At 65.3% G+C, this 111,356-nt stretch carries 115 protein-coding genes and 3 tRNA genes (1 of these 118 only partly in view); 70 read left to right on the top strand and 48 right to left on the bottom strand.

All coding sequences use genetic code 11. The features are described from left to right. From BHK69_RS21085 to BHK69_RS21050, 8 genes are all read right to left on the bottom strand, one after another. On the bottom strand, positions 1–802 hold the 5' portion of the coding sequence (locus BHK69_RS21085; RefSeq protein WP_069691811.1) for a branched-chain amino acid ABC transporter permease. The gene continues 77 nt to the left of window position 1, outside the view; only the first 802 of its 879 coding nucleotides appear in the window; it begins with the start codon at positions 800–802; the stop codon falls past the left edge of the window. Further along, positions 795–1,577, bottom strand: a complete 783-nt coding sequence (locus BHK69_RS21080; protein WP_069691810.1) for an ABC transporter ATP-binding protein — start codon at positions 1,575–1,577, stop codon at positions 795–797. The genes BHK69_RS21085 and BHK69_RS21080 overlap by 8 nt, the downstream gene beginning before the upstream one ends. After that, positions 1,574–2,539, bottom strand: coding sequence for a branched-chain amino acid ABC transporter permease (locus tag BHK69_RS21075; protein ID WP_083269590.1), 966 nt, complete (start codon positions 2,537–2,539; stop codon positions 1,574–1,576). Before BHK69_RS21075 ends, BHK69_RS21080 begins: the two co-directional genes overlap by 4 nt. After that, positions 2,508–3,248 carry an ABC transporter ATP-binding protein gene (locus BHK69_RS21070; RefSeq protein WP_083269589.1) on the bottom strand — a complete coding sequence of 247 codons (741 nt, stop codon included), beginning with the start codon at positions 3,246–3,248 and terminating at the stop codon, positions 2,508–2,510. The genes BHK69_RS21075 and BHK69_RS21070 overlap by 32 nt, the downstream gene beginning before the upstream one ends. After that, on the bottom strand, positions 3,245–4,384 hold the full coding sequence (locus BHK69_RS21065; protein WP_069691808.1) for an ABC transporter substrate-binding protein: 1,140 nt from the start codon (positions 4,382–4,384) through the stop codon (positions 3,245–3,247). The genes BHK69_RS21070 and BHK69_RS21065 overlap by 4 nt, the downstream gene beginning before the upstream one ends. 90 nt (positions 4,385–4,474) lie before the next feature. Continuing rightward, complete coding sequence (locus BHK69_RS21060; RefSeq protein ID WP_069693846.1) at positions 4,475–6,025, bottom strand: hydantoinase B/oxoprolinase family protein; 1,551 nt, start codon at positions 6,023–6,025, stop codon at positions 4,475–4,477. A 41-nt stretch (positions 6,026–6,066) separates the two neighbouring features. Then, positions 6,067–8,130 (bottom strand): hydantoinase/oxoprolinase family protein, encoded by a 2,064-nt coding sequence (locus BHK69_RS21055; RefSeq protein WP_069691807.1) that lies wholly within the window; start codon positions 8,128–8,130, stop codon positions 6,067–6,069. A 4-nt stretch (positions 8,131–8,134) separates the two neighbouring features. Beyond that, positions 8,135–8,929, bottom strand: a complete 795-nt coding sequence (locus BHK69_RS21050) for an IclR family transcriptional regulator (protein ID WP_069691806.1) — start codon at positions 8,927–8,929, stop codon at positions 8,135–8,137. Positions 8,930–9,292: 363 nt separating this feature from the next. Between BHK69_RS21050 and BHK69_RS21045 the strand changes: the two genes are divergently transcribed. Then, positions 9,293–10,669 carry a M20/M25/M40 family metallo-hydrolase gene (locus BHK69_RS21045; RefSeq protein ID WP_069691805.1) on the top strand — a complete coding sequence of 459 codons (1,377 nt, stop codon included), beginning with the start codon at positions 9,293–9,295 and terminating at the stop codon, positions 10,667–10,669. A 26-nt stretch (positions 10,670–10,695) separates the two neighbouring features. Here the strand turns inward: BHK69_RS21045 and BHK69_RS21040 are convergent, their stop codons facing one another. From BHK69_RS21040 to BHK69_RS21025, 4 genes are all read right to left on the bottom strand, one after another. Next, the gene (locus BHK69_RS21040) at positions 10,696–12,240 is read right to left on the bottom strand and encodes a GMC family oxidoreductase (protein ID WP_069691804.1); all 1,545 of its coding nucleotides are present in this window, start codon (positions 12,238–12,240) and stop codon (positions 10,696–10,698) included. A gap of 120 nt (positions 12,241–12,360) precedes the next feature. Then, on the bottom strand, positions 12,361–13,068 hold the full coding sequence (locus BHK69_RS21035) for a DUF1345 domain-containing protein (RefSeq protein WP_069691803.1): 708 nt from the start codon (positions 13,066–13,068) through the stop codon (positions 12,361–12,363). A gap of 137 nt (positions 13,069–13,205) precedes the next feature. Further along, complete coding sequence (locus BHK69_RS21030; protein WP_069691802.1) at positions 13,206–13,418, bottom strand: hypothetical protein; 213 nt, start codon at positions 13,416–13,418, stop codon at positions 13,206–13,208. A 128-nt stretch (positions 13,419–13,546) separates the two neighbouring features. Beyond that, positions 13,547–13,831, bottom strand: a complete 285-nt coding sequence (locus BHK69_RS21025; protein WP_148663526.1) for a hypothetical protein — start codon at positions 13,829–13,831, stop codon at positions 13,547–13,549. 310 nt (positions 13,832–14,141) lie between these two features. Between BHK69_RS21025 and cobF the strand changes: the two genes are divergently transcribed. From cobF to BHK69_RS21005, 5 genes are all read left to right on the top strand, one after another. Then, positions 14,142–14,903, top strand: coding sequence for a precorrin-6A synthase (deacetylating) (cobF, locus tag BHK69_RS21020; RefSeq protein ID WP_069693845.1), 762 nt, complete (start codon positions 14,142–14,144; stop codon positions 14,901–14,903). A 173-nt stretch (positions 14,904–15,076) separates the two neighbouring features. Beyond that, the gene (pabB, locus tag BHK69_RS21015; RefSeq protein ID WP_069691800.1) at positions 15,077–16,885 is read left to right on the top strand and encodes an aminodeoxychorismate synthase component I; all 1,809 of its coding nucleotides are present in this window, start codon (positions 15,077–15,079) and stop codon (positions 16,883–16,885) included. A gap of 168 nt (positions 16,886–17,053) precedes the next feature. Next, positions 17,054–17,308: a DUF2171 domain-containing protein gene (locus BHK69_RS21010; protein WP_069691799.1), complete on the top strand. Its 255-nt coding sequence runs from the start codon at positions 17,054–17,056 to the stop codon at positions 17,306–17,308. A 42-nt stretch (positions 17,309–17,350) separates the two neighbouring features. After that, a complete protein-coding gene (locus BHK69_RS33635) occupies positions 17,351–17,476 on the top strand; it encodes a hypothetical protein (RefSeq protein ID WP_425285524.1) in 126 nt (41 codons plus the stop codon). A 36-nt stretch (positions 17,477–17,512) separates the two neighbouring features. Next, entirely contained in the window at positions 17,513–18,793 is a 1,281-nt protein-coding gene (locus BHK69_RS21005; RefSeq protein WP_069691798.1) for an NAD(P)/FAD-dependent oxidoreductase, read from the top strand. A gap of 124 nt (positions 18,794–18,917) precedes the next feature. On the opposite strand, the gene BHK69_RS21000 is transcribed toward BHK69_RS21005, so the two are convergent. The 6 genes from BHK69_RS21000 to BHK69_RS20975 are packed head-to-tail and all read right to left on the bottom strand — an operon-like array spanning position 18,918 to position 26,310. Continuing rightward, positions 18,918–20,012 carry a hypothetical protein gene (locus tag BHK69_RS21000; protein WP_069691797.1) on the bottom strand — a complete coding sequence of 365 codons (1,095 nt, stop codon included), beginning with the start codon at positions 20,010–20,012 and terminating at the stop codon, positions 18,918–18,920. A 1-nt stretch (position 20,013) separates the two neighbouring features. Then, a complete protein-coding gene (locus BHK69_RS20995) occupies positions 20,014–21,543 on the bottom strand; it encodes an AMP-binding protein (RefSeq protein ID WP_069691796.1) in 1,530 nt (509 codons plus the stop codon). Between the two features lie 29 nt (positions 21,544–21,572). Further along, positions 21,573–23,330: an ABC transporter permease subunit gene (locus tag BHK69_RS20990; protein ID WP_069691795.1), complete on the bottom strand. Its 1,758-nt coding sequence runs from the start codon at positions 23,328–23,330 to the stop codon at positions 21,573–21,575. Continuing rightward, positions 23,327–24,394: an ABC transporter ATP-binding protein gene (locus tag BHK69_RS20985; protein WP_244548267.1), complete on the bottom strand. Its 1,068-nt coding sequence runs from the start codon at positions 24,392–24,394 to the stop codon at positions 23,327–23,329. The genes BHK69_RS20990 and BHK69_RS20985 overlap by 4 nt, the downstream gene beginning before the upstream one ends. Before the next feature lie 14 nt (positions 24,395–24,408). Further along, on the bottom strand, positions 24,409–25,476 hold the full coding sequence (locus tag BHK69_RS20980) for an ABC transporter substrate-binding protein (RefSeq protein WP_069691793.1): 1,068 nt from the start codon (positions 25,474–25,476) through the stop codon (positions 24,409–24,411). 60 nt (positions 25,477–25,536) lie between these two features. After that, positions 25,537–26,310, bottom strand: coding sequence for an enoyl-CoA hydratase/isomerase family protein (locus tag BHK69_RS20975; protein ID WP_069691792.1), 774 nt, complete (start codon positions 26,308–26,310; stop codon positions 25,537–25,539). A gap of 125 nt (positions 26,311–26,435) precedes the next feature. On the opposite strand from BHK69_RS20975, the gene BHK69_RS20970 reads away from it, so the two are divergent. From BHK69_RS20970 to BHK69_RS20945, 6 genes are all read left to right on the top strand, one after another. Next, positions 26,436–27,260: an IclR family transcriptional regulator gene (locus BHK69_RS20970; RefSeq protein WP_069691791.1), complete on the top strand. Its 825-nt coding sequence runs from the start codon at positions 26,436–26,438 to the stop codon at positions 27,258–27,260. A 97-nt stretch (positions 27,261–27,357) separates the two neighbouring features. Next, positions 27,358–27,672: a (2Fe-2S)-binding protein gene (locus BHK69_RS20965; RefSeq protein ID WP_069691790.1), complete on the top strand. Its 315-nt coding sequence runs from the start codon at positions 27,358–27,360 to the stop codon at positions 27,670–27,672. Further along, positions 27,665–29,029, top strand: a complete 1,365-nt coding sequence (locus BHK69_RS20960; protein WP_244548266.1) for an FAD/NAD(P)-dependent oxidoreductase — start codon at positions 27,665–27,667, stop codon at positions 29,027–29,029. The genes BHK69_RS20965 and BHK69_RS20960 overlap by 8 nt, the downstream gene beginning before the upstream one ends. Then, complete coding sequence (locus BHK69_RS20955; RefSeq protein ID WP_069691788.1) at positions 29,026–30,186, top strand: NAD(P)/FAD-dependent oxidoreductase; 1,161 nt, start codon at positions 29,026–29,028, stop codon at positions 30,184–30,186. The genes BHK69_RS20960 and BHK69_RS20955 overlap by 4 nt, the downstream gene beginning before the upstream one ends. A 259-nt stretch (positions 30,187–30,445) precedes the next feature. Continuing rightward, positions 30,446–30,943: a peptide deformylase gene (locus tag BHK69_RS20950; RefSeq protein WP_069691787.1), complete on the top strand. Its 498-nt coding sequence runs from the start codon at positions 30,446–30,448 to the stop codon at positions 30,941–30,943. A gap of 17 nt (positions 30,944–30,960) precedes the next feature. Then, the gene (locus BHK69_RS20945; protein WP_069691786.1) at positions 30,961–31,317 is read left to right on the top strand and encodes an ArsC family reductase; all 357 of its coding nucleotides are present in this window, start codon (positions 30,961–30,963) and stop codon (positions 31,315–31,317) included. Here BHK69_RS20945 and pstS read toward each other — a convergent pair. Both pstS and BHK69_RS20935 read right to left on the bottom strand, forming a co-directional pair. Then, positions 31,301–32,344 carry a phosphate ABC transporter substrate-binding protein PstS gene (gene pstS, locus BHK69_RS20940; protein ID WP_069691785.1) on the bottom strand — a complete coding sequence of 348 codons (1,044 nt, stop codon included), beginning with the start codon at positions 32,342–32,344 and terminating at the stop codon, positions 31,301–31,303. The genes BHK69_RS20945 and pstS overlap by 17 nt on opposite strands. Before the next feature lie 144 nt (positions 32,345–32,488). Then, complete coding sequence (locus BHK69_RS20935) at positions 32,489–33,400, bottom strand: DMT family transporter (RefSeq protein WP_069691784.1); 912 nt, start codon at positions 33,398–33,400, stop codon at positions 32,489–32,491. Positions 33,401–33,492: 92 nt separating this feature from the next. Here BHK69_RS20935 and BHK69_RS20930 point away from each other — a divergent pair, with 92 nt between their 5' ends. From BHK69_RS20930 to BHK69_RS20920, 3 genes are read left to right on the top strand one after another with little or no spacing between them, the layout of a single operon-like run. After that, positions 33,493–34,350, top strand: a complete 858-nt coding sequence (locus BHK69_RS20930) for a LysR family transcriptional regulator (protein ID WP_069691783.1) — start codon at positions 33,493–33,495, stop codon at positions 34,348–34,350. 60 nt (positions 34,351–34,410) lie between these two features. Further along, positions 34,411–35,577: a tRNA guanosine(34) transglycosylase Tgt gene (gene tgt / locus BHK69_RS20925; RefSeq protein WP_069691782.1), complete on the top strand. Its 1,167-nt coding sequence runs from the start codon at positions 34,411–34,413 to the stop codon at positions 35,575–35,577. Further along, positions 35,574–36,359, top strand: coding sequence for a hypothetical protein (locus tag BHK69_RS20920; protein ID WP_244548265.1), 786 nt, complete (start codon positions 35,574–35,576; stop codon positions 36,357–36,359). The genes tgt and BHK69_RS20920 overlap by 4 nt, the downstream gene beginning before the upstream one ends. On the opposite strand, the gene BHK69_RS32720 is transcribed toward BHK69_RS20920, so the two are convergent. Continuing rightward, on the bottom strand, positions 36,282–37,271 hold the full coding sequence (locus BHK69_RS32720) for a DMT family transporter (protein WP_069691781.1): 990 nt from the start codon (positions 37,269–37,271) through the stop codon (positions 36,282–36,284). The two genes, BHK69_RS20920 and BHK69_RS32720, sit on opposite strands and share 78 nt — an antisense overlap. A 198-nt stretch (positions 37,272–37,469) precedes the next feature. On the opposite strand from BHK69_RS32720, the gene BHK69_RS32715 reads away from it, so the two are divergent. Beyond that, positions 37,470–38,168 carry a hypothetical protein gene (locus BHK69_RS32715; protein ID WP_069691780.1) on the top strand — a complete coding sequence of 233 codons (699 nt, stop codon included), beginning with the start codon at positions 37,470–37,472 and terminating at the stop codon, positions 38,166–38,168. A 120-nt stretch (positions 38,169–38,288) separates the two neighbouring features. Here BHK69_RS32715 and eno read toward each other — a convergent pair whose 3' ends face one another. After that, the gene (gene eno, locus BHK69_RS20905; protein ID WP_069691779.1) at positions 38,289–39,572 is read right to left on the bottom strand and encodes a phosphopyruvate hydratase; all 1,284 of its coding nucleotides are present in this window, start codon (positions 39,570–39,572) and stop codon (positions 38,289–38,291) included. A gap of 111 nt (positions 39,573–39,683) precedes the next feature. On the opposite strand from eno, the gene BHK69_RS31615 reads away from it, so the two are divergent. From BHK69_RS31615 to queF, 3 genes are read left to right on the top strand one after another with little or no spacing between them, the layout of a single operon-like run. Beyond that, on the top strand, positions 39,684–40,016 hold the full coding sequence (locus tag BHK69_RS31615) for a type II toxin-antitoxin system RelE/ParE family toxin (protein WP_083269881.1): 333 nt from the start codon (positions 39,684–39,686) through the stop codon (positions 40,014–40,016). Then, positions 40,009–40,329, top strand: coding sequence for an addiction module antidote protein (locus tag BHK69_RS20895; protein WP_069691777.1), 321 nt, complete (start codon positions 40,009–40,011; stop codon positions 40,327–40,329). Before BHK69_RS31615 ends, BHK69_RS20895 begins: the two co-directional genes overlap by 8 nt. Continuing rightward, on the top strand, positions 40,326–40,781 hold the full coding sequence (queF, locus tag BHK69_RS20890; RefSeq protein ID WP_148663523.1) for a preQ(1) synthase: 456 nt from the start codon (positions 40,326–40,328) through the stop codon (positions 40,779–40,781). Before BHK69_RS20895 ends, queF begins: the two co-directional genes overlap by 4 nt. 2 nt (positions 40,782–40,783) lie before the next feature. Here the strand turns inward: queF and BHK69_RS20885 are convergent, their stop codons facing one another. Next, complete coding sequence (locus BHK69_RS20885; protein WP_158516253.1) at positions 40,784–41,893, bottom strand: MFS transporter; 1,110 nt, start codon at positions 41,891–41,893, stop codon at positions 40,784–40,786. Positions 41,894–41,978: 85 nt separating this feature from the next. Beyond that, positions 41,979–42,848 carry a 3-deoxy-8-phosphooctulonate synthase gene (gene kdsA / locus BHK69_RS20880; RefSeq protein WP_069691774.1) on the bottom strand — a complete coding sequence of 290 codons (870 nt, stop codon included), beginning with the start codon at positions 42,846–42,848 and terminating at the stop codon, positions 41,979–41,981. A 298-nt stretch (positions 42,849–43,146) separates the two neighbouring features. Here kdsA and clpS point away from each other — a divergent pair, with 298 nt between their 5' ends. The 5 genes from clpS (at position 43,147) to BHK69_RS20855 (ending at position 47,600) form a co-directional block, all read left to right on the top strand. Then, the gene (clpS, locus tag BHK69_RS20875; RefSeq protein ID WP_069693843.1) at positions 43,147–43,488 is read left to right on the top strand and encodes an ATP-dependent Clp protease adapter ClpS; all 342 of its coding nucleotides are present in this window, start codon (positions 43,147–43,149) and stop codon (positions 43,486–43,488) included. A 61-nt stretch (positions 43,489–43,549) separates the two neighbouring features. After that, positions 43,550–46,078, top strand: coding sequence for an ATP-dependent Clp protease ATP-binding subunit ClpA (clpA, locus tag BHK69_RS20870; RefSeq protein ID WP_069691773.1), 2,529 nt, complete (start codon positions 43,550–43,552; stop codon positions 46,076–46,078). A gap of 4 nt (positions 46,079–46,082) precedes the next feature. Then, positions 46,083–46,355, top strand: coding sequence for a hypothetical protein (locus BHK69_RS20865; RefSeq protein ID WP_069691772.1), 273 nt, complete (start codon positions 46,083–46,085; stop codon positions 46,353–46,355). Positions 46,356–46,521: 166 nt separating this feature from the next. Beyond that, entirely contained in the window at positions 46,522–47,247 is a 726-nt protein-coding gene (locus BHK69_RS20860) for an AzlC family ABC transporter permease (protein ID WP_083269583.1), read from the top strand. Further along, entirely contained in the window at positions 47,244–47,600 is a 357-nt protein-coding gene (locus BHK69_RS20855; protein WP_069691771.1) for an AzlD domain-containing protein, read from the top strand. Before BHK69_RS20860 ends, BHK69_RS20855 begins: the two co-directional genes overlap by 4 nt. Here BHK69_RS20855 and BHK69_RS20850 read toward each other — a convergent pair. The 7 genes from BHK69_RS20850 to BHK69_RS20820 form a co-directional block, all read right to left on the bottom strand. Further along, positions 47,597–48,514: a sigma-70 family RNA polymerase sigma factor gene (locus BHK69_RS20850; RefSeq protein ID WP_069691770.1), complete on the bottom strand. Its 918-nt coding sequence runs from the start codon at positions 48,512–48,514 to the stop codon at positions 47,597–47,599. The two genes, BHK69_RS20855 and BHK69_RS20850, sit on opposite strands and share 4 nt — an antisense overlap. Then, positions 48,511–48,975 (bottom strand): carboxymuconolactone decarboxylase family protein, encoded by a 465-nt coding sequence (locus BHK69_RS20845; protein WP_069691769.1) that lies wholly within the window; start codon positions 48,973–48,975, stop codon positions 48,511–48,513. Before BHK69_RS20845 ends, BHK69_RS20850 begins: the two co-directional genes overlap by 4 nt. A gap of 62 nt (positions 48,976–49,037) precedes the next feature. Further along, positions 49,038–49,466 carry an HIT family protein gene (locus tag BHK69_RS20840; RefSeq protein WP_069691768.1) on the bottom strand — a complete coding sequence of 143 codons (429 nt, stop codon included), beginning with the start codon at positions 49,464–49,466 and terminating at the stop codon, positions 49,038–49,040. A gap of 58 nt (positions 49,467–49,524) precedes the next feature. After that, positions 49,525–50,067: a hypothetical protein gene (locus tag BHK69_RS20835; RefSeq protein WP_069691767.1), complete on the bottom strand. Its 543-nt coding sequence runs from the start codon at positions 50,065–50,067 to the stop codon at positions 49,525–49,527. Between the two features lie 96 nt (positions 50,068–50,163). After that, entirely contained in the window at positions 50,164–51,429 is a 1,266-nt protein-coding gene (locus BHK69_RS20830; protein WP_069691766.1) for a GNAT family N-acetyltransferase, read from the bottom strand. After that, entirely contained in the window at positions 51,426–52,190 is a 765-nt protein-coding gene (locus BHK69_RS20825; protein ID WP_069691765.1) for a glycerophosphodiester phosphodiesterase family protein, read from the bottom strand. The genes BHK69_RS20830 and BHK69_RS20825 overlap by 4 nt, the downstream gene beginning before the upstream one ends. Further along, positions 52,190–52,660, bottom strand: a complete 471-nt coding sequence (locus BHK69_RS20820; protein ID WP_069691764.1) for a RidA family protein — start codon at positions 52,658–52,660, stop codon at positions 52,190–52,192. The genes BHK69_RS20825 and BHK69_RS20820 overlap by 1 nt, the downstream gene beginning before the upstream one ends. Positions 52,661–52,844: 184 nt before the next feature. Between BHK69_RS20820 and BHK69_RS20815 the strand changes: the two genes are divergently transcribed. Next, the gene (locus BHK69_RS20815; protein WP_069691763.1) at positions 52,845–53,696 is read left to right on the top strand and encodes a cell envelope integrity EipB family protein; all 852 of its coding nucleotides are present in this window, start codon (positions 52,845–52,847) and stop codon (positions 53,694–53,696) included. Here BHK69_RS20815 and BHK69_RS20810 read toward each other — a convergent pair. Continuing rightward, positions 53,653–55,011, bottom strand: coding sequence for a DNA polymerase IV (locus tag BHK69_RS20810; RefSeq protein ID WP_069691762.1), 1,359 nt, complete (start codon positions 55,009–55,011; stop codon positions 53,653–53,655). The genes BHK69_RS20815 and BHK69_RS20810 overlap by 44 nt on opposite strands. Continuing rightward, the gene (locus BHK69_RS20805) at positions 55,008–55,298 is read right to left on the bottom strand and encodes a DUF3572 domain-containing protein (protein ID WP_069691761.1); all 291 of its coding nucleotides are present in this window, start codon (positions 55,296–55,298) and stop codon (positions 55,008–55,010) included. Before BHK69_RS20805 ends, BHK69_RS20810 begins: the two co-directional genes overlap by 4 nt. A 139-nt stretch (positions 55,299–55,437) precedes the next feature. Here BHK69_RS20805 and BHK69_RS20800 point away from each other — a divergent pair, with 139 nt between their 5' ends. Together BHK69_RS20800 and BHK69_RS20795 are read left to right on the top strand one after the other, a co-directional pair. Continuing rightward, entirely contained in the window at positions 55,438–55,809 is a 372-nt protein-coding gene (locus tag BHK69_RS20800) for a response regulator (protein WP_069693841.1), read from the top strand. A 17-nt stretch (positions 55,810–55,826) separates the two neighbouring features. Further along, complete coding sequence (locus BHK69_RS20795) at positions 55,827–57,203, top strand: PleD family two-component system response regulator (RefSeq protein WP_069691760.1); 1,377 nt, start codon at positions 55,827–55,829, stop codon at positions 57,201–57,203. Positions 57,204–57,527: 324 nt separating this feature from the next. Here BHK69_RS20795 and BHK69_RS20790 read toward each other — a convergent pair whose 3' ends face one another. After that, a complete protein-coding gene (locus BHK69_RS20790) occupies positions 57,528–57,728 on the bottom strand; it encodes a hypothetical protein (protein ID WP_069691759.1) in 201 nt (66 codons plus the stop codon). A 446-nt stretch (positions 57,729–58,174) separates the two neighbouring features. Between BHK69_RS20790 and BHK69_RS32950 the strand changes: the two genes are divergently transcribed. Beyond that, a complete protein-coding gene (locus BHK69_RS32950) occupies positions 58,175–58,387 on the top strand; it encodes a hypothetical protein (RefSeq protein ID WP_069691758.1) in 213 nt (70 codons plus the stop codon). An 89-nt stretch (positions 58,388–58,476) separates the two neighbouring features. Here BHK69_RS32950 and rpmG read toward each other — a convergent pair whose 3' ends face one another. From rpmG to rnr, 4 genes are all read right to left on the bottom strand, one after another. After that, positions 58,477–58,644: a 50S ribosomal protein L33 gene (gene rpmG / locus BHK69_RS20780; protein ID WP_038367996.1), complete on the bottom strand. Its 168-nt coding sequence runs from the start codon at positions 58,642–58,644 to the stop codon at positions 58,477–58,479. A 307-nt stretch (positions 58,645–58,951) separates the two neighbouring features. Beyond that, positions 58,952–59,686 carry an NUDIX hydrolase gene (locus BHK69_RS20775; protein WP_069691757.1) on the bottom strand — a complete coding sequence of 245 codons (735 nt, stop codon included), beginning with the start codon at positions 59,684–59,686 and terminating at the stop codon, positions 58,952–58,954. Further along, a complete protein-coding gene (locus tag BHK69_RS20770; protein ID WP_069691756.1) occupies positions 59,683–60,141 on the bottom strand; it encodes a DUF983 domain-containing protein in 459 nt (152 codons plus the stop codon). The genes BHK69_RS20775 and BHK69_RS20770 overlap by 4 nt, the downstream gene beginning before the upstream one ends. Beyond that, a complete protein-coding gene (gene rnr, locus BHK69_RS20765) occupies positions 60,141–62,459 on the bottom strand; it encodes a ribonuclease R (protein ID WP_244548264.1) in 2,319 nt (772 codons plus the stop codon). Before rnr ends, BHK69_RS20770 begins: the two co-directional genes overlap by 1 nt. Positions 62,460–63,114: 655 nt before the next feature. Here rnr and urtA point away from each other — a divergent pair. From urtA to urtE, 5 genes are all read left to right on the top strand, one after another. Next, complete coding sequence (gene urtA / locus BHK69_RS20760; protein ID WP_069691754.1) at positions 63,115–64,401, top strand: urea ABC transporter substrate-binding protein; 1,287 nt, start codon at positions 63,115–63,117, stop codon at positions 64,399–64,401. A 153-nt stretch (positions 64,402–64,554) separates the two neighbouring features. Then, entirely contained in the window at positions 64,555–66,168 is a 1,614-nt protein-coding gene (urtB, locus tag BHK69_RS20755) for an urea ABC transporter permease subunit UrtB (protein WP_244548263.1), read from the top strand. Beyond that, on the top strand, positions 66,165–67,307 hold the full coding sequence (urtC, locus tag BHK69_RS20750; RefSeq protein ID WP_069691752.1) for an urea ABC transporter permease subunit UrtC: 1,143 nt from the start codon (positions 66,165–66,167) through the stop codon (positions 67,305–67,307). Before urtB ends, urtC begins: the two co-directional genes overlap by 4 nt. A 5-nt stretch (positions 67,308–67,312) precedes the next feature. Continuing rightward, on the top strand, positions 67,313–68,077 hold the full coding sequence (gene urtD / locus BHK69_RS20745; RefSeq protein WP_069693840.1) for an urea ABC transporter ATP-binding protein UrtD: 765 nt from the start codon (positions 67,313–67,315) through the stop codon (positions 68,075–68,077). 126 nt (positions 68,078–68,203) lie between these two features. Further along, positions 68,204–68,899 carry an urea ABC transporter ATP-binding subunit UrtE gene (gene urtE / locus BHK69_RS20740; RefSeq protein ID WP_069691751.1) on the top strand — a complete coding sequence of 232 codons (696 nt, stop codon included), beginning with the start codon at positions 68,204–68,206 and terminating at the stop codon, positions 68,897–68,899. A gap of 174 nt (positions 68,900–69,073) precedes the next feature. Here the strand turns inward: urtE and BHK69_RS20735 are convergent, their stop codons facing one another. Further along, positions 69,074–69,538 (bottom strand): Lrp/AsnC family transcriptional regulator, encoded by a 465-nt coding sequence (locus BHK69_RS20735; protein ID WP_069691750.1) that lies wholly within the window; start codon positions 69,536–69,538, stop codon positions 69,074–69,076. Positions 69,539–69,696: 158 nt separating this feature from the next. Between BHK69_RS20735 and BHK69_RS20730 the strand changes: the two genes are divergently transcribed. Next, on the top strand, positions 69,697–70,707 hold the full coding sequence (locus BHK69_RS20730) for a 1-aminocyclopropane-1-carboxylate deaminase (protein WP_069691749.1): 1,011 nt from the start codon (positions 69,697–69,699) through the stop codon (positions 70,705–70,707). 6 nt (positions 70,708–70,713) lie between these two features. Continuing rightward, positions 70,714–71,019, top strand: a complete 306-nt coding sequence (locus BHK69_RS20725) for a hypothetical protein (protein ID WP_069691748.1) — start codon at positions 70,714–70,716, stop codon at positions 71,017–71,019. A 15-nt stretch (positions 71,020–71,034) separates the two neighbouring features. Here BHK69_RS20725 and BHK69_RS20720 read toward each other — a convergent pair whose 3' ends face one another. Beyond that, positions 71,035–71,445: a DUF2000 family protein gene (locus BHK69_RS20720; protein ID WP_069693839.1), complete on the bottom strand. Its 411-nt coding sequence runs from the start codon at positions 71,443–71,445 to the stop codon at positions 71,035–71,037. A gap of 16 nt (positions 71,446–71,461) precedes the next feature. Here BHK69_RS20720 and BHK69_RS20715 point away from each other — a divergent pair, with 16 nt between their 5' ends. Continuing rightward, positions 71,462–72,343 carry a helix-turn-helix domain-containing protein gene (locus tag BHK69_RS20715; RefSeq protein WP_069691747.1) on the top strand — a complete coding sequence of 294 codons (882 nt, stop codon included), beginning with the start codon at positions 71,462–71,464 and terminating at the stop codon, positions 72,341–72,343. A gap of 25 nt (positions 72,344–72,368) precedes the next feature. Here BHK69_RS20715 and BHK69_RS20710 read toward each other — a convergent pair whose 3' ends face one another. The 4 genes from BHK69_RS20710 to argH are packed head-to-tail and all read right to left on the bottom strand — an operon-like array spanning position 72,369 to position 76,328. Continuing rightward, entirely contained in the window at positions 72,369–73,205 is an 837-nt protein-coding gene (locus BHK69_RS20710) for an ABC transporter substrate-binding protein (protein WP_069691746.1), read from the bottom strand. A 57-nt stretch (positions 73,206–73,262) separates the two neighbouring features. Continuing rightward, positions 73,263–74,030, bottom strand: coding sequence for an amino acid ABC transporter ATP-binding protein (locus BHK69_RS20705; RefSeq protein WP_280142017.1), 768 nt, complete (start codon positions 74,028–74,030; stop codon positions 73,263–73,265). Positions 74,031–74,037: 7 nt separating this feature from the next. Then, positions 74,038–74,892 carry an amino acid ABC transporter permease gene (locus BHK69_RS20700; protein ID WP_069691744.1) on the bottom strand — a complete coding sequence of 285 codons (855 nt, stop codon included), beginning with the start codon at positions 74,890–74,892 and terminating at the stop codon, positions 74,038–74,040. Positions 74,893–74,903: 11 nt separating this feature from the next. Further along, positions 74,904–76,328, bottom strand: coding sequence for an argininosuccinate lyase (argH, locus tag BHK69_RS20695; RefSeq protein WP_244548262.1), 1,425 nt, complete (start codon positions 76,326–76,328; stop codon positions 74,904–74,906). A 136-nt stretch (positions 76,329–76,464) separates the two neighbouring features. Between argH and BHK69_RS20690 the strand changes: the two genes are divergently transcribed. The 3 genes from BHK69_RS20690 to BHK69_RS20680 all read left to right on the top strand — a co-directional run bounded on the left by BHK69_RS20690 (position 76,465) and on the right by BHK69_RS20680 (position 78,982). Then, the gene (locus BHK69_RS20690) at positions 76,465–77,400 is read left to right on the top strand and encodes a LysR substrate-binding domain-containing protein (protein WP_069691743.1); all 936 of its coding nucleotides are present in this window, start codon (positions 76,465–76,467) and stop codon (positions 77,398–77,400) included. A gap of 61 nt (positions 77,401–77,461) precedes the next feature. Further along, a complete protein-coding gene (gene gnd / locus BHK69_RS20685; RefSeq protein WP_069691742.1) occupies positions 77,462–78,448 on the top strand; it encodes a phosphogluconate dehydrogenase (NAD(+)-dependent, decarboxylating) in 987 nt (328 codons plus the stop codon). 6 nt (positions 78,449–78,454) lie between these two features. Beyond that, positions 78,455–78,982 carry a gluconokinase gene (locus BHK69_RS20680; RefSeq protein WP_244548261.1) on the top strand — a complete coding sequence of 176 codons (528 nt, stop codon included), beginning with the start codon at positions 78,455–78,457 and terminating at the stop codon, positions 78,980–78,982. A gap of 4 nt (positions 78,983–78,986) precedes the next feature. On the opposite strand, the gene BHK69_RS20675 is transcribed toward BHK69_RS20680, so the two are convergent. Then, the gene (locus tag BHK69_RS20675; protein WP_425285523.1) at positions 78,987–79,385 is read right to left on the bottom strand and encodes a DoxX family protein; all 399 of its coding nucleotides are present in this window, start codon (positions 79,383–79,385) and stop codon (positions 78,987–78,989) included. Continuing rightward, complete coding sequence (locus BHK69_RS20670; RefSeq protein ID WP_069691740.1) at positions 79,382–80,845, bottom strand: multicopper oxidase family protein; 1,464 nt, start codon at positions 80,843–80,845, stop codon at positions 79,382–79,384. Before BHK69_RS20670 ends, BHK69_RS20675 begins: the two co-directional genes overlap by 4 nt. A 201-nt stretch (positions 80,846–81,046) precedes the next feature. Here BHK69_RS20670 and BHK69_RS20665 point away from each other — a divergent pair. The 9 genes from BHK69_RS20665 (at position 81,047) to BHK69_RS20625 (ending at position 89,804) form a co-directional block, all read left to right on the top strand. Further along, positions 81,047–81,131 (top strand) — tRNA-Leu (locus tag BHK69_RS20665). 142 nt (positions 81,132–81,273) lie between these two features. Then, positions 81,274–82,713, top strand: coding sequence for a trigger factor (tig, locus tag BHK69_RS20660; RefSeq protein WP_069691739.1), 1,440 nt, complete (start codon positions 81,274–81,276; stop codon positions 82,711–82,713). A gap of 159 nt (positions 82,714–82,872) precedes the next feature. Next, positions 82,873–83,499 (top strand): ATP-dependent Clp protease proteolytic subunit, encoded by a 627-nt coding sequence (locus tag BHK69_RS20655; RefSeq protein ID WP_404978830.1) that lies wholly within the window; start codon positions 82,873–82,875, stop codon positions 83,497–83,499. A 285-nt stretch (positions 83,500–83,784) separates the two neighbouring features. Next, on the top strand, positions 83,785–85,053 hold the full coding sequence (clpX, locus tag BHK69_RS20650) for an ATP-dependent Clp protease ATP-binding subunit ClpX (RefSeq protein WP_069691738.1): 1,269 nt from the start codon (positions 83,785–83,787) through the stop codon (positions 85,051–85,053). 297 nt (positions 85,054–85,350) lie between these two features. Next, the gene (gene lon / locus BHK69_RS20645) at positions 85,351–87,780 is read left to right on the top strand and encodes an endopeptidase La (RefSeq protein ID WP_069691737.1); all 2,430 of its coding nucleotides are present in this window, start codon (positions 85,351–85,353) and stop codon (positions 87,778–87,780) included. A 167-nt stretch (positions 87,781–87,947) separates the two neighbouring features. After that, positions 87,948–88,023: transfer RNA gene (locus BHK69_RS20640), tRNA-Val, on the top strand. A gap of 137 nt (positions 88,024–88,160) precedes the next feature. After that, entirely contained in the window at positions 88,161–88,613 is a 453-nt protein-coding gene (locus BHK69_RS20635; protein WP_148663521.1) for a hypothetical protein, read from the top strand. 204 nt (positions 88,614–88,817) lie between these two features. Beyond that, positions 88,818–88,894: transfer RNA gene (locus BHK69_RS20630), tRNA-Asp, on the top strand. A gap of 145 nt (positions 88,895–89,039) precedes the next feature. Then, a complete protein-coding gene (locus BHK69_RS20625) occupies positions 89,040–89,804 on the top strand; it encodes a molybdate ABC transporter substrate-binding protein (RefSeq protein ID WP_199578962.1) in 765 nt (254 codons plus the stop codon). A 119-nt stretch (positions 89,805–89,923) separates the two neighbouring features. On the opposite strand, the gene BHK69_RS20620 is transcribed toward BHK69_RS20625, so the two are convergent. Both BHK69_RS20620 and BHK69_RS20615 read right to left on the bottom strand, forming a co-directional pair. After that, positions 89,924–90,547 (bottom strand): YcbK family protein, encoded by a 624-nt coding sequence (locus tag BHK69_RS20620; RefSeq protein WP_069691734.1) that lies wholly within the window; start codon positions 90,545–90,547, stop codon positions 89,924–89,926. Positions 90,548–90,549: 2 nt separating this feature from the next. Further along, positions 90,550–90,861 (bottom strand): HdeA/HdeB family chaperone, encoded by a 312-nt coding sequence (locus BHK69_RS20615; RefSeq protein ID WP_158516252.1) that lies wholly within the window; start codon positions 90,859–90,861, stop codon positions 90,550–90,552. 310 nt (positions 90,862–91,171) lie between these two features. Here BHK69_RS20615 and BHK69_RS20610 point away from each other — a divergent pair, with 310 nt between their 5' ends. From BHK69_RS20610 to BHK69_RS20505, 22 genes are all read left to right on the top strand, one after another. Then, positions 91,172–91,552 carry an NADH-quinone oxidoreductase subunit A gene (locus BHK69_RS20610; protein ID WP_069693835.1) on the top strand — a complete coding sequence of 127 codons (381 nt, stop codon included), beginning with the start codon at positions 91,172–91,174 and terminating at the stop codon, positions 91,550–91,552. A 64-nt stretch (positions 91,553–91,616) separates the two neighbouring features. Next, positions 91,617–92,201 (top strand): NuoB/complex I 20 kDa subunit family protein, encoded by a 585-nt coding sequence (locus tag BHK69_RS20605; RefSeq protein ID WP_069691732.1) that lies wholly within the window; start codon positions 91,617–91,619, stop codon positions 92,199–92,201. Positions 92,202–92,210: 9 nt separating this feature from the next. After that, positions 92,211–92,813, top strand: coding sequence for an NADH-quinone oxidoreductase subunit C (locus BHK69_RS20600; protein ID WP_069691731.1), 603 nt, complete (start codon positions 92,211–92,213; stop codon positions 92,811–92,813). Positions 92,814–92,825: 12 nt separating this feature from the next. Continuing rightward, entirely contained in the window at positions 92,826–94,016 is a 1,191-nt protein-coding gene (locus tag BHK69_RS20595) for an NADH-quinone oxidoreductase subunit D (protein WP_069691730.1), read from the top strand. 121 nt (positions 94,017–94,137) lie between these two features. Beyond that, entirely contained in the window at positions 94,138–94,524 is a 387-nt protein-coding gene (locus BHK69_RS20590) for a hypothetical protein (RefSeq protein ID WP_069691729.1), read from the top strand. Positions 94,525–94,532: 8 nt separating this feature from the next. Beyond that, positions 94,533–95,771 carry an NADH-quinone oxidoreductase subunit NuoE gene (gene nuoE, locus BHK69_RS20585; protein ID WP_069691728.1) on the top strand — a complete coding sequence of 413 codons (1,239 nt, stop codon included), beginning with the start codon at positions 94,533–94,535 and terminating at the stop codon, positions 95,769–95,771. Positions 95,772–95,781: 10 nt separating this feature from the next. Next, a complete protein-coding gene (gene nuoF, locus BHK69_RS20580) occupies positions 95,782–97,086 on the top strand; it encodes an NADH-quinone oxidoreductase subunit NuoF (RefSeq protein ID WP_069691727.1) in 1,305 nt (434 codons plus the stop codon). A 5-nt stretch (positions 97,087–97,091) separates the two neighbouring features. Next, on the top strand, positions 97,092–97,379 hold the full coding sequence (locus BHK69_RS20575) for a hypothetical protein (RefSeq protein WP_148663519.1): 288 nt from the start codon (positions 97,092–97,094) through the stop codon (positions 97,377–97,379). A 19-nt stretch (positions 97,380–97,398) separates the two neighbouring features. Beyond that, positions 97,399–99,462 (top strand): NADH-quinone oxidoreductase subunit NuoG, encoded by a 2,064-nt coding sequence (nuoG, locus tag BHK69_RS20570; protein ID WP_069691725.1) that lies wholly within the window; start codon positions 97,399–97,401, stop codon positions 99,460–99,462. 6 nt (positions 99,463–99,468) lie between these two features. Beyond that, positions 99,469–100,488: an NADH-quinone oxidoreductase subunit NuoH gene (gene nuoH / locus BHK69_RS32260; RefSeq protein ID WP_069691724.1), complete on the top strand. Its 1,020-nt coding sequence runs from the start codon at positions 99,469–99,471 to the stop codon at positions 100,486–100,488. Then, positions 100,488–100,727 (top strand): hypothetical protein, encoded by a 240-nt coding sequence (locus BHK69_RS20560; protein ID WP_069691723.1) that lies wholly within the window; start codon positions 100,488–100,490, stop codon positions 100,725–100,727. Before nuoH ends, BHK69_RS20560 begins: the two co-directional genes overlap by 1 nt. 19 nt (positions 100,728–100,746) lie before the next feature. Beyond that, complete coding sequence (nuoI, locus tag BHK69_RS20555; protein ID WP_069691722.1) at positions 100,747–101,235, top strand: NADH-quinone oxidoreductase subunit NuoI; 489 nt, start codon at positions 100,747–100,749, stop codon at positions 101,233–101,235. Between the two features lie 150 nt (positions 101,236–101,385). Next, a complete protein-coding gene (locus tag BHK69_RS20550; protein ID WP_069691721.1) occupies positions 101,386–102,006 on the top strand; it encodes an NADH-quinone oxidoreductase subunit J in 621 nt (206 codons plus the stop codon). Continuing rightward, positions 102,003–102,311, top strand: a complete 309-nt coding sequence (nuoK, locus tag BHK69_RS20545) for an NADH-quinone oxidoreductase subunit NuoK (protein ID WP_069691720.1) — start codon at positions 102,003–102,005, stop codon at positions 102,309–102,311. The genes BHK69_RS20550 and nuoK overlap by 4 nt, the downstream gene beginning before the upstream one ends. Positions 102,312–102,337: 26 nt before the next feature. Continuing rightward, a complete protein-coding gene (gene nuoL, locus BHK69_RS20540) occupies positions 102,338–104,332 on the top strand; it encodes an NADH-quinone oxidoreductase subunit L (protein ID WP_069691719.1) in 1,995 nt (664 codons plus the stop codon). A 4-nt stretch (positions 104,333–104,336) separates the two neighbouring features. Beyond that, positions 104,337–105,848 (top strand): NADH-quinone oxidoreductase subunit M, encoded by a 1,512-nt coding sequence (locus tag BHK69_RS20535; RefSeq protein WP_069693834.1) that lies wholly within the window; start codon positions 104,337–104,339, stop codon positions 105,846–105,848. A gap of 67 nt (positions 105,849–105,915) precedes the next feature. Continuing rightward, complete coding sequence (gene nuoN, locus BHK69_RS20530; protein WP_069691718.1) at positions 105,916–107,343, top strand: NADH-quinone oxidoreductase subunit NuoN; 1,428 nt, start codon at positions 105,916–105,918, stop codon at positions 107,341–107,343. Between the two features lie 133 nt (positions 107,344–107,476). Then, a complete protein-coding gene (locus tag BHK69_RS20525; RefSeq protein WP_069691717.1) occupies positions 107,477–108,253 on the top strand; it encodes a biotin--[acetyl-CoA-carboxylase] ligase in 777 nt (258 codons plus the stop codon). A gap of 226 nt (positions 108,254–108,479) precedes the next feature. Next, entirely contained in the window at positions 108,480–110,150 is a 1,671-nt protein-coding gene (locus BHK69_RS20520) for a ribonuclease J (RefSeq protein ID WP_069691716.1), read from the top strand. Positions 110,151–110,240: 90 nt separating this feature from the next. Then, positions 110,241–110,645, top strand: coding sequence for a methylmalonyl-CoA epimerase (gene mce, locus BHK69_RS20515; protein ID WP_069691715.1), 405 nt, complete (start codon positions 110,241–110,243; stop codon positions 110,643–110,645). Between the two features lie 5 nt (positions 110,646–110,650). After that, on the top strand, positions 110,651–111,058 hold the full coding sequence (locus BHK69_RS20510; protein ID WP_069691714.1) for a RidA family protein: 408 nt from the start codon (positions 110,651–110,653) through the stop codon (positions 111,056–111,058). Continuing rightward, positions 111,055–111,285, top strand: a complete 231-nt coding sequence (locus BHK69_RS20505) for a DUF1467 family protein (RefSeq protein WP_069691713.1) — start codon at positions 111,055–111,057, stop codon at positions 111,283–111,285. The genes BHK69_RS20510 and BHK69_RS20505 overlap by 4 nt, the downstream gene beginning before the upstream one ends. Positions 111,286–111,356: the final 71 nt, after the last annotated feature.

The raw sequence follows: 111,356 nt of genomic DNA, 5'->3' as shown, positions 1-111,356 counted from the left end.
TGAGGCCGGCGCCGAAGACGACGATGGCGAGCGCCTGCATCAGGCCGAGCAGCAGCCCGCCGAGAAAGGCCCCGAAGGGACGCCCGAAGCCGCCGACGATGGCGGCGATGAAGCCGCTGATGGCGAAGGGCACGCCGACATTGAAGGCGGTGTATTGCGTCGGCGTGATCAATATGCCGGCGATGGCGCCGAGCGCGGCGCTGAGCGCGAAGGCCAGCGCCAGCATGCGCGAGACCGGGATGCCTTGCAGCGCCGCCGCCTCGCGGTTGATCGAGCAGGCCCGCATCGCCTTGCCGGTCCGGGTCAGGGCGAAGAAGGCGGCAAGCAGCGCGACGATCGCGAGCGAACCGCCGACAATCCAGAGGAATTGCGTGCCGATCGCGACGCTGCCGATCATGAGGGGCGGCAGGTCGGTGAAGACCGGCAGCGTCTTGGGCTGGTCGCCGACCGCGATCAGCGTCAAGCGCTCGATCACGATCTGGGCTGCGAGCGTCGCCAGGATCATCACGAACATCGTCGCCTTGCGGTTCCAGAGCGGCCTGACGACGATCCGCTCGATCGCGACGCCGAGCGCTGCGACGGCCGCGACCGCGACCAGCGCTGCCACCGGCAAGGGCAGGCCGTGGCGGCTGAACAGCGTCTGGGTGATCATGCCGCCGAGCATCACGAAGGCGCCCTGCGCGAAGTTCACGATGCCGCTGGCGTTGTAGATCACGCAGAAGCCGATGCCGATCAGCCCATAGACGCAGCCGATGCCGAGCCCGCTGACGAGGACCTGGGGAATATAGGACCAGTCAGCCATGGGCCGCTTCCTTGCTGGCGGGGGCGCCGAGATAGGCCGCGATCACGGCCGGGTCGGAGCGGATCTCCGCCGGCGTGCCCTCGGCGATCTTGCGGCCGAAATCGACCGCGACGATCCGGTCGGCGGTGTTCATCACCAGGGTCATGTCGTGTTCGACCAGCAGCACTGTCGTGCCCGTCTCGGCGATGCGCCTGATGATCCGCGACAAGGCGGCCGATTCCTCGGCGTTCAGTCCCGCCGCCGGCTCGTCGAGCAGGATCAGGCGCGGCCCCGCTGCCATGGCGCGAGCCAGTTCGAGCAGGCGCTGCCGGCCATAGGGCAGGCTAGAGGCGGGCTCCTCGGCCAGTGCGGCAAGGCCGGTGAAAGCCAGGAGCTCGCGGGCGCGGCTTTCGACCTCGGCCTCCTCGCGCCGGGCCGAGGCCGGGCGCAGCAGGGCCGAAAACAGGCCGGCCTTGCCATGCAGATGGCAGCCGACCTTGACGTTGTCGAGCACGCTCAGATCCTCGAACAGCCTGACGAGCTGGAAGGTACGCACCAGCCCGCGCGCCGCGATCCTGACCGGCGGCAGGCCGGTGATGTCCTGCTCCTCGAAGATGATCTGTCCTGAACTCGGCGGCAGGAAGCCCGAGATCAGGTTGAACAATGTGGTCTTGCCGGCGCCATTGGGACCGATCACGGCGGTGACGCCCTGGGCCGGTACGGAAAAGCTGACATCGTCGACGGCAACGAGGCCGCCGAAGCGGCGCGTCACGCCTTCGAGCTTCAGGCGGGTCATGAGCGCCCCCGCGTCGAGAACAGGCTGGCGAGACCGCGCGGCGCATAGATCAAGAGCAGGATCAGCGCCGCGCCATAGGCGAGGTCCTGATAATCCTTGAAGGCGCGGAAGGTCTCGGGCAGCAGGCTGACGATCAGCGCGCCGATCAACGGCCCAGCGACGGTGCCGATGCCGCCGACATAGAGCATGGTGAAGGTGACGATGACCATGTGCAGCCCGAACACCTCCGGGCTGACGAAACCGACGACATGGACGAAGAGCGAGCCGGCCAGCGCGGCGAAACCGGCCGAGAGCAGGAAGGCCATCAGCTTATAGCGCGCGACATCGATGCCCAGCGCCTGGGCGGCTTCCTCGCTGCCCGCCACGGCTGACAAGGCGCGGCCGAAGCGCGAGCGGCGGATGCGCGCTGCGGCGAAAGCGCCGCCTGCGACGACGAGCGCCAGTATGACGAGCTGGCCGCGATCTGAGGAAACCTCGTAGCCGGCCAGGCTAAGCGGCGGGATGCCGGAAATGCCCATATAGCCTTGCGTCACCGACTGCCATTCGACCGTGATCTCATAGGCGATCAGGCCGATGGCGAGCGTGCCCATGGCGAGGTAGTGACCCTTCAGCCGCAAGGTCGGAAAGCCGATGATGGCGGCAGCCAGCACGGCTGCGGCCATGCCCAGCGCCATGGCGGGCAGGGGGCTCCAGCCATGGCTTGCGGTGAGCACGGCCGAGACATAGCCGCCGATCGCCGCGAAGGCGTTCTGGCCGAAGGAGACCTGGGCGGCGAAGCCCATGAACAGGTTCAGGCCGGTGACGAAGACGGCATAGATCAGCGCGAAGGAGACGACGGTGGCCGCATAGCCGCCGACAAGGATGGCATAGCCGACGACCGCGCCGGCGAAGAGCCAGGGCAGCAGGCCGAGAAGCCGCAAGCGGCGCCGGTCAGGAGAGGTAATGCTGGGCGAGATCGTCATGGGATGTGATGTCACGCGGATCGAGTTCGGCGACGATGCGCCCGAGGGAAAGCAGGTAGACTCGCGCTGCGAGCTTCAGCGCCAGCGGCGCCTTCTGCTCGACCAGCACGATCGCGAGGCCCTCGCGGTTGAGGAGGCCGAGCGTCTCCAGGATCTCGTCGGTGACGCGGGGAGCCAGGCCAAGCGAAGGCTCGTCCAGAAGCAGGATCTTGGGGCCGGCCATCAGCGCCCGGCCGATGGCGAGCATCTGCTGCTCGCCGCCCGACATCGAGCCCGCCATCTGCCCCAGCCGCTCCTTGAGACGCGGGAAGAGCGTCAGCACGCGCTCGCGCCGGCGAGCGAATTCGGGCTTGTCGCGCAGACGATAGGCGCCGAGCTCGAGATTATCGGCCACGCTCATCGGCCCGAAGATGCCGCGTCCTTCCGGCACCAGGACGATGCCGCGCGAGGCGACGGCGACGACATCCTGGCGCGGCAATGGCGCGTCCCGGAAGCGGACCTCGCCCGCATTCGAGACCAGCCCCATCAGCGCCCGCAGCAAGGTCGACTTGCCGGCGCCGTTGGGACCGAGCACGGCGACGAGCTCGCCTTCGCCGATCCGGATATCGAGCGGATGCAGCGCCTGGACATGGCCATAGCGGGCCGAGAGCCCTGTCGCCGCCAATATGGGCGCGGGAGCCGCGACGCCCGGCGCCGTGGCCAGGTTCATTGCACCACCTTGACCGCGCCGTTCTGGATCGTCGCCAGCACGAAGGGGTTTTCGGTGATGCCCTGATGCAGGTCGGGCCGGAAATTATAGACGCCGGTCGTGCCCTGGAAGCCCTTCAGCTCCTCATAGGCCGCGCGGAGCTTCTCGCCCTCGAAGGACTTGGCCTGCTCGATCGCGGCGACGGTGAGCATTACGCCATCCCAGCCGCGCGAGGCCCAGTTCGGGTCGCGATCCCGGTACTTCTCGCGCCAGGGATCGAGGAAGGCCTTGATGCTGGTCTTGAGCGGGCCGTCCGGCAGCGCCTCATAGACCTGCGAGGGCGAGGCGACGAAGAAGAACTTGTCGCCCAGCACCTCGGCGACGGGGCCGAACACGGCGAGGTCCTCGAGGCTCGTCAAGAGCAGCATGTCGGCGCCGAGCTGCTTGATATTCTTGGCGGCGGTCAGCGTGGTGCCGCCGAGCCCGATCTTCAGGATGGCGCCGGCCCCAGCCGAGCGCGCCTTGCTGATCTGGACGCTGAGATCGGCGTCGTCCTGCTTGTATTGCTCGATCGAGACGATTTCGAGCCCGTATTTCGCGGCGTTGCGCTCGGCCACGGTCTTCTGGAGATTGGCGTAGGGCGTGGGGTCATGCAGTACTGCGATCTTGCGGATTTGCGTCTTCTCCTTGAGGAATTCGAGGCGCTTGTCGACCTCGAAACCAGCCGGCGGCAGCGTGGTGAAAGCCCAGGGCAGATGCTCGGCCAGCTGCGGCAGGATCGAGCACAGCATCATCGGCACCTTGGCGCGCAGCAGCAGGCCGGCGGCGGCGAAATTGCCGGCGGAGACGCAGCCGCTGACGAAGACGTCGACCTTGTCGGAGCTGAGCATCTTTCGGTAGACCGTCACGGATTCCTGCGGTTCGGAGCGGTTGTCCTCGACGATCACCTGGATCTTGCGGCCCATCACGCCACCCTTGGCGTTGACGGCGGCTGCCGCGAGCTCGACGCCGTCGCGCCAGGCACGGTCGACGGTTGCGGCATAGCCGGTGAGCCCGGTTGAGACGCCGATCTTGTAGTCCTGCGCGCCCGCCATCTGCGGCAGAGCCGATGCGAGGCAGGCGGCGAGCGCGGCCGCCACGGCAGTGGATGTCTTCATGGGTTCCTCCCGTTTCCCTTGCTTTCGGGTCGTTCGCCGCAAGCTGCGGCGCGCCCTTTATGGTCTTGATGGCGAGGCTTCACGCCTCACTCAGGATGCCGGTTTTCCGTAGCCGCCGCCGCCGGGCGTTTCGAGGAGCACGACGTCGCCGGGCTGCATCGTCAGCTTCTTGGCTTCGCTGACCGGCTTGCCGTTGACGAGGAAATGGCCGGATGCGCCGGGCAAACCGCCATCGATGCCGTCGGGGCCGCGGTTCAACCGGCTCGGCACCGCGTTCAGCAGCCAGGGCGCCTCGGTGAGCATGCGGAACTGGATGCTCTGGCCGTCGCCGCCCTGCATCCGCCCCTTGCCGCCCGAGCCGCGCCGCAACTCCTTGCGGTCGAACACGATCGGCATCGTCGCCTCCAGGATCTCGATTGGCACCGCCGCGACGCCGGTTGGATAACAGGTCGCGCTGGGGCCGGGCTTGTTGGCGCGAGCGCCCATGCCGCCGGAATAGTTGAACATCGAGGAGGTGAAGGGCTGGCCATCCTGCCGCTTGCCCTGGATCTGCATGGTCCAGACTGCGCCCGAGCCTTCGGCCAGCACACGTTCGGGCATGACCTGATGCAGTGCCTTCAGGATCGGCATCGGCACATACATGCCCACCACATGGCGTGCGTTCACCGGCGCCGGATAGGCACAGTTGATGATCGAGCCCTCCGGCGCGCGCACTTCGATGGGCGCGAGCGAGCCGGTGTTGTTGGGCAGATCGGGGTTGAGGCAGGAGCGGATGGCGAAGGTCGAATAGGCGTGGGTGTAGTTCAGCACGACATTGATGCCGGTGGCGGTCTGGGGCGACGAACCGGCGAAGTCGACGATGATCGCGCCGGCCTCGACATCGACCGTCACCGCGGTCTTGAGCGTGATGATCTCGCCGCCGGGCACGTCGAAGCTGGTTTCTCCGTGATAGGTGCCGGGCTTCAGCTTGCGGATGGCGTTGCGCGTCGCCTCTTCCGAGCGATTGATGATCTCGTCCGACAGGGCCTCTATATCGGCGACGCCATAGCGCCGGCACAGCATGATCAGGTATTCGGCCGCCGCCTCGCCGCTGGAGACCTGGGCGGAGAGGTCGCCGAAGACCGCGTCCGGCGTGCGCACATTGCGCCGGATGATGTCGTGGAGAACCTCGTTGGGCTTGCCGCGCTCATAGAGCTTGAGCGGGGGAATCCACAGCCCCTCCTCATGCACGTCGCGCGCGCCGGCGCCGATGCCGTAGCCGCCGATATCGGTGTGGTGGATGGTCGAGCCGATATAGGCGATGAGGTTTGGCCCGTCGAAAATCGGCGTCAGCACCGTGATGTCGAAGAAATGCCCGGCCGAAAGCCAGGGATCATTGGTGATCAGCACGTCGCCGGGCTCGCAGCGCCCCTCGAAGATGCGCACGAGATGCGCGCCGGCGAAGGCGAGCGAGTTGATGTGGCCGGGCGTGCCGGTATTGGCCTGCGCCACCATGCGCCCGCGCTGGTCGAAGAGCGCGCAGGCGAGGTCGCCCGCCTCGCGCACGATCGGGCTGAAGGCGATGCGCTGCAGCGCCTTGGCCCGCTCGTTGACGATGCCGATCAGGTTCGACCAGAGGATTTCGAGTTCAACGCCGTCCATCGGATGCGACCTTGCCATTGGATGTGACCCTGCCATCGGATTCAGCCTTTCCTGGCGATGATGCAGCCGAGGCTGTCGATCGTGGCGTTCCAGCCGGGGGGAAGCGCGGTCGTGGTCTCGCGCTCCTCGATGATGGCGGGACCTGCGATGGTCTGGCCCACAGCGAGCGCGGCGCGTTCATAGACTGGGACCGGCTGGTCATCCTGCCAGGCATGGACCGGGCGATGCCGCTTGGCCTGCCCCTGCTCGATCTGCGGGCGGGTCTGGCCGTCGAAATGCGGCGAGGGGCCGCGCGCCACGACGCGCCAGGTGACGATCTCGATAGGGACATGCGAGGGGTTGACGCCGTAGAGCGTGCGATAGTTCGCCTCGAACTGCTGGGCGAGGGCGCCCGCATCGCGGCTTTGGCGCGGGTCGGTCTCGAAGATGACGGTGACCTCGTGCTGCTGGCCGACATAGCGCATATCGGCGCCGACCAGGATCGTGACATCCTTGGCCGCGCAGCCGGATTGGCCGAGCGCCGCCATGCCTTCGCTTTCGAGGTCGCCGAGCACGCGGTCGACGCGGCTCCAGTCGAGATGGGCGACCAAGGTCAGGTCGCTGCGCACCAGATCGAGCCGGACCGGCGTCACCAGCGTGCCGAAAGCCGACAGCACGCTCGATTGCGGCGGCACGATCACGCAGGTGCTCTGCAGCAGCTCGGCGACGCCGCAGGCATGCAAGGGACCCGCGCCGCCGAAGGCAAACAGCGGCAGCCCGCGATAGTCGACGCCGCGATCGGTGGCATGGGTGCGTGCGGCCGAGGCCATCGCCTCGGTCACGATCCGGTAGATGCCGCGCGCCGCCTGGACGGGGGAGACAGCGAGCGACTGGCCGAGCCGCGCCATCGCGGCCTCGCAGGCCGGCTTGTCGAGCGACATGTCGCCGCCGAGGAAGTTCTCCGCATCGATCAGGCCGAGCACGAGGTCGGCGTCGGTCACGGTCGCGCTCTGGCCGCCACGGCCATAGCAGGCGGGGCCAGGATTGGAGCCGGCGCTTTCCGGGCCGACCTTGAGCAGGCCGAGATCGTCGACATGGGCGATGCTGCCGCCGCCGGCGCCGATCTCGATCAGGTCGATCGAGGGCACGGTGACGGGCAGGCCGCTGCCCTCCTTGAAGCGATAGCGCCGGTCGACCTCGAACAGCCCGGTGACCAGCGGGGTGCGGTTCTCGATCAGGCAGGCCTTGGCGGTGGTGCCGCCCATGTCGAAGGACATCAAACGGTCGATGCCGAGCAGTTCGGCATAATGGCAGGCCGCGAGCGCGCCGGCGGCGGGGCCGCTCTCGATCATGCGCACCGGGTTCTTCCCGGCGGTTTCCGCACCGACGACGCCGCCCGAGGACAGCATGATCAAGGGCGTGTTGGCGAAGCCCTCGACGCGCAGCCTGTCGCTGAGGCGCTTGAGATAGGGCTGCGAGATCGGCATCGCATAGGCGTTCACCGTCGCGGTCGAGGCGCGCTGGTATTCGCGGATCTGCGGGGCGACCTCCGAGGAGGTGCAGATGAAGACGTCGTTGAGCTCGCGCGCCAGCGCTGCGGCGACCAGGGCCTCGTTGGCGGGGTTGGCGAAGCTGTTGAGAAAGCAGATCGCCAGCGCGCGCGCACCGCTGGCGCGGATATCGCGGGCCAATTGCGCGATATCCTGCGGATCGGGCGCGATCGCGATCGTGCCGTCGGCGAGCACGCGTTCCTTCAGGCCGAAGGTCAGCTCACGCGTCACCAGCGGCTCGGGGAATTCGATCTGGGGATCGTACATATCGTAGCGGTGCTCGTTGCGGATCGAGAGCACGTCGCGGAAGCCCTCGGTCACGACGAGCGCTGTCGGCAGGCCCTTTCGCTCGATCAGCGCATTGGTGACGACGGTGGTGGCGTGGACCACCAGGCCATCGACAGCGCCGGCTGCGACGCCGGCCTTGCCGAGTACGGAATCGACGCCGCGGAAAAAACCTTCGAGCAGGTCGTGATGCGTGGTCAGCGTCTTGTCGACGCTGAGGCCGCCCTTGGAGTCGCGCAGGACGATATCGGTGAAGGTGCCGCCGATATCGACGGCCAGCGAATAGCTCATGGCTTCAATCTTTCCAGGTCAATCCCCGCGAGATGCGCGCGGCGCTGCCGACGACTTCGCGGATTTGTTCGGGATCGGGTTCGGGAGGGATGAACTGCGTCGCGCCGACGATGGCGATCGAGCCGACGAGGATCTGGCGATGGTCGAAGACGGGGGCGGCGAGCGTGTTGACGCCGGTGATGACCTCGTCGGGTGCGGTGGCCCAGCCGCGCTCGCGCACGACGTCGAGATCGGCGAGCAGGGCATCCCGCGTGACGATCGTCGCCGGCGTCCAGGCCTTGAGCTCGCCATTGGCAATGGCGGCCGTGCGCTCCTGCGAACCGAAGGCGAGCCAGATCTTGCCATGCGCGCTGGCATGGAAGGCGAGCCGCGTGCCGGGGCGCGTGGCGAATTCGATGAGCGTGCGGCCCTGGATCAGTTCGAGGACGATCAGCTCGGCGTCGATCGCGGCGCAGACCGTGACGGCCTGGCCGGTGCGATCGCGCAGCGTCATCAGCTCCTCGCGGGCGGCGCTGACGATGTCGAAGCGCTGCCGCAGCGCCTCGCCCAGCACCATCAGCTTGATGCCGGCTTCGTAACGACCGGTCTCGGCATCCTGCCGGACGAAGCCGTGGCGCTGCAGCGTCACCAGATGCCGGTAGATCGTGGCTTTCGATGCTCCCAGCGCGCCGGCGATCTGCGCCAGCGCGGCCGGACGGCTCTGCTGCACCAGATACTCGACCGCCCGCAAGGCGAGATCGAGTGTGCTGGTGCCGGCCGGCGCGGCTTTGGCCGCATCTGGATCGGGTTTCGTCGGCAAGGGCGTTCCTCTGTGTTTCATTTCATATAATGAAACATCATTTTGTTATTTGATACGCTATGACGAAAGCTGCGGGGAGGTCAATGCCCCCTCTGGCTGTGTTGATCAGTTTCCTTCGGATGCCCGGATCAGGGCGCGCGCAGCCCCAAATCATCTGGCGCCGTCAGAAAGGGCCGGCGAATTGGTTGCGATTCAGGCCTCTCCGACGAGGCCCGGGAGGCTTTCGGAAAGCCGAAGGAAGCCGTGCGAAGATGCCGGCGTCGCGATAAACCGTTTCATCAAGCATTCGGCTCAACTATCTAGAAACAGGTCATGCGGCGTTCTACGCCCTCAACCTAGCCTTCCTCTGTCAGGGACAAAGTCATGCCTTCCTCCGATGCGCTGGCTGCGGTTTTCGAGCATATCGAGACGAACCGAGCGAGTTTCCTCGATCGTCTGATCGCCTATCTTCGCCATCCCAGCATCAGCGCCGAAAATATCGGCATTGCCGAAGTCGGAGCTCTGCTGGTGGATATGCTGAGCGATATCGGGCTCGAGACTAGCCTGATGCCGACCGCGGGGCATCCGATGGTCGTCGCGCGTTGGGAGAAGGCGCCGGGCAAGCCGACGGTGCTGCTCTACGGCCATTACGACGTACAGCCGCCGGACCCGCTCGAGAAATGGCTCTCGCCGCCCTTCGAGCCCACCATCCGTGACGGGCGTCTCTATGCGCGCGGTGTCGGCGACAATAAGGGCCAGCATTTCGCGCAGATCCTGGCGATCGAATCCCATCTGAAGGTGCATGGCGCTCTGCCCTGCAACGTCATCCTGATGCTGGAGGGTGAGGAGGAGATCGGCAGCCCGAACATCGCCGGCTTCGTGCGCGCCAATAAGGACGTGCTGAAAGCCGATCTCGCGGTGACCGCCGACGGCCCGCGCCATGCCAGCGGGGCGGCCGCGATCAAGTTCGGCTCGCGCGGCGTGGCGTCCTTCGAGCTGCGCTGCCGCCATGCCAGCCGCGACGTGCATTCCGGCAATTTCGGCGGCGTCGTGCCCAATCCGATCTGGACGCTGGTGCATCTGCTCGGCACCATGAAGAACCAAGCCGGCGAGATTACGATCGAAGGCTTCCATGACGGCGTCGAGCCCCCTTCACCGGAGGAGCTGGCCGCGATCGAGCGCCTGCCGCTCGATGTCGAGGCATTCAAGCACAGCCTCGGGCTCGCACGGCTCGACGCGCCGGCGGAGCGGCCCTTCTATGACCGTCTCTGCTTCCGCCCGACCTTGACCATCAACGGCTTCCACGGCGGCTATGGCGGGCCGGGCTCCAAGACGGTGCTGCCCAATGAGGCCTTCGTGAAATGCGATGTCAGGCTGGTGGGCGCGCAGGACCCGGAAGATGTCCTGCGTAAGATAGCGGCTCATGTCGCCAGGCATGCGCCGGAGGTCGAGTTCATCGCGGCCGAGAAGGGCATGCAGCCCTCCAAGACGTCGATCGCCTCGCCCTTCACCCCCGTGCTGCGCCGGGCCTTCGTTGCAGCCCAAGGCGTGGAGCCGCTGCTGATTCCGGCCGGCTTCGGCAGCCTGCCGGGCTATGTCTTCACCAAGATCCTCGGCATTCCCGCCTTCGTCACGCCCTATGCGAATCCCGATGAGGCGAACCATGCGCCCAACGAGAACCTGACACTTGATTGCTTCTATAGCGGGCTGCGTACCGGGGCCGCGCTACTGCACGAACTCGGCCAGCTACGGGCGCCTTGAGCGGGCGGGGCAGCGCGCGCCTTGGTCTAGGCGCGCATCCGCCGCGCCAGAGCTTCGCCGATCATCACGCAGGTGAAGTGCAGGTTCGCCCGGCAATCCGTCGGCATGATCGAGGCGTCGGCCACCCGTAATCCCTCGATGCCGCGCACCCGCAGATCCGGGTCCACTACGCCGCGCGGGTCGTGATAGGCGGTCATGTGGCAGGTGCCGGCGGCGTGCTGGATGTCGCTGGCCTCCTGCAGCATCAGCGCATCGAGCTCGGCCTCCGGCAAGGCAGCCGCCTCAGCCGGGCTGAGCGGGGTTTCGCAGAAGCGGATATCGTCGGAAACCGCGCGCAAGGCCGGCTGCTCGGCGAGCGCGGCCAGCCGCCGCACCGCGTCGCGCATGCGCAGCCGGTCGCGCGGGTCGGCCAGCATGTTCTCGTCCACGACGGGATTGGCGTCCGGGTCGGCCGAGCTCAGGCGCAATTCGCCGCGCGAGAACGCATCGTAGAGCGATACGCCCACCCCTCCGCCCGGCCCGGGCGTGGCGCCCACGAAGCCGCGATGGTTGTAGGAGACCATGATCATGTCGCGCCGGCCGCCGCCGCCGAGGCCGCTGCTATAGGTCAGGCAGCAATTGGTGTGGCGGGCATCGGGATCATGCGCGACGAAGCCGGGCTTGAGGGCCAGGCTGAGGCGCAGCACCGGATGGTCCATCAGGTTGCGTCCCACAAAAGGCTGGTCGCGCAGTACGGGAATTCCCAGCGCCGCCAGTTGCGCAGCAGGGCCGAGCCCCGAGCGCATCAGGATGGTGGGGCTGTGGATCGCGCCGGCGCACAGCACGATCTCGCGGCCCTCGATCTCCGTCCACTCCTCACCGGCAAAGCGGACCCGCACCGCACGGGCGCGGTGGCCGTCGAACAGGACCTTGTCGACCATGGCGCCACCACGGATCTCCAGATTCGCGCGTCCCCGCGCGGGTTCCAGATAGGCGTCGTTGGTGGAGATGCGCGCGCCGTCGCGGGAGTTGATCGGGTTGGTCGCAATCCCTTCGCCCTGCCGCGCGTTGAGGTTGCCGAGCCAGGGGTAGCCGGCAGCCAGAGCCGCATCGCGGAAGGCGAGGTCGACATGGCCCCAGCTGCTTTCCGGCGCGCGGTACACCGGCAAGGGTCCGGCGGTGCCGGCCTGCGGATCGCCCTCGATGGCGTCGAAGACCGGCAGAACATCCTCCGAGGACCAGCCTTCGCAGCCATATTCAGCCCAGGTGTCGAAGGCTTCCGCGACGCCGCGAATGGCGATCTGCGCGTTCACTGTGGAGGAGCCGCCGAGCGCCCGGCCGCGCCAGTAGAAGCGCGGCTCCTGCACCGCGGTCCGGCGGGTCATCAACTCCGGCCACTGCCACTGCGCCTGATGCGCCGGATCATGCATGAACGGAATGATGTTGGCGCTGCGCAGCGCGTGCGGCGCCTCGGCGGCGCGCCAGTCGCGCCCGGCTTCCAGCAGCAGCACGCGGCGGTTCGGATCCTCCGAAAGCCGGGCGGCCAGCGGCGCCCCGGCCGAGCCGGCGCCCACCACGATCACGTCGTACATGCGCTCAGATTCTCCCTGTCCACACCGCGTTCTGGCATGGCGGGAGACCACGCACCAGACGATCGGCGCAGAGCTGGGCTGCACGACCTCGGCGGGCTTCGGCAGCCTGCCGGGCTGATGTCAGATCAGGCCGGCGGCAATGTTGATGGTCAGGCCGAGGATGGCCAGATTGAAGAAGAAGGCCAGGACGCAGTGGACCAGCGCCACCCGGCGGATCGAACGGGAGGTGATGTTGATGTCGGCCGTTGCCGAGGCGACGCCGATCACGAAAGAAAAATAGAGAAAGTCCATATAGTCGGGGCAATCTTCATTTCCGGGAATGTCGAGGCCGCCACGCGATTGCGGCACCGCTTCGGGATGCGACCGCCATTCGTCGTAATATTCATGCGCGTAGTGCAGCGCAAACATCACATGGACAAAGCCCCAGGCCGAGACGATCGTCAGAAAGGCCAGGCCAAGGTGAAGCCCTTTCGCGATTCCCGTGACGTCCTTGACCGAGCCCAGTTCGGCCACGATGGCGCCAATGCTCGCAATGGCCGCCAGGATCACCAGCGACAGGATCAGGAATTGACCTTCGTCCTGAATGGCGGCCTTGCGGCGTATCGTGTGATGCGTCGCGCGCAGCATCATCACGACGATACTGACGAGGAACGCGATCGTCGCCGCATTCCAAGCCACCAGCGCACGCGTTGTCGGCCGCCAGATGTCGGGCAGGACCAGGCTGACCAGAACGCCCAGGGCCGTGCAGAGAAACAGGCGCGGTCTCGCCCGCAGATAGCGGATCGGCAACCAGCGCCGGCGATGTCGGTCAAGCGCTGAGCTGTCCATGGTCGATCCTTAGCGCGTTTTCCAATCACCTTGCCTCAGCATTGTGAGCGCGGCGAAGGAATTCAGGAGCCGGTGAGCAATGCTCTGAAGCTGGAGCGTTCGCACGCGAACCGGAGCCCAATTCGCTGGAAGCTGCTCTAACCTCCAGCCGCCTTCTCGGCCATCGCCTTGTCGAGAATCTTGACGGTGTCCTCCAGGCTTTCCTTCACGCCCAGCATGAAGTCCTTGCGAAACCCGATGATCGTGTCCGGCGGTTCGCCCTTGAAGGTGTAGACCACGCTGACCTGCGCGGGATTGACATAGACGGGCTTTCCGTCGGCGGGCGAGGTGAACTTGCAGAGTTTTGGCATGGACTTCTTCCCGGCGCGATTCGGCGGAGCGAGCTATATGACAGGCAGTCCTTCCAATGAAAATGTCCGGACCTTGCTGGCAGCAGCCTGCTAACCAGTCTGGAGCGGACCGACGGTCGCGTTGCCCGTCACGACAGCCGCCGATCGCGAATATCGAGAATGCGCTCGCAGATCAGCGCGTGATCGGCGAGCAACTGCTGGAGGGGGCCTATCGGCCGGAAGGCGCGCATGTCCTGGTCTTCCTCTCCCGCCTCGATCCAGTTCGCGATCGCCTCATCGGCAACCGCGATCTGATGCTCGGACGGAGCGCCGCCGGGCTGCTCGCCGGCTTCCTCAGCGATCCGCAGGGCGATCTTTCGCCGCAGCTCCCGCTCGAAGGCCAGGAGCGGCTCGAGTTCGTCTGTGTATGCCATCGCGCCATCACCCTCATTCATGCCCGCCAGCTGATATCTCATATAGCCGTCCGAAGGCATCGGCGGCTGTCTCGCGGGAGGTCAGGCAATTTCGGAAACCCTGACAAGCGGGGGCATTCCGCCGGGCCGCAGCAGACGCCGCCAGCCTCGCCGCCTTGCAGCGGCTCGGGCAGAACAGGGCTGTCAGGTCCGCCCCCTTCGAAATGACGTTCCCAACTGCGGCCGTATCGTGCAGACGCACAAGACAGGCTTGCCGCATGGTATGCCGGAGAGCTTGCTTTGCGAGGCGAGCTTGGATCATGAGGGCCGCATGCGCAAAATTCTGATCATCGGGATCGGGGCCGGCAATCCCGACCATGTCACGGTCCAGGCGATCAAGGCCCTCAACCAGGTCGATGTCTTCTTCATCCCCGACAAGGGTACGGACAAGGTGGCGCTGCAGCGATTGCGCAAGGACATCTGTGAGCGCTTCATCGAGGGCTCGGATTATCGCATGGTCCCGATGCCGATTCCAACGCGTGCCGCTGCAGGACAAGATTACCGCGGCAGCGTCGATCAGTGGCACGCGCAGCTGGCGGATGCCTATGAGAGCCTCATCATGGCGGAGCTCGGGGAGGGCGAATGCGGGGGCTTTCTCGTCTGGGGCGACCCGACGCTCTATGACAGCACATTGCGGATCATCGACCATATCCAGGCCAAAGGATGTGCGCTGGAATACGATATCATCCCCGGCATCAGCAGCGTGCAGGCACTGGCGGCCCGGCATCGCGTTGCACTCAATCGCATCGGCCAGCCCGTGCTGATCACGACCGGGCGCAAACTCACCGAGGGATTTCCCGACAATCTCGACAGCGTCGTCGTCATGCTCGATGGCGACCAGGCCTTCACGCGCATCGAGGCGGATGATCTCGATATCTACTGGGGCGCCTATCTTGGCACCGAGGACGAGATCTTGGTAGCTGGAAAGCTCTCGGAGGTGGCGGCCGATATCGAGCGGATTCGACGGCAGGCCCGCGAGGAGAAGGGCTGGATCATGGATACCTATCTGCTCCGCAAGGGCGGCAAGACCTGATCGGGGCAATCTCGTATGAAGCCGATATCGTGCCGCGACATCGGATCGCCGGACACGGGCGGAAGGCCCAGGCTCAGATGCCCCTCGGCATGTCGCCGCATTGCCTTCTATCTGGAACGCGCGCGGCTGATCCGGGCGTTGCGCCGCCTATCCCATCAGAAGCCACACCGCAGATGCCGCTTTCGTTCCAGACCATGCTGAGCTCACGGCAGCCATTCGTGCTGCTGGAGGATCGCCTCGCCAAATCGGCCCCGGCGCGGCTCTATCGTGATCCGGTCGAGATCGTCTCCTGTGTTCATGGCGACGAGGTTCCGGCCGCGTTGCGCAGGATCGAGGACGGCCTGGCGCGTGGGCTGCATGCCGCCGGCTTCCTGGGTTACGAACTGGGCTATGCCTTCGAGCCTCGGCTCGTGGCGTCGATGCCTTCGAAGCGCGCATTACCCCTGCTGTGGTTCGGGCTGTTCCGGGAGCCGTTGGAGGTCGCACCGGTTGAACTCGACCGGCACTTCGCGGGTCTGGCTCCGCCGCTGCCGCTTGGCCTGGTTCAGCCACGGCTCGAGGCTTCCGCGCATGCCGCCAAGGTCGCGCGCGTGCTCGAATATCTGCAAGCCGGCGACGCCTATCAGATCAACCTGACCTTCCCGGTCGACTTCCATTACGATGGCGACCCGCTCGCGCTTTATGCCGCACTACGGGCCAGCCAGCCGGTGTCGCATGGCGGGATTGTTGCCTTTGAAGACGCCACGATCCTGTCGGTCTCGCCGGAGCTCTTCCTCGAGGTCGAATCCGGCCGGGCGACGACGCGCCCGATGAAGGGAACCGCGTCGCGTCTCGACGATCCCGAGGCCGATCGGGCCGCCAAGGCGGCGCTGCAAGCCGACCCGAAACAGCGCGCCGAAAATCTCATGATCGTCGACCTGTTGCGCAACGATCTGGGGCGGATCAGCGTGCTGGGCTCGGTCGAGGTGCCGAGCCTTTTCAAGGTCGAGACCTACCCCACATTCCACACGCTGACATCGACCGTGACATCCAGTTTGCTGCCCGGCCTTTCGCTCGAAGAGCTCATGCGGGCGACCTTCCCGTGCGGCTCGATCACCGGTGCGCCCAAGCTGCGGGCGATGCAGATCATCCGTGAGATCGAGGACGGACCGCGGGATGTCTATACCGGAGCGATCGGCGCAATCGCTCCCAATGGCGACCTGCGTTTCAACGTTGCCATTCGCACCGCGGCGATCTTTCCCGATGGCGTGGGGCGCTATGGTATCGGCGGTGGAATCGTGGCGGATTCAGAGGCCGCGAGCGAATATGCCGAGGCCTTGCTCAAGGCCCGCGTCCTGACTGATCTCGCCGAGGATTACGGCCTGATCGAAACGTTGCGCTGGTCTGGGGAAACGGGCTTCGTGCGCCTGCAATTGCATCTCGACCGCCTTGAGCGTTCGGCAAGTGCGCTTGACTTCAGTTTCGACCGCCACGATGCGCAAGCCAGACTCGACAGCCTGGCGGCAAGTTTTGACAGGCGAGACGACCGGCGCATCCGCCTCGAACTGCGCCGCGACGGGGCTCTCGATTTCCACGCACCGGTGTTGGCGGAGGAGCCGGAGCGGCGGCTCGGCGTTATTGTCGCAGCGGACCGGATCGATGCCGCCGATCCGTTCCTGCGGCACAAGACGACGCGCCGCCGGCTCTTTGAGACCGCCTATGCGGCGGCAGTGATGCAGGGAGCCGATGAGGCAATCTTCCTGAACCGCGCCGGTTTCGTGACGGAATCGGCGCGCAGCACCATCTTCGTCGAGCGGGGCGGGGTCCTGCTGACGCCGCCGCTGAGCGATGGCGTCTTGCCGGGCGTGCTACGCCAAAGCCTGATCGGAAGCGGCGAAGCGATTGAGCGACAACTCGTGCTTGATGATCTCGCGCGCGCAGAGCGCTGGTTCCTGGGTAACAGCCTGCGCGGATTGAGACGTGCTCAACTCGGGAACCCATAGCGACGCTTTGGAAGAAGCCGGGGGATCGCAGACGACGATGAGTTGGAACCGGCCTGACCGGCTGGGGGTTACAGTCCTGCTCGCGCCGATCAACGCATGTCCTGCCGTGGCTACGCATGTCCGGCACGACTTCATGATCGCCCGAAACTCACCAGGGAGAAGATCGCGATGAAAGACAGCGTCAAGGAGAACATGGAGGTCATCGGGGCCGACGGTGTGCATGTCGGGACGGTCGATCGCGTCGAAGGTGGCCGTATCAAGCTCAAGATGAGCGACAGCCACGGGAAGCACGAGGGTCATCATCATTACATCGAGGCCGGCTTCGTGGCTGGCGTCGAGGAGAACAAGGTTCGCCTCTCCGCGAATGCGGATATCGCCGTGACCCTGGAGGAGGAAAAATCCGGGCTGCCGGTCGATCTCTGATGCCTCTCGAGGCGGTCGTCTCGATTGCCTCGATATGGCTTCGTGCAGACGACCCGCAGCGGCGATTTCGAACTCGATATCGGTCAGGACATCTCGATCGGCTATCTCAGCCGCTCCCACACGATGTTGAGCTCTATCTGCAGGAATCGTATACGTTCCCGACGCTGACGGCGAAGACCGCTGTCGCCACGGCGCCTGTGAGCCATGACCACTCCTTCCGCACATCATGTCGTCATCGTCGGGGCCGGTTTCGGAGGTCTTGAAGCGGCGCGCGATCTCGCGGGCGCGCCGGTGCGCATGACCGTCATCGATCGGCGCAACCATCACCTGTTCCAGCCTTTGCTCTACCAGGTCGCGGTTGCCTCGCTCGCGACATCGGAGATCGCCTGGCCGATCCGTTCTCTGCTGCACAGCCACAAGAATGTCACGACGCTGCTTGGGAGCGTCGTTGGCGTGAATGTCCGAGAGAAAGAGGTTTTGCTGGATGGTGAGCCGCCGATCGCTTTCGACACCTTGATTCTGGCGACCGGCGCGCGCCATGCCTATTTCGGCCATGATGAATGGGAACCCTATGCGCCCGGTCTGAAGACCCTCGAGGATGCAACCAAGATCAGGCGTCGCATCCTGTCGGCCTTCGAGCAGGCCGAGTGGGAAACGGATGAGGCCCGGCGTGCGCCCTTCCTCACCTTCGTGATCATCGGCGCCGGCCCGACCGGCGTGGAGCTCGCCGGCACGATCGCCGAGCTCGCCCGGGACACGTTGCACGGTGATTTCCGCAATTTCGATACGCATAGCGCGCGCGTCGTCCTCATCGAAGCCGGCCCGCGCATCCTCTCCGGCTTCAGCGAGGATTTGTCGGCCTACGCCCACCAGGCGCTGACGCGTCTCGGGGTCGAGATCAAGCTCGGGCACGCCGTCTCAAAATGCGGCGAGGACGGTGTCGAGCTCGGCGAGGAGTTTCTCCCGGCAAGGACGATTTTGTGGGCCGCAGGCGTCGCGGCTTCGCCGGCGGCCGATTGGCTGAATGCGCCCGCCGACCGGGCAGGGCGGGTGCTTGTGGAAGGGGATCTCACCGTCCCCGGACATCCGAACATCTTCGTGATCGGCGATACCGCCCATGTCACCGCGGCGGATGGAAAGCTTGTTCCCGGCGTGGCGCCGGCGGCCAAACAGGAGGGCGTCTATGTCGCCGCGGTGATCAAGGCCCGGTTAAGCGACGCAGCCGCGCCGCTGCCATTCCACTACAAGAACGCCGGCAATCTTGCGACGATTGGAAAGCGCGCGGCAATCGTCGATTTCGGTTGGATCAAGCTGAAAGGGCGCCTGGCTTGGTGGATGTGGGGCGTCGCTCACATCTTCTTCCTGATCGGGCTGCGCAACCGTCTCACTGTCGCTTTGAGCTGGCTGTGGATCTATATCAGCGGGCAGCGCAGCGCCCGCCTCATCACGCAAGGCGAAGTGAAGAAGAGCGGAGCGCCGAATTAGAGCGTTTTCGAGCGAAGTGGATACCGGTTCCCCCGCGACAAACGCGAAGTGTTTTGCGCGAAGAAAACGCGTTAAAACAAGGATCTAGAGCAATTGAACCGATTCAATCGGGTCGGACATCGCTCTAGCAATCACCCGCGGCCATGGTCATAAGCCGATCTCTGACGCCGAGCAGGGTTTGGCACACACTTTCCAGCTCGCGGACCGAGAAGCCGGCCGCGAGTTCGGGCAGCTGCGCCGTGAGTTGCTCGCGCAGCACGCCGTTGAAGCGGGCCTCGCCAGCCGGTGAAACCACCAGACCGTTCTCCTGCTCGAACGCCGCGTTCCAGGCCACCGCCTCCTCCTGGGTGAGCCCCGCCGGCAGATCGAGTTTCAGTGTTCCCTCGCTCAATCGCACGGGATAACCGCCCGGCAAGCCGTTCGGCCCGGGGACATGGCCGCGCCACTCTCGGCCTGCCGCCATGGCGAGCAGCATCGGCACGCCACTGGCGCCGGAAATCTCGATCACCGGCTCCGGCGTCAACTGGATGTCCGCGAAGCGCGCGAAGACATCATCGACCTCACGGCCGTCGATCCAGACGCGCGGAGGTGGGCCGCCCCGTTCTGTTGGAGGGCGTCGCCAGGCCGCGAGGTTTTGATAATGGGCAAGAACCTTGACCTCTGCGCCGGCGGGAACGGACGCCGAGCCGGCGAAGACATTGGACAGGATGGCGACATTGCCCATGCCGCAGGCGACATCGTGGCCGAGCGCCGTGATGATGCCGTTGACGACATCCGGGAAGCTGCAGTTCACGAGCGTGATCGCCTCGCCCGAACGCGTGATCGCTGCCGCGACGCGAGCACTGATGAGCGCCTGGAAGACGGCGGTTGCGCTCAGACCACCCTCAGCGACAAGGCGCGTCCAGGCATTGCCACGCTGGGCGATGACCTGCGAGGTCTGGATCGAGGCGGCCTGCACCAGGATGCGGGGGCCGGTCGCCGCAAGCAATGCATCGGCCGCGTCGGGCGCCAGCAGGTCGATCGCATGCGTGTCGAAGCGCGCCGGTTTGCCGAACAGGGCGGCGCGGGCGTTGGCGGCCGTGCGCAGCCAGCGCAACCGCTCCTGATTGCGGCCGGCGATGGTGACATGCACCGGCTGCTCCGTCGTCGCGGCGATGTCGAAGGCGATACGCGCGGCAAAGCCGCCTGTGCCCGAAATCAGGATGTCGCAGGCGGCCATCTCAGCGCTCCGCCAATGCTGCGCGGTCCCAGCAATCATCGAGCCGGGGCGACAGCTTGTGCTTCATGATGCGCTGGCTTGCCGTGCGCTCGAACTCGTCGACCAGCGCGATGTAGCGCGGGTTCTGATAGGGGGCGAGCCGACGGCCGAGCCAGTCCGACAGGGTCGCAGGATCGAGGATCGCGCCTTCGCTCGGCTTGACGAACAGTTTGATATCCTGCTCGCCGATATCGGCTGCGACGCCGATCATGGCGCAATCCTCCACCGCCTCGTGCTCGGCGGCGACATGTTCGACCTCCCAGGCCGAGACGTTCTCGCCGCGACAACGCACGCTGTCGGTCATGCGGCCGTGGAAATAGAGGTTCCCATCGGTGTCGAAGGAGCCGAGATCGCCGGTGTGCAGCCTGCCATTGCGCAGTGCCTTTGCGGTGGCCTCGGGATTGTCGAGATAGCCCGGGAAGATCGCGCCCGGCAGCGTGGTCTCGACAACGATCTCGCCGCGCTCGCCATTGGGTACGGGGTGGCCGTCAGGGCCAAGCAGCGCAACGCCGAACCACGGCATGCGGCGGCCGACAGAACCCACCACGCCGCTGTCGTTGCAGGTGGTGATGCTGGAGGCTTCCGTCATGCCGTAGCATTCGCGGATCTCGACGCCGAAGCGCTGCTGGAACTGCGGCCAGATATCGGGCGGGCAGCCACCGCCCCAGGCGATGCGGACGCCATGATCGCGATCGAGCGGGCCGGGCGGCTGCTTCAGCAGGATCTGCAGGATGCCGCCGAGATAATGGATATGGCTCGCGCCCTCGGCTTTGACCTGGCTCCAGAAGCGGCTGGCGCTGAAGCGCTCGACCATGGCGAGCGTGACGTCACGGATCATCGGCAGGGGCAGGAGCTGTGCCCCGCCGATATGATAGAGCGGCTCCCAGACGAACAGCACTTCTCCAGGCTGTGCGGCCGAGACGAGGCCGACGCCCTCGGCCGCCAGCCGCAGCATGCGATGCGAGACGATGACGCCCTTGGGGCGCCCCGTGGTGCCCGATGTGTACATGATCGCGAACACCGCATCGGGCGCCGGCGGCGGCTGGTTGAAAGCGCTGGTCTCGGCGAGGATGGCGTCGAGGCCGCCGTCTGGCCCGTGGACGAGGATCGTGGGCGCTCCTGTCGAGGGAAGAGCTTCGGAGACGAGCGCCGCGAGGTCCTCATCGACGATGACGAGCCGCGGGCCGGAATGGCTCAGCAGATAGCGCAGCCCGTCGCCGCGCTGCTGCGCGTTGACGGGAACCCAAGCCACTGCCGCCTTGGCCAGGCCGAAAACGCAGGCGATCGCAGCGATGCTGTTCTTCATCATCACCGCGACGCACTCGCCAGGCGCGATGCCGCTTGCATGCAGATGGGCGGCGAAGGCGCAGGCCTGCCGGTCGAGCGCGCCATAGCTCACGGGTTCGCCGTTGAAGCGGGCATAGATTCCGTCGGGATCACGCAGGGCACGCTCGCTCAGCAGACCGACAAAGCCGTCATCATCGAAAGGCATGGGACACTCTGGATCGTCGCAAATCGGGTTCAAGGCGCGCGGCGGAAGCGTTCCGCGGTCACGAGCATCACTGTGACCACCACGAAGACGACCACGGATACGGCCGCCAGGGTCGGGTTCAACTGCAGGATCATGTCGTCCCACATCTGCTTGGGCAGGGTCGTCTTGAGGCCGCCACTGACGAAGATCGCGATCGTCAGCTCGTCGAAGGAGGTGATGAAGGCGAAGAGGAAGGCGGCCACCAGGCCACCTTTCACCAAGGGAATCGTCACGCCGACCAGGGTGCGCAGGCGATTGGCGCCGAGCGTGGCGGCGGCCTGGTCGAGGCGCTGGTCGTAGCTTTTGAGCACGGCGGCGATGGTGACGAGCGTGAACGGGATCGCCAAAACGGTATGGCCGATGATGAGGCCCAGATCCGTTGCGATCAGGCCCATTCGCGCAAACAGATAGAACAGCCCAACCGCGATCACGATGCGCGGCACGATCATCGGCGCGAGAAAGAACGCGAAGATAAGTCCGCCCCAGCGCGTGCGGCTGTTGGCCAGCGCCAGTGCCGTGAAGCCGCCGACCGTCGTCGCGGCGACCGCTGTGGCGAAGGCGACGAGGAAGGAGCGGATCGTTGCCTGGATCCAGAGCGGCGAGGCGAAATAGGTCTTGAACCAGGTCAGGCTATAGCCCGGCGGCGGAAATTCAAGGAATTGCGAGGAGGTGAAGGCGAGCGGGATCACGAGCAGCGTCGGCACCACAAGGAAGGCGATCGTGACCCAGGCGAAGAGCGGCAGGATCAGACCGCTGCCGCGCTTGCCGAGAACCATGCGGGTCAACGCGGCGAGCTTGCCCGCCAGCGCCGCGATCCAGCCGAGGATGACGAGGCCGAGATCGCGGATGCGTCCCGTACTGACCTGTGCGGAGCCGCCCGCAATGGTCGAGAGGCCGAAGAGCCGGTCATAGAGCCAGCAGGAGATCAGCGCGGTCGCGAGCATCATGGCTGCGAGCGCTCCCGCGAAGGGCCAGTTCAGCAACTCCTGGATCTGGGTGATGATGAGCTGCGCCAGCATGGTCTCGCGGCGACCGCCGAGGAAGGCCGGCACGATGAAGAAGCCGAGCGAGGAGATGAAGACGAGCAGCCCTGCGGCGGCGACGCCGGGCAGCGAGAGCTTGAAATAGACCAGCCAGAAAGCGTGAGCCGGCGAGGCCCCGAGCGTCTGCGCTGCCTGGACGAGGCGCTGGTCGATGCCGGCCATGACCGGCAGAAGCGTCATCACCGCCAGCGGCACCATGGCGTGAACCATGCCGACCATGACGCCGAATTCATTGTGGAGCAGCGCCAGCGGCTGATCGACGATCCCTGAGCCCGTCGCCAGCGCGTTGATGATGCCGCTGCGGCCAAGCACGATCATCCAGGCGAAAGTCTTGACGAGATAGCTCGTCCAGAACGGCACCATGACGAAGAGCAGCATGCGGCCGCGGAACATGTCCGGCAGGCGTGCCAGCCAGTAGGCCAAGGGATAGCCGATCAGCAGCGAATACAGGGCCGTGTAGCCGGCGATGCGGAAGGTGATGCCGAGGACGCGCAGATAGACATCCGTACCGGCGATGCGCTGATAGGTGGCTGTCGAGAAGGCGCCGGTCGCGGGATCGACGAGGCTCAAGCCCAGGAGCTGCGCGACTGGATAGGCGAAGAAGACGCAGAGGAAGATGACGCCAGGCAGTGCGAGCCAGAGCGGGCCCAGCCGCGGCAGCCGCCAGCCCGTCCGATGCGGCCTCGCTGCGATCGCGCCGCTCATGGCACCAGTACCGCCTTGTCGCGTTGCCAGCCGGCGACGATGCGTTCGTCGAGGCCGGGAACCGTTTCGCCGGGGCCAAGGCGGAGCACGAGCGCGGCACCATCGCCGAGCTTGGCGATGATCCGTGTCTCCGAGCCTGCGTAGACGATCTCGCTGACCGTCCCGGCGACGCTGTTGCCGGCGCCTGCTCCAAGATGCAGATGCTCCGGCCGGATCACCAGGGCGCCCTTGCCATTGTCGCAGCGCGCGCCATCGGGCAAGGCGAACAGGCCATGCGCGGTCTCTAACGAGCCATTGGCGGTCGCCGTGCCCCGGAAGATGTTCGAAAGGCCGATGAAGTCGGCTGCGAATGCCGTGCGCGGCCGCTCATAAATCTCGCGCGGCGTACCAAGCTGCTCGATTTTGGCATGGTTCATCAGGCAGATCCGGTCGGAGAGCGCCAGCGCCTCCTCCTGATCATGCGTGACATAGACGATGGTCGCGCCGCTTTCGCGATGCAGCCGCTTGATCTCGATCTGCATGTGCTCACGCAGCTTCTTGTCGAGCGCGCCCAGTGGCTCATCCATCAGGATGATCGAGGGCTGGTAGACGAAGCAGCGGGCGAGCGCGACCCGCTGCTGCTGCCCGCCCGACAATTCGCGCGGAAAGCGCTGGGCGAGATGGCCGAGATGGACCATCTCGAGCGTGTCAGTGACGCGCCTGGTGATCTCGGCTGCCGCCCGGCCGCGCATCTTGAGCGGAAAGGCGATGTTCTCGGCAACCGTGAGATGGGGGAACAGCGCGTAGTGCTGGAACACCAGCCCGATGTCGCGCTGATGCACCGGCGTGCGCGACTGGTCGCGCCCGTCGATGATCACGCGGCCTTCGCTGGCCTCCACGAGGCCGCAGATCAACTGCAGCAACGTTGTCTTGCCGGAGCCCGAAGGGCCCAGCAGCGTGAGGAACTCGCCTTCACCGACGCTGAGCGAGCTCGCTTCGAGGGCCGTGGTCGCGCCATAGCGCTTGCACAGCTCCTCGACGACGAGCTTGGGCGGCCTCTCGCCGCCGTGAGGCTGGATCGCCACCACAGTCGCCGATCTCAGATCAGCAGCCAGGCGTTGAAGCGCTCGGTCACGGCGGCGCGATTGGCGCTCCACCAGCCCTCATTGGCGATCGCCATCAGCTTGAGGTTGTCCGGCGCGGTCGGGAGCGACTTGGCGCGCTCAGCGGGAATCGTCTTGTAGGCGTCGAGATTGGTCGGCCCATAGGCCAGGATCTCGGTGTAGACAGCCTGCGCCTGCGGCGAAGAGCAGAACTTGATGAACTGTCGCGCTGCCTCGGCGCGCGGACCGCCCTTCGGCATGGCCCAGCCCTCGATCGAGTAAAGGCCCTGGTTCCAGACGATCTTGGCTGGCGTGCCGCCATCGATCGCTGCCTGGAAACGCGCATTCCAGCCGGGGATCATGTCGACCTCGCCGCTCTGCAGCAATTGCGTCGACTGCGCGCCGCCGGTCCACCAGACCGCGATATGCGGCTTGATCTTGTCGAGCACCTTGAAGGCGCGCTCGATATCGAGCGGGTAGAGCTTGTCGAGCGGTACGCCGTCGGCGAGCAGCGCCTGCTCGATCGAGTCGATCGGGTTCTTGCGCAGGGCGCGGCGGCCCGGAAATTTCTCGATATTGAAGAAGTCGGCCCAGCTCGTCGGCGCGTTCTTCACCCGGTCGGTGCGATAGGCCAGAACGGTCGAATAGACGTCCGTGCCCATGAAGTTGTCCGAAATCGCCTCCGGCATCAATTGCGGCACGTCGGCATGGGAGAAGCCGATCGGATCGAGCAGATTCTGGGAGGCGAGGATGTCGCGCGCCGACAGCGTCAGCGTGCAGACGTCCCATGTGTAGGATTTGGTCTCGACCATCGCCTTGAACTGGGCGGTCGGCTCCGCTTCACGGGCGACGTTGACGACCTTGTTGCCGGTCGCCTTCTCGAAGGGATCGTAGAAGGCCTTGCGGAAGGCGGGGCCGAAAGGCCCGCCGGGATCGGCGACCGTGATCTGCGTTGCCGCATCGGCACGTCCGATCAAGGCGGGTGCGAGCATCGCACCGGCGGCCGCGCCACCTGCCAGTTGCAGCAGGTCGCGTCGGCTCGGAATCATCGTCTTGCTGGTCATAGACATCTCCCCTTCAAGCGGTTTTCCGCAATTTCCCCATGGGTGATCGTGACGTCAGGCTCAGGCTGTCTTCCGCGCGGCTCTTTTTGCGAGGAATTCTTCCATCATGCGGGCGGGTTCTCCGGTGGCGTAAGCCTCGCGCTGGTTGCGGATGCCGGCCTTGAGGCACTCGCGGAAGCTTTCCTCCGTAACCTCGCGGAAGCGGGCCTTGTTGAGACGCATCGCGACAGGTGGCTTTCCGGCGAGCTCGGTGGCGAGTGCGAGCGCCGCCTCCATCACGGTCTCCTTCGCCACGATCCGGTTGATCAGGCCGATCCGGAAGCATTCGTCGGCATCCATCATCCGCCCGGTCAGGGTCAGGTCGATGGTGCGGGCGATCCCGATCATCTCGCGCATGATCCAGGGGCCGGTCACCGAGGCAATGCCGGAATTGATCTCGGGCTGGCCCATGGTGACGCCGTCATGGCCGATGCGCAGGTCGCAGAGCAAAGCGACCTGGAAGGCCGAGCCGGCAGCGACGCCGTTGAGCGCGGCGATGAGCGGCTTGGAGAGCGAGCGCAGCCGATCATAGAGGCGCTCCCACTCGCCCATCCAGAGTTCGGCGCGGTCGGGATCGAAGGTCTTGGTCTCGTTCAGGTCCTGGCCGGCTCCGAAAGCCCGGTCGCCAGCGCCCGTCAGGACGATGGCGCGCACCGTCTCATTGGCTTCGAGCGCATCGAGCGCCTCGACCAGCCGCGCCCGCATCGGCGCGTTCCACGCATTCAGCACCTCAGGGCGGTTCAGCGTCAGAATCCCGACGGGACCGCGAACCTCGCTTAGAACGAACGCCTGCATGGATTCCGTCTCCCGATGAGTTTTTATTACGATGCAATAATTTCTATTATTTAATCAACGCCAATGAGGTTACCTTGTCAACCGGGGTGGTCGCGGCCATTGATCCGGGGAAGGAGAAGACCTGCATGTCCACGCTTGACGCGAGCCCGGCCGGCCGCAAACGCGCCGCCACCTCGGACGACAAGGCCGAGAGGAAAGACGACGCCTTGATGGTGATGTCGGTCGAGAAGGCCTTTCGGGTGCTCTCGGCTTTCGGCCGTCAGCATCCGACGCTGAACCTGTCGCAGGTCGCATCCGTGACCGGGATGGATCTGAGCGCGGCCCAGCGCTTCACGCATACGCTGGTCAAGCTCGGCTTCCTGAGCAAGGACAGCGAGACCAAGCGCTTCGAGCTCACCGCCAAGACGCTCGACCTCGGCTACCATTTCTTCCGCAGCAGCCGGCTGGTCGATCGGGCGATGCCTTATCTCATGCATCTCAGCAAGGAGACCGAGGAAACGGTCAACCTGACCATGCTCGAGGACACCGAGATCATCTTCGTCTCGCGCTTCCTCAGCCGGCATGTGCTGAACACGGACGTCATCATCGGCACGCGGATGCCGGCCTATTGCACGGCGCCCGGCATCGCGATGCTGTCCCGGCTGCCCGAGGCCGAGGCGCTGGCGATCATCGATCGCTCCGACCTGCAGCCCCATACGCCCTCCACGACATGGCAGCGCGAGAGACTGGTGAGCAAGATCCGGGAGGCGAGGGCGCAGGGTTATGCGACCGCCTTCGAGGAGTTCTATCTGGGCGACGCCTCGATCGCGGCGCCGATCCTCGATCATCGCGGCCGGCCCGAAGGGGCGGTGAATGTCGCGGTGTCGTGTTCGCGCTACAGCCGCGAAGAGGTCGTGACGCGCTACTCCTCCCTGATCATCGCCGCCGCCCACGCGATCTCGCGGGTCTGAGGGGGGCTGCGCGGCACGCGGCTTGACAGGCTGACGACGCGACTATCATCATCCGCATTATTTTATTGCATCGTAATAGAATGGCGCGGAGACGGGGATGGATGATCACGCCGGCCAGTTCGTGCGGGCCGTGTCTCGACAGGGGCCGCGCATCACGCTCCACTTCGACGGAGAGGCGGTGGAGGCGGCTGAAGGCGAGAGCGTGCTCGCCGCTTTGCTGACGCAGCGCCCGTTCTTGCGGCGCACCGAATTCGGCAGCGAGCCACGCGCCGGCTTCTGCCTGATGGGGGCCTGCCAGGACTGTTGGGTCTGGTCGGATACGGGTGGGCGATTGCGCGCCTGCACCACCAATGCGTCGGCAGGCATGGTCTTGCGCAGCCAGCCGCCAGAAGCGGATGTCTTGCGTGGCTGAGATCGTCGTCGTCGGCGCCGGACCGGCCGGCATCAATGCCACTGAGCGGCTTTGCGCGCATGGTCATCGCGTGGTGCTGGTCGATGAGGGCCGGCAGGCCGGCGGCCAGGGCTATCGCCGGCCGTCGCCCGGTCTCGATCTCGACATGGCGGCGCTGATGGGCACGGAGGCCGGCAAATACGAGGCGCTGCACGCCCGCTTCGCCAGGCTGTTGCCGCTGATCGACTACCGTCCGCAGACGCTGGTCTGGGCGGTCGAGGACAATATGCTCCATGTGGTCCAAGCGGGTGTTGCCTCGACGCTGCGTTTCGACGTGCTCGTTCTTGCAACCGGCGCCATGGACAAGGTCGCACCGTTTCCCGGCTGGACGCTGCCGGGCGTGTTCACGCTGGGTGGGGCGCAGGTCGCGCTCAAGGATCAGGGTTGCCTGATCGGTCGGCGCGTCGCCTTCCTCGGCTCATCGCCTCTGCTGGCGCTCGCGGCGGCGCAATACCGCAAGCTTGGCTGCGAGATCGTGGCCATTGCCGACACCACGCCTTTCGCGAGCAAGCTGGCGGCGCTGCCGGCCTTGGCCCAATCGCCGCGCACGCTGTGGCGCGGCCTGTCCTATCTCGCCGGTGCGATGCTGGCAGGCGTGCCCGTCCTGCATGGCGTGACACCGGTGGAGGTGGTCGGCGACGGCCATGTCGAAGCCTTGATCCTGCGTGATCGGCGCGGGCGCGAGCGACATTTCTCCTGCGATGCCATTGCGCTGGGCTATGGTCTTAAGCCTGAGACGCAGCTGGCCGAGCTCGCCGGCGCGACGCTCCGCTTTGACGAAGCCTTTCGGCTCTGGCTGCCGCAATGCGACGCTGATGGGCGCGCCGCGCCGGGGCTCTATCTCGCCGGCGATGGCGCGGCGATCGGCGGGGCTGACGCGGCCGAGGCCAGTGGCGGGCTCGTGGCGATGGCCGTGCTCGCCGACCTTGGCGAGTCGGTCGATGAGCGGGCGCGCCTTGAGCTCCGCCGCAGGCTCGCCCGGCTGCGCGGCTTCCAGAAGGGGCTGGCGAAAGCTTTCACCTGGCCAGTCGCACAGATCCGCGCCTTGCCGGATGAGGTGATGCTCTGCCGCTGCGAGGAGGTCCGCATCGGCGAGGTCAGGCAGGCGATGGCGCAGCAGCTCGGCCCGGTCGAGATCAACCGGGTCAAGGCGATGACACGCTGCGGCATGGGGCGTTGCCAGGGCCGTGTCTGCGGCCCGGCGCTGCAGGAGATCGTCGCGGGCGCAGCCGGGGTCGCAGGTGAACAGGCCGGCCGGCTGCGAGCCCAGGCGCCGGTCAAGCCGATCGCGCTCTGCGTGGCGGGCGAAGCGCCATGAGCAGGCATACGGCGGATGTCGTGATCGTCGGCGGCGGCTTGATCGGCGTCTGGACCGCCTTCTTCCTGGCCCGGCGCAAGCAGCGTGTCGTCCTGATCGAGAAAGGTGTCGTCGGCGCGCAATCGAGCGGCACGAATTTCGGGAATCTGCGGCTCCAGGGCCGCTTTCCCGGTCAGTATCCGCTCTCGCTGCGCTCGCAGGCGCTCTGGGAGGAGATCGAGGCGCTGATCGGCGAGGATTGCGAGTTCGCGCAGACTGGACATCTCTATCTCGCCTATGACGACGAGGAGAGAGCGAAGCTCGAAGGCTATGCGCAGGTCTCCGAATCCCATGGCCTCACCATCGAGCGCCTGGGACCATCCGATCTGCGCAAGCGCTGGCCCTGGCTGAGCGAGCAGGCGGTGGCCGCGACCTTCTCGGCGCGCGACGCGACGGCCAATCCAAGGCTGGTGACGCCTGCCGTCGCGCGCGCCGCACGAGCGCTGGGCGTGACCATCATCGAGAACGCCTGCGTCACCGATGTCGAGCGCAGCAGCGGCGGGTTCTCGGTGAAGACGGCCGATGGAGCGCATTGGAGCAGCAGTGCTCTCGTCAATGCGGCCGGAGCCTGGGCGGTCGCGATCGCCGAGCGCTTCGGCGAGACCGCGCCGATCATCCCGGCCGGCCCGCCGCAATTCGTGACGGAGCCCTTTCCTTATCTGGTCGAGCCTTCGATCCAGTCTGTCGACGGCTCGGTGATCTTCCGGCAGATCCCGCGCGGAAATATCATCCTCGCGGGCTATCCGCGCACGGCGGCCGATCCGGTCAATCATCGCGCGCCCGTCCCTCCGGCCAAGACATTGGCCGCGATGCGCGCGCTCGCCAGGGTCGCCCCCATCCTGGCGCAATGCCACGTCATTCGCGTCTGGTCCGGAATCGAGGGCTATCTGCCCGATATGATCCCGGTGATCGGCCCGAGCCTGACGATGCCGGGCCTCTTCCACGCCTTCGGCTTCTGCGGCCACGGCTTCCAGATCGGGCCGGGTGTCGGGCTTTGCCTGAGCGAAATGATCGTCGAGGGAGCGACATCGACGCCGCTCGAGCCCTTCTCGATCGGTCGGTTCCGCGAGAGCGTCGCGGTCAGCGAAAAATTCCGGAAGGAATTCGACGGTGCGTGAAGCGGCTAGGGGCGAGATTGAAGCAATCTGGCCCTGCAAAGCCTGCCAGTACGAACGCCCGGGCTATTGAGCGCCAATGAAGTTCCGACTAGACGCCCTGGAGGGCAGGGCTACCGGAGCAGTGGCCGCGCCGGTCGTGCTCAAGCAGTCAGTCCGGCTCAGATGGTACGATATTCCAACAGGTTGCGATGCTTCTTGAACAGTCGAACGAGGGTGAGATGATGCGGCTTGCGGGTGGACGCGAAGCGGTCGGCTTGTCATGACGGTGCGGGCGATCGTCAGCTATCCCGATGCGCGGCTGCGTTTGACAGCCGAGTCGGTCGTCGATTTCGACGATGAACTCGGCGCGCTCGTCACGGATCTCATCGACACGATGCGGGCGGCTCCCGGCATCGGCATCACGGCCCCGCATATCGGCAATGCACGGCGCGTCGTCGTGATCGAGCTGTCGGCTGCGGATGGCGTCCGAGTCTATATCAATCCTGAGATCGTCCAGGCTTCCCAGGAGATGCTCCAGCATGAGGAGGGCAGTATTTCCATGCCCGGCGTGACCGAGGAGGTCGAACGGCATGCAAAACTGTCGGTCCGCTACCGGGACCAGGACGGCAATGAGCGCTCCGAGGATACGGAGGGTTTGCTCGCGGTCTGCCTCCAGCACGAGATCGACCAGCTCGACGGCATGTTCTGGATTCACAGGCTTTCGCGCCTGAAGCGCGAGCGCTTGATCAAGCGCTATGAGAAACTGGCGCGGCGCTGAAGGGATTCGAGGCGGATATGACGATCACGATCTACGGCATCAAGAACTGCGACACGATGAAGAAGGCGCGCAGCTGGCTGGAGGCGCGGGGCGTCGCTCATGCCTTCCACGACTACAAGGCGAGCGGCATAGACCGCATCTCCCTGGCGCGCTGGGTTCAGGAGCATGGCTGGGAAACCGTGCTCAACCGCGCCGGCACGACCTTTCGCGCCCTGCCCGATGTCGACAAGCAGGGGCTGGATGCCGGGAAGGCGATCACGCTGATGCTAGCCCAACCCTCGATGATCAAGCGCCCGGTACTCGATCTCGGCGGCAAGACGCTGGTGGGCTTCAAGCCGGAGATCTATGAGGCGGCGCTCAGCTCGCGGGCTTGAGGCTCGCCGCCCAGTAGTCCTTGACCTGCTTCACCAGAGCGTCCGGCAAAGGCACATAGCCGAGCGCCGTCGCGTCGGCGCCGCCTGTATCGAGCGAGAGGCGGAAGAAATTCAGGACCTCGCGGGTGCGCGGCGTCTGCGGCTTCGGCACCAGCGCGAAGGTGGTCGCGACGATCGGGTAGGCCTGGGCGCCGGGCGCGTCGGTCAGCATCAGCGCGAAATCCCTGGTCGAGCCCCATTCGGCGCTGGCGGCGGCAGCTTGCAGGCTCGCGGCGTCGGCCTTGATGAAGTTGCCGGACTTGTTCTGCACCAGCCCGTAGGCCAACGAGGCGCGCAGTACTTGGCCGAGCTCGATGTAACCGATCGAATTCCTGATCCGCGCGATGGCGCCCGCGACGCCCTGCGTCCGTTCCGCTCCGGCGCCGGTCGGCCAGGCGACTTGCGTGTTGGCGCCGATCCGGTCGCGCCATTCGGGGCTGACCTTGGCGAGGTAGTCGGTCCAGTTGAACGTCGTGCCCGAGCCGTCCGAGCGGTAGATCACGTTGATCGCGGCGTCGGGTAGCTTGAGACCGGGATTGACGGCCGCAATCGCGGGGTCGGACCAGCGCTTGACCTTGCCGAGATAGATGTCGGCGAGCAGCGCTCCGGTGAATCTGATCTGGCCGGGACCAACGCCGTCGATGTTCACGACGGGCACGATGCCGCCCATCACGATCGGGAACTGGATGAGGGCCGTCCGGGTCAACTCCTCGGGCGAGAGTGGCCGGTCGCTCGTGCCGAAATCGGTGGCGCGCTGGGTCACGCGAACCTCGCCGCCGAGCGAGCCGACCGGCTCGTAATCGACGCCGATATCGAGCGGGACCATCTCGGCCCCGTCCGATTTGGCGATCCTGTAATTCTGCGCCCATTTGCCGATGATCGGGAAGGCAAAGGTCGAGCCCGCGCCGGTCAGGGGCTCCGCCCGGCCGGGTGAGACCGAGGATGCGACCAGCGCACCCGCGAGAACGACAGTGGCCAAAAGCTTCATCGCGAACTCCCTGCGACCGACGAAAGCGGGCGCAAGACCGATCGCGGCCCTACCCGCAATGCAGTGTTAAGCGGCTGCGATGACGGAGCCGTGACGCCGGAGCCGGCATGCGGGACAGGGTCGGCGCGCAAGCCCGTTCCGGGATCAGGCGGCCGGCAGAGGTGAACGAGCCGCGTCGGCCTTCTTTCGCTTCGCCCCCGATGCGATCCCGATTCCGAATAGAACCGCCGCTAGTCCGACGATGACGTGCCAGCCGATCGGCTCGCCGAGAAGCAGAGCGCCGGCGATGGCGGCGCTGACCGGGTTGACCGTAACCGAGACCGCGACGCGCGTTGGCGTCGTGCGTCCGAGCGCGAAGGACCAGAGAAAGAAGGCCAGCGCGCTGCCGATCAGTCCAACATAGGCGAAGGCGAGCCACTGCGCCGGCCCAGTGTCGGCCAGCCGATGCAGGCCACCCGTCATGGCGGAAAGGCCGATCAGGCCGACGGCACCGACGGCCATGGCCATCGTCGTGAAGGTCGTCGGACCGGAGCGCGCGATCAGTGGTTTTGACCAGACGCTGTAGAACGCCATGCACAGCGCCGCCGCCATCATCAGCAGGTCGCCCCGCCAGGCCTCGGCCGGCGCGCTGGACAGGCCGGTGACCAGCGCCAGCGCCACGCCAGCCATCGCGATCAGGACGCCGATCGTTTTTCGCCAGGTCATCGGCTCGACCCCGAGCGCCGCGCCGACGACCATCGTCAGCAGCGGCAAGGTCGAGAGAGCCAACGCCCCCCGCGCCGCCGTGGTGAAGATCAGCGAGGCGTTGAAGAGGATTGGAAACAACCCGAAGAACAGCGCCCCCAGCCCGGCGACCAGAAGCCAGTCGCGGCGCGCGGGCCAGGCTTCCGTCTGGAGCAATGCCAGTGGCAGAAGCCCGAGAAAGCCGATGCCGAAGCGAAGCGCGCCAAGCGTCATCGGATCGGTCTGGCCGACGACAAAGCGCGTCGCCGCGATCGAGGTGCCTCCGATCGCGCTCGACAGCATCGCCGCCAGAACTCCAAGAAGCTCGCCCATAGCCAGTCTCCACTTGTCGTTGGGCCGGTTTTGCCGGATAGAGTACAAATCAGGGAATGGAATTTCTGGTATAAGCTTGATCAGGAGTTCTGATGAGTGTCGCGAAGCTCGACCCTGATCTGCTGCAGGCATTCGTCGCGGTCGCGGAGCTGCGTTCGTTCACGCGCGCCGCGTCGCAGCTCAACCGCACCCAGTCGGCGGTCAGCATGCAGGTCAAGCGGCTGGAGGATCGGCTCGGGTCGGAACTCCTCGTCCGCAGCACGGTGCATGTCGAGCTGAGCGCTCCCGGCGAAGCGCTGATCGGCTATGCGCGGCAAATCCTGGCCATCAACGCGGAAGCGGTCGCGCGGCTGACCGAGCATCGCCTGGAGGGCCAGGTCCGACTTGGCGTCATGGATGATTATGGCACGCTCGTCATACCGCCGCTGCTGGCGAGTTTTGCCGCGCTCTATCCGCGCATCCAGGTCGAGATGCAGACGGGTTTGACCGGGACCATGACGGAGCGTCTGGGCGATGCGTTCGATCTCGTCATCGCGATGCATCCGCAGGGACAGGGCGGCGGGACCTTTCTTCGGCACGAGCAGGCGGTCTGGGCCGTGGGCGCGACGCGCTCGGCGCTGGTGCAGCGGCCACTCCCGGTCGCGCTCTATCCGCAAGGCTGCCTGTTCAGGCAATGGGCGACGGTCGAACTCGATCGCGCCGGGCTGCGCTGGCGGCTTGCCTTCGTCAGCCACAGCCTCGGCGCGGTCGAGGCCGTGGCGGCACAGGGCCTGGCCGTCACCGTCGTCAAGGCCGGCACCTGCCCGCCGACCCTGCGCATGCTGAAGCCGGAAGACGGTCTGCCGCCCTTGCCGAAGGCCGACATCCGATTGCACTGCGCGGCCAACCCGCCGCAGGCAGCGACGCTTCTGGCCGCGCACCTCGTCGCGGCCTTGGCTCGCGTGTCGTGAACGGGCGACGAGCGTGGGCGGCACTTCCTTCGCGGGCCGCGCTGCGCTAACCCGCTGGCCATGACAACCGACACCATCACGACCGACGCCAGCAGGTCCGATTTCAGCTTCCATCTCGCCGCCCGCGACGGCGCCGCCCGCACCGGCGAGATTCGCATGCCGCGCGGCGTCATTCGGACGCCCGCCTTCATGCCGGTCGGCACCGCCGCGACCGTCAAGGGCATGTATCCCGAACAGGTCAAGGCGCTCGGCGCCGATGTGGTGCTCGGCAACACCTATCATCTGATGCTGCGGCCGGGCGCGGAGCGCGTGGCGAAGCTCGGCGGCCTGCACAAATTCATGAACTGGCCGCACCCGATCCTGACCGATTCCGGCGGCTTCCAGGTGATGTCGCTCTCCCAGCTGCGCAAGCTGACGGAGGAGGGCGTCACCTTCCAGTCGCATATCGACGGTTCGAAGCATGTGCTCACGCCCGAGCGCTCGGTCGAGATCCAGAACCTGCTCGGCTCCGACATCGTGATGCAGCTCGACGAATGCGTCTCGCTGCCTTGCGAGGACAAGGTGGCGGAAAAGGCGATGCGCTTGTCGCTGCGCTGGGCCGAGCGTTGCAAGACAGCCTTCGGCAATCCGGCAGGGCGGGCGCTCTTCGGCATCGTCCAGGGCGGGGTGGTGCCGGCGCTCAGGGTCGAGAGTGCGCGCGAACTCGTCGCCATGGATCTCAAGGGCTACGCCATCGGCGGCCTCGCCGTCGGCGAACCGCAAGACATCATGCTGGCGATGATCGAGACGGTCGAGCCGCATCTACCAGTGGAGAAGCCGCGCTATCTGATGGGCGTCGGCACGCCCGACGATCTCGTCGAGGCGGTCTCGCGCGGCATCGACATGTTCGACTGCGTGATGCCGACGCGCGCCGGCCGCCACGGCCAGATCTTCACGCGCTTTGGCCGGATGAACCTGAAGAACGCCAAGCATGCCGAGGATCCGCGGCCGATCGACCCGCAATCGTCCTGCCAGGCTGCGAATGGCTATGCGCGCGCCTATCTCCACCACCTCGTCAAGGCCGAGGAGATGCTCGGCAAGATGCTGCTGACCTGGGTCAATCTCGCTTATTATCAGGATCTGATGGCGGGCCTGCGCGCCGCGATCGCGCAAGGGCGGCTCCAGGATTTCATTGCCGAGACCAAGGAAGGCTGGGCGCGGGGAGAGCCCGCCGGCGAGCCGGCGTGATCGACCCCTGGTTCGTCCTGCTCTTCGCCAAGATGGCGGTCGCAGCGTCGGTCGTCGTTGGCTGTTCGCTGCTGGCCGAGCGTTCCGGGCCGATGGTCGCGGCGATGATCGCGACGCTGCCGATCTCGGCGGGACCGGTCTATGTCTTCCTCGCGCTGGAGCACGAGCCCGCTTTCCTGGCGGCCGGCGCGCTTGGCAGCATGTCCGCCAATCTCGCCAATACCGGGTTGTCGCTGGCCTATGTCCTGCTGGCGCAGCGCTTTGGCACGTTGCTCAGCCTTGGTGCGGCGCTGGCGGCCTGGTTGGTGGCCGCGATGATGCTGCGGGCGCTCGAGCCGTCCTTCATCGTTCTGGTCTGCGCCACGGTCGTCGGCTTCGGCGCGCTGCACCTGCTGTTCCGGCCCTATCTCGCGGCGCGGCCGAAGGCGGTGTCGGCCCGGCCTTGGTACGCGATCCCGCTGCGCGCGGGCGCTGTCGCCATGCTGGCGGGCACCGTCACCACTGTCAGCAGCCATGTCGGCCCGGCCTGGTCTGGCGTGCTCGCGGCGTTCCCGATCGTGCTGTCGAGCATGATCGCGATGCTGCAGCCGCGCATCGGTGGGCCGGCCATGGCGGCCGTCATCGCCAACAGCGCGCTCGGGTTGATCGGCTTCGGGCTGGCGATCGGCAGCGTCCATCTCAGCGCCGTGGCGCTCGGTTCCGGCCTATCGCTGGCGCTGGGGCTCGCCATCTGCATCGTCTGGAATCTCGGCCTGATGCGGCTCAAGCGCGGCCGGGGCTGAGCGCCGCCAGGAGGCGACGAACAGGCCGCCGATGATCAGCCCGATGCCGGCGATCTGGAGGCCGCCCGGGATTTCGCCGAGGACGGGGATGCCCAAAAGCGTGCCGATGACGGGGATCATCGGCGGGAAACGGCCAACCACGGCCGGGCCCAGCACGCGCGCCGCCCAGCTCCAGATCCACAGGCCCAGGATCACGTTGAGCACGCCCTGATTGATGCCGTGCAGCACGATGACCCACCAGGGCGCGACATCGAAGCCGCGAAAATAGAACAGTGCGTAGAAGGGCAGATAGACCATCGACAGCACCGAGACGATCGCGGTCGCCTTCAGCGCATCGACGCGCCAGAGCTGGATCAGCAAGGGGTAGCATCCCCAGATCAACCCGACACCGAGGAAGCAGAGGTCGCCGAGAAGGATCGTCGGATTGGTGTGCGTGCTGCCGGCGATGGCGAGGCAGGCGAGCCCGAAGAGCACCGCGCCGATGCCGAGGACAAGCTGCCGCGTCAGCGCCGTGGCGAACAGGATGACGCCGCCGACGATGCCGATCACGGTCACCAGTCCCGGGCCGATCGTCGCGCCATGGGCTGCCGGCGCATAGGTCAGCCCGGTCAGCAGCAGATAGCTCATCGGCAGCCCGCTCATGATCGCGAGCGTGGCGCCCCGGCCCCAGCCCACGCCCCCGCAAGTGGAGAGGCCGCCTGAGAGGAAGGTCGGCAGCAGGATGAGCCCGGCCGTGCCGAAGCGCAACGCCAGCAGATCATGCGGGCTGAGCCCGTTGAGGATGGCGTGCCGGCTGACGACGAAGTTCGCGCCGAAGATCACCATGGCCACGACCATGCCACCGAAGGCGAGCCGCCAGCGCTGGCGATCTCGCGCCAGCATGGGCTCCGAAAGCGGCAGGATCTTATGCATGCCCCTTATTATCGCGCCCGTCGGCTCTCCCGTTAGAGGGTGCGGTGCATGGGAGCTGTGCGATTTTTCCGCCGTGCAGCAGAGACTTTGCGGTGCAACAGAAACAAACCGAGATGATCGATCGCAATTGCACCTTGCTTCGGCCTTTCTCGCGCCGGCTGCAGGCGGCTCTCTGAGCAGGTTCATGGAGAACCGAACATGTCCCTTTCCTCCGTATTCGCCGATTCGAAGCGCTTTCTCGGCCATGTCGGCAATCAGGCCGCGGTCTCGATCGTGGCGTCTGCGGTCGCGGCGGCCTTTTTCGCTTTGCCCGAGGCGGTCACGACCGCACCTGGCCTGATCGCGGCGAAGGCCGAATCTCGAGGCTGGATCTCTCCCGTCGCGCCGGACGGCAAGATCAGAGAGCGCCATCACGATGCGGGGGGCGGCGAGGCGCTGACGCAATCGCTGAGCGCGCGCGGTCTGATCGTGCCGGCTGCTTCGGCGATGCCGATGGCGGTGGCCTGGGCGCAGCCTGAGACCGGATTGCCGTCCGTGCCTCAGCCCAGCCCGGTCGTGACCGCCGAGGTTCATGCACGGACGGCGCAGGTGCTGCCGCCTGTCCGCAAGATCGCGCCGGCGGGCGAGAAGGCAGTGCCGGCGAGCGAGCGCTCGCACCAGGTCGCGGAAGCGGCGCCGCAGCTGATCTTGCCGGCGGTTCAGGTGGTCGAAGCCGCGGCAGTGTCGGACGGGTTCGAACCTGTGGCTGCGGCGCGGCCAGCGCCGACGATCCTCGGCCGGGCCGTGCCCGAGCCGGTCGCGCGCGTCGGCGACGTCATGTCGAGCGCCGTTGGAACCGTCGGCGCGGCGGGTTTCTGGACGCTGTCGCAGGCATCCAGCCTGTTGCCGCGCCTTTAGCGGGTTTGCCTAGGCAATCTGACGATCCGATTGGATCGTAAGATTGCCCTAGGCCTTTGTTTTAACGCGCTTTCTTCACACGAACCGGTAATCGACTTCGCTCGAAAGCGCTTGAGCGCCTCAGGCGAGGGCCTTCAGCGCGTCGCGCCCGGCATAGATCGCCTGTGCGCCCAACTCTTCCTCGATACGCAGGAGCTGGTTGTATTTCGCCGTCCGATCGGAGCGGGCGAGCGAACCGGTCTTGATCTGCCCGCAATTGGTCGCGACCGAGAGATCGGCGATGGTCGAATCCTCTGTCTCGCCCGAGCGATGCGACATCACGGCGGTGTAGCCGGCGCGCTGCGCCATTTCGACGGCAGCCAGCGTCTCGGTCAGAGTGCCGATCTGGTTGACCTTGACCAGGATCGAGTTCGCCGTCTTCGCCTTGATGCCGCGCGACAGGCGCGTCACGTTCGTGACGAAGAGATCGTCGCCGACGAGCTGGCACTTCGAGCCGATCGCGTCGGTCAGCGCCTTCCAGCCTTCCCAGTCATCCTCGGCCATGCCGTCCTCGATCGAGACAATCGGATAATTGCCGACGAGCTTGGCGAGGTATTTGGCCTGCGTCTTGGGATCGCGGGTTTTGCGTTCGCCTTCATAGACATAGGAGCCGTCCTTGAAGAACTCGGTTGCGGCGCAGTCGAGCGCCAGCGCGATGTCCTCGCCGGGCTTGTAGCCGGCCTTCTCGACCGCCTGCATGACGAAATCGAGCGCGGCTTCGGCCGATTTCAGGTTCGGCGCAAAGCCGCCCTCGTCGCCGACATTGGTGTTGTGGCCGGCGTCGTGCAGCGCCTTCTTCAGCGTGTGGAAGATCTCCGAGCCCATGCGCAGTGCCTCCGCGAAGGAGGGCGCGCCGATCGGCATGACCATGAATTCCTGGAAGTCGATCGGATTGTCGGCATGGGCGCCGCCATTGACGATGTTCATCATCGGCACGGGCAGGACACGCGCCTGCGTGCCGCCGACATAGCGGTAGAGCGCCAGGCCCGAGGCTTCGGCCGCGGCCTTGGCGACGGCGAGCGAGACGCCGAGGATGGCGTTGGCGCCGAGCTTGCTCTTGTTGGGGGTGCCGTCGAGCTCGATCATCGCCGCGTCGATGGCGACCTGATCCTCGGCGTCCATGGCGACGAGCTGTTCAGCGATCGCGACATTGACGGCCTCGACCGCCTTGAGCACGCCCTTGCCGAGATAGCGGCTCTTGTCGCCGTCGCGCAGCTCGACCGCCTCATGCGCGCCGGTCGAGGCGCCGGAGGGAACGGCGGCGCGGCCCATCGAGCCGTCTTCGAGCACGACATCGACCTCGACGGTCGGGTTGCCGCGGCTGTCGAGGATCTGACGGCCGATGATGTCGATGATCGCGGTCATGGGAAGCTCCGGAGAACGGCAGGACAGGAGTGATGGCGCGCTTCTAGCCAACGCAGCGCCGAACGGAAAGGGGCGGGTGGCGTTTGCGCATATCCAGCTCTCGCTTGACGGATTGTATTTTATAAATTACAAACCGTCACGCTTCATCTCAAGCAGACTGAGACATTTCGCAAATGGGAGCGCAGGCTCAAGGACGCCAAGGCAAGAGCAGCCATCGCTGCACGCCTCTTTCGTCTCGCCAATGGTCTCACAGGGGACGTCTCCGCAGTCGGCGGTGGCGTCAGTGAAATCCGCATTCACCACGGCCCCGGCTATCGCGTCTATTTCCGGAGGCGCGGTGACCAGATCATCATCCTGCTGTGCGGTGGCGACAAAAGCACGCAAGAGCGCGATATCAGGGCGGCAAAGCAACTGGCTGCGGAATGGGAGGATCGGGATGACTGACAAACTCGATGATTACGACCCCGCGGATGCGCTGAAATCCGATGAAGCGGTCGAACTCTTCCTCGACGATGCCTTTGCCAGCGGCAATGCGCGCTATATCGCGCAGGCGCTTGGCGTCGTCGCTCGTGCGAAGGGAATGACAAAGATCGCTCGCGAGACCGGGTTGGCGCGCGAGCAGCTCTACAAGTCGCTCAGCGAAAACGGCAATCCGACGCTAGAAACCACATTGGCTGTGCTAAAGGCGATCGGATTCGAAATGACCGGCAAGCGACATGTCGCATCGCCAGACCCCCTGCAGAGCCTGACATCATGACCCTCGACGCCTCGACCCTGCAACTCGGCCAGCACAGCGCCTTGCCCGCCTCGCCGGACGAAGCACGCCTCGACCGCGTGCCCAACCCGCATGCCGGCACGAACTATCTCGCCCGCTTCACCTGCCCGGAATTCACCTCGATCTGCCCGGTCACCGGACAGCCCGATTTCGGCATCCTGGTGATCGACTATCTGCCGGGCGACTGGCTGGTCGAATCCAAGTCGCTGAAGCTCTATCTCGGCGCCTTCCGCAACCATGGCGCCTTCCACGAGGACTGCACGGTCGGGATCGGCAAGACGCTGGTCGAGCTGTTGCAGCCGGTCTGGTTCCGCATCGGCGGCTACTGGTATCCGCGCGGCGGCATCCCGATCGACGTGTTCTGGCAGACGGGCGAGCCGCCCAAGGGCCTCTGGTTGCCCGATCAGGGCGTCGCACCCTATCGCGGCCGCTGATCTCAGGTTCGGCTGCCGGCCAGCGGCAGGATGCGCGGTGTGAGTTGCCCGAGCGTGGCGATCGCGATGGCGAAGATCACGATCGCGGCGCCCGTGCCGATGAGGTGCATCAGCACGCCCATCACCACCGGCCCTATCGCCTGACCAAGAAAGAAGCAGCAGGCGAACAGGGCGACCGCCGATCCGCGCACGCTCGGCGCGAGCTCTGTCGCCTGCGCCTGGAAGGTGCCGTGCAGCAGGAAGAAGCCGAAACCCTGGAAGCTGAAGAGGATGATCGCGCTCCACCAGGGCCAGTCGAAGGCAAACAGCGCGAGTGCGCAGGCGCAGATGGCCCCGCCGACGCGCGTCATCAGCGAGGGGCCGAGGCGCTCGACCAGGATCCGGGTTAGAAGCCCATAAACCAGGCAGCCGAAGCCCATGCCGGCGATGGCGAAGCCGGCTTGTGCCGGGCCGACACCCGAGCGCTCGGCTAGGATCGCCGCGACATAGGACGGGACGCCGAAGAGCAGGACACCCTCGGTGATGACGAGGCCGTAGAGCAGCTTGGTCTTGGGATTCGAGAACACCGTCTTGTAGTTCGCGATCGCGCCCGAGAGGCTCAAGGGTTGGCGTGCGACATTGCGGCGCGGCTTCAGCACGAAGGCGACGAGAAGCGCAGCCAGGATCGCGATCGCCGCCGCCGACAGGAAGGCCGCGCGCCAGCCCGCATGGGTCGCGATCAGGCCGGAGCAGGCCGAGCCCGACATCTGCCCCACGATCATCAGCACCAGGAAGTGCCCGAGCGCGACCTGGCGCTCCTGCATCGGGGCGCGATCGCCGATCGCCGCCATGGCGATGGGAATGACGCCGCCCGAGGCGATGCCGGTCAGTGCGCGCAGCAGGGTCATCGTCTCGTAGGACCAGGAGAAGGCTGCGGTGGTCGAGAGCGTCGCCAGGACGATCAGGCAGATCAGGATGGTGCGCACCTTGCCGATCGAGTCGGCGATAGGGCCGAGGAAGGGCTGGCCCAGCGCATAAGACAGCGAGAACGCCGTCACCATCGCCACGATCTGCGGCACGGTCTGTGCGAATTCGTTCGCCAGCGTCGGAATCAGCGGATCGACGATCCGCATCGTGAAGGTCGATGCGAAGCCACAGGCTCCGAGGACGAGGATGAGGGGGCGCAGCGAGGCAGGCGTTGGCGAAGCAGCGGGGCTTTCAGACATAAGCCAGCGTAGGCAAGGCGCGTGCCTTGGCAAGCAGGTCAAAGCCTTGCAGCTCTGCGATCAGCGCAGGGAAGTCGGCGAGCGGTACCATGTTGGGGCCGTCCGAGGGGGCCTTGTCCGGATCGGGATGGGTCTCGATGAAGACGCCGGCGACTCCGACGGCGACGGCGGCCCGGGCTAGCACCGGCACGAATTCGCGCTGCCCGCCGGAGGAAGAACCCTTGCCGCCCGGCTGCTGCACCGAATGGGTGGCGTCGAAGATCACCGGCGCGCCGATCTCGGCCATGATCGGCAGGGCTCGCATGTCGGAGACCAGCGTGTTGTAGCCGAAGGAGGCGCCGCGCTCGGTCAGCATGACGTTGGGATTGCCGCTCTCGGTGATCTTGGCGGCGACATTGACCATGTCCCATGGCGCCAGGAACTGGCCCTTCTTGACGTTGACGACACGGCCGGTCCTGGCCGCCGCGACGAGGAGATCGGTCTGGCGGCAGAGAAAGGCCGGGATCTGCAGCACGTCGACGACTTCGGCGACGGCGGCGCATTGGCTTGCTTCATGCACATCGGTCAGGACGGGCAAGCCGGTGCGCTCGCGGATCTCGGCGAAGACGGGCAGGGCGGCGTCGAGGCCCATGCCGCGCTGGCCCCGGGCGCTGGTGCGGTTGGCCTTGTCGAACGAGGTCTTGAAGACGATGCCGATGTCCAGGCGTTCCGAGATTTCCTTCAGGGCGAAGGCCATCTCGAGCGCATGCTCGCGGCTTTCCATCTGGCAGGGGCCGGCGATCAGCGAAAGCGGCAGGCTGTTGCCGAAACGCACCGGCCGGGCGAGGTCGGTGCCGATGCTGACGATGGCGTTGGCGGTCATGGACACGATTCCTGGGCAAGGTTCCTGGGCGAGGATACCCGCCGGGCTTAGGTCCGGGGCGTGGGTGGGTCAAGCGAGAGCTGTCTGCACTGGCAAGGCTGTCTTGCACCGCAATCTTGGGAGGCATCGCGCCAAACGGACTGGCGAAGCAGCCGCGAGGTCTGTAAATTCGCGGACGAAGCATTATGTCGGGTGGGAACGCCGGGAAACGATCTTGAGAACAGCAGCGACGATGACGGGTGAGGCAAGGGGCGACAGGGATCGGCGCGCCGTGATTGTGCCACGTTCGTCCGCCGAGATGGTCGAGCGCCCCAAGCGCCCCAACGCGCCGTCAGATGGCGGCCGGGACGGGACAGGGACCGCGGTCCTGACGCGGACGCGGACGCGCAAGCCCAATCTCTACCGGGTGCTGCTGCTGAACGACGACTACACGCCGATGGAGTTCGTCGTTCACGTTCTCGAACGCTTCTTCAACAAGGACCGCGCCGAGGCGACGCTGATCATGATGCATGTGCATCAGAACGGCGTCGGCGAATGCGGTGTCTTCACATACGAGGTCGCCGAGACCAAGGTGACACTCGTCATGGATCTTGCACGCAAGCACATGCACCCGCTGCAATGCGTGATGGAGAAGAAGTAGCCTTGCGTTTGGACGATCTGGATTCGGTCTCACCTCTGACATCGGAATAGGAGCGCTATCCGTGCCGAGTTTCTCGCGCAGTCTCGAACAGGCGCTTCACCGGGCTCTTGCCCTCGCCAATGAACGCCACCACGAATATGCCACGCTGGAACATCTCCTGCTCGCCCTGGTCGACGACCAGGACGCGGCGGCGGTCATGCGCGCCTGCAGCGTCGATCTCGACACGCTGCGGCGCAATCTGGTCGATTACATCGACGCGGAGCTGACCAACCTCGTCACCGACGGGCGTGACGATTCCAAGCCGACGGCGGGCTTCCAGCGCGTGATCCAGCGCGCGGTGATCCACGTCCAATCCTCGGGCCGCGAGGAGGTGACCGGTGCAAACGTGCTCGTCGCCATGTTCGCCGAGCGCGAGAGCCACGCTGCCTATTTCCTGCAGGAGCAGGACATGACCCGCTACGACGCGGTCAACTACATCAGCCATGGCATTGCCAAGCGCCCCGGCGCGAGCGAGGCCAAGCCCGTGCGCGGCGCCGAGGAGGAGCCTGAGCAGCAGCGCGATTCCCGCGCTGCCGACCAGGGCAATGACGCCGACAAGGACAAGAAGAAGAAGGAAAGCGCGCTCGACGCCTATTGCGTCAATCTCAACCGCAAGGCGCGCGATGGCCGTATCGATCCGCTGATCGGCCGCGAGGCCGAGGTCCAGCGCACCATCCAGATTCTCTGCCGCCGGCAGAAGAACAACCCGCTGCTGGTTGGCGAACCCGGCGTCGGCAAGACCGCCATCGCCGAGGGCCTGGCGCTCAAGATCATCCGCGGCGAGGTGCCGGAGGTCCTGGAGGACGCGACCGTGTTCTCGCTGGACATGGGCACGCTGTTGGCCGGTACGCGCTATCGCGGCGATTTCGAGGAACGCCTCAAGCAGGTGATGAAGGAGATCGAGGCCCACCCCAAGGCGATCATGTTCATCGACGAGATCCATACGGTGATCGGCGCGGGCGCGACCTCGGGCGGCGCGATGGACGCCTCCAATCTGCTGAAGCCGGCTTTGGCCTCCGGCGGACTGCGTTGCATCGGCTCGACCACCTACAAGGAATACCGCCAGTATTTCGAGAAGGACCGGGCGCTGGTGCGCCGCTTCCAGAAGATCGACGTCAACGAACCGTCGATTCCTGACGCGATCGAGATCCTGAAGGGGCTGAAGCCCTATTTCGAGGAGTTCCACAAGCTGCGTTACACGGCCGACGCCATCAAGGCGGCGGTCGAGCTCTCGGCCCGCTACATCCATGACCGCAAGCTGCCGGACAAGGCGATCGACGTCATCGACGAGACCGGCGCTTCGCAGATGCTGGTGGTCGAAAGCAAGCGCAAGAAGGTCATCGGCGTGAAGGAGATCGAGGCCGCCATCGCGACCATGGCGCGCATCCCGGCCAAGACCGTCTCCAAGGACGATGCCGAGGTGCTGCGCAATCTCGAGAGCACGCTGAAGCGCACCGTTTACGGTCAGGAAAAGGCGATCGAGGCCCTGTCCTCGTCGATCAAGCTGGCGCGCGCCGGCCTGCGCGACGGCGAGAAGCCGATCGGCTGCTATCTCTTCGCCGGTCCGACCGGCGTCGGCAAGACCGAGGTCGCGCGTCAGCTCGCCTCGTCGCTGGGCGTCGAACTCGTGCGCTTCGACATGTCGGAATATATGGAGCGCCACACCGTTTCGCGGCTGATCGGCGCGCCTCCCGGCTATGTCGGCTTCGACCAGGGCGGACTTCTGACCGACAAGATCGACCAGCATCCGCATTCCGTGCTGCTGCTCGACGAGATCGAAAAGGCCCATCCCGACCTGTTCAACATCCTGTTGCAGGTCATGGATCACGGCAAATTGACCGACAACAACGGCAAGCAAGTCGATTTCAGGAACGTCATCCTGATCATGACGACCAATGCCGGTGCCGCCGACATGGCCCGCAACGCCTATGGCTTCACCCGCCAGAAGCGCGAGGGCGACGATACCGAGGCGATCAACAAGCTGTTTGCGCCGGAGTTCCGCAACCGACTCGATTCCGTCGTCTCCTTCAGCCATCTGCCGAAGACGGTCGTGGCCCGCGTCGTCGACAAGTTCGTGCTTCAGCTCGAAGCCCAGCTCGCCGATCGCAACGTCACGATCGAACTCAGCGACGAGGCGCGCGAATGGCTGGTCGAAAACGGCTATGACGAGGCAATGGGCGCCCGCCCGATGGCTCGCCTGATCCAGCAGACGATCAAGACGCCGCTCGCTGACGAAGTCCTGTTCGGACGCCTGAAGAATGGCGGCACGGTCAAGGTCGTGGTGGTCCAGTCCGAGACCGGCATCAAGGTGCTGGGGCTCGAATTCCCGGAAGGGCCGGTGAAGCCGAAGCCCGAAAAGGACGTCGTGGCGGCAGGCGAGAAGCGCGAGCGCAAGCCGCGCGCCAAGGCGGCGAGCGAGCCTGTGGTCTCGACATCACCGAAGAGACCTGCCAAAGGCGGCTCCGCTGGCAAGCCCGGCGGTGCCCCCGAGGCGCCGAAGACGCAGCGTCTTGTCAGGACCGTACCGAAAGTTCCTCTGACCAAGGCCTGAGACCGTGTGGTTCAAGCGAAAACCCGCCCCCCTTCTGGCGCAGGCGCCGGAAGCCGCGCCGGAGCCTCCGGCGCGCAAGCAGAAGCTCGGATGGTTCGAGAAGCGCGAGCAGCGCCGGCGGCGGCGCAAGCTGTTCGAGGAGATCCTGGGCTGGATTCTCGTGCCGGCCTTCGGCTACCTGATCTATCTCGGCGTGAAGGCGGTTGGCGGCGTGCCCAAGGAGTTGATCGATTTCGGCAACGAGCTCATCGGCATCGTCATGAAGGGCGGCCGCTGAGGCGTTCGCTACGGGCCATCGGCCGGTTGCGGCTGACGCAGGGCTGACCGCGCGGCGTCGGATATCGGTTTGCCGCAGCGTGCGGGGTAGAACGCTTGCAGCGCCCGCGTGAAAGTGGGGGCTGAGTGGTCCTCGGCGGCTATCGGGCAAGCGTGCACATCTCTTCATGAGCGTATCGGCCGACTGGAGCTGGCAGCGTGTGGCGCTGGCCGGCATGCGCGATGCGCTCTCGCTGCCGGCCTGGGTCGTCGGCTTCGGGCTCGTCGGAATCGGCTCATTGGCGCGCGATGTCGGCTATCCCGTCGAAGTCGCGGTGCTGTCGACCATGCTGGTCTGGGCCGGGCCGTCGCAGGTGATCTTCTTCGCCTCGATCGCCGCCGGCGCCGCCTGGAGCGCGATTGCGATCGCGATCGGCTTCGCCTCATTGCGCTTCCTGCCGATGACGGTCGCGATCCTGCCCTTGCTGCGCCGGCCCGGGCAGAGCATCTGGATCCAGCTTGCCCTGTCGCATTATGTCGCCGTGACGGCCTGGACGGAGGGCTTGCGGCGCTTGCCTGGCGTGCCGCCGCCGCAGCGCGTCGCCTATTTCCTCGGCTTCGCCAATACCTGCATGGTGGTCAGCTCGATCGGCACCTTCTCGGGCTACTACCTCGTCAACGCCTTGCCGATTCCGTTTGCGGCGGGGCTGCTCTGCCTGACGCCGATCTTCTTCCTGGTTTCGCTGGCGGCCGGCATCCGGCATCGCGGTGACATCGCAGCCATGGCGCTGGGCCTTGTGCTGGCGCCGATCTGCGACCGCTTCATCGGTGGCGGCTTCGATCTGATCGTTGCCGGAGTGATCGCCGGCAGCATCGCCTTCCTGATCGGCCGCAAGCGCGGGAGGGCTGCATGACGCAACCTATTCCCGGCCTCGACGGCGCCTATTGGCCCTATCTCGCCTTGCTGCTCTTTGCCGTGCTGCCGACCGAGATCTGGCGCTGGCTCGCGGTTGCCTTCGCACGGCGGATCCCGCCTGAATCGCCTGCACTCGAATGGGTGAGGGCGGTCGCGACCGCGCTTCTGGCTGGCGTCGTCGCCAAGCTGATCATCGTGCCGCCCGGCGCCCTGGCGGCGGCGCCCCTGGGCTTGCGGATCGGTGCGCTCACTGTCGCGCTGGCGATCATGCTCTTCGACCGGCGCAGGGTGATGCTCGCCGTGCTCATGGGCGAGGCGACGCTGGTCGCCGGGGCGTGGCTGCTGATTTAGAGCGAGACGTGATCCGGGCCGTCCGGCGGCGATACATGCCGTAATTTGTCGGGGTTGCGGATGACATAGATGGCATGGATCAGGCCGTCACGGATATCGAGTGCGGTCGCCTGCAAGGTCTCGCCGCGTTCGAGGCTGACATAGCCGGGCAGGCCATTGATCAGCACAGGCTCGTAGCGCGTGGTCGAGCGACCGAGCCTTGCGACTTTCTGGGCGATGCCGGCGAAGAAGCGCGCGACCTTGTCGAAACCGAAGACCTGGTTGATCGAGGCCGACACCTTGCCGCCGCCGTCGCTGTGCAGGACGACATCGCGCGCGAGCAGTTGTTGCAGCAGGGTCGGATCGGATTGATGCGAGGCCTTGAAGAAGGCCTCGGCATAGCGTGCAGCCTCCTCGCGAGAGACGCTGTTGCGCGGCGGCAGGTCGAGCCGGACATGCTGGCGCGCCCGGGTGGCGAGCTGGCGGCAGGCGGCCTCGCTGCGCTCCAGCATGCGGGCGATTTCGGCAAAGCCGATATCGAAGATGTCGTGCAGCAGGAAAGCGGCCCGCTCCAGCGGCGAGAGCCGTTCGAGCGCCAACATCAGCGCGATCGGCGCATCGAGCTCGTCATCCACCGGCTCGCTGCCACCGAGGCTCTCGACGATCGGCTCCGGAAGCCAGGTTCCGACATAGAATTCGCGCCGGCTGCGGGCCGATTTCATCTGATCGAGGCAGAGTCGGGTCACCACGCGCGCCAGATAAGCGCGCGGGTTGATGATGTCTTCGTGTTCCGCCTCGTGCCAGCGCAGCCAGGCATCCTGCACCACGTCCTCGGCATCGCTGACCGAGCCGAGCATGCGGTAGGCCAGCCGGGTCAGGAATGACCTGTGCTGCTCGAACGCGTTGCTGGAAGCGCTGTCTGGTCTGGCGGTCATGCGGCGGCGGCGCGGTTGCGGTCCTGCGGATGCCGGGTGCGGAAGCCGCAGTTGATCCGGTTCCACATGTTGATGGCGCCGATGGCCACCGACAGGTTGACGCATTCGACCTCGCTGAAATGTTCGCGCAGGTCAGCGAAGGCCGCATCGCTTGGGGCGCCGTCGGAAAGTCGGGTCAGGGTCTCGGTCCACGCCAGTGCAGCGCGCTCGCGCGGGGTGTAGAGCTCGGATTCCTGCCATGCGCTCAGCAGATAGAGCCGCACCTCGCTCTCGCCGGCCTTGCGCGCATCGGCCGCGTGCATGTGCAGGCAATAGGCGCAGGTATTGATCTGCGAGGCGCGCATCTTCACCAGTTCGAGCAGGCTATGTTCGAGCCCGCATTCGCCGATGTATCCCTCGATGGCGATTACGGCGTTGAGGGCGGCGGGGGCGACCTGGAAGGCATTGAGGCGTTGGGTCATCTTGATCTCCTTCAGTGTATGATGAAGGCAAGACGAGACAGCGCCGACGGTTGTGACATCGCTCAGAGATTTTTTAGCGCGGCCCGGATTTTTTCGGCATGGGCGGCCAGCACATCGGGCTTTTCCATGGCGCCGGTATGGGGCCTGAGCGCGACGCCATCGAAGCGCGGCATGACATGAACATGCAGGTGGAACACGACCTGCCCGCCAGCGGCCTCGTTGAACTGCTGGATCGTGACGCCGTCGGCATTGAAGGCCGATTTTACCGCCCGCGCCAGCGTCTGGACGCTGAGGGCAACGGATTTCAGCGCTTCGGGCGGCGCATCGAAGACATTGCGGCAGGCGGTCTTGGGGACGACCAGGACATGTCCGTCGGCACGCGGCATGATGTCCATGATGGCGATGGTGTCGGCGTCCTCATAGACCGTGTGGGAAGGCAATTCGCCGCGCAGGATCTTGGCGAAGACATTGGAGGGATCGTAGGCGCTCATCACGGGACCGGCAGGCTGGAGGCGGGAGAGTGCAACCTGTGGCTCGCCCGCCGTGCCGTCAACCCGTCGAGATGGGCGCAGCCGCAAGCGGCAGGACCTCCTCGACCACGCTGTCGAGCACGAGATCGTCGCAGGCGGCCAGGATTTCAAACGCCGTGGCCTCGAGACGCAGTAGCGGTCGGTCCCGCCAGCGCATCACGATGTCCGCCAGCGCCGCGGTCTCTCCGGCATCGAGGTCGTCCGTCAGATTGTAGAGGCCAACCAGCCAGAGATCGCCAGGCGAGCGTCCGAAGGCCTGTTGCACGGCTTGCAGCATGTTCATGCCGTCGCGTTTTTCCGGATAGGCGGCGAGATAAAGCCGGCCACGATTGACGTTGCCCGAGAACAGGCCGCGCAGTTCGACGGCGAAAGGCGGGATAGCGCGGAGCGCCCGCCGCGTCTCGTCCGCGATGGTCGGCTCCGCACCGGTTCCGAGCGAGCCGCAGACCGTCGCGTGCAGCCTGTCCTTGCGGCGCGGCAAGATATCCCAGGCGATCTTGGCGGCGAAGGGCGCGGCCTTGATCTCGGCCTCCAGAGCGAGAAAGGCGGCAGACCCTCGCAAGGCCTCATCAGCGGCACCGAGAAATCCGTCAGGCTGCGGCGATAGCCGAGTTCGGAATCGTCGCAGAAGATGCTGGCGCTATCCGTCGAAGCAGCCTCAGTCATCGGCACCCCCGGTTTTCCGGAAGGGGCTTTCCGCTGCAAGCGCCTCCTGCGCCTGCGCGATATGCTGGCGTTCATTGACGAGATAGGCGGCGACGGCGCGGCGAAGCCCGGGATCGGCGAGATGATGCAGCGAGCGCGTCAGCACCGGCCGGTAGCCACGCGCCAGTTTGTGCTCGCCCTGCGCGCCGGCCTCGACGCGGCTGAGCTTGTGAGCGATCGCATAGTCGATCGCCTGATGGTAGCAGAGCTCGAAATGCAGGAAGGGGTGGTCCTCGATGCAACCCCAGTTGCGGCCATAAAGCGTGTTGGCGCCGCGGAAATTGATCGCGCCGGCGATGTAGCGGCCGGCGCGCCTGGCCATCATCAGCACGATACGCTCGCCCATCGCCGCCCCCACGGCCGAGAAGAAGGCACGGTTGAGATAGGGCCGGCCCCATTTGCGCGAGCCGGTGTCCTCGTAGAAGGAATGGAAGTCGTCCCAGACGGCTTCGGTCAGGTCGGACCCGGACAGGATATCGACCGTGATGTCGGCAGAGAGCGCCTCGCGCCGCTCGCGCTTCAGTGCCTTGCGCTTGCGCGAGGCCAGCGTTGCCAGGAAATCATCATAGGTTTCAAAGCCTTCGTTGCGCCAGTGAAACTGAAGATCGTGCCGCTCCAGATAGCCGGCCTCGCGCAGCGCCGCGATGTCAGGCTCCTGGACGAAGGTGACGTGGACGGATGACGCATTCGCTTGCCCGCGCAATGCTTCCAGCCCTGCGATCAGCCCGGCGCGGGCCTCGCCGGCGCGCGGGCCGTCAGCGACCAGCAGGCGCGGCCCGGTCGCGGGCGTGAAGGGCGCGGCGAGCTGGAGCTTGGGATAGTAGCGCCCCCCGGCGCGCTCATAGGCGTCGGCCCAGGCATGGTCGAAGACATATTCGCCCTGGCTGTGGCTCTTGAGGAAGCTCGGCGACGCCGCCAGCAGCGTGCCTTGCGCATCCTCGACCAGCAGATAGGCCGGAGACCAGCCGGAACGCCTGCCGACGCAACCGCTCTCCTCCAGGGCGAGCAGGAAGGCATGCGAGACGAAGGGATTATCCTCGTCGATCGCCGAGGCGGTATCCTGGCAGGCAGGAGCAGGGGAGATAGGAGCCGGGGAGGTCGCGGCCATGGCGGCGCGCAACGCGAACGGGTTGGCGCAGGCGTTCCATGCAGCGGCGGGGACGGTCTTCAAAGACGTCGCGACGCGCACCCTGAGGTCGTCGCGTCCGTCAACACTCAAGGTTTGAAGCCCTCGAAGACCATCTGGTCGGCATGCAATGCGGCCCGCTCGCGATCCCCGGCGTTGCGCACCGTCCAGCTCATCACCGGCAGGCCCAACGCCCCCCGACAGAGATAGGGAGCCGCGCTCGGCAAATCAGCAACCTTCCAGGACAAAAACTCCGGCTGGCTCTCGCCGAAATGCAGCAGATTGGCCAGCGCATGCTTCTGGGCGGCGTTGAGGCGATCATAGTCGGGATAGGAATAGTCGCTCATCGCCACGATCCCACGCGGGATGCCAGGTGCGAGCTCGCGCAATGCCGTGACGATCACGGGGTCGAAGGATTTCAGCACGATCGGCTGGCCAGAGCGCTGGTTGACGATCTCGGCCGTGCGCTGCGCCAAAGCGAGAGCGCCGTCGAAGCGGCTCTTGACCTCGATCACCAGCGGCACGCGTCCCGCGACCGCATCGAGAAAGACGTTCAGCGTCGGAATGCGGTCACTGCTGCCCTTGAACGCGATCCCGGCCAGCGCCTGCGCGCTCCGCTCGTTGACGAGGCCGGTCTCGGCCGTCAAACGGTCGAGCACGAAATCGTGAAACACCATCGCCTCGCCGTCGGCGCTGAGCTGGACGTCGCATTCGATGCCGAAGCCGCCGGCGATGGCGGCCTCGGCTGCGGACAGGCTGTTCTCGATCAACCCGGCCTTCGCATCATGCAGGCCGCGATGCGCGATCGGTCGGGCGACGAGCCAACCGAGTCCGGATGTCGCAAGCTGCGTCATCACGCGATCTCGAACATCGCCTCGACTTCGACGGCGGCGTCGGCCGGCAGTTCGGCGACGCCGATGGTCGAGCGGGCATGGCGGCCCTTGTCGCCGAGCACCTCGACCATCAAATCCGAGGCGCCGTTCATGATCGCCGGCAGGCCCGCGAAATGCGGCATCGAGTTGATGAAGCCGCCGAGGCGCACGCAGCGGGTGATCCGATCGAGATCGCCGAGCGCGGCCTTGGCCTGCGCCAGCACGTTGATGGCGCAGAGCCGCGCCGCCTCGATGCCGGCCTCGTTGAAGATCTCGGCACCGAGCTTGCCCTTGTGGCTGTCGGAAAGCTTGCCATCCAGTCCGAAACAGATCTGGCCGGAGATCACCAGCAACTTGCCGGTGATGACATAGGGCACGTAATTCGCGACCGGCGCAGCGGGCGCGGGCAGGGTGATGCCGAGTTTGGCAAGCTTGGCTTCGATTGCGCTCATGGGGCGGCCTCCGGCTCGATGGAATGAAACCTTCATGGCCGATGGCCGGGCAAGCCGCAAGCAGCCCCGATATGCTCGCAAGGCGGCTCGGACCGGCGTTCGCGAAGGCGGCCTTCCGCCTTGTTTGCGCCACCGCTGCAATGCACCTAGATTCGTTCGATCACCTAACAAAGCGGCAAGTGTCATGAGCATGAACGGATTTGGCCTTGCGAGTACCCTGGCGAGTATCCTGAGCACGGCCGCCGTGCTGGCGAGCGTCGGCGCCTCGGCCCAGCCGCAATCGGTTGGGCGCGTGGTTCTGGCGCCCCATCGCGCGGTCTACGATCTCGTGCTCGACGACGACAAGCCTGCCACCAGCATCGAGGCGGCGCGCGGCCGCATCGCCTTCGATTTCACCGGCGATGCCTGCGAGGGTTACGTACTCTCCTTCCGCCAGGTCACGCAGGTGAGCAGCAGCGAGGGCGGCCCGCGCACTATCGATGCGCGCACGACGAGCTTCGAGGCAGGCGACGGGGCGAGCTACCGCTTCAAGACTGAAAGCTCGGCGGGCGGCGCGCCGGCCGAGATCGTCGACGGGTCGGTCCAGAAATCCGGTGGCGGCTACGAGATCAAGCTCAGCGCGCCCAAGCCCGAGACGGTGCGCCAGACGACGGACGCCCTGTTCCCGAACGCGCAGATGAAGGCGGTGATCGAGGCGGCGCGTGCCGGCAAGACCACGCTGAACGTGCGCCTCTATGACGGCGCCAATAGCGGCAAGGAGGTCTATGACACGCTCTCGGTGATCGGGAAGCGGATCGAGGCCAAGCCCTCCGAGGCGCCGCTGCAGCGGCCGGAGTTCGAGACGCTGGCGCGCTGGCCGGTGTCGATCTCTTATTTCAAGGTCGATTCCGGCGAGACTACGCCATCTTACACCATTTCCTTCGAGCTTTATGAGAATGGCGTGACCGGCGCGATCAAGCTCGATTATGGCAGCTTCGCCCTGCGCGGCACGCTCACGCGTCTGGATCTTCTTCCGAAGCAGGATTGCGCGAAGTAACGCTCGCGCCGCTGGTCCGCTGTGGGCCGCGCAGACTGAGGCCCTTGCCGATCGATGCATCGCCGAAGCGGGCGCGCAGCGCGTCGAGCGCGCCCTCCATCGCCTTCAGCCTGGGCGTCGCGACATCGGCGAGGTCGCCATGGTCGGCTTCCTCGGGTGCGCTGAAGTCGCTCGCGCCGATGCCGATCAGCCGATAGCGCTGGCCGTTGCATTCGCGCTTGAGCAGGTCGCGCCCGGCGGCGAACAGCCTGGCTGCCAGTTGTGTCGGCTCCGGCAGGCGGCTGGCGCGCGTGATCGCGTGAAAATCCGCCGTCTTCAGCTTCATGGTGATGGTCCGGCCTGCGAGCGCCTGGGCCTTGAGGCGTTTCGAGGTCTTCTCGCAGAGCCGCCATAGCACCGGCTCGAGATCCTCGAAGCGCGAAAGATCGACGTCGAGCGTGGTTTCGCTGGACACGCTCTTGGTCTCGCGGTCGGGCGTGACCTGGCGCTCGTCGATGCCGTTGGCGAGCTTCTTCAGTCGCGGCCCATCCTTGCCGGCCAAGCGGAAGAGCTTGTCGATCGGTGCTTCGCGCAGATCGCCGATCAGGCGGTAACCGGATTCGGCTAGCTTGGCTGCACTCGCCTGGCCGACGCCGGGGATGAGGCTGACCGGCTTGCTCGCTAGAAATGCGACGGCCTCCGCCCGCCCGATGACGGAGAAGCCGCGCGGCTTGTCCATGTCGGAGGCGACCTTGGCCAGGAACTTGGCATAGGACAGGCCGACGGAGATGCTGATCCCGATCTCGCTCTCGATCCGCTTGGCGAAGCGCGCGAGCGTGATGGCGGGGCTGGCGTGATGCAGGCGCTCGGTTCCAGCGAGGTCGAGAAAGGCCTCGTCGATCGAGAGCGGCTCGACCAGCGGTGTCAGCTCCTGCATCAATCGCCTGACCTCGCGCCCGACCGCGACGTATTTCGCCATGTTCGGTTTGACGACCACGGCCTCGGGGCAGGCCTCCAGCGCCTTGAACATCGGCATCGCCGAGCGCACGCCATAGGTCCGGGCGATATAGCAGGCCGTCGAGACCACGCCGCGCTTGCCGCCACCGATGATCACCGGTTTGTCGAGCAGCGTGGGATCGTCGCGCTTCTCGATCGCCGCATAGAAGGCGTCGCAGTCGATATGGGCAAGGCTCAGGGCGTCGCGCTCGGGATGCCGCAGCAGCCGGGGTGAGCCGCAAGCCGGGCAGCGACGCAGTGCGGCGATTGCCTCCTCATGATCGATGAGGCAATCGCGGCAGAACACACGCCGCGCGGGCTGGGCGGCCCGGTCGATCACGGGGCCTCGTCCATTGGCGGCCCGGCGAGCCGCCCACGCGCTTGCGCGACGATTTCCGGATTCAAGCTTAAATTTCCGGCAAACTCCAAGAGCAGCGAATCGCTGCCGGCGAGGTGGTCGAGCACCGCGACGAGGAAACCGGGCTCTTGCGCCGCAGCCCTCAGATTCGAGGGGCCGAGGCCGGTTTGGGCCAGAAAGGGCTCCAGACGCGCCGGATCTGCAGCGAGGAAGCCCAGCGCGCGCAGCGCGAGATGTTCAGCGTCCTCGACGGAGGGGGGTCTTGCCATGGCGGGAGCTGCCTTCTGAATCGAGCTTCAGGTTTGCGTTTCGTCAACGGCTCTCATGCTAACGTAATCTGTGAATGAGGCCGCCAACTTGTGATGGCAGGATCGAGACGGCCTGTCAGTGGCGCGATTGAAGGGCGGCATGATGAAGACGGTTTTGATCGTCGAGGACAATGAGCTCAACATGAAGCTCTTCAATGATTTGCTTGAAGCGCATGGCTATGCGACGCTGAAGACTGCCGATGGCATCGAGGCGATCGAACTCGCGCGCGCGCATCATCCCGATCTGATTTTGATGGACATCCAGCTTCCCGAGGTCTCGGGGCTCGAAGTCACCAAATGGATCAAGGAGGATGACACCCTCAAATCCATCCCTGTCATCGCGGTGACGGCTTTTGCGATGAAGGGTGACGAAGAACGTATTCGTGAGGGAGGCTGCGAGGCTTACCTCTCCAAGCCGATCTCGGTTGCGAAATTCCTGGAGACCGTCCGCGCCTACGCTGGCCCAGCCTGAGGCTTCGAAAGCAAACCATGTCAGCCCGTGTCCTCGTCGTCGACGACATCGTCACCAATGTGAAGCTGCTGGAGGCGAAGCTTTCAGCGGAGTATTTCGACGTCGTGACCGCGCTGAATGGAATCGAGGCGCTGGCGATCTGCGAACGCGGCGAGGCGGACATCGTCCTGCTCGACGTGATGATGCCGGGTATGGACGGCTTCGAGGTCTGCCGGCGCTTGAAGAACGGCGCGACCACGGCCCATATCCCGGTCGTGATGGTGACGGCGCTCGATCAACCCGGCGACCGCCTGAAGGGGTTGGACGCCGGGGCCGACGATTTTCTGACCAAGCCGCTCGACGACACCGCGCTCTTTGCCCGCGTCCGCAGCCTTGTTCGCTTGAAATCCGTCACGGACGAGTTGCGCAATCGCGCTTTCGCCTCGCGCCGGCTCGGCATCGCCGATCCGCTTGCCGCCGCAGCCTCCGAGACCGGTCTGAACGGCCGCATCCTGGTGATCGAAGACCGGCCGACCGTGACCGAGCGGCTGTCGAGCGCGCTTTCGGCCTTCCACATCGTCGAGATCGAGGCTGATCCGCATCAGGCCCTGGTGCGGGCTGCCGAGGGCGATTACGACAGCGTTCTCGTCAGTCTCGACCTCAAGGCCTATGACGGCCTGCGGATTTGCAGCCAGTTGCGCTCGCTCGAGCGCACCCGCAACGTCTCGGTGCTGATGCTCGGCGAGGCCGAGGATCGCGCGCGCATCCTGCGCGGCCTCGAGATCGGGGCCCATGACTTCCTAATCCGTCCGGTCGACCGCAACGAGCTCCTGGCGCGCGTACGCACGCAGGTGCGCCGCAAGCGCTTTACCGAGCGGCTGCGCGACAGCGTCCAGTCGTCCATGGAAATGGCGGTGATGGATCAGCTCACCGGCTTGCATAACCGCCGCTTCATGGACAGCCGCATGGGCACGATGTTCGATGAATCGGCGCTCAGGGCCCGCTCGCTCGCCATGCTCGTCCTTGATGTCGATCGCTTCAAGGTCGTCAACGACACCTGGGGGCATGATGCCGGCGACGAGGTGCTGCGCGAATTCGCCGACCGGGTGCGCGCCTGCACGCGCGGCATCGATCTGGTCGCCCGGATGGGCGGCGAGGAGGTCGTCGTGGTGCTGCCGGATACCTCTCTGGACGCGGCCTGCGCAGTTGCAGAGCGTATCCGCGAGCGGGTCGAGGCCGAGCCTTTCAGCATCCACCGCAACACCCGCTCCATCACGGTGACGGTCTCGATCGGCGTCGCGAGCCGGCGCGCGGGCGATGCCTCGGCGGCGGAGATGATGAAGCGCGCCGATGATGCGCTCTACCGCGCCAAGGATGCCGGGCGAAACCGCGTCATCGTGGCCAATGCCGCCTGAAAACCACCTCCTGCCCCCCGGAACGGTTAGCAGGTAAGGTTAAGCATCGATGAATATTGGTGAATCAGTCCAATTGGATTGATTCGGGAGGGCCTGCCTGTAGGGTCGTTTCAACGCAGCGGCTAACTGTTGCTGCTTTGAGACGCCCTTCGGGCTCCCGGATCCGCCGCATCTCCTGGGAAACCGATGGGCTCGGCCGGTCGGTGACGGATTTCTGGCCTCATCAGAACCGTCGCCGGCCGACCACCCTCTCAAACCTGACGCAGACGGAGCAAGCCCTCTACTAGGGCGACAGCTTGCATTCCTGTGATCCGGGAGCGGTCTTCAGAAATAGCGCGAGAACAGCGCCGGCAGGGCGTAGCCGAACCCGGCGAAGAGCGCGAGGATGGCGAGCAGCATCAGCGCTGCCTTCAACCGGCTGAGCGCGAAGCGCGACGAATCGACTTCCACGAGCAGCTTAAGGAAGCGCCGCCACGGGCTGTGGCCTGGTGCGAGGGGCTCGGCATGCTTGTCGCCGCTGCTCAAGGGCTATGTCCGATCGGGGAGGAGGATAGGTTTAAATTGGCAGGCGCCGGCACCGTCTCGACGGCCCGCGCGAGCCCATAAGCCTTTCGGCCTGCAAAGATCGGGCGAGAAGCCCATGCTACGCCAGTCATTGCCCGAGCCAAGTGACATATTCGTCGCAGGCGGCCGCAAAACTTGGCCGCCCGGCAAGGTCGCTCTCGGCGTCGGAGATTGCAGCGCAGCAAATCGATCCACGGTAGCGCTCCAGCGTGATACCCTGATGACGATTCGCAATCCAGGCTGTTCGGATTGCGAAGATGCTGGCCTGACATCCTCAACCTATGGAGCGACCCATGCGTACCCTCGCATTGGCGCTCTGCCTTACGGCATCACCGTGGGGCGGAGGGCTTGTCTACGCGCATAGTTGGTACCCTTACGACTGCTGCAGCGACCGCGATTGCTGGCCCATGGGAGTGGACCAGGATGCCCGCGAACCCGATCCCCGCATCGTTCCCGGCGGCTATATGACCCATGACGGTCATTTCGTGCCGGAAACTGCCACGCGGGTCTCGAAAGACGGGCGTTTTCACATCTGCCGGAGTGGGGGCACCCTGACCGGGACCGTGATCGCGCCGTCGCAGCGGCCCTTCTGCCTGTTCGTGCCCAAGCCGTCCTACTGACGGGTGCATCGCGGCAGGCCAAAATGAAAAACCGCCCGGGATACGAGCGGTCTTTCAGGAGCGTTGTTATGCCTGAAGCGTAACCAGGATCACTTGATCTTGGTTTCCTTGAACTCGACGTGCTTGCGCGCGACGGGGTCGTACTTCTTCTTGGACATCTTCTCGGTCATCGTGCGGGAGTTCTTCTTGGTGACATAGAAGAAACCGGTATCCGCGGTCGAGAGCAGCTTGATCTTGATGGTCACGGCCTTGGCCATGGGATTATCCTCGAGCCTGAGGGGCTGGTGAGGCCCTATAAAAAGAAAATGGCCGGGCGGACCCGGCAAACCGTCGGGTGGGGGAATGCCGCAACGAGCCGGCGAAGTCAAGAAAGAATGGCGCGCGCCTGGCTGTTTCCGCCTCGTCGCGTCATGCGGCGCAGCATGGCGCCGCGATGGGGGATGCTATCCCTCGATCACGTCGCATTCGGACGGTTTCGTCCGAATGCGAAAGAACGTGATCGATTCCTAGAGTTTAGTGCATTGCCCTTGCGAAAAACCGGTGCCCATTTTTTCGCGCAATGCTCTATAATTCCTCGCGGACGAAGTGGCCGTTCTTCTCCCAATAATAGGGAACCGGCAGATAAGGCGCGAAGCCCGCGCTCAGCCGCGCATCGACTTCCTTCAGAATCACCTGCGTGATCGTCGGCAGATCGAGCTTCTGCGCATCCGCAAACGTCACCCAGACGAGTTCGATCAACTCCGAATCGGGGCCCGTCATCCCCTCGACCTTCCCGGCGAGGGCGCCATAGTCGATCGTGAAGAAGCGCGTGTCGAAGCGCTTGGGCCGGCGCGGCGGCGTCACGGCCCTCGCGACGAATGTAATGGCGCTGAGGTCGGGGAAAATGCCGTGGCTGGCGAAGCCCGCCCAACTGCCGGCGGGTGGCTTCTCGGGCGTGCCGAGCTCGCTCGAGCCGAAGAGCAGGCCCGTCTCCTCGAAGGTCTCGCGAATGGCGGCCAGCGCCAGCGCACGCGCCTTCATCGGGCTTGGACGCTGCATACGCGCCATCAGCCGGTTTTCGCAAATCTGGTCGAGCGCGCCGGTCGCCGTCATGCGGCGGTCTTCCGGATCGATCCTGCCGCCGGGAAAGACGAATTTCCCGGGCATGAACTTATGGCCGGGATGGCGCTTGCCCATCAGAACCCGTGGTGTCCTGGCCGAGCGGTCGATGATCAGCACCGTCGCCGCATCCTTGGGGCGCAGATTGACCCTGACGCGCGCGCGTTCGGCCTGCGTCAGCGTGACGACATGGTCGCTCACGGGCGCAGCAAACTGGCTGCGGGCTGGCGTTCCGGCCGTGGCGGCTTGCCGTCGAAACCATTGTTGTCGAAGCCATGCATGCGCATCGCCCATTGCAGGCCGACCACGCCGCCCTTCACCGGCTGCATCAGCACGAGGCAGAGCAGGACCGCCAGCGTGGGCCAGATCGCCATATGCAGCCACATCGGCCAGTTGGCATATTTCTCGGCCATCAGCAGGCCGCCGACGACGATATGGCCGACGATGGTGATGACGATATAGGGCGGCAGGTCGTCGGCGCGCTGATGATGCATCGCCTCACCGCACGCCTCGCAGGTATCGACCGGCTTGAGGAAGGCGCGGAACAGCTTGCCTTCGCCGCAATGCGGGCAGCGCCCCATCAGGCCGCGCCCGATGGCGCTGCGCCAGTCGCGTTCGACCGGCCGCGCCACCGCATGATTGATTTGAACAGACATCAGCGCCTCTTGCCGGGCTTCTTGCCGCCCGCCTTGCCGAAGGACGGCTTCGCCCTCGCGCGCCCTGATATAGGGGGCCGTGCCGGGCGATTGCCAGAGCGTCCCGGTGTCACATGCCGGCCCTCGGAGAGCAATTCGAAGCGCAGAGCGCCTGCCACCGGGGCGGCTTCGACGAGGCGCACATGCACCCGGTCGCCCAGGCGCCAGCTCTCGCCGCTGCGTTCCCCGATCATGGCGTGGGCGGCTTCGTCGTAGCGATAATAGTCGGCGCCCAATGTCGAGGCCGGGATGAAGCCGTCGGCACCGGTACCGTCCAGCTTCACGAACAGGCCGGCGCGATTCACGCCGCCGATCCGGCCGTCGAAGCTGGAACCGATCTGGTCGGCCAGGAAATGCGCGATCAGGCGGTCCGTGGTCTCGCGCTCGGCCGCCATGGCGCGGCGTTCGGCCGCCGAGATCCGGGTCGAGACCTCGCGCAATTCGGCGAGCGTCGTCGCTTTCGGCAGACCGTCATCTCCGACCCGCATGGCGGTGATCAGAGCGCGGTGGACGATAAGGTCGGCATAGCGCCGGATCGGCGAGGTGAAATGGGCGTAGCGGCGCAGGTTCAAGCCGAAATGCCCGTAATTCTCGGCGACATATTCGGCCTGTGCCTGGGTCCGCAATACGACCTCATTGAGGAAGAGCTCGTTCTCCGAGCCCTTGATCATGGCCAGGATGCGGTTGAACAGCACCGGCCGGAGCGCGGCCTCCTTGGGCAACTTGATGCCGATCGAGGCCAGAACCTCGCCGAGCGCCCGCATCTTCTCCAGCGATGGCTCGTCATGGCAGCGGTAGATCAAGAGGCTGCCGGCCTTCTCCAGGGTCTCGGCGGCGGCGACATTGGCGAGGATCATGAACTCCTCGATCAGCTTATGCGCCGCCAGCCGCTCGGGGACGATGACGCGATCGACCGCGCCGTCGGGTTTCAGCACCAGCTTGCGCTCGGGCAAATCGAGATCGAGCGGCTGGCGCGCGTCGCGGGCGCGGGAAGCGATGCCATAGGCGGCCCAGAGCGGCATCAGGATGGTGTTGCGGATCGGGCCGGTGGTTTCGTCGGGCTTGCCGTCGATCGCGGCCTGCGCCTGCTGGTAGGAGAGCTTGGCGGCCGAGCGCATCAGAATGCGGTGGAAGGAATGGGTCTTCTTGGAGCCGTCCGATTTCAGCACCAGCCGCACTGCGAGGGCCGGCCGGTCTTCGCCGCCGCGCAGCGAGCAGAGATCGTTCGAGATCCGCTCCGGCAGCATCGGCACGACCCGGTCAGGGAAATAGACCGAGTTGCCGCGCTCCAGCGCCTCGCGGTCGAGGCTGGAGCCCGGCCGGACATAGGCCGCGACATCGGCGATGGCGACGGTGACGACATAGCCGCCGGGATTATCGGGATCGGCGTCGGGTGCGGCATGGACCGCGTCGTCATGGTCCTTGGCATCGAAGGGGTCGATCGTGATCAGCGGTAGATCGCGCCAATCCTCGCGGCCGGCGGTGCCGGCGGGGCGCACTGCATCAGCCTCGGCGATGGTCGCCGGCGAGAAGACATTGGGAATGCCATGGGCGTGGATCGCGATCAGGCTGACGGCGCGCTCCGATTTGATCGAGCCGAGCCGCTCGCGCACATGCGCCTCGGAAGGCCCGAAGCGTGTCTCGTTGCGCAGCGTGACGGAGATGAGGTCGCCATCCTGCGCCTCGGCCGTGCGGCCCTTCGGGATCAGCGCCTCGCGGCCCTGCGCCTTCTTGTCGATCGGGATCAGGCGGCCGCTGCCATCGGGCAGGGCGCGGAAGATGCCGAGCACCTGGGCCTTGCCCTTGCCCATGATCTTCAGCACACGGCCGGAATAGGTGAAGCCGTCGACGCCCTTCAATCGGGTCAGCTTGAGCAGGACCTGGTCGCCGACACCGGCTGCCGGAGCCGCATTACGCTTGGCGCGGAATTCGCGCGGCCGCTCGATCAGGATGCGCGGCGCCACGCCCTGGTCTGCCTCGTTCCATTCCAGGGGGGCTGCGACGAGGTCGCCGTCGCGATCCTTGGATTTGATCTCGCTCAGCAGGACGGGCGGCAAGGCGCCGCGCGGATGCGCGGCCAGCACCCCGTTCCCGGGAGCGTCGGCAGCTTGATCCTCCTGGATCTCCTTCAACAGCCGCTTCAGCCAGATCTTGCCGCCGCCGGACAGCCCGAAGGCGCGCGCGATCTCGCGGCGGCCGGCATCGCGGCCGGCGGCACGCTCGGTCTCGATGAAGTCCAGGATCGCCTCACGGCTCGGCTCAGGCACGGGCGATGACACGATATCGGCTCGTCAAAACGGGGGAGGGCGAAGAAAACACAAGCCCTGTCTGCCATGAGCGTCGCGCCGACGCCAGAACCGGTATCGCCGCATCCTCCGATGAAAGCATCCAAATGAAAGAAGGGCTGCCCTTGCGGGCAGCCCTTCCATTGTCGAACCGCGGTCCGGCGAGCCGGACCCAAAGGCGCGAAAACTCACGCGGAACAAGAACCCCATTGGGAATGAGTCCAGGTCCACCCGCTTTGCACCAGCGGTTGATGACAATGAGACACTGGATCACCTCCTTTCAGTTGTTACCGACAAGGACAGGCTAGGGCGATTCTCAGGCCGGCGTAAATGTCAAAAAACGCGCTTCCTTCGTCAGGCGAAATGCCGCGGCAGCCGGCAAAATGAAGCTCTTCACAGCGCCTGCCGAAAAGATGGGCGGAAAGTTTGTATAATAAATAGGCAAATACGGTCTTTTCGCATCATCATTGCGTGCATGGAGGCTCACCAGGCAGGAAATTCGGCAAAAGCTGCCCCTGCGGCAGAGTTTTGCGGGCGCAACCATCGCAAAAGGCTCGTTGGCATGTCGCTTGCGAGCCCGCTCCTCCGGGCCGGGGAGGCCTGTCGGCGCCCGCTCAAGGGTGCATTCAACAGGATTGGTTCGGGGGACATGTCCGTGAGCAATACTCGTCGCGTTATTTTGGGCGCTGCACTTGCAGGCGCCACTTTTCTGGGGACGCTCCTGCCGGCCGCAGCGCAGGAGACCATCAAGGTCGGCATCCTGCATTCGCTCTCGGGCACGATGGCGATTTCCGAGACGACGTTGAAGGACGTCATGCTCATGCTCATCGACGAGCAGAACAAGAAGGGCGGCGTGCTCGGCAAGAAGCTCGAAGCCGTCGTCGTCGACCCCGCCTCGAACTGGCCGCTCTTTGCCGAGAAGGCGCGCGAACTGATCGCCAAGGACAAGGTCTCGGCCGTGTTCGGCTGCTGGACCTCGGTGTCGCGCAAATCCGTGCTGCCGGTCTTCAAGGAGCTGAATTCGATCCTGTTCTACCCCGTCCAGTACGAGGGCGAGGAGTCGGAGCGTAACGTCTTCTATACCGGCGCCGCGCCGAACCAGCAGGCCATTCCCGCGGTCGATTATCTCGCCAAGGAGGAGAAGGTTCAGCGCTGGGTGCTCGCCGGCACCGACTACGTCTATCCGCGCACGACCAACAAGGTCCTCGAGGCCTATCTCAAGTCCAAGGGCGTCAAGGCCGAGGACATCATGATCAACTACACGCCGTTCGGTCATTCCGACTGGCAGACGATCGTGTCCGACATCAAGAAGTTCGGCTCGGCCGGCAAGAAGACCGCCGTGGTCTCGACCATCAACGGCGATGCCAACGTGCCGTTCTACAAGGAGCTCGGCAACCAGGGCATCAAGGCGACGGATATCCCAGTCGTGGCCTTCTCGGTGGGTGAGGAAGAGCTCGCCGGCATCGACACCAAGCCGCTGCTCGGCCATCTCGCTGCATGGAACTACTTCCAGTCGGTGAAGACGCCGGAGAACGAGGCCTTCATCAAGCAGTGGAAGGCCTACAAGAAGAACGAGAAGGCCGTCACCAACGATCCGATGGAAGCCCATGTCATCGGCTTCGCCATGTGGGTCAAGGCGGTCGAGAAGGCCAAGAGCTTCGATCCCGACAAGGTCATCGACGCGCTGCCGGGCATCGAGGCGCCTAACCTGACCGGCGGCGTCTCGAAGATGCTCCCGAACCACCACATCACCAAGCCCGTGCTGATCGGCGAGATCAAGGCCGACGGCCAGTTCGACGTGGTCTCGAAGACCGGTCTCGTCGCTGGCGACGCCTGGTCGAAGGAGCTCGACGGCTCCAAGGACCTGATCGGCGACTGGGTCGAGAAGAAGTGCGGCAACTTCAACGTCAAGACCGGCAAATGCGGCGGCGCGTGAGGTCATGAGGGGGAAGGACGGCACGGGCGGAAAAGCCCGGCCGTCCTTCGGATTTCGACGAGACGCCTGCGGCCTTCGAGCCGGAGGCGTCCGTCACCGCCCAAGTCCGTCACTGCCAAGCAAGCTGCCGAGCCGCGAAACCGAAACGAGCCCATGCGAATTGTGTCCTGCCTTCTGCGCATGATCGCGCTAGCGACGCTGCTTGCGCTCCAGCCGAGCGCCGCGTCGGCCCAGGGTTCGCCCCAAGCCGCCGACGAGGCCTTTACCAGGCTCGGCGCCGACAGCTTTTCCGACACCAATCGCGCCATCGAGATCCTGATCGCGAACGCCCATCCGCAGGCCGCAATCATCATCGAGGCGCTGGCCGATGGCCGGCTTCTGGCCGGAGGCGGCGCGGTCGTCGTCAAGACCAAGGATGGCAAGCTACTCGACGCCAGGACCGGCGCTGCGCTTGCCTCGGAACCGCCGGGCCTCGGCGCCGTGCGGCTCAACAATGGCGTCCGCCGCAATATCCAGGCTGCGCTCGGCGGGCTCGGCCTGCTCAATCCCGATGCCGGCAAGCGCATCGCCGCGGCCGAAGCCGTATTCAAGTCTCGCGATGTCAGCGTGCTGCCGGTGCTGGAGACCGCGATCGGCAAGGAAACCGATACCCGCGCCAAGGCTGCCTTGCGCCAGGCCCAGGCCGCCATCCTGATCGCCAAGGCGGACGCGCCGCCCTTCGACCGCCTCGCCGCCGTTGACGTGCTGCGCGAGCGCGGTGACCAGGATGCGCTCGCGACGCTGCGCTCGCTGCCCGGCGACGCCACGTCTGCATTGAAGGACGCGCAGGCACGGGCGATCACCGATATCGAGGGCAAGCTGGCGCTGTGGCGCACCGCTCAGAACCTCTGGTACGGGCTCTCGCTCGGCTCCGTGCTGCTGCTGGCGGCGATCGGGCTCGCCATCACCTTCGGGGTGATGGGCGTGATCAACATGGCCCATGGCGAGATGGTGATGCTCGGGGCCTATACGACCTTCATCGTCCAGGAGGTCATCCGCACCCGCTTCCCCGGCCTGTTCGACTATTCGCTGGCGATCGCCCTGCCGCTGGCCTTCCTCGTCGCCGCTCTCGTCGGCATCGCGATCGAGCGCGGCGTCATCCGCTTCCTCTATGGCCGGCCATTGGAGACGCTGCTCGCGACCTGGGGCATCAGCCTGATCCTGCAGCAGGCGGTGCGCACCGCCTTCGGCCCGACCAATCGCGAGGTCGGCGCCCCCGCCTTCATGTCGGGCGCCTTCGATCTCGGCGGCCTCGCCATCACCTGGAACCGGCTCTGGATCATCGTCTTCGCGGCACTGGTGTTCGGGGCGCTGCTGGCGATCCTGAAGCTGACGCCGATCGGGCTGCAGATGCGCGCCGTCACCCAGAACCGGCGCATGGCCTCGGCAATGGGCATTCGCACCGGACGTGTCGATGCGCTGACCTTCGGGCTGGGCTCGGGTGTAGCGGGGCTCGCCGGTGTCGCACTCTCGCAGATCGACAATGTCAGCCCCAATCTCGGCCAGAGCTACATCATCGATAGTTTCATGGTCGTGGTCTTCGGCGGGGTCGGCAACCTCTGGGGCACGCTGGTCGGCGCGATGACGCTCGGCATCGCCAACAAGCTGCTCGAGCCTTATGCCGGCGCGGTCCTCGGCAAGATCGCGCTGCTGGTCTTCATCATCCTGTTCATCCAGAAACGCCCGCGCGGCCTGTTCGCGCAAAAGGGCAGGGCGGTGGAAGCATGATCACCCGCTTCCTCATCCAGGGCATGGACAAGCGCGGCCTCGTCTTCCTCGCCGTGCTGGCAGTGCTGGCGGTTCTCGTCCCGCTCGCCAATCTGCTCCTGCCGCCGGGCTCGCTCTTGCACGTGCCGACCTCGACCATGTCGCTCTGGGGCAAATATCTCTGCTACGCGCTGCTGGCGATCTCGCTCGATCTGGTCTGGGGCTATTGCGGCATCCTGAGCCTCGGCCACGGCGCCTTCTTCGCGCTCGGCGGCTACGCCATGGGCATGTATCTGATGCGCCAGATCGGCTCGCGCGGAACCTATGGCAACCCGATCCTGCCCGATTTCATGGTCTTCCTGAACTGGAGCGAGTTGCCCTGGTACTGGTACGGCTTCTCCTCTTTTCCCTTCGCCATGCTGATGGTCCTGGCCGTGCCAGGCCTGCTCGCCTTCGTCTTCGGCTGGTTTGCCTTCCGCTCCCGCGTCACCGGCGTCTATCTCTCGATCATCACCCAGGCGCTGACCTATGCGCTGCTGCTGGCCTTCTTCCGCAACGATATGGGTTTTGGCGGCAATAACGGCCTGACCGACTTCAAGGAGATCGTCGGCTTCAACGTCCAGGCGCAATCGACGCGCGCGGCGCTGTTCTCGATGACCTGCGTCATGCTGATCGCCGGCTTCCTGATCGCGCGCGGCATCGTCTCGTCGAAACTCGGCAAGGTGGTGATCGCGATCCGCGATGCGGAATCCCGCACGCGCTTCCTCGGCTACCGGGTTGACCGCTTCAAGCTCTTCGTCTTCACCGTCTCGGCCTGCATGGCGGGCGTCGCCGGCGCGCTCTACGTGCCGCAGGTCGGCATCATCAATCCCAGCGAATTCGCGCCGGCGAACTCGATCGAGACCGTGATCTGGGTCGCCGTCGGCGGGCGCGGCACGCTGGTTGGCGCGGCCTTGGGCGCTGTCGTCGTCAACTACGCCAAGACCGTCTTCACCTCGGGCTTCATGGCGCCGTATTGGTTGTTCGCGCTCGGCGCGCTCTTCGTCTTCGTCACCCTGTTCATGCCCAAGGGCATCCTGGGCACGGCGCAGGATTGGTGGGCCAGGCGCAAGGCGCCGCCGAAGCCGTCGCCTGCGGCCGAACCGGCTCCGGCGGAGTAAACGACATGAACGCTTCCGTTCCCGGCGCACTCACCTCCTCGCTGCTCTATCTCGACGGCGTCAGCGTCTCCTTCGACGGTTTCAAGGCCATTCGCGGGCTTTCGCTGACCATCGAGCCCGGCGAGATGCGCGCCATCATCGGCCCCAACGGTGCCGGCAAGACCACGATGATGGACATCATCACCGGCAAGACCCGGCCCGATGTCGGCACGGTGATGTTTGGCGGCTCCGTCGATCTGACCAAGCTCGACGAGGCGGCGATCGCCAATCTCGGCATCGGCCGCAAGTTCCAGAAGCCGACGGTGTTTGATTTCCACAGCATCGAGGACAACATCCTGCTGGCGCTGAAATCGAAGCGCACGGTGGCCAGGACCTTGTTCTGGAAGACCGCGGCTGCGGACGCCAAGCGCATCGACGATATCCTCGGCATCATCAAGCTCGGCGATGCCCGTGACAGGCTCGCGGGCTCGCTCTCGCATGGCCAGAAGCAGTGGCTCGAGATCGGCATGCTCTTGGCGCAGGATCCAAAGCTCCTGCTGGTCGACGAGCCCGCCGCCGGCATGACCGATGGCGAGACGGCCGAGACGGCCACCCTCCTCAAGGAGATCGCCAAGGATCATTCGGTCATCGTGGTCGAGCATGACATGGGCTTCATCCGCGAACTCGGCGTGAAGGTGACCGTGCTGCATGAAGGCTCGGTTCTGGCCGAGGGGCCGCTCGACCAGGTCAGCGCCAATGAGCGTGTCGTCGAAGTGTATCTGGGGAGGTGAGCGAATGGCGATGAACCGGCGAGTGGCGAGTGGCGAATGGCGAATGGGTGGTGTCATCTGCCTGCGGCGCCCGCGTCGAGACTGCGACCATTCGCCATTCGCCATTCGCCACTCGCCCGAACAGCCATGCTGAGCGTCGACGCCATCGATCTCCATTACGGCGCAGCCCAGGCGCTCCGTCGCGTCTCGGTCACGGCCGAGATCGGCAAGGTCACTTGCGTGATGGGCCGCAACGGTGTCGGCAAGACCTCGCTGATGCGCGCCATCGTCGGCCACCAGGCGATCTCGGGCGGCAAGATCAGCTTTGGCGGCGAGGACATCTCGAAGCTGCGCAGCGAGGATCGCGCACGCGCCGGCATCGCCTATGTACCGCAGGGGCGGGAGGTGTTCCCGCTGCTGAGCGTGAAGGAAAATCTGGAGACGGGTTATGCGCCCTTGCCCCGCAAGGAGCGCTACGTGCCCAGCGAACTGTTTGACCTATTCCCCGTGCTGAAATCGATGTTGGGGCGGCGCGGTGGAGACCTCTCGGGTGGCCAGCAACAGCAACTCGCCATCGCGCGGGCGCTAGTCACCCGGCCCAAATTACTGGTGCTGGACGAGCCGACCGAGGGCATCCAGCCCTCGATCATCAAGGATATCGGTCGCGCGATCGACTACCTGCGCTCCAAGGGCGACATGGCGATCGTGCTGGTCGAGCAATATTTCGACTTCGCCCGCGACCTTGCCGACACGATGTTCGTGATGGAGCGCGGCGAGGTCGTGCTGTCGGGGCCGATGGCCGAGCTCGACGCCAATCAGGTCCAGCGCTTGATCCAGGTGTGACATTCAGCTCGCGCCCGCATTCCAGCGTGGCGCTTTCCGTCATGGTCGGGCTTGTCCCGACCATCCACGTCTTCTTGGATCGAGAGCAGTGTTCAAGACGTGGATGCTCGCCACAAGGGCGAGCATGACGATGCTGGACCCGCTGATTAAGAGTCAGCTGCTCGGTGTCAATATTCAAAACGCGAGCGGGGCGTTGTCGACGACCTCCTTCATCACGAAGAAGGTCCGCGTCTGCCGCACGCCTGGCAACGCGATCAGCTTGTCGGCGTGCAGCTTGTTGAAATCGGCCATGTCCCTGACGCGGATCTTGAGGAAATAGTCGAAATCGCCGGCGACGATGTGGCAATCGAGGACGGTGGGCATGTTCCGGATGGCGGCCTCGAAATCGCCGAAGCTTTCGGGCGTGGAGCGATCCAGCACCACGCCGACGAAGGCCAGCGTGCCCATCTCGACATGTTGCGGCGAGACCTGCGCGCGCACCGACGAAATATAGCCCTCGCTGAACAGGCGCTGGATCCGCCGATGGCATGTGGCGGGGCTGGTGTTGACCCGTTTGGCGATCTCGGCATTGCCGAGCCGCCCATCCGCCTGCAGCAGGCGCAGGATTTTGAGGTCGGTTCGGTCGAGTTTTTCAACCATGGAAGAAGCGTCCATTTTTATGCCAATTTTCGGAACAGATGGCGTAACAATCCGATAATTGCGGAAGTATCAGAAAAAACAAGCACTCACTTTGGAAGGACGTCTCAACTGAGATTCGATATTTTTCCCCGATCAATTTCGAGGGAGACGAGCCTGCCATGTTGAGTAAATTCGAGCGCTATCCGCTGACCTTCGGCCCCACGCCGATCGAGAAATTATCGCGCCTGTCCGCCCATCTCGGCGGCCATGTCGAGATCTTCGCCAAGCGCGAGGATTGCAATTCGGGCCTGGCCTTCGGCGGCAACAAGCTGCGCAAGCTCGAATATATCGTGCCCGACGCTATCGCCAGCAACGCCGATACGCTGGTTTCGATCGGTGGCGTGCAGTCGAACCACACCCGCATGGTCGCCGCGACCGCCGCCAAGATCGGCATGAAGTGCCGCCTGATCCAGGAAAGCTGGGTGCCGCATGAGGACGCCGTCTATGACCGCGTCGGCAACATCCTGCTGTCGCGCGTCATGGGCGCCGAGGTCCAGCTCGTCGACGAGGGTTTCGACATCGGTATCCGCGAAAGCTGGGAGAAGGCGCTCGCCGATGTGAAGGCCAAGGGCGGCAAGCCTTACGCTATTCCCGCCGGTGCCTCGGTCCATAAATTCGGCGGTCTCGGTTATGTCGGCTTCGCCGAGGAAGTGCGGGCTCAGGAAGTCGAACTCGGCTTCAAATTCGACTACGTCATCGTCTGCACCGTCACCGGCTCGACCCATGCCGGCATGGTCGTCGGCTTCGCCAAAGATGGCCGCCAGCGCAACGTCATCGGCATCGACGCTTCCTTTACACCGACCCAGACCCGCGCCCAGGTCCTCGATATTGCTCAAAAGACCTCGGCCCTCGTCGGCGGCAAGGACATCACCAACGAGGATATCGTCCTGAATGAGGACTATGCCTACCCGGTCTATGGCGTGCCCTCGCAGGAGACGATCGAGGCGATCCGCCTCTCGGCCCGTCTCGAAGGAATGATGACCGACCCGGTCTATGAGGGGAAATCCATGCAGGGCATGATCGATCTGGTGAAGAAGGGCTTCTTCCCGGCCGGCTCCAAGGTGCTCTACGCGCATCTTGGCGGCGTGCCGGCGATCAACGGCTACAGCTACACCTTCCGCAACGGCTGATCCGCCATGGAAGCCGTCGTCTTCTTCGAGTTCGCCTCCGAAGCGTCCGGCATCCGGTCAGGCTTGCTTGACCGGATCGGACCCATCGCCCTGTCGGGCGATGGCCGGCTCAACTTCGTCGGGACGGAGCGCGACGAGCGTGGCCGGCCAGTCTCCGAGGTCATCGCGCTCGGCTTCAAGAGCGCGGAGACGGCGCAGGCGGTTATGCTGCGCTGGCGTGGCGACCCGGCCTTTCCGGCCGGGGTGAAGACGCGATTGATGCGGATAGAGCCGATCTGGTCGATCGAGCCCCTGGCGATGATGTTTCCCTAAAGCCGGGCCGCCGCTTCAGCCGTGAAGCGACAGGCCCTTGGTGATCTTGTCGGCCTCCTTACGCTCGGCATGGATCGCCAGGCCGACAAGATCGAGCGCCGCTGTCGCGATGGCGGCGACGGCGGCGCGATTGTCGCTGTCATTGCCGGTCGCGAACAGCTCCTGCGTGTAGAGGTGCGGCCGCACGCCGCGCTGCTGTGCCCGCTGGAGCATCGATGTGAGCTGCTCGCTGGTCGCGGCGAAGATCAGGACGGGCTGGCGGATCAGCGGGCCGTAGAATCGGCCCGATGCATCGTTGTAGTCCTCGCCCTTCAGTTCGGGGTAAGCTCCGACAAGGCCGCCGGCAAGGAAGCCGGCGACGTTGAGCTTTTGCCAGGTGGCGAGATCCTCGCGCACGGCTATGGCGATCTTGGTGTCGTAACGGATCTTGGTATCGTAAGGCATGGCGCAATCGATAAGCGAGCCAGAGCCGGGCGGTCTTGAACGATCGTGCGGACCCTCACATGGCGATTGGCTGCGCGCGGGGCCGGGCTCTGACGGCATCGAGCGGATCGAGGCCTTCTTCAGCGGCCACGCTTATGACCCGCACAGGCACGACACCTACGCGCTGGGCCTGACGCTGAGCGGCGTGCAGAGCTTCGACTACCGCGGCAGCCGGCAGGATAGCCGTGCGGGCAATGCGATCGTCCTGCATCCGGACGAGATTCACAACGGCCGAGCCGGCGTCGAATCCGGCTTCCGCTACCGCATGTTGTATCTGGAGCCCCGGCTCCTGCGCGAGGCGTTGGGCAATGAGGCCCGTGCGCTGCCCTTCATCTCGGCGGCCGTCTCGTCCGACCCGCGCCTCGTCCGTGCGATCGCACGTGGCGTGCGCGCGATCGAGGCGCCATTGGCGGCCGACGAGGCCGAGGACATCGTCCTAGGATTGGCCGAGGCCTTGCTGGCGCTCGACCCATCCGCCGCGCGCGTGGCGGGCTCACGGCATGCCCAGGCAGCCTCGGAGCGCGTCAGGCGGTTTCTCGACGCTCACCTGGAGCGGGTGGTCACATCAGGAGAGCTGGAAGCCGTCGCCGGGCTCGACCGTTTCGCGCTGGCCCGCCACTTCCGCGCGAGCTTTGGCACGAGCCCCTATAATTATCTCGTCATGCGCCGGCTCGACCGGGCCCGCGCCATGCTGCGGTCGGGGCTGGAAATCGCCGATATAGCGGCTGCCTGCGGTTTCGCCGACCAGAGCCATCTGACGCGCCAGTTCCGCCGGGCTTTCGGCGTTACGCCCGGCCGCTGGCGCAAGCTGCATCGCCATCCGGAGGGAGGATGGCCATGAGGCCGTCCTCCCTCCGGATGCGGGCTTATTTGCCTTCGTTGACCGTGATCTTCGGCAAGGCGCTGCTGGACAGACCGTATTTCACGAAGATCGCGTCATAGCTTCCCTTGGCCTTGAGCCGCTCGAGCGCGCCCTTGACCGCATCGCGCAACTGGCTGCCCTCAGTGGTCTTCACGAAGGGAATGCCGCCGCGCACATCGGTGAAAGGCGCGCCGATCGGCACATAGGTGTTGGGCTCGAGCTTGAGGAAATAGGGCATCACCTCGCTGCCCTGGACGGCGGCCTGGAGGCGCTGGGTCTTGAGCTGGGTGCGGGCGTCGATCGAGCCTTCCGTGCCGACGATCGTCAGCGCCGGCTTGCCCTTGGCGACGCAGTTTTCCTTGCTCCAGGCTTCCATCTCAGCCGGCCAGCTCGTCGAGCGGCTGGCGCCGACCGTCTTGCCGCAGAGATCCTCAGGCGTCTTCAGGCCCGGGGCCAGCGCCGTGATCGTGTAAAACTGCGCGCCTGAGGAGAAATAATCGACGAAATCGGCGGTTTCGCGCCTGGCCGGCTTATCCGACATGCCGGCCATGACCATATCGACGCGGCCGGTCTGGAGCGAAGGCAGCATCTGCGCGAAAGCGGTCTCCTGCCATTCGATCGCGACGCCGAGTTCCTTGCCGATCGCTTCGCCGATTTCGATGTCGAGCCCGGTCAGGGTGTTGGTCGCCGGTTCCTTGAAGATGATCGGCGGATAGTTCGGCTGCGTCGCGACGATGATCTTGCCGGCGGTCTTGATCCGGGCCGGAAGCTCCTGGGCGGAAACCGCCGCGGGCAGGCAGAACGCCAAAGCGGCGAGCAGGCTTCGTGACGTCAGGGTCATGGCAATCCTCCGGATCGGTTCAGGCAAGGGTTCAAGGCAAGGGTTCAAGGCAAGAGCTTAAGGCAGGACCGCGGCGATGAAATCGCGTGTGCGGGGATGTTCGGGTGCGCTCAGCACCTGGGCGGGAGGCCCCTGTTCGATCAGGCGGCCTTGATCCATGAAGACGACACGGTCGGCGACCTCGCGCGCGAAACCGAGCTCATGCGTCACCACGATCATCGTCATGCCGCTCTTGGCCAGGTCGCGCATCACGGCGAGCACCTCGCCGACGAGTTCCGGATCGAGCGCCGAGGTCGGTTCGTCGAACAGCATCAGCCTGGGCTTCATCGCGAGCGCGCGGGCGATCGCGACGCGCTGCTGCTGGCCTCCGGAAAGCTCGGAGGGGTAAGCGCCGTGTTTCTCGGCCAGGCCGACCCGCGCCAGCAGGCGCTCGGCCTCGGCGATCGCGGCGGCCCTGGGCTGCTTCAGGACGGTCACCGGCCCCTCGATCACGTTCTGCAGCGCCGTCATATGGCCGAAGAGGTTGAAGCGCTGGAAGACCATGCCGCTGGCGAGGCGCTGGCGCGCGATCTCCTTGTCGGTCAACTCGATCAACCGGTCGCTGGTGCGCCGGAAGCCGGCGAGTTCGCCATCGACCCAGATCGCGCCTCCATCGATGCGTTCGAGCTGGTTGATGCAGCGCAAGAGCGTGCTCTTGCCGGAGCCGGAGGGGCCGATGATGCAGACCACTTCCCCCGGCGCGACGTCGAGCGAGACGGAATCGAGCGCTGCGAGATTGCCGAAGCGCTTCGTCAGCGACAGCGCCTGGACCATGGGGCGATTCACGGGAGCCTCAACCATTGCGCGCTCCCGCATCAGCGCGGCCCTTGGCGAAATGCCGCTCCAGCACGATCTGCCCGAGCGAGAGGATCGAGACCACGATCAGATACCAGCCGGCCGCGACGATCAGCAATTCGATCACCCGGGCATTGGCGTAATAGATCGTCTGGGCGTTGCGCAGGATCTCAGAGAACTGGATCACGCTGGCGATCGAGGTCAGCTTGACCATGCTGACCACCTCGTTGCCGACAGGCGGGATGATCACCCGCATCGATTGCGGCAGCACGATCCGGCGCAATGTCGTCAGCCGGGTCATGCCGATCGCCTTGGCCGCTTCGACCTGACCGTGATCGACGGAGAGGATGCCGGAGCGCACGACCTCGGCCGTATAGGCGCCCTGATTGATCCCCAGGCCGAGCAGCGTCGCCATGAAGGGACCGATCAGGTCGATCGTCCGTGCCGAGAACAGACCTGGAATGCCGATCGTCGGGAAGACCAGCGCGAGGTTGAACCAGATCAGCAATTGCAGGATCAGCGGCGTGCCGCGGAAGAACCAGATGTAGAACGCGGCCGAGCCGCGCATCACGGCATTGGGCGACATCGCCATGATCGCGAAGAGGACGCCGAGCGTGATGCCCAGCGCCATGGCGCAGACCGTCATGATCACGGTGTTGGCGAGGCCGCCCAGGATGGCGGGCGCGGTGAAGAACTGGCCGACCACCTTCCAGGCGATGTCGCCCTCGGCGAAAGCCTTCACCACGAGCGCAAGCGCAAGCAGGACCAGGGTTGCGGAAACCCAGCGTCCGAGATGCAGCCTGCCCACACGGGGCAGGCTGAGGATCGTCGGGTCGAGCGCCGTCCCCGGCATCTGGCTTGAAGTCATGGTTGCGGTCCCCGGTATCCGCCGGCCCAGTCACGCTGCACGGCGAGGCGCTGCGTCAGCCGATCGATCTGCTCGGCCACGCGTGCAGGCGACGTGCCACCTTTGGCCATACGCGCATCGAGTGCCGCCTCCAATGTCAGATGTTCCCTGATATCGGGCGTCAGGCGGGGATCGATCGAGGCCAGCCCGGCATCGTCGATCTCGTGCAATTGGCAGGATGTCTCCTCGCAGAGGCGCACCAGCGCGCCGGTGATCTCGTGCGCCTCGCTGAAGGCTACGCCCCTGCGCGCCAGGAAATCGGCGACCTCGGTCGCCAGCGTGAAGCCGCGTGACGCAGCGTCCCGCATGGTCGCGACATCGACCGTCATGGTCGCGATCAGGCCGGCCATGGCGGGAAGCACCAGCGCCAAGCCATCGACTGCATCGCAACAGGCGTTCTTATCCTCGGCGAGGTCACGGTTATAGGACAGGGGCAGGCTCTTCAGCGCCGCCAGCATCGTCATGAGCCCGCCGATCAGGCGGGCCGAGCGGCCGCGCGTCAATTCGGCGATATCGGGGTTCTTCTTCTGCGGCATGATCGAGGATCCTGTCGCGAAGGAATCATGCAGCGAAATCCAGCGATAAGGCTGCGTGCACCAGATCACGATCTCCTCGGCCAGCCTGGAGAGATTGACCGCGTGCATGGCCGTGACGAACAGGAATTCCGCGACATGGTCGCGCGAGCCGACAGCATCGACCGAGTTCTCGAACGAGCCGTCATAGCCGAGTTCCTCGGCGACAAGCTCGGGGTTGAGTGCGATCGCGGAACCCGCCAGCGCGGCGGCGCCGAGCGGGGAGACGGCATTGCGCCTGTCCCAGTCGATCAACCGCTCGGCATCACGCGCGAAGGCCTGGGCATGGGCCATCAGATGATGGCCGAAGGTGATGGGCTGTGCCGCCTGAAGATGGGTCACACCCGGGGCCGGCGTCGCGACATGTTCGCGGGCCTGCGCGACGATGGCGTCCTGCAGGCTCAGCAGATTCTTCATCAGCCCGCGGGCGTGGTGGCGCAGGTACAGTTTGAGGTCGTTGGCGGCCTGGTCGTTGCGCGAGCGCCCGGCGCGGACCTTGCCGCCGAGAGGGCCGAGCCGCTGCGTCAGGACGCGTTCGAGGAAGGTCTGGACGTCTTCGTCCTCAGGCCACGGTTCGATCAGCCCTGCCGCGTGGAGCTTCTCGACCGCGTCGATCTCCTTCTGGATCGTCGCGATTTCGGCGTCGCCAAGCAGCCCGGCGCGGCCGAGTTCGCGGATGTGGGCGCGCGAGCCGGCAAGATCGTATGGCACGAGGCCGAAATCGCTGGCCTCCGAGCGGGACAGGCGGGTCAGCGCAGGATCGGGGTCGGCGGTGAAACGACCGCCCCACAGGCGCAATGGCTGGTTCACGCTGGCTCTCCGCTCTGACCTAACGCCAGGCAGGTTAGTGCGCATGCGTTTGCGCCGGCAAAGGAGATGATTTCCGACGATCATTCCATTTTGGAATAGCTCTTTCGCCGCGCATCGTCGTGGACTAGTGTGGGCGATGCTTTCGGACGCACCCTCGCTCCTCTCGGCGCCGCTGCCGCGGCGGCTGCCTTCGACCATGGGTCTGCGCGTCGTCGAGGCGGTTGCGCGTCATGGCTCCTGCTCGGGCGCCGCCGACGAATTGAACCTGACCCAGAGCGCCGTCAGCAAGCAGTTGCGCGGCGTCGAGCAGATTGTCGGCGCGAGCCTGTTTGCACGTAACCGGCGTGGCCTGGAGCCGACCGAGGCCGGCCACGCCTTCATCGGCCCGGCCAGGGAGGTGCTCGTCGCCTTGGCGTCGGCGGTCGGCGGTGTCGCAGGTTTTCGCCAGGAGCAGCCGATGCTCAGGCTGCATGTGCTGCCGATCCTTGGCGACCGCTGGCTGGTGCCGCGGTTCTCGCGCTTCGCCGAGGAGCATCCCGAAATCGACGTCCAGTTCACCAACTTCGTCGCCCATGGCACGGCCGAAGCCGCGGACGCGACCTTTCGCTTCGGTGAGGGTGACTGGCCTGGGCAGCAGGCGGACTATCTGTTTGGGCGCGATGTCGCGCTGGTGGCGGCGCCGGACCTTCTGGCGCGCCTGGGACCAATCGGCGATGTCGGGGATATCGCGCGGTTTCCAGTGCTCGACCATCCGCCCACGCCGCTGCGCTGGGGCGAGTTTGCCGAGGCCAATACCGTGGCTGACCTTGTTCCACAGCGGGTGATCCGCTTCGGCTTCTATGCCCTGGTCATTCGCGCGGCGATCGCGGGGCAGGGGCTGGCGCTGGTACCGCGCGCGCTGGTCGTGGAGGAGCTTTCGGGGGGCCGCCTCGTCAACCCGGCGGGGCTCGGTTTTCGCAGCCGGCACGGCTATTGGCTGACCCGCCCGGCGGATCGGCCACCGAGCCCGGCGCTCGTTCTGCTGCGGGACTGGCTTGTCGCGGAGGCGGTCGGGATGCAAGAAGCGCGGTGAACGAGAAGCACCATGAAGCGGACCGGCGGTCGAGACGCCCCGGCCATGAAGGGTTGAAACGATGCAGCTAGGAATGGTCGGCCTCGGCCGGATGGGTGCGAACATCGTGCGCAGGCTGATGCAGGCCGGGCATGATTGCGTGGTCTATGACCGTGACCCCAAGCCTGGCGCTGCGCTTGCCGAGAAGGGGGCGGTCGTCGCCTCCGACCTGAAGGACATGGTCGCCAAGCTTGCCGCACCGCGCGCCATCTGGGTCATGCTGCCGGCCGGCGAGATCACCGAGGCGACACTGATCGAATTGTCCGGCCTGCTGTCTCCCGGCGACACGCTGATCGACGGCGGCAACGCCTTCTGGAAGGACGACGTCCGGCGCGGCCAGGAGCTTTCGGCCAAGGGCCTGCATTATCTCGATATCGGCACCAGCGGCGGCGTGCATGGGCTCGAGCGCGGCTATTGCCTGATGATCGGCGGCGACAAGGAGACCGTCGCGCGATTGGACCCGCTATTGAAGGCGCTCGCGCCCGGCAAGGGCGATATCCCTGAGACCAGCCATCGCGACGGCCGTAACCCGACCAGCGAGGAGGGCTACCTCCATTGCGGGCCGGTCGGCGCGGGCCATTTCGTCAAGATGGTCCATAACGGCATCGAATACGGCATGATGCAGGCCTTCGCCGAGGGCTTCGACCTGCTGCGCAACGCCTCCGCTCGGGAAGGCCTGCCGCCGGAATACGGCTTCGATTTCGATGTCGCCGAGATTTCCGAGGTCTGGCGGCGCGGTTCGGTCGTGACCTCCTGGCTGCTCGACCTGACCGCGTCGGCGCTTTCAGCCGACGAGGATCTGTCGGCCTATACCGGCAATGTCTCGGATTCGGGCGAGGGGCGCTGGACTGTGCAGGCCGCGATCGAGACCGCGACCCCGGCCGAGGTCCTGACCTCCTCGCTCTACACCCGCTTCCGCTCGCGCAAGGACCATACCTTCGCCGAGAAGGTGCTCTCGGCCATGCGCGCCGGCTTCGGCGGCCATGTTGAGCCCAAGAAGCCGGTCTGACGCGCCATGAGCAATTCGAAGAAGGGTGGCGGGCCAGCCGTCATCGTCGTCATGGGCGTCGCGAGCTCAGGCAAGACCTCGCTGGGCGAGCGCCTGGCCGAGCATCTGGGCTGGCCGTTCCGCGACGCCGATTCGTTCCACCCGCCGCAGAATGTCGTCAAGATGGCGGGCGGCACGCCGCTGAACGATGAGGACCGCAAGCCCTGGCTCGCAGCGATCGCTGCCTGGATCGACGAGCTTCGTGCTTCAGGCAAGAACGGCATCGTCACCTGTTCGGCGCTGAAGCGGGCCTATCGCCGGGTCATCATCGGCGATCGCCCCGATGTCGCGCTGGTCTATCTCAAGGGCTCGCGTGAGTTGATCGGTGCGCGCATGGCGGCGCGTCAGCACCATTTCATGCCGCCCGCACTGCTCGACAGCCAGTTCGCTGCGCTGGAGGAGCCCGGCGAGGATGAGCGCCCGCTGGTGATGCCGGTCGAGCTGCCGAAGGATGAGATCGAGCGCGCGGTGCTGACGAGACTTGGCTTGAATTGACCTGTCAGGGTTGGCGCCGTCGCGCCGGCCAATCGATCGTTCCGGAGCAGAACAGCGCCCACCAGATCAGGATCGGTTGCAGCACCAGTCTCGGGCCGTGATACCACCAGCTCGTCGGCAGCCCCGGAACTACAATGGCTTCCATGGCGTGCTTGATGTTGGCTGGAAAGACGCAAACTGCGTAGAGAGCCAGCCCGATGCCTGCCGCTTTGCGCAGGCTGGGGACCAGCAGGCCCGCGGCGCCGAGAATTTCCGCGACACCTGTCAGGATGACGACCTCGCGCGGCGCCGGCGCCCAGTCCGGCATGATCGGCAGAAAAGCCTCGGGCGAGCGCAGATGCAACCCTCCGGCGGCGAGATAGAACGCCGCCATCAGCCAGCGCATCGTGGCGCGTAGCGTCACGTCACCTCGAACCAGGACCAGAGCCCGAGATCGAAGCGCTCCAGGACCGTCGAGGAGATCATCCAGCGTCCCGGATTCTCGGCGATGAAGGCGATGTGCAGCCGCTTGCCCTCGGGGATCTGCACCGTGTCCATGAAATAGGGCTCCCAGCCATCATCGAGCGGGTGCAGCAGCCGGAAGCAGTGGCCATGCACATGGATCGGCTGGAGGAAGGCTGTCCGGTTTTCGATCGCGAGCACGATCGGCGTGCCGCGCTTGACGCTGACGAGGGGCTTGCTGGCGTCTCCGACACCGCCATTGATCCGCCAGGGTTTGGCGAGATCGAGGCCGGCGAGATCCAGCTTGAGCTCGGGCATGATTTTGGCCCCGCCCTCGATGACGATCTGGGGCCGGACCGCATCCTGGAGGCGGACCGCTGCAGGCAGCGTCGGGTTGGGCTTCAGCGCGGCAGGCGCGGTCGCGGCTGCTTTCTTAGCGCCCTCAGTCACCAGCCGGACAAGCGGCACGCCGGCGCCGATCAACGCGGTCACGATCGCGGTTGCGCCGAGCTCCTCCGGCATGTCGACGATTAGATCGTAGCGCGTGCCCGGCGCGAAAGGCAGTTGCGCACGCACCGGCTCGAAGGTGTCGGTCGGCTGCCCGTCGACCGCGACGACCGAGGCCTTCACCCCGTCGAAGCGCAACCGCATGATCCGGGCGTTGCAGGCATTGGCGAGGCGCAGGCGGACGCGCGCCCCGGGCGCGACCGCAACGCGCTGCGGCGGCGGCGCGCCATTGACCGTCAGCCAGCTTCCGAGCCGGCCGCCGGCCGCGCTCTCGGAGCTTGCCGCGGCGAAGGGGCGGATGGCATGGTCGTCGCCGAGCAGCCAATCCGCGACCATCACCGGTAGGTCGAGGTCGACCGCCAGCGGCTCCGGCTCCTCGACGATCAGCAATCCGCCAAGGCCCCGGCCGGCTGGCTCGGACGAGCCGCCGATAAGCAGCGGCCGATAAAGGAAGGTGCCGGCATCCGGCGGCGTCAGCCGGTATTCGAAGCTCGCGCCGGGAGCGACCGGCGGCTGGCTGAAGCCGCCGACCCCGTCCATGGCGGCCGCGCCGCGCAGCCCTTGCCAGTGCAGCGACAGCGGCAGGGCGGTTCGGTTGTCGAGCTTGAGGCGCAACGTCTCGCCCAGCTTGATTCGCAGGGCCGGGCCTGGGGACGCCCCGTTCAACGCCAGGATGTCGGTTTCGCCCGCCGGCGCCGGCCGCAGGCGCGCCTTGCCGGGTGCTGCAACCAGCAGGCTCAATGGCGGCTCGGCTCCGGCGGTGCCGGCTGGCGGCCTGGCCTGGGACGAGGCCCGCCCGGCAAGCGCGATCGTCGTCGCGGCGCCAAAGGTCGTGGCACCAAGCCCGGCGAGCGTGGCGCGCCTCGTCGGCGTAAGGGTCGATCGCGAGGAGGGAGGAAGGCCTTTGTCGGTCATGCGCCCGGCATAATCTGTGGCGTGCGATCTGGCGAGAGGGGGCCTTCGCGCGGCCTGGCGATGCGCCGCGATACGGCGCGGCAGGGCGACCTTCGCAGAAACGTCGCATTTTTTTGCTGCATGGCCTGCTCGAAATGCGTATAGCACCGCGGCCCAACGATGGCCGCGCTGCGTTTGCTCGCGTGCAGCGCTATCGGGCCGGCGGGCGTGGCGGAATTGGTAGACGCACTGGTTTTAGGTACCAGCGGCGAAAGTCGTGGGGGTTCGAGTCCCTCCGCCCGCACCAGCAGGCGTGCGATCGCATCATGGCGTTAGCGTCGTGGCGCGGGAATCGTTCGCTGAAGAAAAATGGATTTCGCGAGCGCGGCGGCGGTCACTCGGCGTCGCGCTTTGGACATTGAAGTAACGCTGTTGGCGGATCGAAAACGATGAACGTGACCGAAACCCTGTCCCAGGGCCTCAAGCGCGAGTTTCAGGTGGTGTTGAACGCCGCCGACCTCAAATCCAGGCTCGATGACGGCCTCCAGGGCCTGCAGGGCAAGGCCAAGATCAATGGCTTCCGCCCCGGCAAGGTGCCGGTCGCCCATCTGCGCCGTCTCTATGGCCGCTCGGTCATGTCCGACGTGCTGCAGAACGCGGTCAACGAGGCGAACCAGAAGATCGTCACGGATAACGGCTTGAAGCTCGCCTTCGAGCCGCAGATCCGCTTCCCCGAGAACAAGGACGAGATCGAGGCCGCGATGGAGGCCAAGGGCGATCTCGCCTTCACCGTCGCGCTCGAGGTTCTGCCCAAGATCGAGCTCGCCGACCTGTCGGACGTGTCGCTGACCAAGCCCGTCGCCGAGGTGCCTGACGCCGATGTCGACGCCGCGCTGGAGCGCATGGCCGGCCAGAACCGCACCTATTCGAACAAGGGCGAGAAGGCCAAGGCCGCCAGCGGCGACCGCCTGATGATCTCCTTCGTCGGCACGCTCGAGGGCAAGCCCTTCGACGGTGGCACGGGCGAGGGCATCCCGCTTGATCTCGGCGCCGGCCAGTTCATCCCCGGCTTCGAGGAGCAGCTCGAGGGCGCCAAGGCCGGCGAGACCCGCACGGTCAAGGTGACCTTCCCCGAGAACTACACCGCGCCCCATCTTGCCGGTAAGCCGGCCGAGTTCGAGGTCACGGTCACCGAAGTGCAGGCGCCCGAGGCCGTCAAGATCGACGACGAGCTCGCCAAGGCCTTCGGCATGGAGTCGCTCGATGCGCTGAAGACCGCGATCCGCGAGCAGATCGGCCGCGATTTCGGCGAACAGTCGCGCCGCAAGCTGAAGAAGAGCCTGCTCGACGCGCTCGACGCGAAATACACCTTCGAATTGCCGCCGACCCTGGTCGAGCAGGAGTTCGCCAGTGTTTGGAGCCATGTCGAAGTCGACATGAAGGAAGCCAAGAAGTCCTTCGAGGACGAGGGCACGACCGAGGAGGCCGCGAAGGCCGACTACCGCAAGATCGCCGAGCGCCGCGTGCGTCTGGGCCTGGTCCTGGCCGAGATCGGCGAGCAGGCCAAGGTCCAGATCTCCGATGACGAGGTCACCAAGGCCCTGGTCGAGCGTGCTCGACAGTTCCCCGGCCAGGAGAAGCAGGTCTGGGAGTTCTACCAGAAGAACCCGCAGGCCCTGGCCGAGATCCGCGCCCCGATCTTCGAGGAGAAGGTCGTCGACCACCTGCTGGAGCAGGTGAAGGTCGCGGATCAGAGCGTCACGCGCGAAGCGCTCTACGCCGACGACGAGGCGGATGAGACTGCCGAGGCCAAGCCGAAGAAGGCCGCCAAGAAGGCCAAGAAGGCTGACGCCAAGGGCGAGGACAAGGCCGAAGACGCTTCGGCCTGATTGTCGGCAACCTTAATCGCAATATTCGCGCCGCCGGGCTTCATGCTGGGCGGCGCTTCTCTTTTCAGCCGCGTTTGCCGTGCTTATGTGGATGCCTTCCGAGACATTCGCTGATTCTCCATCCGCCGAATTCGGCGCCGCCACCCAAGGACGATTTTCATGCTGCGCGATCCGATCGAGACCTACAATAATCTCGTCCCGATGGTGGTCGAGCAGTCCAGCCGCGGCGAGCGCGCCTTCGACATCTATTCGCGGCTGCTGCGCGAGCGCATCATCTTCCTGACCGGCCCGGTCGAGGATTACTCCGCCTCGCTGATCGTGGCGCAGCTCCTCTTCCTCGAGGCCGAGAACCCCAAGAAGGAAATCTCCTTCTACATCAACTCGCCCGGTGGCGTGGTGACGTCGGGCATGTCGATCTACGACACGATGCAGTTCATCCGCTGCCCGGTCACGACTTTGTGTGTCGGCCAGGCCGCCTCGATGGGTTCGCTGCTGCTGACCGCCGGCGCCAAGGACATGCGTTTTGCACTGCCCAACGCTCGCATCATGGTCCACCAGCCCTCAGGCGGCTTCCAGGGCCAGGTCACCGACATCCTGATCCACGCCCGTGAGGTCGAGAGCCTGAAGCGCCGGCTGAACGAGATCTACGTCAAGCACACCGGCCGCTCCTATGCCGACATCGAAGCGGCGCTGGAGCGCGACAATTTCATGACCGCCGAAGCGGCGCGCGATTTCGGCCTGATCGACAAAGTCATCGACAAGCGGCCGGAAGACGCGACGGCCTGATCGGCCGCGTGGGCTGCGACCAGCCGCCCCGTTGCCTGTGGGTTGGCGCGGCGGCTGTGAAGGGCCATATTGCAAGGGGACCGGCCCCATGTTTGCATGGGGAATCGGGCGAGCGGACTGGCGCTCCTTAGCGGTCCGGTTTTGGGTCGGCTCTGTCCACCGGGTGTTCCGGAACGGGGCGTTAACCTAATGATCGTGATCTGAGCGTCTATTAATGACGGAGAGACGACGGTTGCATCCGCTCAGGCTGATGTGGTCGTCCGGCTCCGAGAATGGAGATGGACGATGAGTAAGGTCAGCGGCGGCGATTCGAAGAGCACCCTCTACTGCTCTTTCTGCGGCAAGAGCCAGCACGAGGTTCGCAAGCTCATTGCGGGCCCGACCGTGTTCATCTGCGATGAATGCGTCGAGCTCTGCATGGACATCATCCGCGAGGAATCGAAATCCGCGCTGGTGAAGTCGAAGGACGGCGTTCCGACACCGCGCGAAATCCGCAAGGTGCTGGACGACTACGTCATCGGTCAGGACCACGCCAAGAAGGTCCTCTCGGTCGCGGTCCACAATCACTACAAGCGCCTCTCGCACGCCTCGAAGCACAATGACGTCGAGCTGGCGAAGTCGAACATCCTGCTGATCGGCCCCACGGGTTCGGGCAAGACGCTGCTTGCGCAGACGCTCGCCCGCATTCTCGACGTGCCCTTCACCATGGCCGACGCGACGACGCTGACGGAAGCCGGTTATGTCGGCGAGGATGTCGAGAACATCATCCTGAAGCTGCTCCAGGCCTCCGACTACAATGTCGAGCGGGCGCAGCGCGGCATCGTCTATATCGACGAGATCGACAAGATCAGCCGCAAGTCGGACAACCCTTCGATCACCCGCGACGTCTCGGGCGAAGGCGTGCAGCAGGCCCTGCTCAAGATCATGGAAGGCACCGTCGCCTCCGTGCCGCCGCAGGGCGGGCGCAAGCATCCGCAGCAGGAATTCCTGCAGGTCGACACCACCAACATCCTGTTCATCTGCGGCGGCGCTTTCGCCGGGCTGGACAAGATCATCTCCAGCCGTGGCAAGGGCACCTCGATCGGCTTCGGCGCGACGGTGAAGGGGCCTGACGACCGCCGCACCGGAGCGATCTTCCGCGAGGTCGAGCCCGAGGATTTGCTGAAGTTCGGCCTGATCCCGGAATTCGTCGGCCGCCTGCCGGTCCTGGCGACTTTGGAGGATCTCGACGAAGCGGCGCTGAAGACCATCCTGACCGAACCGAAGAACGCGCTGGTGAAGCAGTATCAGCGCCTGTTCGAGATGGAGGACACCGAGCTGACCTTCACCGACGAGGCCGTCAGCCTGATCGCTCGCAAGGCGATCGACCGCAAGACCGGTGCGCGCGGCCTGCGTTCGATCATGGAAGGCATCCTGCTCGAGACCATGTACGAGCTGCCCGGGCTGGAAGGCGTCGAGCAGATCGTGATCGGCCCGGAGGCCGTCGAGTCGAAATCCCGACCGCTCTTCATCTATTCGGAGCGCGAGGAAGAGGCGAAGTCGGCCTCTGCCTGAGATGGCCGCCAAGCACCCAAGACAATGCAAACGCGCGCCTGTTGGCGCGCGTTTTGCGTCGTGGGGCAGGTTGGATGGTCGCCTGTTTCCCCCCGCGACAATCCAACCTGGGGATGCCTCGAAGGCTCGCTTGAAAGCCGGCGAGGAAGTCTCCACTTTAGGTGCACTTGCGAGAGTCGCATGCCTGTTGAGGGTGTGATGCGCGAGGGCGGACGTGGCGATAGTCGTCTCGGCCGCATACGTCAGGTGGCTCCGCCCATTTGGGGGTAGGCCTGGCGCAACCACAAAGGACAAGTCATGACTGGCTCGGCGCCCCGCGCTCCTTTCGTTCCCGGCGAGACCGGCCTCTACCCGGTGCTCCCCCTGCGCGACATCGTCGTTTTTCCGCATATGATCGTGCCGCTCTTCGTTGGCCGCGAGAAGTCCATCCGCGCCCTCGAGGAGGTCGTGAAGACCGATGGCCTGATCCTGCTCGCCACCCAGAAGAATGCTGGCGACGACGATCCTGCGACCAAGGATATCTATGAAATCGGCACGCTTGCCCGCGTGCTGCAGCTGCTGAAATTGCCCGACTCGACCGTGAAGGTCCTGGTCGAAGGCGTCGGCCGCGCCAAGGCGACCGCTTACGTCGCCGATGACGCCTTCTATCAGGCGGAGGCCGTCGGCCTGGCCGAGGAAGACGGCAAGAAGGTCGAGGTCGAGGCGCTGGGCCGTTCGGTCGTCAGCGAGTTCGAGAGCTATGTGAAGCTCAACAAGAAGATCTCGCCCGAGATCGTCGCCGCCGTCTCGCAGATCGACGAAGCCTCGAAGCTCGCCGACACTGTCGCCTCGCATCTTGCAGTCAAGATCGCGGACCGCCAGGCGGTGCTCGAGATCACCCATGTCGCGCATCGGCTGGAGAAGGTTCTCTCGCTGATGGAAAGCGAGATGTCGGTGCTCCAGGTCGAGAAGCGCATCCGCTCGCGCGTCAAGCGCCAGATGGAGAAGACGCAGCGCGAGTACTATCTCAACGAGCAGATGAAGGCGATCCAGAAGGAGCTCGGTGACGGCGAGGAAGGCCGTGACGAGCTGGCCGAGCTGGAAGAGCGCATCGCCCGCACCAAGCTCTCCAAGGAGGCCCGTGACAAGGCCGTCGCGGAGATGAAGAAGCTGCGCCAGATGTCGCCGATGTCTGCCGAGGCGACGGTGGTGCGCAACTATCTCGACTGGATGCTCGGTATTCCGTGGAACAAGCGCTCCAAGATCAAGAAGGATCTCTCGGTCGCGCAGGGCGTGCTCGACGACGATCATTTCGGCCTCGACAAGGTCAAGGACCGCATCGTCGAATACCTCGCCGTGCAGCAGCGGACGAACCGGCTCGCCGGCCCGATCCTGTGCCTCGTCGGCCCTCCCGGTGTCGGCAAGACCTCGCTCGGCAAGTCGATCGCCAAGGCGACGGGCCGCGAATTCGTGCGCATGTCGCTCGGCGGCGTGCGTGACGAGGCCGAGATCCGCGGCCATCGCCGCACCTATATCGGCTCGATGCCCGGCAAGATCATCCAGTCGATGAAGAAGGCCAAGACCTCCAACCCGCTCATCCTGCTCGACGAGATCGACAAGATGGGCCAGGACTTCCGTGGCGACCCCTCGGCGGCCCTGCTGGAGGTGCTTGATCCCGAGCAGAACGGCACCTTCAACGACCATTACCTCGAGGTCGATTACGACCTGTCGAACGTGATGTTCGTCACCACGGCCAACACGCTGAACATCCCGCCGGCCCTGCTGGACCGGATGGAGGTGATCCGCATCGCTGGCTACACCGAGGATGAGAAGACCGAGATCGCCCGGCGTCACCTGATCCCGAATGCGATCAAGAAGCACGGCCTCGAATCCAAGGAATGGTCGATCGACGACGATGCGCTGATGACGCTGGTCCGCCGCTACACGCGGGAGGCGGGCGTCCGCAACCTGGAGCGCGAGCTCTCCAACACCGTCCGCAAGGCGGTGAAGGACATCGTTCTCTCGAAGAAGAAGAAGGTCGCCGTCACCACGCCGGTGCTTGAGGAGTATCTCGGCCCGCCGCGCTATCGCTATGGCATGGCCGAGACCGAGGATCAGGTCGGCGTCGTCACCGGGCTTGCCTGGACCGAGGTCGGCGGCGAGCTCCTGACGATCGAAGGCGTGATGATGCCCGGCAAGGGCAAGATGACCGTCACCGGCAACCTCAAGGATGTGATGAGGGAATCGATTTCGGCGGCGGCCTCCTATGTCCGCTCGCGCGCCATCGATTTCGGCATCGAACCGCCCTTGTTCGACCGGCGCGACATCCACGTCCACGTTCCCGAGGGTGCGACCCCGAAGGACGGCCCGTCGGCAGGCATCGCGATGGCGACCGCCATCGTCTCGATCCTGACCGGCATCCCGACCCAGCGCGACGTCGCCATGACCGGCGAGGTGACGCTGCGGGGCAGGGTGCTGCCGATTGGCGGTCTCAAGGAGAAGCTCCTGGCGGCTCTGCGGGGTGGCATCAAGAAGGTGCTGATCCCTGAGGATAACGCCAAGGATCTGGTCGACCTGCCCAAGTCGGTGAAGGAGGGAATGGAGATCATCCCGGTGTCGCGGATGGAGCAGGTGCTGCAGCATGCGCTGACGCGCCAGCCCGTTCCGATCGTCTGGGAAGAGGATCTGACCGCGCTGCGGCCGAAGGCCGCTGAAGATGATGCCGCAGGCGGCCTCATTGCCCACTGAGGCAAACAGCTTGGCCCACTGAGGCGAACTGATTGACCAGGGAGCCGCCGGCGTTCAGCGCCGGCGGCTTTTTCTTTCAGTCGAGTGCAAAAAGGGGAGAAGCGAGCGATTCGCTCCATCTCGGCGCTTGATGGCGCGGGCGCCAGGCCTTAAACCCCACCGCATCGGGGCGGTTAGCTCAGTTGGTAGAGCGTCTCCTTTACACGGAGAGGGTCGCGGGTTCGAGCCCTGCACCGCCCACCAGGCCCCACCCAGGCGCGCTGATGCTCGGCTAGAGCGCAGCTCCAGGCTGTCGCCATTGCGCCTCAGAGCCTGCAGCGATCGAATTCCGCCATCTTTCTACGCCGTCCTGTGATCCCCGCCGTGATCGAGGAGGTGGAGTGAGAGTTCTTCCAAATGCGCTGGCGGGGGTCTGTCTGACCATTTGCGGGTTGGCGGTCGCACAGGGCCAGTCGGTCGTGGCCGAGGATTTCTTTTCCAATCGCCCGGCTTTCTCGCTGCCGGAACAGGTCGCCCGGATGCCGGCGACCTGCGAGACCGTGAGAACACAACTGCCGGGCACCGTTCCAGCCGATGCGCGTGTCGACATGGCGGTCAAAGGCCCGGTAAGCCTGATTCAGACCGATGGAACGCTTTGGTATGTTGCCGTGTGCTCCGATCCGGGCGTCAGGATTCTCTGCGTCACCTATAGCGGGAACGAGCTGAAGCTCGGCGACCAAGTGATTCTGCGTGGAGGGTATAACCGCCAGGACGACCGTCACGTGCTGCTCGATCCCTGCCTGGCGTCGCCCGACCGAGGCGAGGCATCCGGCGAGGCATCCGGCGAGGATTGAACCGAATCGGGTATGGCGGACGTCCTTGGCCTCGGTTTGGCGGCAAATCCGGCGCCCGGTCGCTTCCGTCGGGATGGGCGAGCCGATGTCCGCGCGAACAGGTTTCTGTCGCCGGCTGTCAATTTAGCTGGCCAGCGCGCTTGACACTTTCCGCCTCTCGCCATAATCCCAACCCCGCTGAGGCCGAGGCCTTAGCCGCCCTGCGCGGGTGTAGCTCAGTTGGTTAGAGTGCCGGCCTGTCACGCCGGAGGTCGCGGGTTCGAGCCCCGTCACCCGCGCCATTTTCCCCTGACATCGCAACCCGATAGGCAAGCCACCCGGCGCCATTTCCGGTGCGCTCGGCGCGAGCCGCTTGCCGCGTGGCCCGACTGGCTTAATCTCCCATCGCCTTGAGCCGCCATGAGACGGCTCCGGCCGGAGATGTCCATGCGCCTCACATTTGTCGCCAGCTTCATGATCGCGAGCCTTTGCGCCTGGGGGCCTGCGGGAGCCGCCGAGGTCAAGGTTCTGACAGCGGGTGCGTTCAAGCCGATCGTGCTGGCCGTCGCCGCTGATTTCGAGAAGCAGAGCGGCCACAAGCTCGTCATCGACAACGACACCGCCGGCGGGTTGCTGCGCCGCATCACGGGAGGCGAGGCGTTCGATCTCGCCGTGCTGACGCCTGCGGCGGTGAAGGAACTCGTCGAGGCCGGCCGGATCGCTGCGGGCACGCCGAGGAACCTGGCGCGGACCTCGGTCGGCGTGGCGGTCAAGGACGGCGCGCCGCGCCCCGACATCGCGACAGTCGCTACCTTCAAGGCCACGCTGCTTGCCGCCGGAAAGGTCGCCTATATCGATCCTGCGGCTGGTGGCTCGAGCGGGATCTATTTCGCCAAGCTGCTGGAGACGATGGGCATCGCGGATGCGGTCAAGGCCAAGGCCGTGCTGGTGCCGGGCGGCCTGGTCGCGCAGCGCCTCGTCACCGGCGAGGCCGATCTCGCCATCCACCAGATCAGCGAGATTCTGGCGGTGAAGGGAGCGACGCTGGTCGGACCGCTGCCGGCCGAGATCCAGAATTACACGACCTATACCGGCGGCGTCGCGGCGGCGAGCACGCAGCCGGAGGCGGCCAAGGCGTTCCTCGCCTTTCTCGGCAGCGATGCCGCCAAGCGGATCCTGGCCGAGAAGGGCATGGAAAGCGCGCCGAACTGATCACGCCTTATTGCATCGGCCCGAAAAGTGGGAACCGGTTTTCGGGCCAGGCCGATGCAAGATCACTGGAGCATCGGCTCCGTGGGATCGATTTCGAAAAACGCCGATACACACCTGCTTCACCAGGGGCGGCGCGGCCCGGTGTCGATATGGATCAGCCCGTTCCAATAGACCTTGTTGCCGCCGACCTCAGGTAGCGAGCGGGCATAGTCCAGCACGATGCGCGGGCGCACGCCCGGGACACGGAAGTCCATTGCCTCGCAGCGCTTGTGATAGGAGCCGCGCCGCGCGCGCCAGGGCGGTCGCCAGGTCGATGTCACCTTCACGGCCCCGTATTTGTCGGCGACCTTGCCGAGAATGTCCTTCAGCCGCTGCGGCAGGCAGATGATGGAGGTGCCGGGATCGGTCGAGATCCCCGGCCGATCTGGCTTTTCATTGGGGTCGAACTGCGGCTCGGCCCCGGCCTTCTGACCGGGCGAGAGCTTGGGCCATTCCGGCCCTTCCTCATCTTCGGGCTCGGCGGCGAACGGCGAGTTTGGGCCTGGAGTTGGGCCTGGTGCAGGCGCTGCCGGTGCAGGAACCACGATCACAGGTAAGATCGATTGCGCCGGCAAATCGAGATCGAAAGGGCGCTGCGGCGGCAGCGGGGCACGCATGAGCTGCCCCTCCTGCGCCGAGACGGCGATGGGCTGCAGGGCGCAGGCGAGGACCAGCGCCGCCAGTGGCAAAGAGATCGATTTCACACTCAGGGCGCCGGTGTCGGCAGGAAGACGGCGCGGGTTTCGGCACCGACCAGCGGCAGCTGCGGCGTCTTGGCGCAGAGCGCGGCCAACTGGGCGGGGGCGCTCGTGATCTTGTCGAGGTCGAGCAGGGGGCGTTGCGCGCCGCCGGCATAGTATCCGGCGAGCCAAAGCGAGAGCTGATTCTGGTCGTTGCCATTCATCGCGACGAAGTCGGCGCAGGTCGCGCGCATCAGGTCGAGGGCCTCGGCGTTGGCGCGATTGCCTCCTACCGTGGAGGCGGCAAGCGCAGCGGCGAGCAGAAAAGAGCGTTGCATGGGCAGCACCATGGCGGTCTTTCTCCCTCCGGGGCGGCCCTGGCCGCGAGACGTCGATTCGGCGCGAGTGTGTCGCTTTGCGCGGCAAACAGCCAGTGGGAAGCCTGCGCTATGCTGCAAAAAGCGACCGTAGTCGCTGCGGAACGGCGAGCCGTGCGAAGAGGCACTGCGACATCCCTGCCAATCTGCGTCGAAATCAACCCTCTCGCGCGATTGTGCAGCGCGGCGGAGTCTTGCTTCATTCTAATGCAGGGTCTAATCGACTGTGCCAGCGCGCCGTCGCCTGGCCGCCCGAAGCGGGGACATGTCCATGCAAACACTCCCAGTACCGTCCCTGCTGAATGACTATCTGCCGCTCGTCATTTTCCTGGGCGTCGCGGCCATCATCGGCATCGCCTTGCTGGTAGCTCCCTTCGCCATCGCCTATTCGAAGCCCGATGCCGAAAAGCTCTCGGCCTATGAGTGCGGCTTCAACGCCTTCGACGATGCGCGCATGAAATTCGATGTTCGCTTCTATCTGGTCGCGATCCTGTTCATCATCTTCGATCTTGAGGTCGCCTTCCTGTTTCCCTGGGCCGTCGCGTTTGGCGGGCTCGGCTGGTATGGCTTCGTCTCGATGATGATCTTCCTGGGCGTGTTGACCGTCGGCTTCGTCTACGAGTGGCGAAAAGGGGCGCTGGAGTGGGACTAGTCGTCCGGCCGCAGCACTGATTTCGCGACTTATCTGACGGTTACGGGTTACAAAGGTTCAGATCATGGCAACAACAGCGATCGATCGCGGCGACCCGCTGGTCGCGCCTGCGCCCAAGGGCCTGCTCGGCCCCGACGGCTTGCCTGTTGGCGCGCGCGATCCCTTCTTCACCGAGATCAACAGCGAGCTCGCCGATAAGGGCTTCCTGGTCACGGCGACGGACGACCTGATCAACTGGTCACGCACCGGCTCGCTGATGTGGATGACCTTCGGCCTGGCCTGCTGCGCCGTCGAGATGATGCAGCTCTCGATGCCGCGCTATGATGTCGAGCGTTTCGGCTTCGCGCCGCGCGCCTCACCGCGCCAGTCCGACGTGATGATCGTCGCGGGCACGCTGACCAACAAGATGGCCCCGGCGCTGCGCAAGGTCTACGACCAGATGCCGGAGCCGCGCTACGTCATCTCGATGGGCTCCTGCGCCAATGGCGGTGGCTATTACCACTACAGCTATTCGGTGGTGCGCGGCTGCGATCGCATCGTGCCGATCGACATCTATGTGCCCGGCTGCCCGCCGACGGCGGAAGCGCTGCTCTATGGCGTGCTGCTGCTGCAGAAGAAAATCCGCCGCACCGGCACGATCGAGCGCTGAGGGCCTGTCATGAGCGATCTCCTTGCTCTCGGGGAAGACATCAAGGCCGCGCTGCCCGGCGCGGTGACGCAAGCCGTCGTCGCCTTCGACGAACTGACGGTTCACGCTGAAGCCGCGTCGATCGTGCAGGTTCTCAAGGTCTTGCGCGACGATCCGCGCTTCCGCTTCGTGAACTTCACCGACATCGCGGGTGCCGACTATATCGAGCGCGAGAAGCGTTTCGACGTCGTCTACCATCTGCTCTCGCCGCGCCATAACCATCGGGTCCGGGTCAAGATCCAGACCGACGAGGCGACGCCCGTTCCCTCCGTGATCGAGATCTTCCCGGCGGCGAACTGGTATGAGCGCGAGGCTTACGACTTCTACGGAATCCTGTTCTCGGGCCATCCCGATCTGCGCCGCATCCTCACCGATTACGGCTTCGAGGGGTACCCGCTGCGCAAGGACTTCCCGCTGACCGGCTTCGTCGAGGTCCGCTACGACGACGAGCAGAAGCGCGTCGTCTACGAGCCGGTGAAGCTCAATCAAGAGTTCCGCAACTTTGACTTCTTAAGTCCCTGGGAGGGGACCGATTACGTCCTCCCCGGCGACGAAAAAGCCAAAGCATCCTGATCGGATCCGGACATGACCGAACACAACATCCGGAATTTCTCGATCAATTTCGGCCCGCAGCACCCTGCGGCCCACGGCGTGCTCCGCCTCGTGCTGGAGCTCGATGGCGAGATCGTCGAGCGTGTCGACCCGCATATCGGCCTGCTGCATCGCGGCACCGAGAAGCTGATCGAGGCCAAGACCTATCTCCAAGCTTTGCCCTATTTCGACCGGCTCGACTATGTCGCGCCGATGAACCAGGAGCATGCCTATTCGCTCGCGGTCGAGAAGCTGATGGGCGTCACGGTTCCGCGCCGGGGCCAGCTCATCCGCGTGCTCTATTCCGAGATCGGCCGCATCCTCTCGCATATCCTCAACGTCACCACGCAGGCGATGGACGTCGGCGCGCTGACGCCCCCGCTCTGGGGGTTCGAGGAACGCGAAAAACTGATGATCTTCTATGAGCGGGCCTGTGGCGCGCGCATGCATGCGGCCTATGTCCGGCCCGGCGGCGTCCACCAAGACCTGCCGGTCTCGCTGATCCACGACATCGCCGAATGGTGCGATCCGTTCCTCAAGGTCTGCGACGATCTCGAGACCCTGCTCACCGACAACCGCATCTTCAAGCAGCGCAATGTCGATATCGGCGTCGTCGACCTCGACACCTGCTGGAAATGGGGCTTTTCGGGCGTGATGGTGCGCGGTTCGGGCGCCGCCTGGGATCTGCGCAAGTCGCAGCCCTATGAATGCTATGAGGAGATGGATTTCGACATCCCCATCGGCAAGAACGGTGATTGCTACGACCGTTACTGCATCCGCATGGAGGAGATGCGCCAGTCCGTCCGCATCATGAAGCAGTGCTGCGCTAAGCTGCTGGCGGCTGATGGCGGCGGGCCGATCTCGTCGCTCGACGGCAAGATGGTGCCGCCCAAGCGCGGCGAGATGAAGCGCTCGATGGAAGCGCTGATCCACCATTTCAAGCTCTACACCGAGGGCTACAAGGTGCCGGCCGGCGAGGTCTATGCGGCGGTTGAAGCGCCCAAGGGCGAGTTCGGCGTCTACCTCGTCTCCGACGGCACCAACAAGCCCTATCGCTGCAAGATCAAGGCGCCGGGCTTCGCCCATCTCCAGGCCATGGATTTCATGTGCCGCAAGCACATGCTGGCGGATGTCAGCGCGATCCTGGGCTCGCTCGACATCGTGTTCGGGGAGGTCGACCGGTGAGCCGTCCCTCAGCCGTCATGGTCGGCCATGTGCCGACCATCCACGTCTTGAACGTGGCAGATGTTGCGAAGACGTGGATGCTCGGTACAAGCCCGAGCATGACGGATAGGGGCGTCGATCAATGATGCGAACCACCACCTTAATTGCACTGGTCACCTTCCTCGGTTTCTCCGGATTTACGAATGTTGTCGTCGCGCAGGGCGTCTATGATGAGTTAACGAAAGCGCAGAGGCACGCGGGGACTGCGGCGTCGATTAAACCAATTTCAAGAGAAGTTTTATGCGACCGACTTAAGGCTGAGGCCGGGGGTCAGAAATGTCGTAACTTCTATATTGATCAAGGGTTTAAGCAGGATTGGATTGGGCGGATGCCGCAGTCCCATCCCGCTGTGGTTGAAGTGCTGGCTCTGGCGCAGAGGGGCGTATTGTGCGCGCACCATAATGACATCGAAGACCTTACTCCCTGCTTTGAATTGAAGCGTCCCGACGCTTTTGCCGCAAATCGATAGGCCCTCGTATGTCCGTCCGTCGTCTCGCTCCCGATCACGTCCAGCCCGCTTCCTTCGCCTTTGATGCGTCGAATGAGAATTGGGCCGACCAGCAGATCGCCAAATACCCGGCAGGTCGGCAGGCCTCGGCCGTGATTCCGCTGTTGTGGAAGGCGCAGGAGCAGCATCAGGGCTGGGTGCCGCGCGCCGCGATCGAGGCCGTGGCGAGGAAGCTCGACATGGCGCCGATGCGCGTCATGGAGATCGCGACCTTCTATACGATGTTCAACCTGCAGCCGGTGGGTGAGCATTTCATCCAGCTCTGCGGCACCACGCCCTGCGCCTTGCGCGGCGCGGAAGCGCTGAAGAAGGTCTGCGAGGACGTGATCGGCCCGCAATCGACCGTGAGCGCCGATGGCAAGCTCTCCTGGCTCGAGGTCGAGTGCTTGGGCGCCTGCTGCAACGCCCCGATGGCGCAGATCAATTTCGACTATTACGAAGACCTGACGCCCGATAATTTCCGCGCGCTCCTCGACGATCTGCGCCAGGGACGGCCGACCAAGCCCGGCCCGCAGAATGATCGCTCCTGCTCGGAGCCGCTCGGCGGCGGCGAGACCTTGAAGGATTCCGCGCTTTATGACGGCACGGTGATCGGCGCCGGCGACTGGCAGAAGCGCATTGCCGAGCAGCGCCAGGCTGCCGCTGAAGCCGCTGCGGCCAAGGCCGCTGCCGAAGCAGCAGCAAAAGCCGCCGAAGCGACGCCAGCCGCAGTCGAGACCAAGCCCGCGAGCGAGACGGCGGCTGCAAGCCGGCCGAAGCCTTCCGCTCCCTCTCAGCCCTCGAGCGCAGCCAACGACACGCCGGCCGCCGGCGGCAAGGTTGAGGCGAAGGCCGTCACGGAAGCTGCCAAGCCGGTGGCCAAGCCAGCAGCAGTCAAGGCCCCCGCCAAGCCGATGGCCGAACCGGAGCCGGCCTCGGCCGTCGCGGAATCGAAGCCGGAATTGCTGACCGCTGCGCGTGGCGGCAAGGGCGACGATCTCGAATTGATCTGGGGCGTCGGTCCCAAGCTCGTGAAGATGCTCAACGCGATGGGCGTCTGGCATTTCGACCAGATCGCGAGCTGGAAGGCCGAGGAACTCGCCTGGGTCGATGTGCGACTGACCGGCTTCAAGGGCCGCGCCACGCGCGACGACTGGATTTCGCAGGCGAAGAAACTCGCGGCAGGCTGGCGGCCGGAATCGGCCCTCGGCGACAAGCCGGTGAAGTGAGGCGAAGACGATGCTTGCTGATCGCGACCGCATTTTCACCAATCTCTACGGCCGGCACGACCTTTCGCTGAAGGGCGCGATGGCGCGCGGCGCCTGGGACGGCACCAAATTCCTGCTCGAGCAGGGCAAGGACTGGATCATCGATGAGATGAAGAAGTCCGGCCTGCGCGGGCGCGGCGGCGCGGGCTTCCCGACCGGCCTGAAATGGTCGTTCATGCCCAAGGTCAGCGATGGCCGGCCGAGCTATCTTGTCGTCAATGCCGACGAGTCGGAGCCGGGCACCTGCAAGGATCGCGAGATCATGCGCAACGACCCGCATACGCTGGTCGAGGGCTGCCTGATCGCCTCCTTCGCGATGGGCGCGAACGCCGCCTACATCTATATCCGCGGCGAATATGTCCGCGAGCGCGAGGCGCTGCAGCGTGCCGTCGACGAGGCCTATGAGGCAAACCTCATCGGCAAGAACAATAAGCACGGCTATCCCTTTGATCTTTATGTGCACCACGGCGCCGGCGCCTATATCTGCGGCGAAGAAACGGCGCTGCTGGAGAGCCTCGAAGGCAAGAAGGGCATGCCGCGGCTGAAGCCGCCATTCCCGGCCAATGTCGGCCTCTATGGCTGCCCAACCACCGTGAACAATGTCGAGTCGATCGCGGTCGCGCCGACCATCCTGCGCCGTGGCGCGGCCTGGTTCTCCTCGCTCGGTAACCCCAATAATGTCGGCACCAAGCTGTTCTGCGTCTCCGGCCATGTGAACAAGCCCTGCAATGTCGAAGAGGTGATGGGCATTCCCTTCCGCGAACTGATCGACCGCCATTGCGGCGGCGTGCGCGGCGGCTGGGACAACCTCATGGCGGTCATCCCCGGCGGCTCCTCGGTGCGCATGGTGCCGGCCGAGCAGATCATCGACACGCCGATGGATTTCGACTCGCTCTCCAAGCTGAAGTCGGGCCTTGGCACCGCGGCGGTCATTGTCATGGACAAGTCGACCGACATCGTCCGCGCGATCGCGCGCATCAGCTATTTCTACAAGCATGAGAGCTGCGGCCAGTGCACGCCCTGCCGCGAGGGCACGGGCTGGATGTGGCGCGTCATCAGCCGCATGGCCGAGGGCAGGGCGCAGAAGCGCGAGATCGACATGCTGCTCGACGTCACCAAGCAGATCGAGGGCCACACCATCTGCGCGCTTGGCGACGCCGCCGCCTGGCCGATCCAGGGCCTGATCGCGCATTTCCGTCACGAGATCGAGAAGCGCATCGATGATTATGCCGCGAACCCGCATTCAGAGCCGGTTCGGCTGATGGCGGCGGAGTGATCGAGATGGCGATTTCGTTGAAAGTTCCAGAACCGGCCCCCTGGTTGGCCGCGGCGCAAGAGCTGGCGATCTATGCGACCATAACGGCGCTGCTCGCCGTGCTTCTGCCCCTGCTGGGTTTTGAGCGCGGGCTTGCCATAACGACTGGCGCGGTCCTCGCCGCCTCGTTTGTCAGTGACCGGTTGGTTGGGCGACAGCTCAGCTGGAAGAAAGTCCCGCTTCTTTTCGTCCTCGCAGTCAGCTTTGTGTTCTTGGCCGGTGCGCTGGCCGCGCGCGTGGGCTGGTTGTCGTGAGCGCGATGAAGGATAGCCTATGACAAAACTCCTCATCGATGGTGTCGAGGTCGACGTTCCCGCCGACTACACCGTGCTCCAGGCCTGCGAAGCAGCGGGCGCGGAAGTGCCGCGCTTCTGCTTCCATGAGCGGCTCTCGATCGCGGGCAATTGCCGCATGTGCCTGGTCGAGGTGAAGGGCGGCCCGCCCAAGCCCCAGGCCTCCTGCGCCATCGGCGTGCGTGACCTGCGCCCCGGCCCCAATGGCGAGCCGCCGGTCGTCTCGACCAAATCGCCCATGGTCAAGAAGGCGCGCGAGGGGGTGATGGAGTTCCTCCTGATCAACCACCCGCTGGATTGCCCGATCTGCGACCAGGGCGGCGAATGCGACCTGCAGGACCAGGCCATGGCCTATGGCGTGGATAATTCCCGCTATGCCGAGAACAAGCGCGCGGTCGAGGACAAATATATCGGCCCGCTGGTGAAGACCTCGATGACGCGCTGCATCCAGTGCACGCGCTGCGTCCGCTTCACCACCGAAGTCGCAGGTGGCACCGATCTCGGCGCTATCGGCCGCGGCGAGGATATGGAGATCACGACCTATCTCGAACAGGCGATGACCTCCGAATTGCAGGGCAATATCGTCGATCTCTGCCCGGTCGGCGCGCTGACTTCGAAGCCCTACCAGAACAAGGCGCGGCCCTGGGAGCTGACCAAGACCGAATCCATCGATGTGATGGACGCGGTCGGCTCGGCCATCCGGGTCGATTCCCGTGGCCGCGAAGTGATGCGCATCCTGCCGCGCATCAACGAGGCGGTGAACGAGGAGTGGATCTCCGACAAGACGCGGCACATCGTCGACGGCCTGCGCACACAGCGGCTCGACCGGCCCTATATCCGCCAGAACGGCGCGCTGAAGCCCGCAAGCTGGAACGAGGCTTTTGCGCTGATCGCGTCGAAGGTGAAGGCGGCGAGCCCTGAAAAGATCGGCGCGATCGCCGGTGATCTCACCGCGGTCGAGGAGATGTTCGCGCTGAAAAGCCTGATGGCGTCACTCGGCAGCGCCAATCTCGACGGCCGCCAGGACGGCACGAAGCTCGATCCGAAATTCGGCCGAGCCTCATACATCCTGAACGCCGGCATCGCCGGGATCGACGAGGCGGATTCGCTTGTCATCATCGGCGCCAACCCGCGCAAGGAAGCGCCGATCCTGAATGCGCGCATCCGCAAGCGCTGGCTGCGCGGCGATTTCAAGGTCAGCCTGATCGGCGAGAAGGTCGATCTGACCTATGATTACGACTATCTCGGCGCCGGCAGCGATACGCTGGCCGAGCTGATCAAGACGGCGACCGCAGCCAAGGCCAAGCCCCTGGTCCTGGTCGGGCAGGGCGCTCTCACCCGTGCCGACGGCGCCGCGATCCTCTCCATGGCCGCCAAGGCGGCGCAGGTGCTGGGCGGTGCGGGCGAAGGTTGGAACGGCTTTGGCGTGCTGCATACGGCCGCCGCCCGCGTCGGCTCGCTCGATCTCGGCTTCGTGCCGGGTGAGGGTGGTCTCGATGTCGCCGGCATGCTGAGCCCGGGGGCGCTCGATGTGCTGTTCCTGCTCGGCGCCGACGAGATCGACGTGCCGGCGGGCGCTTTCGTGATCTATCAGGGCACGCATGGCGACAAGGGCGCTCACCGCGCCGACGTCATCCTGCCGGGCGCCGCCTATACCGAGAAGTCCGGCACCTACGCCAATACCGAGGGCCGGGTACAGATGACCGACCGCGCCACCTTCCCGCCGGGCGACGCCCGCGAGGATTGGGCGATCCTGCGTGCGCTCTCCGCCGCGCTCGGCAAGATCTTGCCCTTCGACTCGCTCGCAGGCCTGCGCAAGGCGCTCTACGAGGCCTATCCGCACTTCGCGGCTCTCGACAGCCTGCCAGCGTCGGATGCGAGTGGGCTTGGCCAGCTCGCCGGTCTCGGCGGCAAAGCGGAGAAGGCGGGCTTCATCTCGCCCGTCAGTGATTTCTACCAGACCAACCCGATCGCGCGCGCATCCGCCGTGATGGCCGAATGCTCGGCGCTGGCCTCAGGCCGGCTGCGGCAGGCGGCGGAGTAAGCGGCCATGAACTGGGATCTCGTCCTCGACCTCGCGATCATGCTCGGCAAGAGCCTGCTGCTGCTGGTCTGCCTGCTCGTCTTCATCGCCTATATCCTGCTCGCCGACCGCAAGATCTGGGCGGCGGTGCAGTTGCGTCGCGGCCCCAACGTGGTCGGGCCCTTCGGCCTGTTCCAGAGTTTCGCCGACCTGCTGAAATTCGCCTTCAAGGAGCCGATCATCCCGTCCAGCGCCAATAAGGGCGTGTTCCTGCTGGCGCCATTGATCTCCTGCTTCCTGTCGCTGGGCGCCTGGGCAGTCATTCCGGTGGCGGAAGGCTGGGCGATCGCGGACATCAATGTCGGCGTACTCTACATCCTGGCGATCTCGTCGCTGGGGGTCTACGGCGTGATCATGGCCGGCTGGGCCTCGAACTCGAAATACCCCTTCATGGGCGCGCTGCGCTCGGCGGCGCAGATGGTCTCCTACGAGGTCTCGATCGGCTTCGTCATCATCACAGTGCTGCTCTGCGTCGGCTCGCTCAACCTGACGGCGATCGTCGAGGCGCAGAACACGAGCTGGGGCATGCTGCGCTGGTACTGGCTGCCGCTCTTCCCGATGTTCATCGTCTTCTTCATTTCGGCCCTGGCCGAGACGAACCGCCCGCCCTTCGACCTGCCGGAAGCGGAATCGGAGCTCGTCGCCGGCTTCATGGTCGAGTATTCCTCGACGCCCTATCTGCTGTTCATGCTCGGCGAATACGTGGCGATCATGACCATGTGCTCGCTGACGACGATCCTCTTCCTCGGGGGCTGGCTGCCGCCGTTCCCGATCGCGCCCTTCACCTGGCTGCCCGGCGTGTTCTGGTTCGCGCTCAAGGTCTGTCTCGTCTTCTTCATGTTCGCGATGGTGAAGGCCTTCGTGCCGCGCTACCGCTACGACCAGTTGATGCGCCTGGGCTGGAAGGTCTTCCTGCCGCTCTCGCTCGCTTCCGTCGTGATCGTGGCCTTCGTGCTGCAGGTCACGGGGTGGGGGCCGGTGCGGTGATGGGCGTCTCGCCTGGCCTGATCGGCGCGCTGATCGGGTTCGTGGTGGGGGTGGTAGAATACAGGATCGTTTCGACGCTGGTCATTGGGGGCCTGCGCCGGACCGATCAGTCGAAGACCCCAGAGGAGCGCGACGACTATGAGCGTCGCATTCGCTGGGTCAGGGCCGCGCTGGTCGTTCTGATGATCGGCGTCACGCCCGTTGTGGGTTATGTCATCGGCCAGACGGTGTTTGGCTGAGTTGGAAGGACGAGAAGGCATGTCGCTCGCACAAGCCGCCAAAGGCCTGCTGCTGAAGGAGTTCGTCGGCGCGTTCGCGTTGTCGATGCGCTATTTCTTCAAGCCGAAGGCGACGCTGAACTATCCCTTCGAGAAGGGGATGCTCTCGCCGCGTTTCCGGGGCGAGCACGCTTTGCGCCGCTATCCCAATGGCGAGGAACGCTGCATCGCCTGCAAGCTCTGCGAGGCGATCTGTCCGGCCCAGGCCATCACCATCGAGGCCGGCCCGCGCCGCAATGACGGTACGCGCCGCACGACGCGCTACGACATCGACATGACGAAGTGCATCTATTGCGGCTTCTGCCAGGAGGCATGCCCGGTCGACGCCATCGTCGAGGGGCCGAATTTCGAGTTCGCGACCGAGACCCGCGAGGAGCTGTTCTACGACAAGGACAGGTTGCTCGCGAACGGCGCGCGCTGGGAGCGCGAGATCGCGCGCAACATCGCGATGGACGCTCCGTATCGGTGAAAAGGCGAGTTGCGAATAGCGAATGGTGAATGGATTTCGCTACTCGCCACTCGCCATTCGCCCGCTTATAGACGCTCAAAACTGCGCCCGGCCCGAGAGTCGGTCGCTTTGCAACGAGGACCGCCCGCAAGGGCGGAAAGGCTGGCCAGGATGAACGCCTCAGCGGCTTTCTTCTATCTCTTCGCAGGCGTCACCGTCGCTTCGGCGTTCATGGTGGTGACCTCGCGCAATCCCGTTCATTCCGTGCTGTTCCTGATCCTCGCCTTCGTCAACGCGGCGGGGCTGTTCATGCTGCTCGGCGCCGAGTTCCTGGCGATGCTGCTGATCGTGGTCTATGTCGGCGCGGTCGCGGTGCTGTTCCTCTTCGTGGTGATGATGCTCGACGTCGATTTCGCCGAGTTCCGCCAGGGTTTCCTGAACTATCTGCCGATCGGGGCGCTGATCGGCCTGATCTTCGCGGTGGAATTGCTGCTGGTGGTCGGAGCCTGGGTCATCGATCCCAAGATCGTCAGCACGCCGGTGGCGCCGATCCCGGCCAACCTGACCAACACCGCGGCACTCGGCCAGGTGCTCTACACGCAGTACATCTACTACTTCCAGGCGGCCGGGCTCGTCCTGCTCGTCGCCATGATCGGTGCCATCGTGCTGACCCTGCGCGAGCGTGTCGGCATCAAGCGCCAGGACGTCACCCAGCAGAACGCCCGCACCAAGGCGACCGCGATGGAAGTGAAGCAAGTTCCTTCTCGCGCCGGCATCGAGGAGACGGTCTGATGATCGGACTGGGCCATTATCTCGCAGTCAGCGCGATCCTGTTCACGCTCGGCGTGCTCGGCATCTTCATCAACCGCAAGAACGTCATCGTCATCCTGATGTCGATCGAGCTCATCCTGCTCGCGGTCAACATCAACCTCGTCGCCTTCTCGAGCTTCCTGAACGACATCGTCGGCCAGGTCTTCGCGCTTCTGGTGCTGACGGTTGCGGCCGCTGAAGCCGCGATCGGGCTCGCCATCCTCGTCGTCTACTTCCGCAACCGCGGCACGATCGCGGTGGAAGACATCAACATGATGAAAGGCTGAGCGCAAAGAGCGCCCGGATCCAGCCCATGTATCACGCGATCGTCTTCCTCCCTCTGATCGGCTTCCTGATCGCTGGCCTCTTCGGCCGGCTGATCGGCGCGCGCGGCTCGGAGATCGTCACCACCTCTTTGCTGGTCGTCTCGGCGGTCCTCTCGTGGATCGCCTTCTTCCAGGTCGGTTTCGGCCACGGCACCACCCGCGTCCAGATCGCGACCTGGATGGCGTCCGGCGATCTGCGCGTCGACTGGGCCTTTCGCGTGGACACGCTGACTGCGGTGATGCTGGTCGTCGTCAACACCGTCTCCTGCCTCGTGCACCTCTACTCGATCGGCTACATGCACGAGGATCCGCATCGGCCGCGCTTCTTCGCCTATCTCTCGCTCTTCACCTTCGCCATGCTGATGCTGGTGACGGCCGACAATTTGGTGCAGATGTTCTTCGGCTGGGAGGGCGTCGGTCTCGCCTCCTATCTGCTGATCGGCTTCTGGTACCAGAAGCCCTCTGCCAACGCCGCGGCGATGAAGGCCTTCATCGTCAACCGCGTCGGCGATTTCGGCTTCGCGCTCGGCATCTTCCTGGTCTTCGTGCTGTTCGGCTCGGTCGGGTTTGATGCGATCTTCCCGCGTGTCGGCGATCTGACCAGCCAGAGCTTCCACTTCCTCGGGCGCGACTGGCATGCGCTGACACTGGCGAGCCTGCTGCTGTTCATGGGCGCCATGGGCAAGTCGGCGCAGTTCCTGCTGCACACCTGGCTGCCGGACGCGATGGAGGGGCCGACCCCGGTCTCGGCGCTGATCCACGCCGCGACCATGGTCACCGCCGGCGTCTTCATGGTGGCGCGGCTCTCGCCGATCTTCGAATACGCTCCGGTCGCGCTGACCGTCGTCGTCGTCATCGGCGCGACGACCGCCTTCTTCGCCGCCACGGTCGGCCTTGTGCAGAACGACATCAAGCGCGTCATCGCCTATTCGACCTGCTCGCAGCTCGGCTACATGTTCGTGGCGCTCGGCGTCGGCAATTACGGCGCCGGCATCTTCCACCTGTTCACCCACGCCTTCTTCAAGGCGCTGCTGTTCCTCGGCGCCGGCTCGGTCATCCATGCGATGCATCACGAGCAGGACATGCGGAACATGGGCGGGCTCAGGAAGCACATCCCGCTGACCGCTATCGCGATGACCATCGGCACGCTGGCGCTGACCGGTTTTCCGGGCTTCGCCGGCTACTTCTCCAAGGACGCCATCATCGAGAGCGCCTATGCCTCGGTGGCGCATGGCGGTTTCGCCAGCTCCTACGCCTTCGTGCTGCTGGTCGCAGCTGCCTGCATGACCTCGTTCTATTCCTGGCGGCTCTATTTCATGACCTTCGAGGGCAAGCCGCGCTGGGGCGCGGACGCCCATGCCGCTCACGCACATGCGGCCCATGCTCATGACGATCATCACGGCCATGGCCATGACCACACGCCGCATGAGAGCCCGTGGGTGATGCTGATCCCGCTCGCCGTGCTCTCGCTCGGCGCGGTCGCGGCCGGTTTCGTCTTCAAGGACGCCTTCATCGGCCACGATTACGAGCATTTCTGGAAGGCCGCGCTCTTCACAGGCAAGGACAACCACATCCTGCACGCGATGCATGAAGTGCCGGGCTGGGTCGTGGCCTCGCCCTTCGTGGCGATGCTGATCGGTCTAGCGCTAGCCTACTACATGTATGTCCGCCGACCCGATGTGCCCGGCAAGCTCGCGGCCGCCAATCCGGCGCTCTACAAATTCCTGCTGAACAAGTGGTATTTCGACGAGCTCTACGACTTCCTGTTCGTGAAGCCGGCGATGTGGCTCGGCAAGTTCCTCTGGAAGAAGGGCGACGGTTTCGTCATCGACGGCATGGGGCCGGACGGAATTTCCGCCCGCGTCGTCGACGTCACCAACCGGGTGGTTCGCCTCCAGACCGGCTATGTCTATCACTATGCCTTCGCCATGCTGATCGGCGTCGCGGGCTTTGTGACCTGGTATCTCGTGGCGCGCGGGTGAGATGATGTTCGGTTTCGGTATCCTCACCGGTCTTCTCGTCCTGCCGCTGGTCGGCGCGGCCTTCATCCTGGCGCAGCGCGGCGACGAGGCCTCGGTCGACTCGAATGCGCGCTATGCGGCGCTGGCGGCGACGATCGCGACCTTTGTACTGGCTTGCGTCGCCTGGGGCCGTTTCGAACCCGACAATCCCGGCTTCCAGATGGTCGAGACCCATGGCTGGGTCTCCGACGCGATCAAGTTCAAGCTCGGCGTCGACGGCTTCTCCTTCCCCTTCGTGGTGCTGACCGCCTTCCTGATGCCGTTCTGCATCCTGGCGTCCTGGACATCCGTCACGAAGCGGGTGCGCGAATACATGGTCGCGTTCCTGATCCTGGAGACGCTGATGATCGGCGTCTTCGTGGCGCTCGACCTCGTGCTGTTCTACCTGTTCTTCGAAGCCGGCCTGATCCCGATGTTCCTGATCATCGGCATCTGGGGCGGCAAGCGGCGGGTCTACGCCTCCTACAAGTTCTTCCTCTACACGCTGCTCGGCTCGGTTCTGCTGCTGCTGGCGCTGATGGCGATGTACTGGAACGCCGGCACCACCGACATCCCGACGCTGCTGGCGCATCATTTCCCGGGCGGCATGCAGCGCTGGCTGTGGCTCGCCTTCTTCGCCTCCTTCGCGGTGAAGATGCCGATGTGGCCGGTGCATACCTGGCTGCCCGACGCCCATGTCGAAGCGCCCACCGCGGGCTCCGTCATCCTGGCGGCGATCCTGCTGAAGATGGGCGGCTACGGCTTCATCCGCTTCTCGATCCCGATGTTCCCGGAGGCGTCGCAGTACTTCGCGCCCTTCGTCTTCGCGCTCTCGGTCATCGCCATCGTCTACACCTCGCTGGTGGCGCTGATGCAGGAGGACATCAAGAAGCTGATCGCCTACTCCTCGGTGGCGCATATGGGCTTCGTCACCATGGGCCTGTTCACCCTGACGGCGCAGGGCATCCAGGGCGCGATGTTCCAGATGGTCAGCCACGGGCTGGTCTCGGGCGCGCTCTTCCTTTGCGTCGGCGTGGTCTATGACCGCATGCATACCCGCGAGATTGCGGCCTATGGCGGGCTGGTCAACCGCATGCCGATTTACGCGGTCATCTTCATGGTCTTCACCATGGCCAATGTCGGCCTTCCCGGCACGGCCGGCTTCGTCGGCGAGTTCCTGACGCTGATGGGCGCCTTCAAGGCCAATCCATGGGTTGCCTTCATCGCGACCTCGGGCGTCATCCTGTCTGCTGCTTACGCGCTTTGGCTCTATCGCCGCGTCATGTTCGGCGAACTGGTCAAGCCGGAGCTCAAGGGCATCATGGATCTGAACAGCCGTGAGATCGTGATCCTCGTGCCGCTCGTCCTGCTGACGGTCTGGTACGGCATCCGCCCCGGCACGATCCTCGACGCCTTCGCCGCGCCGACCGAAGCCCTCATCAAGAATTATCAGGCCGCACTCACCGCCGCGAAAACGGCGATGCTGGTCGTTCAATAGGCATGGTCCCGAAAAGTGGCCTCCGGTTTTCGGACAAGATCATGCCAATAGAGAAAGTCGCTCTGCGATGACCGTTCCCGCCCTCGGCCCCGCTCTGCCGGAAATCATCCTCGCGCTCGGCGCCATCGCCATGGTGCTGGTCGGCGCGATCAAAGGCGAGCGTTCGACGCGCCTGCTCGAAGGCGCGGCAATCGCGCTCTTCGTGCTGGCGCTCGTCCTGGTGCTCTCCGGCGAGGGCAAGATCATCACCTTCAATGGCAGCTTCGTCGCCGACGGGTTCGCCCGCTTCATGAAGGTGCTGACGCTGCTGGGCGCGGCCGCCACGATCCTGCTCTCCTCCGATGCCTTACGCCGCAGCGGCTCGATGCGCTTCGAATTCCCGATCCTTGTCGTGCTGGCGACGGTCGGCATGATGATGATGATCTCGGCCAACGACCTGATCAGCCTCTATGTCGGGCTGGAACTGCAGTCGCTGGCGCTTTACGTCGTTGCCGCTTTCGACCGCGACAATGCGAAGTCGACCGAGGCCGGCCTGAAATACTTCGTCCTCGGCGCGCTCTCCTCGGGCATGCTGCTTTACGGTTCGTCGCTGGTCTACGGCTTCACCGGCACGGTGAGCTTCCCGGGCATCGCGGCTGCCACCCAAGGCGGTCATGTCGGCATCGGGCTGATCTTCGGCATCGTCTTCATCGCGGCCGGCGTCGCCTTCAAGATCTCGGCCGTGCCGTTCCATATGTGGACGCCCGACGTCTATGAGGGGGCGCCGACCCCGGTCGCCGCCTTTTTCGCCTCGGCCCCCAAGATGGCCGCGATGGCGATGGTGGTGCGCGTCTTCGTCGGCGCCTTCCCGGGCGCGCTGCATGACTGGCAGCAGATCATCATCTTCATCGCGATCGCCTCGATGGCGCTGGGCGCCTTCGCGGCGATCGGCCAGAGCAACATCAAGCGCCTGCTCGCCTATTCCTCGATTGCCAATATGGGCTATGCGCTGGTCGGCCTCGCCGCCGGCACCGCCAACGGCGTGCAGGGCGTCATGGTCTATATGGCGATCTATCTGGCCACGACGCTGGGCGCCTTCGCCTGCGTCCTGCTGATGCGGCGCGACGGCAAGCCGGTGGAGGAGATCAGCGAGCTCGCCGGCCTCTCGCGCACCAATCCCTGGATGGCGTTTGCGCTGTCGATGATGATGTTCTCGCTCGCCGGCATTCCGCCTCTCGCCGGCTTCTGGGCGAAGTTCTATGTCTTCCTCGCCGCGATCGAGGCCAAGCTCTATGTGCTGGCCGTGGTCGGCGTGGTGACCAGTGTGGTTGGCGCCTATTATTATCTGCGCCTGGTCAAGATCATCTATTTCGACGATGCCAAGCCCGCCTTCGAGAAGGGCGATATCGGTGTGCGTGCCGTGCTGCTGATCTCGGCGGCCTTCGTGCTGGTGCTGTCGCTGGCTCCCGCGCCGCTGCTCAATTCGGCGGCCGCGGCAGCGAAGTCGCTGTTCTGAATGCAGCACCCGTCATGCTCGGGCTCGACCCGGGCATCTCTCGACAGGGATTCTCGGGTCTGCATGGAGCTTGTCCTTGGGCCGGCCAAAGGCTGGACCCGAGGGCTTCGCCCGGGAATGACGGGAACGGTCCATGCTCTCTGAAGCCGCCCGCGCCGCCGGTTACCGCCTGATCGTCCGTGACGAGGTCGGCTCCACCATGGAGGAGGCGCGGCGTGCGCTCGACCAGGGCGATGCCGGCAAGCTCTGGATCGTCGCGCGCAGCCAGAACGCCGGCCGCGGCCGCCATGGCCGGCAATGGGGTTCGCCGCCCGGCAATCTCTATGTCAGCCTGCTGTTGACCGCGCCTTGCGAACCGGCACTCGCACCGCAGCTCGGCTTCGTCGCGGGATTGGCTCTGCATGACGCCGCAACTGCCGTCACGGGGCTGGCGGCTCCCGCTCTTGCTCTGAAATGGCCCAACGATCTGCTGATCGAGCGCGCCAAGACGGCCGGCCTCCTGCTCGAAGGCGAGAGCCGGGCAGGGCGGCTCAATGTGATCATCGGCTTCGGCGTCAACATCGCCTCCTGCGCGCAAAACACGCCCTATCCGGCGAGTTTCCTGAAGCAGCATCGGCCTGCTGCCAGCATCGAGGAGATGCTGACGGCGCTCAGCGAGGCCTGGCTTGCGCGCTTCAGCGCCTGGCAGCAGCCCGGCGGCTTCGGTCCGACGCGCGCCGCCTGGCTGGAACGCGCCGCCTTTCTCGGCGAAACGATCACGATCAGGCTGCTGGAAGGCCCGCTCGAAGGGCGCTTCATCGGGCTCGACCCATCAGGCCGGCTCGAAATGGAGACCGCTGCCGGCCGCCGCGCCCTCGATGCCGGCGATCTGTTTTTCGGAGAGCCCAGTTCCCCTCAGCCCTCATCCTGAGGAGCCCCGAAGCGGCGTCTCGAAGGATGCTCCAGGAGGCTCCCGAACCATCTGGAGCATCCTTCGAGACGCACTCCTGCGGAGCGCTCCTCAGGATGAGGGCTCGAGTGGGTTTTCTATCGCACTGCTCTGCCTCACCGCTATGGAGACCTGCCTTCCGGCATGGTAGGGCTCCCGCACATCTCCCGCGTTCATACGCCGATCCATATTCCAGTCAGGATATTCAGTGACCCGTTCCAGCGATCAACTCGTCTTCGTTCCCCTCGGCGGCCTCGGCGAGATCGGCATGAACGCCGCGCTCTACGGGTTCGGCCCGGAAGGGCGGCGGAAATGGATCCTGGTCGATTGCGGCCTGTCCTTCGCCGGTCCCGAGGTTCCCGGCGTCGACATCATCCTGCCCGACCTGCGCTACATCATCGAAGAGCGCGCCAATCTGCTCGGCATCATCATCACCCACGCCCATGAGGACCATATCGGCGCGCTCGCAGCCTTGTGGCCCAGCCTGCGCGCGCCGGTCTATTGCACGCGCTTCGCCGCCGGCCTGCTGGCGACGCGCCGGCTCTCCGAGCCGGGCGCGCCCAAGGTGCCGATGCATGTGGTGGCGCAGGGCGGCCGCGTGACGCTCGGCCCCTTCGACATCGAATTCGTGCCGGTGGCGCATTCGATCCCCGAATCGAACGCGCTGGCGATCCGCACCCCGGTCGGCCTCGTCGTCCATACCGGCGACTGGAAGATCGATCCGACGCCGCAGGTCGGCCTGCCGACCGACGAGAAGCGGCTGCGCGAACTCGGTGACGAAGGCGTGCTCGCGCTGATCTGCGACTCGACCAATGTCATGCGCGACGGCACCAGCCCGAGCGAGGCCGATGTTGCGGCCAAGCTGAAGGAACTGGTGCATTCCGCACCGGGCCGCGTCGCCGTCACCACCTTCGCCTCCAACGTGGCGCGCCTGCGCGCCGTTGCGGAGGCTGCGATGGCCGATCAGCGCGAGGTCGTTGTCGTTGGGCGCGCCATGGACCGCGTCATCGATGTCGCGCGCGAATGCGGCTATCTCGACGGCATCCCGGCCTTCCGCTCGGCCGACACCTATGGCTATCTGCCGCGCGACAAGGTCGTGGCGCTGCTCACCGGCAGCCAGGGCGAGCCGCGCGCGGCGCTCTCGCGCATCGCTTCCGACGACCATCCCGAGATCGCACTCTCGCCCGGCGACCGGGTGATCTTCTCGTCGCGCACCATCCCCGGCAATGAGAAGGCCGTCGGCAATATCCTGAACGCGCTCGCGCGCGACAATATCGAGATCATCACCGACCGCACCCATCTCGTCCATGTCTCGGGGCATCCGCGCCGCGAGGAGATGGCCAGGCTCTATGGCTGGCTGAAGCCGAAGATCGTCATCCCCGCCCATGGCGAGGATCTGCATCTGTCGGAGCACGCCATCTTCGCACGTGGGCTCGGCGTCAAGACCGTGGTGCGCGCCGGCAATGGCGATGTCGTCGCGATCACGCCGGACGGCGCCAGCAAGGTCGACGAGGTCACGCATGGCCGCCTCTACCAGGACGGTACGCTGCTGGTGAACGCGCTGGAGAAGACCATCTCCGAGCGCCGGAAGCTCTCCTTCGCCGGCATGATCTCGGTCGCGGTCGCGATCGACGAGAAGGGCGGGCTTGCCGGCGATCCCGAGATCGCGGTGCTGGGCCTGCCACCGAGGACGCGCGACGGCACCGATTTCGACGAATATGTCGCCGAGGCCGTCTCCGAATTGATCGACGGCATCCCCAAGGCGCGCCGGCGCGATCCCGAGGCATTCCGCAATGCGCTGGAGCGTGGCCTGCGCAGCGCCGTCAACGAGGAATGGGGCAAGAAGCCGCTGGTGCATGCGCTGGTGATCGAGGTTTAGAAAGCGAATGGTGAGTGGCGAATGGCGAGTGGTAAGAAGGCTGGTCTCCACTCGCCATTCGCTACTCGCCACTCGCCCCAGGAGCCCTGAATGATCGGACGCCTCAACCACGTCGCCATCGCCGTGAAGGATCTCGCGGCCTCGACGGCGCTCTATCGCGATACGCTGGGCGCGCGGGTTTCACAGCCGCTGCCGCAGCCAGAGCATGGCGTGACCGTGGTCTTCGTGGAACTGCCGAACACCAAGATCGAATTGCTGGAGCCGACGGGACCTGACTCGCCCGTCGCGAAATTCCTCGAGCGCAATCCCGATGGCGGCATCCACCACATCTGCTACGAGGTCGACGACATCCTGGCTGCCCGCGATCGATTGAAGGCGACCGGCGCGCGTGTCCTGGGTTCCGGAGAGCCGCGCATCGGCGCCCATGGCAAGCCGGTGCTGTTCCTGCACCCCAAGGATTTCTGCGGCACGCTGGTCGAGCTCGAGCAGGCCTGAGCGCGATGGACGAGATCACCTTCTTCGGCGAGCCGGAAGCGGGATCGTCGCGCCCCTTCAGCGCCGCAACGCGGGCCGGCGGCCTGATTTTCGTCTCCGGCCATTCGGCGCCGCATGATCCCGAGCGTGGCGTCTTTCGCGGCGACACGCCAGCCGATGAGGTCCGCCACGCATTGGCGAAGATCGCCGAGATCCTAGCGGAGGCGGGCAGCGGCCTCGATCGCGTCGTGCAGGTTTCGATGCTGATCACCAACCCTGACGACTATGCCGCCTGCAACGCCGAATATGTGAAGCATTTTCCGGGCGGATTGCCGGCGCGCCATACGGCCCGTTTCGGCGTGCCGACGCAGGCGCGCGTCGCTTTCTCCTGCATCGCGCTCGCTGGCGATGCGACAAGGGATGACCGCTCATGACCATTGCCGGCGGGCTCGCCGTTTATTTCGTGATCTGGTGGACGGTGCTGTTTGCCGTGCTGCCCTTCGGCGTGCGCAGCCAGGCTGAGGCCGGCGAGGTCACGGACGGCACGGAACCGGGCGCGCCGGTCCTTCCCGGCCTGCTCAAGAAGGCCTTGATCACCTCGGTGATCGCCGGGGTGGTCTTTGCGCTTGTCTGGTATATCTGGGCGAAGTTCGATCTCTAGTCTTCGCGCGCTGGACTTCAAAAAGAAAAAGGCAAGGCCGATGCCTTGCCTTGGAAGTCTGTTTTTACCGC

The organism is Bosea vaviloviae, assembly GCF_001741865.1.
Classification (GTDB): Bacteria; Pseudomonadota; Alphaproteobacteria; order Rhizobiales; family Beijerinckiaceae; genus Allobosea; species Allobosea vaviloviae.
This window is presented reverse-complemented; position numbering and strand designations above follow the sequence as displayed.

Bases quoted from the DNA above. Each gene is read 5' to 3' on its own strand.
- urtC (WP_069691752.1), top strand. From the start codon at position 66,165: ATGATCACCCGCTTCCTCATCCAGGGCATGGACAAGCGCGGCCTCGTC.
- BHK69_RS20680 (WP_244548261.1), top strand. From the start codon at position 78,455: ATGAGCAATTCGAAGAAGGGTGGCGGGCCAGCCGTCATCGTCGTCATG.
- BHK69_RS20885 (WP_158516253.1), bottom strand. From the start codon at position 41,893: ATGCGGATCGTCGATCCGCTGATTCCGACGCTGGCGAACGAATTCGCA.
- BHK69_RS20990 (WP_069691795.1), bottom strand. From the start codon at position 23,330: ATGAGCGGCGCGATCGCAGCGAGGCCGCATCGGACGGGCTGGCGGCTG.
- BHK69_RS21065 (WP_069691808.1), bottom strand. From the start codon at position 4,384: ATGAAGACATCCACTGCCGTGGCGGCCGCGCTCGCCGCCTGCCTCGCA.
- BHK69_RS20800 (WP_069693841.1), top strand. From the start codon at position 55,438: ATGATGAAGACGGTTTTGATCGTCGAGGACAATGAGCTCAACATGAAG.
- urtD (WP_069693840.1), top strand. From the start codon at position 67,313: ATGAACGCTTCCGTTCCCGGCGCACTCACCTCCTCGCTGCTCTATCTC.
- nuoF (WP_069691727.1), top strand. From the start codon at position 95,782: ATGCTTGCTGATCGCGACCGCATTTTCACCAATCTCTACGGCCGGCAC.
- tig (WP_069691739.1), top strand. From the start codon at position 81,274: ATGAACGTGACCGAAACCCTGTCCCAGGGCCTCAAGCGCGAGTTTCAG.
- BHK69_RS20825 (WP_069691765.1), bottom strand. From the start codon at position 52,190: ATGACGCAGCTTGCGACATCCGGACTCGGTTGGCTCGTCGCCCGACCG.
- BHK69_RS20735 (WP_069691750.1), bottom strand. From the start codon at position 69,538: ATGGTTGAAAAACTCGACCGAACCGACCTCAAAATCCTGCGCCTGCTG.
- BHK69_RS20605 (WP_069691732.1), top strand. From the start codon at position 91,617: ATGGCAACAACAGCGATCGATCGCGGCGACCCGCTGGTCGCGCCTGCG.
- BHK69_RS20690 (WP_069691743.1), top strand. From the start codon at position 76,465: ATGCTTTCGGACGCACCCTCGCTCCTCTCGGCGCCGCTGCCGCGGCGG.
- BHK69_RS20970 (WP_069691791.1), top strand. From the start codon at position 26,436: ATGTCCACGCTTGACGCGAGCCCGGCCGGCCGCAAACGCGCCGCCACC.
- BHK69_RS32950 (WP_069691758.1), top strand. From the start codon at position 58,175: ATGGGAGTGGACCAGGATGCCCGCGAACCCGATCCCCGCATCGTTCCC.
- BHK69_RS21025 (WP_148663526.1), bottom strand. From the start codon at position 13,831: ATGGCATACACAGACGAACTCGAGCCGCTCCTGGCCTTCGAGCGGGAG.
- BHK69_RS20560 (WP_069691723.1), top strand. From the start codon at position 100,488: ATGGGCGTCTCGCCTGGCCTGATCGGCGCGCTGATCGGGTTCGTGGTG.
- urtE (WP_069691751.1), top strand. From the start codon at position 68,204: ATGCTGAGCGTCGACGCCATCGATCTCCATTACGGCGCAGCCCAGGCG.
- BHK69_RS20625 (WP_199578962.1), top strand. From the start codon at position 89,040: ATGCGCCTCACATTTGTCGCCAGCTTCATGATCGCGAGCCTTTGCGCC.
- urtA (WP_069691754.1), top strand. From the start codon at position 63,115: ATGTCCGTGAGCAATACTCGTCGCGTTATTTTGGGCGCTGCACTTGCA.
- BHK69_RS20935 (WP_069691784.1), bottom strand. From the start codon at position 33,400: ATGGGCGAGCTTCTTGGAGTTCTGGCGGCGATGCTGTCGAGCGCGATC.
- pabB (WP_069691800.1), top strand. From the start codon at position 15,077: ATGCCGCTTTCGTTCCAGACCATGCTGAGCTCACGGCAGCCATTCGTG.
- BHK69_RS21075 (WP_083269590.1), bottom strand. From the start codon at position 2,539: ATGACGATCTCGCCCAGCATTACCTCTCCTGACCGGCGCCGCTTGCGG.
- BHK69_RS20730 (WP_069691749.1), top strand. From the start codon at position 69,697: ATGTTGAGTAAATTCGAGCGCTATCCGCTGACCTTCGGCCCCACGCCG.
- BHK69_RS20615 (WP_158516252.1), bottom strand. From the start codon at position 90,861: ATGCAACGCTCTTTTCTGCTCGCCGCTGCGCTTGCCGCCTCCACGGTA.
- nuoH (WP_069691724.1), top strand. From the start codon at position 99,469: ATGAACTGGGATCTCGTCCTCGACCTCGCGATCATGCTCGGCAAGAGC.
- BHK69_RS20575 (WP_148663519.1), top strand. From the start codon at position 97,092: ATGGCGATTTCGTTGAAAGTTCCAGAACCGGCCCCCTGGTTGGCCGCG.
- BHK69_RS21055 (WP_069691807.1), bottom strand. From the start codon at position 8,130: ATGAGCTATTCGCTGGCCGTCGATATCGGCGGCACCTTCACCGATATC.
- BHK69_RS20815 (WP_069691763.1), top strand. From the start codon at position 52,845: ATGAGCATGAACGGATTTGGCCTTGCGAGTACCCTGGCGAGTATCCTG.
- BHK69_RS21035 (WP_069691803.1), bottom strand. From the start codon at position 13,068: ATGGACAGCTCAGCGCTTGACCGACATCGCCGGCGCTGGTTGCCGATC.
- BHK69_RS20860 (WP_083269583.1), top strand. From the start codon at position 46,522: ATGAGCGTATCGGCCGACTGGAGCTGGCAGCGTGTGGCGCTGGCCGGC.
- BHK69_RS20855 (WP_069691771.1), top strand. From the start codon at position 47,244: ATGACGCAACCTATTCCCGGCCTCGACGGCGCCTATTGGCCCTATCTC.
- BHK69_RS20845 (WP_069691769.1), bottom strand. From the start codon at position 48,975: ATGACCCAACGCCTCAATGCCTTCCAGGTCGCCCCCGCCGCCCTCAAC.
- rpmG (WP_038367996.1), bottom strand. From the start codon at position 58,644: ATGGCCAAGGCCGTGACCATCAAGATCAAGCTGCTCTCGACCGCGGAT.
- BHK69_RS21010 (WP_069691799.1), top strand. From the start codon at position 17,054: ATGAAAGACAGCGTCAAGGAGAACATGGAGGTCATCGGGGCCGACGGT.
- BHK69_RS20805 (WP_069691761.1), bottom strand. From the start codon at position 55,298: ATGGCAAGACCCCCCTCCGTCGAGGACGCTGAACATCTCGCGCTGCGC.
- BHK69_RS20595 (WP_069691730.1), top strand. From the start codon at position 92,826: ATGACCGAACACAACATCCGGAATTTCTCGATCAATTTCGGCCCGCAG.
- BHK69_RS20610 (WP_069693835.1), top strand. From the start codon at position 91,172: ATGCAAACACTCCCAGTACCGTCCCTGCTGAATGACTATCTGCCGCTC.
- BHK69_RS20955 (WP_069691788.1), top strand. From the start codon at position 29,026: ATGAGCAGGCATACGGCGGATGTCGTGATCGTCGGCGGCGGCTTGATC.
- gnd (WP_069691742.1), top strand. From the start codon at position 77,462: ATGCAGCTAGGAATGGTCGGCCTCGGCCGGATGGGTGCGAACATCGTG.
- BHK69_RS21080 (WP_069691810.1), bottom strand. From the start codon at position 1,577: ATGACCCGCCTGAAGCTCGAAGGCGTGACGCGCCGCTTCGGCGGCCTC.
- BHK69_RS20975 (WP_069691792.1), bottom strand. From the start codon at position 26,310: ATGCAGGCGTTCGTTCTAAGCGAGGTTCGCGGTCCCGTCGGGATTCTG.
- BHK69_RS20670 (WP_069691740.1), bottom strand. From the start codon at position 80,845: ATGACCGACAAAGGCCTTCCTCCCTCCTCGCGATCGACCCTTACGCCG.
- nuoE (WP_069691728.1), top strand. From the start codon at position 94,533: ATGTCCGTCCGTCGTCTCGCTCCCGATCACGTCCAGCCCGCTTCCTTC.
- BHK69_RS20850 (WP_069691770.1), bottom strand. From the start codon at position 48,514: ATGACCGCCAGACCAGACAGCGCTTCCAGCAACGCGTTCGAGCAGCAC.
- BHK69_RS21060 (WP_069693846.1), bottom strand. From the start codon at position 6,025: ATGGACGGCGTTGAACTCGAAATCCTCTGGTCGAACCTGATCGGCATC.
- BHK69_RS21045 (WP_069691805.1), top strand. From the start codon at position 9,293: ATGCCTTCCTCCGATGCGCTGGCTGCGGTTTTCGAGCATATCGAGACG.
- BHK69_RS20770 (WP_069691756.1), bottom strand. From the start codon at position 60,141: ATGTCTGTTCAAATCAATCATGCGGTGGCGCGGCCGGTCGAACGCGAC.
- BHK69_RS32720 (WP_069691781.1), bottom strand. From the start codon at position 37,271: ATGCATAAGATCCTGCCGCTTTCGGAGCCCATGCTGGCGCGAGATCGC.
- BHK69_RS20820 (WP_069691764.1), bottom strand. From the start codon at position 52,660: ATGAGCGCAATCGAAGCCAAGCTTGCCAAACTCGGCATCACCCTGCCC.
- BHK69_RS21070 (WP_083269589.1), bottom strand. From the start codon at position 3,248: ATGAACCTGGCCACGGCGCCGGGCGTCGCGGCTCCCGCGCCCATATTG.
- BHK69_RS20980 (WP_069691793.1), bottom strand. From the start codon at position 25,476: ATGACCAGCAAGACGATGATTCCGAGCCGACGCGACCTGCTGCAACTG.
- kdsA (WP_069691774.1), bottom strand. From the start codon at position 42,848: ATGACCGCCAACGCCATCGTCAGCATCGGCACCGACCTCGCCCGGCCG.
- clpS (WP_069693843.1), top strand. From the start codon at position 43,147: ATGGTCGAGCGCCCCAAGCGCCCCAACGCGCCGTCAGATGGCGGCCGG.
- BHK69_RS20725 (WP_069691748.1), top strand. From the start codon at position 70,714: ATGGAAGCCGTCGTCTTCTTCGAGTTCGCCTCCGAAGCGTCCGGCATC.
- BHK69_RS20995 (WP_069691796.1), bottom strand. From the start codon at position 21,543: ATGCCTTTCGATGATGACGGCTTTGTCGGTCTGCTGAGCGAGCGTGCC.
- BHK69_RS20950 (WP_069691787.1), top strand. From the start codon at position 30,446: ATGACGGTGCGGGCGATCGTCAGCTATCCCGATGCGCGGCTGCGTTTG.
- BHK69_RS20715 (WP_069691747.1), top strand. From the start codon at position 71,462: ATGGCGCAATCGATAAGCGAGCCAGAGCCGGGCGGTCTTGAACGATCG.
- BHK69_RS20590 (WP_069691729.1), top strand. From the start codon at position 94,138: ATGATGCGAACCACCACCTTAATTGCACTGGTCACCTTCCTCGGTTTC.
- BHK69_RS20930 (WP_069691783.1), top strand. From the start codon at position 33,493: ATGAGTGTCGCGAAGCTCGACCCTGATCTGCTGCAGGCATTCGTCGCG.
- clpX (WP_069691738.1), top strand. From the start codon at position 83,785: ATGAGTAAGGTCAGCGGCGGCGATTCGAAGAGCACCCTCTACTGCTCT.
- BHK69_RS20505 (WP_069691713.1), top strand. From the start codon at position 111,055: ATGACCATTGCCGGCGGGCTCGCCGTTTATTTCGTGATCTGGTGGACG.
- BHK69_RS21005 (WP_069691798.1), top strand. From the start codon at position 17,513: ATGACCACTCCTTCCGCACATCATGTCGTCATCGTCGGGGCCGGTTTC.
- cobF (WP_069693845.1), top strand. From the start codon at position 14,142: ATGCGCAAAATTCTGATCATCGGGATCGGGGCCGGCAATCCCGACCAT.
- eno (WP_069691779.1), bottom strand. From the start codon at position 39,572: ATGACCGCGATCATCGACATCATCGGCCGTCAGATCCTCGACAGCCGC.
- nuoL (WP_069691719.1), top strand. From the start codon at position 102,338: ATGTATCACGCGATCGTCTTCCTCCCTCTGATCGGCTTCCTGATCGCT.
- BHK69_RS20535 (WP_069693834.1), top strand. From the start codon at position 104,337: ATGTTCGGTTTCGGTATCCTCACCGGTCTTCTCGTCCTGCCGCTGGTC.
- urtB (WP_244548263.1), top strand. From the start codon at position 64,555: ATGCGAATTGTGTCCTGCCTTCTGCGCATGATCGCGCTAGCGACGCTG.
- BHK69_RS32715 (WP_069691780.1), top strand. From the start codon at position 37,470: ATGTCCCTTTCCTCCGTATTCGCCGATTCGAAGCGCTTTCTCGGCCAT.
- BHK69_RS20510 (WP_069691714.1), top strand. From the start codon at position 110,651: ATGGACGAGATCACCTTCTTCGGCGAGCCGGAAGCGGGATCGTCGCGC.
- BHK69_RS20700 (WP_069691744.1), bottom strand. From the start codon at position 74,892: ATGCCGGGGACGGCGCTCGACCCGACGATCCTCAGCCTGCCCCGTGTG.
- lon (WP_069691737.1), top strand. From the start codon at position 85,351: ATGACTGGCTCGGCGCCCCGCGCTCCTTTCGTTCCCGGCGAGACCGGC.
- BHK69_RS20600 (WP_069691731.1), top strand. From the start codon at position 92,211: ATGAGCGATCTCCTTGCTCTCGGGGAAGACATCAAGGCCGCGCTGCCC.
- BHK69_RS20525 (WP_069691717.1), top strand. From the start codon at position 107,477: ATGCTCTCTGAAGCCGCCCGCGCCGCCGGTTACCGCCTGATCGTCCGT.
- BHK69_RS20550 (WP_069691721.1), top strand. From the start codon at position 101,386: ATGAACGCCTCAGCGGCTTTCTTCTATCTCTTCGCAGGCGTCACCGTC.
- BHK69_RS21000 (WP_069691797.1), bottom strand. From the start codon at position 20,012: ATGGCCGCCTGCGACATCCTGATTTCGGGCACAGGCGGCTTTGCCGCG.
- tgt (WP_069691782.1), top strand. From the start codon at position 34,411: ATGACAACCGACACCATCACGACCGACGCCAGCAGGTCCGATTTCAGC.
- mce (WP_069691715.1), top strand. From the start codon at position 110,241: ATGATCGGACGCCTCAACCACGTCGCCATCGCCGTGAAGGATCTCGCG.
- nuoI (WP_069691722.1), top strand. From the start codon at position 100,747: ATGTCGCTCGCACAAGCCGCCAAAGGCCTGCTGCTGAAGGAGTTCGTC.
- BHK69_RS20945 (WP_069691786.1), top strand. From the start codon at position 30,961: ATGACGATCACGATCTACGGCATCAAGAACTGCGACACGATGAAGAAG.
- BHK69_RS20795 (WP_069691760.1), top strand. From the start codon at position 55,827: ATGTCAGCCCGTGTCCTCGTCGTCGACGACATCGTCACCAATGTGAAG.
- nuoN (WP_069691718.1), top strand. From the start codon at position 105,916: ATGACCGTTCCCGCCCTCGGCCCCGCTCTGCCGGAAATCATCCTCGCG.
- BHK69_RS20710 (WP_069691746.1), bottom strand. From the start codon at position 73,205: ATGACCCTGACGTCACGAAGCCTGCTCGCCGCTTTGGCGTTCTGCCTG.
- BHK69_RS20965 (WP_069691790.1), top strand. From the start codon at position 27,358: ATGGATGATCACGCCGGCCAGTTCGTGCGGGCCGTGTCTCGACAGGGG.
- BHK69_RS21030 (WP_069691802.1), bottom strand. From the start codon at position 13,418: ATGCCAAAACTCTGCAAGTTCACCTCGCCCGCCGACGGAAAGCCCGTC.
- BHK69_RS20655 (WP_404978830.1), top strand. From the start codon at position 82,873: ATGCTGCGCGATCCGATCGAGACCTACAATAATCTCGTCCCGATGGTG.
- BHK69_RS20895 (WP_069691777.1), top strand. From the start codon at position 40,009: ATGACTGACAAACTCGATGATTACGACCCCGCGGATGCGCTGAAATCC.
- BHK69_RS20840 (WP_069691768.1), bottom strand. From the start codon at position 49,466: ATGAGCGCCTACGATCCCTCCAATGTCTTCGCCAAGATCCTGCGCGGC.
- queF (WP_148663523.1), top strand. From the start codon at position 40,326: ATGACCCTCGACGCCTCGACCCTGCAACTCGGCCAGCACAGCGCCTTG.
- nuoG (WP_069691725.1), top strand. From the start codon at position 97,399: ATGACAAAACTCCTCATCGATGGTGTCGAGGTCGACGTTCCCGCCGAC.
- BHK69_RS21040 (WP_069691804.1), bottom strand. From the start codon at position 12,240: ATGTACGACGTGATCGTGGTGGGCGCCGGCTCGGCCGGGGCGCCGCTG.
- pstS (WP_069691785.1), bottom strand. From the start codon at position 32,344: ATGAAGCTTTTGGCCACTGTCGTTCTCGCGGGTGCGCTGGTCGCATCC.